The 111,256-nt window shown below is 66.0% G+C and carries 114 protein-coding genes, 1 tRNA gene and 1 other RNA gene (2 of these 116 only partly in view); 48 read left to right on the forward strand and 68 right to left on the reverse strand.

Features of this window, described 5'->3' with window-relative positions; translation table 11 throughout:
* The 4 genes from E8L99_RS13525 to E8L99_RS13540 all read right to left on the reverse strand — a co-directional run.
* Positions 1-157, reverse strand: the start of a protein-coding gene (locus E8L99_RS13525; protein ID WP_252511107.1) for a hypothetical protein. Its footprint begins 272 nt before the window's first position; 157 of the gene's 429 nt are visible here — the first part of the coding sequence; it begins with the start codon at positions 155-157; its stop codon lies beyond the left edge, outside the window.
* A 36-nt stretch (positions 158-193) separates the two neighbouring features.
* Positions 194-817, reverse strand: a complete 624-nt coding sequence (locus E8L99_RS13530) for a trimeric intracellular cation channel family protein (protein WP_137100038.1) — start codon at positions 815-817, stop codon at positions 194-196.
* A 6-nt stretch (positions 818-823) separates the two neighbouring features.
* The gene (gene grpE, locus E8L99_RS13535; RefSeq protein ID WP_137100039.1) at positions 824-1,456 is read right to left on the reverse strand and encodes a nucleotide exchange factor GrpE; all 633 of its coding nucleotides are present in this window, start codon (positions 1,454-1,456) and stop codon (positions 824-826) included.
* Positions 1,457-1,543: 87 nt separating this feature from the next.
* Positions 1,544-2,569 carry a 2-dehydropantoate 2-reductase gene (locus tag E8L99_RS13540; protein WP_137100040.1) on the reverse strand — a complete coding sequence of 342 codons (1,026 nt, stop codon included), beginning with the start codon at positions 2,567-2,569 and terminating at the stop codon, positions 1,544-1,546.
* A 208-nt stretch (positions 2,570-2,777) separates the two neighbouring features.
* Here E8L99_RS13540 and E8L99_RS13545 point away from each other — a divergent pair, with 208 nt between their 5' ends.
* The gene (locus tag E8L99_RS13545) at positions 2,778-3,020 is read left to right on the forward strand and encodes a hypothetical protein (RefSeq protein WP_137100041.1); all 243 of its coding nucleotides are present in this window, start codon (positions 2,778-2,780) and stop codon (positions 3,018-3,020) included.
* A 3-nt stretch (positions 3,021-3,023) separates the two neighbouring features.
* Here the strand turns inward: E8L99_RS13545 and E8L99_RS13550 are convergent, their stop codons facing one another.
* From E8L99_RS13550 to E8L99_RS13560, 3 genes are all read right to left on the reverse strand, one after another.
* Positions 3,024-4,502, reverse strand: coding sequence for a glycosyltransferase family 2 protein (locus E8L99_RS13550; protein ID WP_210421765.1), 1,479 nt, complete (start codon positions 4,500-4,502; stop codon positions 3,024-3,026).
* An 814-nt stretch (positions 4,503-5,316) separates the two neighbouring features.
* On the reverse strand, positions 5,317-5,526 hold the full coding sequence (locus E8L99_RS13555) for a cold-shock protein (RefSeq protein ID WP_137100043.1): 210 nt from the start codon (positions 5,524-5,526) through the stop codon (positions 5,317-5,319).
* Positions 5,527-5,566: 40 nt separating this feature from the next.
* Positions 5,567-6,766 (reverse strand): DEAD/DEAH box helicase, encoded by a 1,200-nt coding sequence (locus E8L99_RS13560; RefSeq protein ID WP_137102111.1) that lies wholly within the window; start codon positions 6,764-6,766, stop codon positions 5,567-5,569.
* Between the two features lie 431 nt (positions 6,767-7,197).
* Between E8L99_RS13560 and E8L99_RS13565 the strand changes: the two genes are divergently transcribed.
* Together E8L99_RS13565 and E8L99_RS13570 are read left to right on the forward strand one after the other, a co-directional pair.
* Positions 7,198-8,214 carry an NADP-dependent oxidoreductase gene (locus tag E8L99_RS13565; RefSeq protein WP_137100044.1) on the forward strand — a complete coding sequence of 339 codons (1,017 nt, stop codon included), beginning with the start codon at positions 7,198-7,200 and terminating at the stop codon, positions 8,212-8,214.
* 13 nt (positions 8,215-8,227) lie between these two features.
* Entirely contained in the window at positions 8,228-9,127 is a 900-nt protein-coding gene (locus E8L99_RS13570) for an HpcH/HpaI aldolase/citrate lyase family protein (RefSeq protein WP_137100045.1), read from the forward strand.
* A gap of 9 nt (positions 9,128-9,136) precedes the next feature.
* On the opposite strand, the gene dps is transcribed toward E8L99_RS13570, so the two are convergent.
* The 7 genes from dps to E8L99_RS13605 all read right to left on the reverse strand — a co-directional run bounded on the left by dps (position 9,137) and on the right by E8L99_RS13605 (position 14,984).
* Positions 9,137-9,700, reverse strand: coding sequence for a DNA starvation/stationary phase protection protein Dps (gene dps / locus E8L99_RS13575; protein ID WP_256371368.1), 564 nt, complete (start codon positions 9,698-9,700; stop codon positions 9,137-9,139).
* Between the two features lie 63 nt (positions 9,701-9,763).
* Complete coding sequence (locus E8L99_RS13580) at positions 9,764-10,759, reverse strand: Ldh family oxidoreductase (RefSeq protein ID WP_137100046.1); 996 nt, start codon at positions 10,757-10,759, stop codon at positions 9,764-9,766.
* Positions 10,759-11,691 carry a hydroxyacid dehydrogenase gene (locus tag E8L99_RS13585; protein ID WP_137100047.1) on the reverse strand — a complete coding sequence of 311 codons (933 nt, stop codon included), beginning with the start codon at positions 11,689-11,691 and terminating at the stop codon, positions 10,759-10,761. Before E8L99_RS13585 ends, E8L99_RS13580 begins: the two co-directional genes overlap by 1 nt.
* Before the next feature lie 2 nt (positions 11,692-11,693).
* Positions 11,694-12,740 carry a YeiH family protein gene (locus E8L99_RS13590; protein WP_252511108.1) on the reverse strand — a complete coding sequence of 349 codons (1,047 nt, stop codon included), beginning with the start codon at positions 12,738-12,740 and terminating at the stop codon, positions 11,694-11,696.
* Complete coding sequence (locus tag E8L99_RS13595) at positions 12,737-13,252, reverse strand: GNAT family N-acetyltransferase (protein WP_168201673.1); 516 nt, start codon at positions 13,250-13,252, stop codon at positions 12,737-12,739. Before E8L99_RS13595 ends, E8L99_RS13590 begins: the two co-directional genes overlap by 4 nt.
* 75 nt (positions 13,253-13,327) lie before the next feature.
* Positions 13,328-14,479, reverse strand: coding sequence for a UxaA family hydrolase (locus E8L99_RS13600; protein WP_137102114.1), 1,152 nt, complete (start codon positions 14,477-14,479; stop codon positions 13,328-13,330).
* Positions 14,480-14,696: 217 nt separating this feature from the next.
* Positions 14,697-14,984: a UxaA family hydrolase gene (locus E8L99_RS13605; protein ID WP_137100049.1), complete on the reverse strand. Its 288-nt coding sequence runs from the start codon at positions 14,982-14,984 to the stop codon at positions 14,697-14,699.
* A 110-nt stretch (positions 14,985-15,094) separates the two neighbouring features.
* On the opposite strand from E8L99_RS13605, the gene E8L99_RS13610 reads away from it, so the two are divergent.
* The 4 genes from E8L99_RS13610 to E8L99_RS13625 all read left to right on the forward strand — a co-directional run bounded on the left by E8L99_RS13610 (position 15,095) and on the right by E8L99_RS13625 (position 19,275).
* Positions 15,095-15,844, forward strand: coding sequence for a GntR family transcriptional regulator (locus tag E8L99_RS13610; protein ID WP_137100050.1), 750 nt, complete (start codon positions 15,095-15,097; stop codon positions 15,842-15,844).
* 64 nt (positions 15,845-15,908) lie between these two features.
* Positions 15,909-16,898, forward strand: a complete 990-nt coding sequence (locus E8L99_RS13615; protein ID WP_137100051.1) for a tripartite tricarboxylate transporter substrate-binding protein — start codon at positions 15,909-15,911, stop codon at positions 16,896-16,898.
* A 111-nt stretch (positions 16,899-17,009) separates the two neighbouring features.
* A complete protein-coding gene (locus tag E8L99_RS13620) occupies positions 17,010-17,984 on the forward strand; it encodes a tripartite tricarboxylate transporter substrate-binding protein (RefSeq protein ID WP_137100052.1) in 975 nt (324 codons plus the stop codon).
* A gap of 100 nt (positions 17,985-18,084) precedes the next feature.
* Entirely contained in the window at positions 18,085-19,275 is a 1,191-nt protein-coding gene (locus tag E8L99_RS13625; protein WP_137100053.1) for a multidrug effflux MFS transporter, read from the forward strand.
* Between the two features lie 3 nt (positions 19,276-19,278).
* Here E8L99_RS13625 and E8L99_RS13630 read toward each other — a convergent pair whose 3' ends face one another.
* The 7 genes from E8L99_RS13630 to E8L99_RS13660 all read right to left on the reverse strand — a co-directional run bounded on the left by E8L99_RS13630 (position 19,279) and on the right by E8L99_RS13660 (position 26,193).
* Positions 19,279-19,890, reverse strand: a complete 612-nt coding sequence (locus E8L99_RS13630) for a YitT family protein (RefSeq protein ID WP_137100054.1) — start codon at positions 19,888-19,890, stop codon at positions 19,279-19,281.
* A gap of 64 nt (positions 19,891-19,954) precedes the next feature.
* Positions 19,955-21,001: a DUF2272 domain-containing protein gene (locus E8L99_RS13635; protein WP_137100055.1), complete on the reverse strand. Its 1,047-nt coding sequence runs from the start codon at positions 20,999-21,001 to the stop codon at positions 19,955-19,957.
* 41 nt (positions 21,002-21,042) lie between these two features.
* Positions 21,043-22,368, reverse strand: coding sequence for a bifunctional folylpolyglutamate synthase/dihydrofolate synthase (locus E8L99_RS13640; RefSeq protein WP_252511109.1), 1,326 nt, complete (start codon positions 22,366-22,368; stop codon positions 21,043-21,045).
* A gap of 91 nt (positions 22,369-22,459) precedes the next feature.
* Positions 22,460-23,356, reverse strand: a complete 897-nt coding sequence (gene accD / locus E8L99_RS13645) for an acetyl-CoA carboxylase, carboxyltransferase subunit beta (RefSeq protein WP_137100057.1) — start codon at positions 23,354-23,356, stop codon at positions 22,460-22,462.
* Between the two features lie 91 nt (positions 23,357-23,447).
* Positions 23,448-24,284, reverse strand: coding sequence for a tryptophan synthase subunit alpha (trpA, locus tag E8L99_RS13650; RefSeq protein ID WP_137100058.1), 837 nt, complete (start codon positions 24,282-24,284; stop codon positions 23,448-23,450).
* On the reverse strand, positions 24,281-25,498 hold the full coding sequence (gene trpB / locus E8L99_RS13655; RefSeq protein ID WP_137100059.1) for a tryptophan synthase subunit beta: 1,218 nt from the start codon (positions 25,496-25,498) through the stop codon (positions 24,281-24,283). The genes trpA and trpB overlap by 4 nt, the downstream gene beginning before the upstream one ends.
* Positions 25,499-25,509: 11 nt before the next feature.
* The gene (locus tag E8L99_RS13660; protein WP_137100060.1) at positions 25,510-26,193 is read right to left on the reverse strand and encodes a phosphoribosylanthranilate isomerase; all 684 of its coding nucleotides are present in this window, start codon (positions 26,191-26,193) and stop codon (positions 25,510-25,512) included.
* A gap of 146 nt (positions 26,194-26,339) precedes the next feature.
* On the opposite strand from E8L99_RS13660, the gene E8L99_RS13665 reads away from it, so the two are divergent.
* Entirely contained in the window at positions 26,340-27,341 is a 1,002-nt protein-coding gene (locus E8L99_RS13665; protein ID WP_215907001.1) for an aldo/keto reductase, read from the forward strand.
* A 3-nt stretch (positions 27,342-27,344) separates the two neighbouring features.
* On the opposite strand, the gene E8L99_RS13670 is transcribed toward E8L99_RS13665, so the two are convergent.
* From E8L99_RS13670 to E8L99_RS13690, 5 genes are all read right to left on the reverse strand, one after another.
* Positions 27,345-28,304, reverse strand: coding sequence for an ornithine cyclodeaminase family protein (locus tag E8L99_RS13670; protein ID WP_137100061.1), 960 nt, complete (start codon positions 28,302-28,304; stop codon positions 27,345-27,347).
* A gap of 4 nt (positions 28,305-28,308) precedes the next feature.
* The gene (locus E8L99_RS13675; protein WP_137100062.1) at positions 28,309-28,683 is read right to left on the reverse strand and encodes a lipopolysaccharide assembly protein LapA domain-containing protein; all 375 of its coding nucleotides are present in this window, start codon (positions 28,681-28,683) and stop codon (positions 28,309-28,311) included.
* A gap of 2 nt (positions 28,684-28,685) precedes the next feature.
* Positions 28,686-28,967: an integration host factor subunit beta gene (gene ihfB, locus E8L99_RS13680; protein ID WP_137100063.1), complete on the reverse strand. Its 282-nt coding sequence runs from the start codon at positions 28,965-28,967 to the stop codon at positions 28,686-28,688.
* Between the two features lie 49 nt (positions 28,968-29,016).
* The gene (sppA, locus tag E8L99_RS13685) at positions 29,017-29,988 is read right to left on the reverse strand and encodes a signal peptide peptidase SppA (RefSeq protein WP_137100064.1); all 972 of its coding nucleotides are present in this window, start codon (positions 29,986-29,988) and stop codon (positions 29,017-29,019) included.
* 97 nt (positions 29,989-30,085) lie between these two features.
* Entirely contained in the window at positions 30,086-30,976 is an 891-nt protein-coding gene (locus tag E8L99_RS13690) for an alpha/beta hydrolase (RefSeq protein WP_137100065.1), read from the reverse strand.
* An 86-nt stretch (positions 30,977-31,062) separates the two neighbouring features.
* Here E8L99_RS13690 and E8L99_RS13695 point away from each other — a divergent pair, with 86 nt between their 5' ends.
* The gene (locus E8L99_RS13695; RefSeq protein ID WP_137100066.1) at positions 31,063-31,542 is read left to right on the forward strand and encodes a MarR family winged helix-turn-helix transcriptional regulator; all 480 of its coding nucleotides are present in this window, start codon (positions 31,063-31,065) and stop codon (positions 31,540-31,542) included.
* A gap of 4 nt (positions 31,543-31,546) precedes the next feature.
* On the opposite strand, the gene E8L99_RS13700 is transcribed toward E8L99_RS13695, so the two are convergent.
* The 5 genes from E8L99_RS13700 to E8L99_RS13720 all read right to left on the reverse strand — a co-directional run bounded on the left by E8L99_RS13700 (position 31,547) and on the right by E8L99_RS13720 (position 35,196).
* Positions 31,547-31,876 carry a hypothetical protein gene (locus E8L99_RS13700; RefSeq protein WP_137100067.1) on the reverse strand — a complete coding sequence of 110 codons (330 nt, stop codon included), beginning with the start codon at positions 31,874-31,876 and terminating at the stop codon, positions 31,547-31,549.
* 114 nt (positions 31,877-31,990) lie between these two features.
* Positions 31,991-32,701 carry an orotidine-5'-phosphate decarboxylase gene (gene pyrF / locus E8L99_RS13705; RefSeq protein ID WP_137102116.1) on the reverse strand — a complete coding sequence of 237 codons (711 nt, stop codon included), beginning with the start codon at positions 32,699-32,701 and terminating at the stop codon, positions 31,991-31,993.
* A gap of 2 nt (positions 32,702-32,703) precedes the next feature.
* Positions 32,704-33,282, reverse strand: a complete 579-nt coding sequence (locus E8L99_RS13710) for an NADPH-dependent FMN reductase (protein WP_137100068.1) — start codon at positions 33,280-33,282, stop codon at positions 32,704-32,706.
* 62 nt (positions 33,283-33,344) lie between these two features.
* On the reverse strand, positions 33,345-34,427 hold the full coding sequence (locus E8L99_RS13715) for a lysylphosphatidylglycerol synthase transmembrane domain-containing protein (protein ID WP_137100069.1): 1,083 nt from the start codon (positions 34,425-34,427) through the stop codon (positions 33,345-33,347).
* Positions 34,428-34,557: 130 nt separating this feature from the next.
* Positions 34,558-35,196 carry an MBL fold metallo-hydrolase gene (locus E8L99_RS13720; RefSeq protein WP_137100070.1) on the reverse strand — a complete coding sequence of 213 codons (639 nt, stop codon included), beginning with the start codon at positions 35,194-35,196 and terminating at the stop codon, positions 34,558-34,560.
* Between the two features lie 143 nt (positions 35,197-35,339).
* Between E8L99_RS13720 and E8L99_RS13725 the strand changes: the two genes are divergently transcribed.
* Both E8L99_RS13725 and E8L99_RS13730 read left to right on the forward strand, forming a co-directional pair.
* Positions 35,340-35,615 carry a hypothetical protein gene (locus E8L99_RS13725; RefSeq protein WP_137100071.1) on the forward strand — a complete coding sequence of 92 codons (276 nt, stop codon included), beginning with the start codon at positions 35,340-35,342 and terminating at the stop codon, positions 35,613-35,615.
* Between the two features lie 250 nt (positions 35,616-35,865).
* The gene (locus E8L99_RS13730; protein ID WP_137100072.1) at positions 35,866-36,447 is read left to right on the forward strand and encodes a transglycosylase SLT domain-containing protein; all 582 of its coding nucleotides are present in this window, start codon (positions 35,866-35,868) and stop codon (positions 36,445-36,447) included.
* 97 nt (positions 36,448-36,544) lie between these two features.
* Here the strand turns inward: E8L99_RS13730 and rpsA are convergent, their stop codons facing one another.
* From rpsA to E8L99_RS13750, 4 genes are all read right to left on the reverse strand, one after another.
* A complete protein-coding gene (gene rpsA, locus E8L99_RS13735) occupies positions 36,545-38,251 on the reverse strand; it encodes a 30S ribosomal protein S1 (RefSeq protein WP_137100073.1) in 1,707 nt (568 codons plus the stop codon).
* 372 nt (positions 38,252-38,623) lie between these two features.
* Positions 38,624-38,938 carry a hypothetical protein gene (locus E8L99_RS13740; protein WP_137100074.1) on the reverse strand — a complete coding sequence of 105 codons (315 nt, stop codon included), beginning with the start codon at positions 38,936-38,938 and terminating at the stop codon, positions 38,624-38,626.
* A 221-nt stretch (positions 38,939-39,159) separates the two neighbouring features.
* Entirely contained in the window at positions 39,160-39,537 is a 378-nt protein-coding gene (locus tag E8L99_RS13745; RefSeq protein ID WP_137100075.1) for a cell division protein ZapA, read from the reverse strand.
* Positions 39,538-39,543: 6 nt separating this feature from the next.
* Positions 39,544-39,834 (reverse strand): DUF4164 family protein, encoded by a 291-nt coding sequence (locus tag E8L99_RS13750; protein WP_137100076.1) that lies wholly within the window; start codon positions 39,832-39,834, stop codon positions 39,544-39,546.
* Positions 39,835-40,066: 232 nt separating this feature from the next.
* Between E8L99_RS13750 and E8L99_RS13755 the strand changes: the two genes are divergently transcribed.
* From E8L99_RS13755 to fba, 7 genes are all read left to right on the forward strand, one after another.
* Positions 40,067-40,945 (forward strand): fumarylacetoacetate hydrolase family protein, encoded by an 879-nt coding sequence (locus tag E8L99_RS13755; RefSeq protein ID WP_252511110.1) that lies wholly within the window; start codon positions 40,067-40,069, stop codon positions 40,943-40,945.
* Between the two features lie 57 nt (positions 40,946-41,002).
* Complete coding sequence (locus E8L99_RS13760) at positions 41,003-41,986, forward strand: Bug family tripartite tricarboxylate transporter substrate binding protein (RefSeq protein ID WP_137102118.1); 984 nt, start codon at positions 41,003-41,005, stop codon at positions 41,984-41,986.
* A 178-nt stretch (positions 41,987-42,164) separates the two neighbouring features.
* A complete protein-coding gene (gene tkt, locus E8L99_RS13765; protein WP_137100077.1) occupies positions 42,165-44,165 on the forward strand; it encodes a transketolase in 2,001 nt (666 codons plus the stop codon).
* Positions 44,166-44,290: 125 nt separating this feature from the next.
* Positions 44,291-45,301, forward strand: coding sequence for a type I glyceraldehyde-3-phosphate dehydrogenase (gene gap, locus E8L99_RS13770; protein ID WP_137100078.1), 1,011 nt, complete (start codon positions 44,291-44,293; stop codon positions 45,299-45,301).
* 206 nt (positions 45,302-45,507) lie between these two features.
* Positions 45,508-46,698 (forward strand): phosphoglycerate kinase, encoded by a 1,191-nt coding sequence (locus E8L99_RS13775; protein WP_137100079.1) that lies wholly within the window; start codon positions 45,508-45,510, stop codon positions 46,696-46,698.
* 73 nt (positions 46,699-46,771) lie between these two features.
* Positions 46,772-47,335 (forward strand): hypothetical protein, encoded by a 564-nt coding sequence (locus tag E8L99_RS13780; protein ID WP_137100080.1) that lies wholly within the window; start codon positions 46,772-46,774, stop codon positions 47,333-47,335.
* Between the two features lie 99 nt (positions 47,336-47,434).
* Complete coding sequence (gene fba / locus E8L99_RS13785; RefSeq protein ID WP_137100081.1) at positions 47,435-48,502, forward strand: class II fructose-bisphosphate aldolase; 1,068 nt, start codon at positions 47,435-47,437, stop codon at positions 48,500-48,502.
* Positions 48,503-48,583: 81 nt separating this feature from the next.
* Here fba and E8L99_RS13790 read toward each other — a convergent pair whose 3' ends face one another.
* Positions 48,584-50,500, reverse strand: coding sequence for a hypothetical protein (locus E8L99_RS13790; protein WP_137100082.1), 1,917 nt, complete (start codon positions 50,498-50,500; stop codon positions 48,584-48,586).
* A 208-nt stretch (positions 50,501-50,708) separates the two neighbouring features.
* On the opposite strand from E8L99_RS13790, the gene E8L99_RS13795 reads away from it, so the two are divergent.
* The 5 genes from E8L99_RS13795 to E8L99_RS13815 all read left to right on the forward strand — a co-directional run bounded on the left by E8L99_RS13795 (position 50,709) and on the right by E8L99_RS13815 (position 55,389).
* Positions 50,709-51,380 carry a thiamine phosphate synthase gene (locus E8L99_RS13795; RefSeq protein WP_137100083.1) on the forward strand — a complete coding sequence of 224 codons (672 nt, stop codon included), beginning with the start codon at positions 50,709-50,711 and terminating at the stop codon, positions 51,378-51,380.
* Positions 51,377-52,348 carry a tetratricopeptide repeat protein gene (locus E8L99_RS13800; RefSeq protein ID WP_137100084.1) on the forward strand — a complete coding sequence of 324 codons (972 nt, stop codon included), beginning with the start codon at positions 51,377-51,379 and terminating at the stop codon, positions 52,346-52,348. Before E8L99_RS13795 ends, E8L99_RS13800 begins: the two co-directional genes overlap by 4 nt.
* 99 nt (positions 52,349-52,447) lie before the next feature.
* Positions 52,448-53,245 carry an inositol monophosphatase family protein gene (locus E8L99_RS13805; RefSeq protein ID WP_137100085.1) on the forward strand — a complete coding sequence of 266 codons (798 nt, stop codon included), beginning with the start codon at positions 52,448-52,450 and terminating at the stop codon, positions 53,243-53,245.
* A gap of 3 nt (positions 53,246-53,248) precedes the next feature.
* Positions 53,249-53,773: a hypothetical protein gene (locus E8L99_RS13810; protein ID WP_137100086.1), complete on the forward strand. Its 525-nt coding sequence runs from the start codon at positions 53,249-53,251 to the stop codon at positions 53,771-53,773.
* Positions 53,774-53,889: 116 nt separating this feature from the next.
* Entirely contained in the window at positions 53,890-55,389 is a 1,500-nt protein-coding gene (locus E8L99_RS13815; RefSeq protein WP_137100087.1) for a sensor domain-containing diguanylate cyclase, read from the forward strand.
* On the opposite strand, the gene miaA is transcribed toward E8L99_RS13815, so the two are convergent.
* Positions 55,380-56,291: a tRNA (adenosine(37)-N6)-dimethylallyltransferase MiaA gene (miaA, locus tag E8L99_RS13820; RefSeq protein ID WP_137100088.1), complete on the reverse strand. Its 912-nt coding sequence runs from the start codon at positions 56,289-56,291 to the stop codon at positions 55,380-55,382. The two genes, E8L99_RS13815 and miaA, sit on opposite strands and share 10 nt — an antisense overlap.
* Positions 56,292-56,318: 27 nt before the next feature.
* Between miaA and serB the strand changes: the two genes are divergently transcribed.
* Positions 56,319-57,215 (forward strand): phosphoserine phosphatase SerB, encoded by an 897-nt coding sequence (serB, locus tag E8L99_RS13825; protein ID WP_137100089.1) that lies wholly within the window; start codon positions 56,319-56,321, stop codon positions 57,213-57,215.
* 46 nt (positions 57,216-57,261) lie between these two features.
* On the opposite strand, the gene E8L99_RS13830 is transcribed toward serB, so the two are convergent.
* The 5 genes from E8L99_RS13830 to E8L99_RS13850 all read right to left on the reverse strand — a co-directional run bounded on the left by E8L99_RS13830 (position 57,262) and on the right by E8L99_RS13850 (position 62,641).
* Positions 57,262-58,845 carry a Do family serine endopeptidase gene (locus tag E8L99_RS13830; RefSeq protein WP_137100090.1) on the reverse strand — a complete coding sequence of 528 codons (1,584 nt, stop codon included), beginning with the start codon at positions 58,843-58,845 and terminating at the stop codon, positions 57,262-57,264.
* A gap of 137 nt (positions 58,846-58,982) precedes the next feature.
* The gene (locus E8L99_RS13835; RefSeq protein ID WP_137100091.1) at positions 58,983-59,402 is read right to left on the reverse strand and encodes a carboxymuconolactone decarboxylase family protein; all 420 of its coding nucleotides are present in this window, start codon (positions 59,400-59,402) and stop codon (positions 58,983-58,985) included.
* 44 nt (positions 59,403-59,446) lie between these two features.
* Complete coding sequence (locus E8L99_RS13840; RefSeq protein ID WP_137100092.1) at positions 59,447-60,577, reverse strand: M20/M25/M40 family metallo-hydrolase; 1,131 nt, start codon at positions 60,575-60,577, stop codon at positions 59,447-59,449.
* A 54-nt stretch (positions 60,578-60,631) separates the two neighbouring features.
* Entirely contained in the window at positions 60,632-61,720 is a 1,089-nt protein-coding gene (locus E8L99_RS13845) for a lytic transglycosylase domain-containing protein (RefSeq protein WP_137100093.1), read from the reverse strand.
* 48 nt (positions 61,721-61,768) lie between these two features.
* On the reverse strand, positions 61,769-62,641 hold the full coding sequence (locus E8L99_RS13850) for a DMT family transporter (protein WP_137100094.1): 873 nt from the start codon (positions 62,639-62,641) through the stop codon (positions 61,769-61,771).
* Positions 62,642-62,905: 264 nt separating this feature from the next.
* Here E8L99_RS13850 and E8L99_RS13855 point away from each other — a divergent pair, with 264 nt between their 5' ends.
* The 3 genes from E8L99_RS13855 (at position 62,906) to E8L99_RS13865 (ending at position 65,468) form a co-directional block, all read left to right on the forward strand.
* A complete protein-coding gene (locus E8L99_RS13855) occupies positions 62,906-64,003 on the forward strand; it encodes a TRAP transporter substrate-binding protein (protein WP_137100095.1) in 1,098 nt (365 codons plus the stop codon).
* Positions 64,004-64,068: 65 nt separating this feature from the next.
* A complete protein-coding gene (locus tag E8L99_RS13860; protein WP_137100096.1) occupies positions 64,069-64,764 on the forward strand; it encodes a hypothetical protein in 696 nt (231 codons plus the stop codon).
* A 77-nt stretch (positions 64,765-64,841) separates the two neighbouring features.
* Complete coding sequence (locus E8L99_RS13865; protein WP_210421766.1) at positions 64,842-65,468, forward strand: glycoside hydrolase family 19 protein; 627 nt, start codon at positions 64,842-64,844, stop codon at positions 65,466-65,468.
* A gap of 53 nt (positions 65,469-65,521) precedes the next feature.
* Here the strand turns inward: E8L99_RS13865 and rnpB are convergent.
* Positions 65,522-65,910: RNase P RNA component class A (gene rnpB, locus E8L99_RS13870), an RNA gene on the reverse strand.
* Between the two features lie 136 nt (positions 65,911-66,046).
* On the opposite strand from rnpB, the gene pcaB reads away from it, so the two are divergent.
* Entirely contained in the window at positions 66,047-67,393 is a 1,347-nt protein-coding gene (gene pcaB / locus E8L99_RS13875; protein ID WP_137100097.1) for a 3-carboxy-cis,cis-muconate cycloisomerase, read from the forward strand.
* 21 nt (positions 67,394-67,414) lie between these two features.
* Here pcaB and E8L99_RS13880 read toward each other — a convergent pair whose 3' ends face one another.
* The 3 genes from E8L99_RS13880 to E8L99_RS13890 all read right to left on the reverse strand — a co-directional run bounded on the left by E8L99_RS13880 (position 67,415) and on the right by E8L99_RS13890 (position 71,811).
* Positions 67,415-68,932, reverse strand: coding sequence for a malonate--CoA ligase (locus E8L99_RS13880; RefSeq protein WP_137102120.1), 1,518 nt, complete (start codon positions 68,930-68,932; stop codon positions 67,415-67,417).
* Between the two features lie 85 nt (positions 68,933-69,017).
* A complete protein-coding gene (locus E8L99_RS13885) occupies positions 69,018-71,204 on the reverse strand; it encodes an ATP-binding protein (protein WP_168201675.1) in 2,187 nt (728 codons plus the stop codon).
* 118 nt (positions 71,205-71,322) lie between these two features.
* Positions 71,323-71,811, reverse strand: coding sequence for a thermonuclease family protein (locus tag E8L99_RS13890; RefSeq protein ID WP_137100099.1), 489 nt, complete (start codon positions 71,809-71,811; stop codon positions 71,323-71,325).
* A gap of 181 nt (positions 71,812-71,992) precedes the next feature.
* On the opposite strand from E8L99_RS13890, the gene E8L99_RS13895 reads away from it, so the two are divergent.
* The 4 genes from E8L99_RS13895 to E8L99_RS13910 all read left to right on the forward strand — a co-directional run bounded on the left by E8L99_RS13895 (position 71,993) and on the right by E8L99_RS13910 (position 77,098).
* Entirely contained in the window at positions 71,993-73,606 is a 1,614-nt protein-coding gene (locus E8L99_RS13895) for a sensor histidine kinase (RefSeq protein ID WP_137100100.1), read from the forward strand.
* A gap of 112 nt (positions 73,607-73,718) precedes the next feature.
* Positions 73,719-74,330: a glutathione S-transferase family protein gene (locus E8L99_RS13900; protein ID WP_137100101.1), complete on the forward strand. Its 612-nt coding sequence runs from the start codon at positions 73,719-73,721 to the stop codon at positions 74,328-74,330.
* 4 nt (positions 74,331-74,334) lie between these two features.
* The gene (locus E8L99_RS13905; RefSeq protein WP_137100102.1) at positions 74,335-74,961 is read left to right on the forward strand and encodes a uracil-DNA glycosylase family protein; all 627 of its coding nucleotides are present in this window, start codon (positions 74,335-74,337) and stop codon (positions 74,959-74,961) included.
* 121 nt (positions 74,962-75,082) lie between these two features.
* Complete coding sequence (locus E8L99_RS13910) at positions 75,083-77,098, forward strand: caspase family protein (protein WP_137100103.1); 2,016 nt, start codon at positions 75,083-75,085, stop codon at positions 77,096-77,098.
* Positions 77,099-77,192: 94 nt separating this feature from the next.
* Here the strand turns inward: E8L99_RS13910 and E8L99_RS13915 are convergent, their stop codons facing one another.
* A complete protein-coding gene (locus E8L99_RS13915; RefSeq protein WP_137100104.1) occupies positions 77,193-78,065 on the reverse strand; it encodes an NAD(P)-dependent oxidoreductase in 873 nt (290 codons plus the stop codon).
* Between the two features lie 233 nt (positions 78,066-78,298).
* Between E8L99_RS13915 and E8L99_RS13920 the strand changes: the two genes are divergently transcribed.
* Positions 78,299-79,387 (forward strand): TRAP transporter substrate-binding protein, encoded by a 1,089-nt coding sequence (locus E8L99_RS13920; protein ID WP_137100105.1) that lies wholly within the window; start codon positions 78,299-78,301, stop codon positions 79,385-79,387.
* A 240-nt stretch (positions 79,388-79,627) separates the two neighbouring features.
* Here the strand turns inward: E8L99_RS13920 and E8L99_RS13925 are convergent, their stop codons facing one another.
* From E8L99_RS13925 to moaA, 6 genes are all read right to left on the reverse strand, one after another.
* A complete protein-coding gene (locus E8L99_RS13925; RefSeq protein ID WP_137102121.1) occupies positions 79,628-81,493 on the reverse strand; it encodes a TRAP transporter large permease subunit in 1,866 nt (621 codons plus the stop codon).
* Positions 81,494-81,636: 143 nt separating this feature from the next.
* Entirely contained in the window at positions 81,637-82,245 is a 609-nt protein-coding gene (locus E8L99_RS13930) for a TRAP transporter small permease subunit (protein ID WP_137100106.1), read from the reverse strand.
* A 408-nt stretch (positions 82,246-82,653) separates the two neighbouring features.
* A complete protein-coding gene (locus tag E8L99_RS13935; protein ID WP_137100107.1) occupies positions 82,654-83,586 on the reverse strand; it encodes a DMT family transporter in 933 nt (310 codons plus the stop codon).
* A gap of 31 nt (positions 83,587-83,617) precedes the next feature.
* Positions 83,618-84,751, reverse strand: a complete 1,134-nt coding sequence (gene solA / locus E8L99_RS13940; protein WP_252511111.1) for an N-methyl-L-tryptophan oxidase — start codon at positions 84,749-84,751, stop codon at positions 83,618-83,620.
* A gap of 104 nt (positions 84,752-84,855) precedes the next feature.
* Complete coding sequence (locus E8L99_RS13945; RefSeq protein WP_137100108.1) at positions 84,856-85,440, reverse strand: hypothetical protein; 585 nt, start codon at positions 85,438-85,440, stop codon at positions 84,856-84,858.
* Positions 85,441-85,707: 267 nt separating this feature from the next.
* Positions 85,708-86,730, reverse strand: a complete 1,023-nt coding sequence (gene moaA / locus E8L99_RS13950; RefSeq protein ID WP_137100109.1) for a GTP 3',8-cyclase MoaA — start codon at positions 86,728-86,730, stop codon at positions 85,708-85,710.
* 159 nt (positions 86,731-86,889) lie between these two features.
* Here moaA and E8L99_RS13955 point away from each other — a divergent pair, with 159 nt between their 5' ends.
* The 5 genes from E8L99_RS13955 (at position 86,890) to E8L99_RS13975 (ending at position 91,734) form a co-directional block, all read left to right on the forward strand.
* Positions 86,890-87,294 carry a gamma-butyrobetaine hydroxylase-like domain-containing protein gene (locus E8L99_RS13955; protein WP_137100110.1) on the forward strand — a complete coding sequence of 135 codons (405 nt, stop codon included), beginning with the start codon at positions 86,890-86,892 and terminating at the stop codon, positions 87,292-87,294.
* Complete coding sequence (locus tag E8L99_RS13960) at positions 87,245-88,342, forward strand: hypothetical protein (RefSeq protein ID WP_137100111.1); 1,098 nt, start codon at positions 87,245-87,247, stop codon at positions 88,340-88,342. Before E8L99_RS13955 ends, E8L99_RS13960 begins: the two co-directional genes overlap by 50 nt.
* Before the next feature lie 130 nt (positions 88,343-88,472).
* On the forward strand, positions 88,473-89,465 hold the full coding sequence (locus E8L99_RS13965; protein WP_137100112.1) for a Bug family tripartite tricarboxylate transporter substrate binding protein: 993 nt from the start codon (positions 88,473-88,475) through the stop codon (positions 89,463-89,465).
* 71 nt (positions 89,466-89,536) lie between these two features.
* On the forward strand, positions 89,537-90,196 hold the full coding sequence (locus E8L99_RS13970) for a LysE family translocator (protein ID WP_168201676.1): 660 nt from the start codon (positions 89,537-89,539) through the stop codon (positions 90,194-90,196).
* 20 nt (positions 90,197-90,216) lie between these two features.
* Entirely contained in the window at positions 90,217-91,734 is a 1,518-nt protein-coding gene (locus E8L99_RS13975; protein WP_137100114.1) for an ArnT family glycosyltransferase, read from the forward strand.
* 4 nt (positions 91,735-91,738) lie between these two features.
* On the opposite strand, the gene E8L99_RS13980 is transcribed toward E8L99_RS13975, so the two are convergent.
* Positions 91,739-93,214, reverse strand: a complete 1,476-nt coding sequence (locus tag E8L99_RS13980; protein ID WP_137100115.1) for an NAD-dependent succinate-semialdehyde dehydrogenase — start codon at positions 93,212-93,214, stop codon at positions 91,739-91,741.
* A gap of 160 nt (positions 93,215-93,374) precedes the next feature.
* Here E8L99_RS13980 and E8L99_RS13985 point away from each other — a divergent pair, with 160 nt between their 5' ends.
* Both E8L99_RS13985 and E8L99_RS13990 read left to right on the forward strand, forming a co-directional pair.
* Positions 93,375-94,058, forward strand: a complete 684-nt coding sequence (locus E8L99_RS13985; protein WP_137100116.1) for an HAD family hydrolase — start codon at positions 93,375-93,377, stop codon at positions 94,056-94,058.
* Between the two features lie 123 nt (positions 94,059-94,181).
* Positions 94,182-95,942, forward strand: a complete 1,761-nt coding sequence (locus E8L99_RS13990) for a methyl-accepting chemotaxis protein (protein WP_137100117.1) — start codon at positions 94,182-94,184, stop codon at positions 95,940-95,942.
* On the opposite strand, the gene E8L99_RS13995 is transcribed toward E8L99_RS13990, so the two are convergent.
* A complete protein-coding gene (locus tag E8L99_RS13995; protein ID WP_137100118.1) occupies positions 95,943-97,121 on the reverse strand; it encodes an OpgC family protein in 1,179 nt (392 codons plus the stop codon).
* A gap of 197 nt (positions 97,122-97,318) precedes the next feature.
* Here E8L99_RS13995 and E8L99_RS14000 point away from each other — a divergent pair, with 197 nt between their 5' ends.
* Positions 97,319-97,822, forward strand: a complete 504-nt coding sequence (locus tag E8L99_RS14000) for a hypothetical protein (protein ID WP_137100119.1) — start codon at positions 97,319-97,321, stop codon at positions 97,820-97,822.
* A gap of 125 nt (positions 97,823-97,947) precedes the next feature.
* Here E8L99_RS14000 and E8L99_RS14005 read toward each other — a convergent pair whose 3' ends face one another.
* Positions 97,948-98,520 (reverse strand): hypothetical protein, encoded by a 573-nt coding sequence (locus tag E8L99_RS14005; protein WP_137100120.1) that lies wholly within the window; start codon positions 98,518-98,520, stop codon positions 97,948-97,950.
* 212 nt (positions 98,521-98,732) lie between these two features.
* Here E8L99_RS14005 and E8L99_RS14010 point away from each other — a divergent pair, with 212 nt between their 5' ends.
* Positions 98,733-98,981, forward strand: coding sequence for a hypothetical protein (locus E8L99_RS14010; RefSeq protein ID WP_391527448.1), 249 nt, complete (start codon positions 98,733-98,735; stop codon positions 98,979-98,981).
* A gap of 52 nt (positions 98,982-99,033) precedes the next feature.
* Here the strand turns inward: E8L99_RS14010 and E8L99_RS14015 are convergent, their stop codons facing one another.
* On the reverse strand, positions 99,034-100,197 hold the full coding sequence (locus E8L99_RS14015) for a mandelate racemase/muconate lactonizing enzyme family protein (protein WP_137100121.1): 1,164 nt from the start codon (positions 100,195-100,197) through the stop codon (positions 99,034-99,036).
* A 112-nt stretch (positions 100,198-100,309) separates the two neighbouring features.
* On the opposite strand from E8L99_RS14015, the gene E8L99_RS14020 reads away from it, so the two are divergent.
* Positions 100,310-101,212 (forward strand): LysR family transcriptional regulator, encoded by a 903-nt coding sequence (locus E8L99_RS14020; RefSeq protein WP_137100122.1) that lies wholly within the window; start codon positions 100,310-100,312, stop codon positions 101,210-101,212.
* Positions 101,213-101,240: 28 nt separating this feature from the next.
* On the opposite strand, the gene E8L99_RS14025 is transcribed toward E8L99_RS14020, so the two are convergent.
* Positions 101,241-101,729, reverse strand: a complete 489-nt coding sequence (locus tag E8L99_RS14025) for a VOC family protein (protein ID WP_137100123.1) — start codon at positions 101,727-101,729, stop codon at positions 101,241-101,243.
* Between the two features lie 74 nt (positions 101,730-101,803).
* On the reverse strand, positions 101,804-102,022 hold the full coding sequence (locus tag E8L99_RS14030; RefSeq protein WP_137100124.1) for a hypothetical protein: 219 nt from the start codon (positions 102,020-102,022) through the stop codon (positions 101,804-101,806).
* A 201-nt stretch (positions 102,023-102,223) separates the two neighbouring features.
* Between E8L99_RS14030 and E8L99_RS23795 the strand changes: the two genes are divergently transcribed.
* Positions 102,224-102,748, forward strand: a complete 525-nt coding sequence (locus tag E8L99_RS23795; RefSeq protein WP_168201677.1) for a hypothetical protein — start codon at positions 102,224-102,226, stop codon at positions 102,746-102,748.
* Between the two features lie 89 nt (positions 102,749-102,837).
* Positions 102,838-103,812 (forward strand): ketopantoate reductase family protein, encoded by a 975-nt coding sequence (locus tag E8L99_RS23800; protein ID WP_168201678.1) that lies wholly within the window; start codon positions 102,838-102,840, stop codon positions 103,810-103,812.
* A 75-nt stretch (positions 103,813-103,887) separates the two neighbouring features.
* Here E8L99_RS23800 and E8L99_RS14040 read toward each other — a convergent pair whose 3' ends face one another.
* Positions 103,888-104,046: a DUF3309 family protein gene (locus E8L99_RS14040; protein ID WP_137100126.1), complete on the reverse strand. Its 159-nt coding sequence runs from the start codon at positions 104,044-104,046 to the stop codon at positions 103,888-103,890.
* A 95-nt stretch (positions 104,047-104,141) separates the two neighbouring features.
* A complete protein-coding gene (locus E8L99_RS14045) occupies positions 104,142-104,993 on the reverse strand; it encodes a transglutaminase-like domain-containing protein (RefSeq protein ID WP_137100127.1) in 852 nt (283 codons plus the stop codon).
* Between the two features lie 225 nt (positions 104,994-105,218).
* On the opposite strand from E8L99_RS14045, the gene E8L99_RS14050 reads away from it, so the two are divergent.
* The 3 genes from E8L99_RS14050 to E8L99_RS14060 all read left to right on the forward strand — a co-directional run bounded on the left by E8L99_RS14050 (position 105,219) and on the right by E8L99_RS14060 (position 107,103).
* Entirely contained in the window at positions 105,219-105,482 is a 264-nt protein-coding gene (locus tag E8L99_RS14050) for a hypothetical protein (protein WP_137100128.1), read from the forward strand.
* A gap of 194 nt (positions 105,483-105,676) precedes the next feature.
* Positions 105,677-105,937 (forward strand): hypothetical protein, encoded by a 261-nt coding sequence (locus E8L99_RS14055; protein WP_137100129.1) that lies wholly within the window; start codon positions 105,677-105,679, stop codon positions 105,935-105,937.
* A gap of 191 nt (positions 105,938-106,128) precedes the next feature.
* Positions 106,129-107,103, forward strand: a complete 975-nt coding sequence (locus E8L99_RS14060; protein WP_252511112.1) for a Bug family tripartite tricarboxylate transporter substrate binding protein — start codon at positions 106,129-106,131, stop codon at positions 107,101-107,103.
* A 149-nt stretch (positions 107,104-107,252) separates the two neighbouring features.
* On the opposite strand, the gene E8L99_RS14065 is transcribed toward E8L99_RS14060, so the two are convergent.
* From E8L99_RS14065 to E8L99_RS14090, 7 genes are all read right to left on the reverse strand, one after another.
* Entirely contained in the window at positions 107,253-107,978 is a 726-nt protein-coding gene (locus E8L99_RS14065) for an outer membrane protein (RefSeq protein ID WP_137100130.1), read from the reverse strand.
* Between the two features lie 255 nt (positions 107,979-108,233).
* Positions 108,234-108,398 (reverse strand): hypothetical protein, encoded by a 165-nt coding sequence (locus tag E8L99_RS23805; protein WP_168201679.1) that lies wholly within the window; start codon positions 108,396-108,398, stop codon positions 108,234-108,236.
* Positions 108,399-108,473: 75 nt separating this feature from the next.
* A complete protein-coding gene (locus E8L99_RS14070; RefSeq protein WP_137100131.1) occupies positions 108,474-108,758 on the reverse strand; it encodes a hypothetical protein in 285 nt (94 codons plus the stop codon).
* A 226-nt stretch (positions 108,759-108,984) separates the two neighbouring features.
* Positions 108,985-109,059, reverse strand: a tRNA-Val gene (locus E8L99_RS14075).
* A 97-nt stretch (positions 109,060-109,156) separates the two neighbouring features.
* Complete coding sequence (locus tag E8L99_RS14080; RefSeq protein ID WP_137100132.1) at positions 109,157-109,678, reverse strand: DUF2867 domain-containing protein; 522 nt, start codon at positions 109,676-109,678, stop codon at positions 109,157-109,159.
* Positions 109,679-109,826: 148 nt separating this feature from the next.
* Complete coding sequence (locus E8L99_RS14085) at positions 109,827-110,201, reverse strand: hypothetical protein (RefSeq protein WP_137100133.1); 375 nt, start codon at positions 110,199-110,201, stop codon at positions 109,827-109,829.
* A gap of 150 nt (positions 110,202-110,351) precedes the next feature.
* Positions 110,352-111,256, reverse strand: partial view of an acyl-CoA synthetase gene (locus tag E8L99_RS14090; RefSeq protein WP_137100134.1) — the 3' portion only. The gene runs 637 nt beyond the window's last position; 905 of the gene's 1,542 nt are visible here — the last part of the coding sequence; its start codon lies beyond the right edge, outside the window; its stop codon occupies positions 110,352-110,354.

Here is a 111,256-nt window from a genome sequence, read left to right on the forward strand (position 1 = left end):
GCGCCTGGCGGAACGGGACAAGAAACTCACGGAATTCCGCCTGTAGAGCGGGCGGTCCGCGCGGCACGCGCTGGGCAAGCGCGATGTCGGATGTGAGTGTGGCGGCGATGAGCGAGGCGGCGGCTGCGATGCGGGTGATCCGAGCTGCAATGCCCATGTCCTGATATCCCTGTCGTTGCATCGCCCGATGGAACTATTCGTCGGCTCTCTGGCCATATTGCGGCAGTGACCAGCCTCTCAGGATCGCCAGCGCCCTGAGGCCGAAGCCGACCACAAATCCGAGCACCGCCGCCACCTCAAGCGGGAGAACCGCCATGGCGGCGGTGAAGGCGGTCGACCCCGCCAGTGCCGCGGTCACATAGACGTCGCGGCGTAGCACCAGCGGCACGTCGCCTGCGAGAATGTCGCGGATGATGCCGCCAAACGTCGCGGTCACCACGCCGAGTAGCACGGCCGAGACCGGTGGCGCGCCCGAGGCGAGCGCGGTCGCCGTGCCGGTGATCGCGAACAGAGCAAGCCCCAGCGCATCGGCCCAGAGCAGCGTGCGGGCGCGGCCCTCGCGCTCGAAATGATGGGCCGACACGAAGGCCGCGAGCGACACCGCCGTGCAGATCAAGACCACGGTCGGATCCATGATCCAGGCGACCGGACGGGCGCCCAAGAGCACGTCACGCAATGTGCCGCCGCCAATGCCGGTGACGGTTCCGAGCAGCACGAAGCCGAACGGATCCATGCCCTTGCGGGCGGCTACCAGCGCGCCGGTCAGCGCGAAGACCGCCACTCCCACCCACTCGATCAGCGGCAGGAGCCCGGTCATGTCGGATCAGGCGCCTTGGGAAGCGGCGGACGCCGGTGCTGCCTTCGGGCCGCCCTTCGATACGCCGACAAGTGCTGGACGCAGCACGCGGTCGCCGATCACGAAGCCGGCCTGCACCGTCTGCACCACCGTGCCGTTGGGAACCTCGGTGTTCGGCATCTCGAACATGGCCTGGTGCAGGTTCGGGTCGAACTTCTGGCCGTCGGGCTCGATCTTCTTCACGCCGTGCTTGCCGAGTGTCTTGATCAACTCGCGCTCGGTGAGGTCGATGCCGTCCAGGAACGCCTTGACCGGACCGTCGGCGGGGCGTGCATCCTCTGGAAGGGTCTCGAACGCGCGGCGCATGTTGTCGGCCACCGCCAGCATGTCGCGGGCAAACGAGGTCACGCCATAGGTCTTGGCGTCGGCCACCTCGCGCTCGGTGCGCTTGCGGAGATTCTCCATCTCGGCGAGCGTCCTGAGCACGCGATCCTTCATGTCGCGGGCCTCCGCGCGGGCGGCCTCCAGTTCGGCCTCAAGGCTGTTCCCGGCTTCCTCCTCACTCGGCGCATCCACGGCAGGGCTGTCCGGCGTCGGATTGTCGTGGAGGGGCGCGGTGTCTGTCTCGGCGTTCGGGCGGGAATCGGTAGGGCGGGTCATGGCGTGCTCGCTCGCGAGGAAGGGGTTGGCCCGCATATCGAGGCTTTGGCCGCCAAAATCAAGGCTGAACTCGACAATCAGCCGCGCTCAGGCGGCCGCAACCCGCTGCCTGAGCGTGGCTCCGTCGAGCCTTTGGCCAGCACTGTGGCTTTCGATGAGCCCGATCATCGCCGCATTGCGCGGTGTTGCGACATTCACCCGGGCGCCGAGCCGCACCACCGCGCCGCAGAGATCGTCGATCTCGGTCACCCGCCCGGCCTTCACATCGTCCCACATCGAGGAGCGGGCGGACGGGTCGATGGTCAGCATGCTCGCGGCAATCCGCGAGAAGGCCCAGGTCGGCAGGCGCAGGATCAACGGGATCGCCCAGGGTGGTGCCGCCCCCACCTTGGCCGGTCGAATGCCCGCCGCCTTCATCACCGCCATAGCCTCGTCTTGCAGGGCGGCCAGCACCCAGCGATAATCGGGATCGAGCAATTCCTCGCGCAATGGCAGGCCGGACAGGGCGTTGACCGGGTTGTTGAGGTTCAGAAGCAGCTTGCCCCATTGCACCGCCGCCATGTCGGAGCTGAAGGCGAGCGGCAGCCCGGCCCTGAAGAAAATGGCTTCGACTGCACGGGTTGCAGGGTGGTCGATCACATGGAGCACACCGGACGTGGTCTGCCGGCAGGCAAGCCGGCCATCGGCATCATGGTCGAGCGTCACGTTGAACGGCACCATGCCGGCGAGCGCCACAAGAGCCGGCGCTGCTGCCGCGATGCGCGCGACATTGTCGACCCCGTTCTGCAGCGAGAGAACCGGCGTGCCGGCGGGCAAGGCCGCGCCAAGCTCGGCTGCGGCCTTGGCTGTGGCTCCTCCCTTGGTCGCGAGCAGCACCATCAACGGGCCGGGCTTGGCAGCGGCATCGGCCGCGGTCTCGGCCACCGCGACGGAGCTTGCGACGAGATCGGCGCTGAAACCGTCGAAGGAGGCGAGAGACAAGCCGTGTCCGGCAATCTCGGCGCGCCTGGCGGACCTGGCCACGAAAGTCACGTCGGCACCGGCCGCAGCCAGCCGCCCGCCGACATAGCAGCCGATGGCGCCGGCACCCATGACGACGAAGCGATAGGTCATGCGGCTGCTCTCCTCACTGCGCCATCATTGGAGATGCCAATGCGCGGGGCAAGCCCGAGCCATAGGCTCTCCCGGCCAACGCGATCCTGATACCCATCGCCGATACCCCCGGTGTTTTCCCTAAGCGATGTCACGTGGGGGATAGGCCCGATCCCGCATCCCTCCGCCTGTGCCTATATCGGTGCAAGCGAGCGCAGGAGGAGGACGGATGGCCCAGCGGAGTTTCGCCGTCGTTCCCTTCGTCCAGCAGGGTTCGCGGCTGGTTGCCGAGGACGTGCATTATCTCGACACCTACGAGCAGGCGCGCACGGTGGCCAATTTCGTCGCCCGCAAGCGGCCGGGCGTGCTGATCCTGTCGGTCTCGCCCTCTGCGGACGACGAGGACCCGGAAATCCTGGTGATCGATCAGATCGGCGCGGGGCTTGCGAGCACCACGGCGACCTTGCACTAACCATTATGCGCCACGACTGACCTCATGCCGGCCCGTGAGGCCGGTCAGGACCGCAAGACCGTGTTCGCGCCAGAAGTGCCGATCGAAAGCATGCAGATCGTCGGCATCCCAGAGAAAATCCGAGCTCTCGGTGTGATGGTCATAGTGGTGATGCCAGCCGAGAACGTTCAGTTCATGGGGCGACCACCGTGTTTGCCGGTCACGTAGCACCTTGCGTGCTCCGTGAGCAGGCGACCTGATCGGGTAGTGCTGAAGCAGGAATTTGTAGCCGAAGTCCCGCGCCCCGGGGAAGTCGGCTCGGTGGCCGCCGCTCGTTTCAAGGTCGACGCGCTCAAAGCCCTGCAGCCATGCCTTGCTCTGCAGATAATGCCCAGGTCTGTCGCCAAACTCGAAATGTCGCAGTCGGGATCTGACCGATCTGATGTGTCTTTGAGGGCCACGGATGGGACGGAAGTTCGTTAGTGTGAAGCCAACACGTGTGGCGCCGGCCCCACTCGCAATTGCGAGGCCTTCGGCAAGTGTCAGCCCCGGGAACGGTGCGCGCCGAAACTCGTCGGCATCCACGTGGAGAATCCAGCGGCCGGGATGTGCCCGTGCCAGTTCGGCCTTGCGGGCCAGAATGGCGCGCCATTCGCCGAAGGCTGGCCGGACACGGTCGGGAAACCGTTCGATGGAGACGTCTGGACCACGCCGCAATACAAGATCGCGAAGGATGTCCCAGGTGCGATCCGTTGACCAATTGTCCATGACCGCGACCTCGCAGCCCTGTTCGAGAAGGTCCTGGACGGACTCGGCCACGATATCCGCTTCATTATAGGTCGCCATGATGGCCAGTGGCCGGCGGGCAAGAGACGGCGGATGCAGGATTTGCCAGTCGATGATGGGGTCGTTGATGGCCACGATAGGGCGCGCATGCCGTCCGGTGACACCGGGATTGCACGAGCCGACAAAGAGGGGCGGCGGTAGCTGTTCGCCGAGGCGCCGATTGTGGAACTGAATTGCGGACCGGCGAGGCCTGCCATGGCCCGCGGGCGTCTCGCGGCCTGCACGAATGACCATGGCGCCTTGCTCATACCAGGCCGCCAGGCGGCCAAGATGGCTCATCCCCGCATCGGCCTTTGACAGATCACGCGTGCAGAGGATCACCGTGTTGGTTGACGCGCCCACGAAAGCGCTCATGGCGTCGTGATCCGAGGCTGAAAAGGCGCGGCGCCGACGCGACCGGCCTGATGCGAGGAGGCTCATCTCGATACCGCCGCACGGGAGACAGTGCATGCCAAGCAGGCGATCACGCCCGGTCGCTGCGCCAAGATGCGAGATCAACGCACGGTAGGTATCAGGCCTTTCCGATTGGCTGGCCGGCGGATCGACGCGCCAGGTCGTGCTGGTGTGGAACCCGTCGCCGCCGCCGGCAATCTTGCGTGTCGATGAGCGGATCCTTCTGGATCGTGCGATTCCGTCTGAGAGCTTGCCAAGCACCATATGCATTCGCCCAATCGCTCGAAGCATATGTCGCTGTCAGATCGATCGGCGTGAAAGCGATATGCTTGGGAAGCATGAGTGTGGCGGCGAATTGGGAATTGAGTCCACCAATCGAAGGGTCGGCTTATGAATTGAATATTGTGTCGACAAAATAATATGAAATTAAGAGACATAGAACGCTAAAAGAAGTGGTATGGCGAGATATATTTAGCGACAAGAGAGGAAGAATATTTCGCTGTTGGCGATTAAGGCGCGGGATTATCGGTGAATGCAGCGGGCCAGAACGGTGCGCTGTCTCGCGGCCTCAGGTATTGTTCACAGCAGTCTGCGCAATTGAGGGTTGTGCTATCGGCAGGGGGCGGTCATTTGCTTTGCCGTGACGGCTGGCGCCATCCAGTTGGCGGCACTCGATGCGCAATCCGCAAAAGGTGAGGCCGCCGCCGGCAAATAGGCGGCGGGTCGCTAAGCTGGGGTGCAAGCTGGTTGTTTCAGATAGGTCGCCGACCACTAGGTAGCGATGCATGGGGCAAGAGTGTTGCGCCGCCAATCAGGCGGGCGACGCAGCCTTGTTGATCAGTGCGACAGGTCCAAAAAGGCCGCTTCGAACGCTTCGCCGGGGAATGCATGCGATGCAAAGCCCCCGGGTTCCGGAAGGCAGGGCACGTGGCCCCGTCACCGGATCGTCAGGTCAGGCACTTCCGGCGCCATGCGACTGGCGGCCGCCGCCTCGACGGGAAAAGGTTCCGGGACCGTCAAGGGTCCCGGCCATCAGGCGGCGACGCGGCTTTGTCGAGCGCGCCGCAGGAGGTCTGCCTCAGGCGAGCTTGAGCTCGTCGGCCGACTGCTTGCCCGTGCGACGGTCGGTTGCCAGCTCGTAGCTCACCTTCTCGCCTTCGCGCAGGTCGTTCAGGCCGGCACGCTGCACCGCGGAGACATGGACAAACACGTCCTTGCCGCCGTCATCGGGCTGGATGAACCCATAGCCCTTCTGGGGATTGAACCACTTCACTATCCCGGTCGCCATCGATTGCTCCTCATGTTGGCGGTGGAGGGAGGGAGTTGTGTCACGCAGCCCGTCGGCGGGGCTGGGGACGCCTTTGCGGCTGCGGCGGGCGCGGCGCTTCACGGCGCGGCTGCGGCAGGCCGGGGGTTCTGGCGACCGACATGGCAACGCGTGTCAGGCGCTCGATATCCTTGAGGAAGGTCTTCTCGCTCGGATCGCAGAAAGCGAAAGCGATACCGGTCCGGCCGGCCCGGCCGGTCCGGCCGATCCGGTGGACATAGCTCTCGGGCTCGTTGGGCAGGTCGTAGTTCACCACATGGGTGACCTCGGCCACGTCGATGCCGCGAGCGAACAGGTCCGTTGCGACCAGGATCCGGACTTCGCCCGACTTGAACGCGGCCAGCGCACGCTGGCGGGCGCCCTGGCTCTTGTTGCCGTGGATGGCATCGGCCGAGAAACCGGACTTGCCCAGCTGTTCGGCCAGCCGGTTGGCGCCGTGCTTGGTGCGGGTGAACACCACCACGCGGGCCAGCGCCGGGTCGGCCAGCAGGTTTTCCAGGAGGTCCCGCTTGGACGCGGTCGGCACATGATAGACGTGCTGCTCGATCGCCTCGACGGTGACGACTTCAGGTGTCACCTCGACGCGCATGGGCTCCCAGAGAATGGTCTTGGCGAGCTTGGCAACGGCGGTCGGCATGGTGGCCGAGAACAACAGCGACTGGCGCTGCTCGGGCAGCTTGGCGATGATCTTGGTGACATCGCGAATGAAGCCCATGTCGAGCATGCGGTCGGCTTCGTCCAGGACGAGATGCGTGACCGTGTCGAGCTTGACGGCGCCCTGGTTGATCAGATCGAGCAGGCGGCCGGGCGTTGCGACAACAATGTCCATGCCGCGCGCAATGGCCTGAACCTGCGGGTTCTGGCCGACGCCACCGAAGATCACCGTGTGGCGGATCTTGGTATATTTCGCCATCTTGGTGATGCTCTCACCAATCTGCAGGGCGAGTTCGCGGGTCGGGGCGAGCACGAGGGCACGCACGCTCTTTGGCGCGACACGGGTCGTGTCTTCCATGAGGTGCTGCAGGATCGGCAGGGCGAAAGCGGCGGTTTTGCCGGTTCCGGTCTGTGCAATACCGATCAGGTCGTGATCTTCGAGGAGGTGGGGGATGGCCTTCGCCTGGATCGGCGTCGGCTGCGTGAAGCCTGCGTCGCGGAGGGCGCGCAGGAGCGGCTCGGCAAGGCCGAGATCCGCAAAAGTCATATCGTTCAAGAAGGGGAGTCTTTCAAAACCACCGTCAGTACCCCGTGGGCCTGTCCGGCTGAAGAGTCATGATCCGCGCGCCGAGGAGGATCAGACGGGTTGGTCGCACCGGATATCCGGTTGTCGACGCCTGGAACATACATAGGCGGCGCAGCGCAGTCACGACGATGATGGGGAGAGGATGGGGGATCGATGCCCGATCGTCAAGCCCGACAACAAAAAATAGGACAAACTCGCTGTCAGGAAGCTGACTATTCTTGAAACATGCTTTCCAACTTCGTGTCCGACTCCAGGCCCGACCGCGACACCTGCCCACGTCTGCGGATCGGGAGCAAGGTCGGGACTTCAGCCAATTGCGGTCGGCGGGCGGGATCGTTAGCTAGAAGTCCACAAGGCCGTGCCCAAGCACGGCTGCCGAGGGAGTACGCCCCATGCCCACCACGAACCGCCAGATCCTTCTCGCCTCGCGCCCTGTCGGCGAGCCGAAGCTGTCTGACTTCACCATCGCTGATGCCGCCATGCCGGTGCCATCAGACGGAGAGGTCCTGCTGAAGATGCGCTATCTTTCGCTCGACCCCTACATGCGCGGCCGCATGAGCGACGCCAAGTCCTATGCAGCGCCGGTTCCGATCGGTGGTGTGATGGAGGGCGGCACGGTGGCCGAGGTCGTCGCCTCCAACAGCGACCGGTTCCGTCCAGGCGATGTTGTTCTGTCCCATTCCGGCTGGCAGAGCCACGCCGTGGCCAAGGCCGAGACCCTGCGCAAGATCGATCCGTCGGCCGGGCCCATCTCGACCGCGGTGGGCGTCATGGGCATGCCCGGCATGACCGCCTACACGGGACTTCTCACGATCGGCCAGCCGAAGGCCGGCGAAACCGTTGTGGTTGCTGCAGCGACGGGACCGGTCGGTTCGGCTGTCGGCCAGATCGCCAAGATCAAGGGCGCCCGCGCGGTCGGCATCGCCGGCGGCGCCGACAAGTGCAAGGCGCTGATCGAGGAATTCGGCTTCGACGCGGCGGTGGATCATCGTTCGCCGACCTTCGCGGCCGATCTTGCCGCGGCCTGCCCGAAGGGCATCGACGTCTATTTCGAGAATGTCGGCGGCGCTGTGTTCGACGCGGTCTTCCCGCTCCTGAACTTCTTCGCGCGTATCCCGGTCTGCGGCCTCATCGCCCAGTACAACATGACCGAATTGCCGCCGGGCCCGGATCGCACCTCGCAGATCATGCGCGCCGTGCTCACCAAGCGCCTGAATTTCCGCGGCTTCATCGTCAGCGACTTTGCCGATCAGTCCAAGGCCTTCTTCACCGACATGTCGGCTTGGATCCGCGAGGGCAAGGTCAAGTATCGCGAGGATATCGTGGACGGCCTGGACAAGGCGCCAGAGGCCTTTATTGGTCTCCTGAAGGGCGCCAATTTCGGCAAGCTGGTCGTCAAGGTCGCCTGACGCGAGGTTGCCCATGCCCTGGCGTTCATCACGTCGGCCGGCGGATCTCCGCCGGTCCTGGCTGTTCGTCCATGGCGCCGAGCGGGCGCGGCTTGAGGCCGCCCCCTCGACCGGTGCCGACGTGCTGATCCAGGAACTGGAGGACTTCACGCCCCCCGCCCGCCGGCCGGAGGCACGCGCCCTTGCACGTGACATCCTGCCGATGTGGCGCTCACGCGGCGCGCTGGCCGCCGTCCGGATCAACCCGATGGAGGTCTGCGGCGCCGAGGACCTCGCCGCAATCATGGCCGGTGCGCCCGATATCGTCATGATGTCGATGGTCGCGACGCCCGAGCAGGTCGTGGCGCTGGATGCCGGCATTGCCCGGCTGGAGCGCGACTATGGCCTGCCGCTGGGCTCGACCGAGATCGTGCCCAATATCGAGACGGCGGAAGGACTGGTGCGCACAGGACTGATCGCCCAGGCGAGCAGCCGCGTGAGTGCGGCGCTTGTGGCGGCCGAGGACATGGTGGCCGATCTTGGTGCCGAGCGCGGGCCGGACTGCACCGAACTTGCCTATGTCCGCGAGCGGTTCCTGGTCGAATGTGTCGCGGCCGGCATCGTTGCCATCGACTGCCCCTACACATTCTCAGATATCGAAGCATCGAAGGCCGACCTGATCTGGGCGCGCCGCCGGGGCTACAAGGCGAAGAGCGTCGTCGATTTTGCCCAGGTTCCCGGGATCAATGCCGAACTGACGCCGGCTGAGGCCGATGTGGCCCATGCGCGCCGCATCGTCGCCGCCTTCGACCAGTCGCGCGCCGAAGGGCTCGAGCGCTGTGATGTCGATGGGCTGCTTGTCGAAGTTCCGACCGTCAAGGGCGCCCGCCGCCTGATCGCCCGCGCGGAGGCCTTCGCCAGCCTTCCGCGGTGATCTGTCCGGTCAGCCGAGATGGGCGCCGATGAACCAATGGTCCTTGTCGACGGCCCGGGCGATCGACGTGAAGATGTCGGCGGTGATCGCATCGCCCGCCTCGTCGGCGTCGTCCACCGCCTCACGGCAGTTCTTGGCGAAGGCGCCGAGGTGATCGCTGATCTGCCGGACATGTTCGTCCTGCGCGGTCGCATCTGTCGGATAGGGCGTGAGCGACGTCGCCTTGGCGACCGACTGCAGCGTGCCATGGGCGGTACCGCCAAGCTGCACGCAGCGCTCTGCGATCGTGTCGTAATGGTCCTCCACCCGGCCCGAGACCTCGTCCAGCAGCAGGTGGATGCCGATGAAGCTCGGCCCCTTGATGTTCCAATGCGCCTGCTTGACCGCAAGCTTGAGGTCGATCGCGTCGGCCAGCCGCTTGTTGAGCAGCGCGATCATCGCGGCGCGCGTGCTGGTCTTGAGATCGCTGACGAAGGCAGGCGAGGACGTCGGGGCCTTCACCGCCGGGCTCTTGACGGTGGGGTTCTTGGCGGCGCTCTTGGCCATGCGCTTCGCCGACGGGGTCTTGCTCATCAGGGTTCTCCGGGTTCGCTGCCGTAACGCGCGGTGAGCCGGATGGTTCCCTTTCAGACTACCTCAGGGCAGCGGGCCGTAGCGATCGACCAGATCCTGCGGCACATTGAGGCCGTCCTTGGCCACCTTGGTGCGCAAGGCGAGCCGCCGCTGGCCGGGCAGCCGCGCGCCGGCCTGCGCCTCGATGGCACCGGCCAGTGCCGTCATCCGCGCGCCGAAATGGCCATGGCCGAAGCCAGCCGGATCGATTGCCAGAATGGTCTGGCCCGTGCCGGGGGGCGGGCCCTTCTCGTCGAGGAAGGACGAGGCCTCGATGGAGAGATGCGCACCGGTAAGGGCCGCGGCCAGCACCTCCACCATCAGAGCCAGCGTCGTGCCCTTCGCGCCGCCAAGCGGCGCCATCGTGCCCTTCAGCGCCTTGGCGGCATCGGTGGTCGGATTGCCGTCGCTGTCGAGCGCCCAGCCCTCAGGGATCGCCTCGCCCTTCTGGTTGGCGGCAACGATATTGCCACGCGCCACCGTCGAGAGCGCCAGATCGACGACCACGGCCGGACGGCCGGGCAGGGGACAGGCGAAGGCGATGGGGTTGGTGCCGTAGACGGCCTTGGTCCCGCCAGCCGGCGCGATGGCCTCAGGCGTGTTGGCAAAGAACAGCGCGATCAGGCCCTGGTCGGCCAGCCGCTCGACATGGTGGCCGAGCGCACCGGCATGGTTCGAGCGAGTGATGGCCGCCGCCGCAATGCCGGTCTCGCGGACGATCGCCGGCAGTTCGGCCAGCGCCAGATCGACCGCCGGATAGGCGAACCCATCCATGGCATCGATCATCAGGGTGGCCGCCCGCACGCGGGTGGCGGTGGGAACAGCCTTGCCGTCGATCTTGCCCGAGGTCAGCATGCCCAGATAGGTCGGGATGCGCGACAGGCCGTGACCCTTCAAGCCGTCGGCCTCGGCGCCGACCAAGGCGGTGGCGACCGAGCGCGCAACCTGTTCGCTCGCGCCATGGCGCGTGAAGATCGAGGCGACGAAGGTGCGGGCCGTATCGAGCGGCAGGATGGGCATCAGCGGCGCTCCCCGAGGACACGGCGGACATTGGCTGCGGTGACGGAGGACACCCGCACATTGCTTTCACCCGTCACGCCGGCAATGTGCGGCGTGAGGATCAGGTTCGGACAGCCGGCGAGCGGTGATCCAGCCTTCAGCGGCTCCTGGTCGAACACGTCGAGCGCCGCGCCCGCGATCCGGCCAGCTTTCAGCGCCTCGGCCAGCGCCGCCTCGTCCACCACGCCGCCGCGCGCGGCATTGACCAGCACGGCACCGGGCTTCATGGCGGCCAGGCGCGGCCCGTCGATCAGATTGCGCGTCTCGGCCGTCAACGGCACATGCAGGCTGATCGCATCGGCCTGCGCGATCAATGTCTCGAGGCTGACGGGCTTTGCGCCATACATGCCCCAGGCCGGGTCTTCGGCCGCCACGAACGGATCGGCCGCGATGATCGACATGCCGAAGGCGCGGGCGCGGGATGCGGTCTCGCGGGCAATCGCGCCGAAGCCGATCAGGCCGAGGGTCCGGCCCTGGATCTCTCCACCCATCAGGCGTTCGCGCGGCCATAGGCCCGCCGCCACGTCTGGCGTCGCGAAATACGAGCCGCGCACCAGCATCAGGATCGTGGTCACCGCCCATTCGGCGACTGCGACATCATTGGCGCCTGTCGCCGGCAGCACCGCGATGCCGCGCGCCTTGCAGGCTTCAAGATCGATATTGTCGAGGCCGACCCCCAGCCGGCCGATGGCTTCGAGCTTCGGGCCGGCGTCCAGCAACGCGCTCCGCACCTGCGTACGGTTGCGCACGATCAGAGCGCGGGCTTGCCCGGCCAGGGCCGCCAGTTCCTCGGGGCGATCGACCAGACCCTTGTCGTAGAGAACGGAAAAATCACCGCGCAAACTGTCGACGGCGGCCTCGTCCATGAACTCGCTAATGACGATGTCGGCCATGATTATCCCTGAATGACGAGAAGGCCTGCCGTGATGGCGGCGAGCAGAACCACCGTCGTGCCCAGCATGACCGCCACGTGGCGCCAGCCGATGGCAAGAATGGTGGCGAGCGAGGTGCCAAGCCCGAGCGCCGCGATGGCGATCAGCAGGCCGGCATTGGAGAGCAGCGTCAGCCAGCCCTTGATCACCGCATAGATCGGCGCGATGGCCGGGATGCCGGGCAGGACGGAATTGACCACCACCAGCGCCACGAAGACCAGCGCGAAGACCGGCACCGGCACCTTGGCCTCGCCCGTCTCGGCGCCCTGCCGCATGAACCACCAGGCAATGGCCAGCACCACGGGCAAGAGCAGGAACACGCGGAACAGCTTCACGACGACGGCGACATTGCCGACCGGATCGGAGATCGCGTAGCCGGCGCCCACCACCTGCGCCATGTCGTGGATGGTGGCGCCGAGGAAGATGCCAGTATGGGTCTGGTCGAAGCCGATCAGGATGGCGAGCGGCGGATAGGCGAGCATGACGATGGTGGAGAGCGCATTGGCCGCCACAACCGTGAAGGCCGTATCGGCTTCGCGGTTCTTGTAGGCCGGCAGCACGGTGGTCGTGGCGAGCGCTGCGGAGGCGCCACAAACGGCCGTGGCAGCACCTGCCAGGGCACCGTAGCCGTCGCTGAGGCCGAGGCGCTTCGCCAGCCAGAAGCCGGTGACGATGGTCAGCGCCATCGACACCACCATCAGCACCAGCGTGCCGATACCGAGGCCGAAAATGTCGCCGAGCGCGATGCGCAGACCCAGCAGGCCGATCGCCCAGCGCAGCAGCTTCTTCACGGCGAAGGTCATGCCGGGGGTGAAGCGCGGCTGGGCGGCGATGCGGTGCAGCGCCATGCCGATGATCAATGCAATCACGGTTCCAGGCAGTGAATAGCGTCCGCCCGTGGCACTGCGCACCACCGGTTCCAGCAGAACGGCGGCAACGGCCACCGCCGCCGACAGCGCGAAGCCTGGCAGGAGAGGGCGCATGAACGAGGTGGCCTGGCTGCCCGTCATGACGGCTCCGGAGAATGCTGGGAATAGATGGCGACACGCCGGTCGGCCTTCTGGCGCAGTTCGACCAGATGAAAGCCGAGACCGGTCAGGATCTTGCGGGAGACCGCATTGGTCTCGCGGGTGACGGCCCTGATGGTGCCAAGGCCGCGCGCGGCGGCAAAGTCGAGGACGGCCACCACAGCTTCCTTGGTGAAGCCCTGGCCGCGATGCTCGGGCATCACCGCATAGCGCAGCGCCGCGCCATGGCCGTCATCATGTTCCCAGAGACCGGCAAGGCCGACGAAGCGATGGTCGTCACGCCGGCGCACCATGAAGACGCCATAGCCGAGCCGGTTCCAGCCATCGCAATAGTCCTGCAGCAGGGCACGCGACTGGTCGGGCGTCAGCACGCCATGCTTGAGCTTGCCACCAACCTCGGGATCGGCGGCAAGCCGGGCGAGGTCTTCGAAATCGGCCGCCGTGATGGCCGACAGGACCAGCCGCGCCGTGACGAGCGGGGCAGGCAGGGTCATGAGAGGTAAGGGCGACGGCATGTCGTCATGGCTTCCGGGGGTCCAGAGACTGTCTGCCGCCGCTCTATAACCCTATCACGCCGAGCGATAGAGCTTGGTCATCGAGAATTCGCGATGGCCGAGCGCTTCCGAGGCGGTGAGGCGGCCGTTGGCGGTGCGCACGATGTTCTCGATCAGCGCATCGCCGGCCTGCGGGATGGTCATGGTGCGCTTCAGGACGCCCGAGACATCCACGTCGATGTGCTCCGGCATGGTCCGCATGGTCTTCGGATTGCCAGTGATCTTGATGACGGGGACGATCGGATTGCCGATGACATTGCCCTGGCCGGTCGGGAATGTGTGGATGACATAGCCGCCCGCCGCCATCAGCGTCACGCATTCGGCAGCAGCCGATGACGTGTCCATGTAATAGAGACCGGGCCCCTTGGCCGGCGCCTCGGCCGGCTGCAGGATGTCGATATATTTGCACTCGCGGCCGATCTTCTCGAGATTGCCGAGCGCCTTCTCCTCGATGGTGGTGAGGCCGCCGGCAATATTGCCCTTGGTCGGCTGCGAGTCCGAGAGATCGTCGGTCTTGTGCGCCTCGATCACGTCGTCCTGATAGGCCTTCCACATCTTGTACCAGCGCTCGCCGACTTCCGGTGTCGCCGCACGCGCCTTGCACAGATGCTCGGCGCCGGTGATCTCGGAGGTCTCGCCGAACACGCCGTAGATGCCGCGCGGGATCAGCTTGTCATACATGTTGCCGACCGTCGGGCAGGAGGAGAGGCCCGTCGTCGTGTCGCTCTCGCCGCACTTGGTCGAGATCCAGAGCTCCTCGATGGCGCACTTCTCGCGCGGCAGCTCGGTCGCCCACTGGATGAACTCCTTGGCGACATAGCTCGCCTTGGCGATGGTGGCGATGTCGCCATGGCCCTCGATGCCGAAGCCCACCACCGGCTTGCCGGTCTTGGCGATGCCGTCGACCACGATCTTGGTCCACTGGTCCTCGATGCCGATGACAACCACTGCTGCGACATTCGGATTGGAGCCCGTGCCGATCAGGGTGCGGAAATGGATGTCGAGGTCCTCGCCGAACTGCAGGCGGCCGTAGGCGTGCGGGATCGCCAGCGTGCCCTTGACGTTATTGGCGACTGCCTCGCAGGCAGCATTGGACAGATCGTCGAGCGGCAGCAGCAGCACGTGGTTGCGCACGCCGACGCGGCCGTTCTCGCGCCGCCAGCCCATGACGCTGTCGAGCGAGCGGCCCGTCGGGCGCTTCACGATGGGCGCCTTGAAGGCCTCGGCCTCGATGCGGCGGCCCTTGACCGATTTCAGCTTGCGCTGGACGAGCGAGAAGTTGGCGACCATCAGAGACATGGCGTTTCCCTTGGGAATGCGGCTTCAGCCGGCAGAGTTTTGGACATGGGCGGTTCAGGCGAGAGCGGCGCGGGGCCGCCTGCCGTCACCAGCGCTTGGTCTTGATGTTGTGGACGTGGGCGTGCTGGCCCTTCTTGATGTCCGCCTTGGCGATGCCGATGTCCTGGCCATATTTCCAGACCGTATCGCCCTTCTTGATGTCCTTCAGCGCCACCTTGTGGCCGATCGGGATGTCTTGGCTCGCCGTGATCCGGAAGTCGGAATTGTCGTGGGTGATCACCGCCAGCATGTCGGTGCCGGCCTTCAGGCCTTCGACCACGACCACGCCGACCGTGTCCTTCTTCTCGTGAACCAGGAGATGGGGTGCGCCCATGGCCGCCTCGCTTCGCTGTTGACCCGGATCTCCGGGCTCTTGGATTTATAGTCTTGTATAAGACATAAGACGCGATAGAGTGTCAACGGGATCGGACGTCGAGGTGGCCCATGGCGGTGGATCGTGACGGAGGAGAGGGCGGCGTCGAAGCCGTCGGCTTCCGGCCGCTCTATCGGCAGGTGAAGGACCGTCTCGTGCGCCGCATCGCCGAGGGCCGCTGGCTGGCCGGCCAGATGATCCCGAGCGAGATGCAGATCGCGCAGGAGCTCGCCGTCAGCCAGGGCACGGTCCGCAAGGCGCTCGACGAGATGACGGCGGAGAACCTGCTGGTGCGCCGGCAGGGTCGTGGCACCTATGTCGCATCCCATGACGACGACCGCGTGCTGTTCCAGTTCTTCAAGCTGACGCGGGACGACAGCCCGCGCGCATTCCCCGACAGCGAAGTCCTCTCGGTCGTGAAGGTCCGGGCCGATGCCGAGGCGCGCGCCCGCCTGATGCTCGCGCCGAATGCCTCGGTCGTGGTGATCCGCCGCCTGCGCTCGCTCGGTGGCGAGCGCGCGATTTCCGAGGAGATCATTGTCCCGTCAAGCCGCTTCCCCGGCCTTGAGGGCGAGGATCCCGTGCCGAACAATCTCTACGGCCTCTATGCCGAGCGCTACGGCGTGACGGTGGCGCGGGCGACCGAAAGTCTCAAGGCGATCGGGTGCCCAGCCGCGGATGGCCTTCACCTCGGCCTTGCCGAGGGCACGCCGGTTTTGCGCATCGACCGGGTCGCCGCCGATCTCGACGGCCATCCGGTAGAATGGCGTGTCTCGCTCTGCCGCTCTGACAACTACCATTATCTCTCGGATTTAAGGTGAGTTCCGGATCGACGGGCCGGGCCTCCAAAAAACAACATTCCGTCAGTGTTTTCAGGAGGAAACCATGCTTCGTCGCCAGTTCGGCCGCGCGCTCTGCGCCGCCGCCATATCGCTGATCACCCTTGCTTCTCCCGCCCTCTCGCAGTCCTTCCCCGACCGGCCGATCACCCTGATCGTGCCCTTCGCCGCGGGCGGCCCCTCCGACGTGCTCGGACGCCTGCTCGCCCAGTCCATGTCGCAGACGCTCGGCCAGACCGTCGTCATCGAGAATGTCGGCGGGGCCGGCGGAACGACGGGTGCGGCACGCCTCGCCCGCGCGCCGGCAGATGGCCATACGCTGCTGATCCACCATCTCGCGCTGGCGGCCGGCGCGACGCTCTACAACAACCTCTCCTACGACACGCTGAAGGATTTCGCGCCGATCGGCCTCGTCAACCAGGGCCCCTTCGTCGTGGTGTCGAAGAACGGCTTGCCGGCCACCTCGATTGCCGAGTTCCTCGCCTATGCGAAAGCGCAGGGGCGCGGCGTGACCTTCGGCCATGCCGGTGTCGGATCGGGCGCCCATCTCTGCCTCATGCTGCTGCAATCGGCGCTCGGCGCGAAGTTCAATGAGATCCCCTATCGCGGCACCGGCCCCGCCATGAACGATCTGGTTGCCGGTCAGATCGACGCCATGTGCGACCAGACCACCAATTCGATCCCGCAGATCCAGGGCGGGCGGGTGCGCGCCTATGCGGTCACCTCCACAGCACGCGTGGCCCAATTGCCGGACCTGCCGACCTTGCAGCAGGCAGGCCTCGCCGGCTTCGAGGTGACAGTCTGGCATGCGCTCTATGCGCCGCGGGGTACGGCGGAGCCTGTCGTTCAGAAGCTCAACCAGGCGCTGGAAGTGGCGCTCAAGGATCCGCAGATCCTCGCCCGCTTCGCCGATCTCGGCACTGTCGCCTTTGCGGAGGGCCAGCGCGGGCCGGCGGCCGCGCGGGCGCAATTGGAGGCGGAAGTCGCCAAATGGGCCCGCGTCATCCGCGAGGCCGGCATCACCGTATCGAACTGACCGCTGCCGCCTCCGCCCCGCCAAAGGGCGGAGGCATCGCCCCCTTGCCAGCCCGCCCGCGCTTGACCTTTGTTGTCACGCCCGCAGGCGGGCAGGGCATGGGAGGCCGTGATGAACAGGTGGGTTGCCGCAGCGGTCCTGGCGCTTGGTCTCTGGCCGGCAAGCGCCCCGGCCCAGACCTATCCCGACAAGCCCATCACCTTGATGGTGCCCTTCGCGGCGGGCGGCTCGACCGATGTCTTCGCCCGCCTCGTCGGGCAGTCCATGTCGCAGGCGCTCGGCCAGCAGATCGTCGTGGAGAACGCGGCCGGTGCCGGCGGTACCGTGGCGGCGGCCCGCGTCGCCCGCGCTCCCGCCGACGGCTATACGCTGCTCATCCATCATCTCGCGCTCGCCACGGGGGCGACGCTCTATCCCAACCTCTCCTACGACACGCTGACTGCCTTCGAGCCCATCGGTCTCGTCAATTCCGGGCCCTATGTGCTGGTCGCCCGCACCAGCCTCGCGCCGCGCAACGCGGCCGAATTGCTGGCCCATATCCGCGAGAACCGCGAGAAGGTGACCATGGGCCATTCCGGCGTCGGCGCCGGCTCGCATCTCTGCATCATGCTGCTGCAGGCCATGCTCGGCGTGAAGGTCAACGAGATCCCCTATCGCGGCTCTGGCCCGGCCATGAACGATCTGGTCGGCGGCCAGATCGACATGATGTGCGACCAGACGACCAACTCGATCCCGCAGATCCGCGGCGGCCGCATCCGCGCCCATGCCGTGACGATCCCTCAGCGAGTCAGCCAGCTGCCGGAGGTCCCGACGCTCCAGGAGGCGGGCCTTGCCGGCTTCGACGTCACCGTCTGGCATGGTCTCTACGCGCCGAAGGGCACGCCTCAGCCCATCATCGAGAGGCTCTCTGCGGCTCTCGAAGCGGCCCTCAACGATCCGACCATCCTTGCGCGTTTCGAGGAACTCGGCGCCATGGCCTATCCGGCCGGAGAACGTGGACCCGCCGCGACCCGTGCGCAGCTGGAGCGCGAGGTCGCCAAATGGCGGCAGGTCATTCGCGCAGCGGGCGTATCGGTCGCCAACTAGGCGGAGGGCAATCCTTCGCCATCGGGTTGCATCCACAACTCTCCTGACGTTGACCGGGCAGGAAAGACAGGCGACATGTGGGGCCTGTCCGCGAGCATCCATGCCCGATCCCAGACTGTCTCCCCGCATCCTGCTGCCGTTGCTGGTCCTTTTGGCCGCAATAGGCCCCATGGTTCTCAATCTGCCCTTGCCGGCGGTGCCGGGCCTTGCGCGCTACTTCGAGACCGATCCCGGCACGATCCAGTTGATCATCACGCTCTATCTCGCGGGAATGGCGATATCGCAGCTGTTCCTGGGCCCCCTGTCCGATCGCTTCGGCCGCCGGCCCGTGATGCTCGCTTGCCTTGCCGCGACCGCCCTCACGTCGGTCTTCGCGGCACTGGCCGCCAGCGCCACCTGGCTGATCGTCGCGCGCGTGCTCCAGTCGGTCGGAGCCTCCGCGGGGCAGGTCATTGGGCGTGCGATCATCCGCGACGTCTTCGATCGTGATCGTGCGGCCTCGATGATCGGCTGGGTCACAATGGCCATGGTGGTCGCTCCCATGCTCTCGCCCTCGATCGGCGGATTGCTCAACGAGACCGTCGGCTGGCGGTGGATCTTCGTCGTCATCGCGGTGATTGCGGCGGCGACCCTGGCGGTTTCGATCTTCGCCCTGCCGGAGACACGGGCGGTCGCCTCCTCGCCGAGCATGGCCCAGCTGATGCGCGATGCGAGCTTCCTGATGCGCGACCGCGTATTCCTCGCCTATCTCGGCATCGGCGCCCTGTCCTCGGTCACCTTCTTCGCCTTTGTCGGCGGTGCCCCGCATGTTGTCGTGACCGTGATGGGCGAAAGCTCCAGCACCTATGGCTTGTGGTTCATCGTCAATGCCGGCGGCTACATGATCGGCAATGCCCTGTCGGGCCGCTTCGCCGCGCGCGTCGGCTCCTATCGGATGATCTATCTCGGCACCATGCTGATGGTCTTCGCGACCATCGTGCAGGGCACATTCGCGCTGTCGGGCTGGATGACCCATCCGGCGATGATGTTCATTCCCCAGGCCCTGATTGCCTTCTCCAACGGCCTCCAATTGCCGAGCGCCATTGCCGGCGGCGTCAGCGTGCGCCCCGAGGCCGCAGGGTCCGCCTCCGGCATCATCGGCTTCGTGCAGATGGGTGTTGGCGCCATCGCGGCGCAGATTTCCGGCACGCTGGTCGGCATCTGGCTGAGCCCAGTGCCCATGGTGGCGATCATCCTGTTCGGTGGCCTTGGCGCCTGGGCCGCGCTGACGCTGTTGCGCGAGACCGACTGAGCCTCAGCTCACGCCGAGGTAGCGGCCGGGCCGGTGATTGATGCCGACGATCAGGTTGAGCACCACCACGCCGACGAGGGAATAGCCGACCTTGTCGGGGCTCAGCACGGCGAAGGCCGCCAGCATGATTGCGAGGTCGATGCCGAGTTGCACATAGCCGGCGCGCAGGCCGTACCGCTCCTGCAGGTAGAAGGCGAGAATGTTGATGCCGCCGAGACCGGCCCGATGGCGGAACAGCATCAGCATGCCGATGCCGCAGAGCGTGCCACCGATCACGGCCGCATAGAGCGGCTGGATCGTCGCAATCTCTACCCATTGTGGCGTGACGCGGGACAGGACGGAGACGAGCACCACCGCCACGAAGGTGCGGATGGCGAAGCCCCATCCGACGCGCAGCACCGCCAGCACGTAGAACGGCAGATTGAGTGCGAAGAAGACCAGCCCGAAGGGCAGGCCGGTGCCGTAGCTCATCAGCAGGGACAGGCCGACCGTGCTGCCGGTGAGCAATGTCGCCTTGGCGAAAAACGCAATGCCGAGCGAGACGACGAGGGTGCCCATGGCAAGGGCGAGGATGTCCTCATAGGCCCTGTGCCTGACGACGGCAGATTCGCTCATGGTGGGCCGATCCGGCTGCGGTTCGGGCGAGGATCGCCGTTTGCTGCACCGCACGCAAGTCGGGTCAGGGATCGACACTCTGCAGCAGCACGAACCAGGGCATGGCTTCGGGCCGGCAGAGCGGGCCGGGCGCCGTGTTGTCCGGGCAGGCGGGCCGCGTGCGGGCTGATGCGAGAGCGCCGCGCCGGTCGGTCGGAAGATCACGCCTTGCCACCGACTGCAGCACATTGCCGCCGATCAGCGTGACGGTGCGCCGGCGATCGTCGCGGGCGACCACGATGTCGCAATGGAGGTTCCACACGGGACGCTCGCCGCGCGCCAGCGCCGGGACCAGGGCCGCATAGAGGCCGGCGTCACCGGTGAGTGCCGCGATCTCCCCCATGTTGTGGCGATGCAGGCAGAGGAGGTCGCCCGGCCTGAGCGCCGTGCGGCGCGGGTCGCAGGCGCGGTAGAAGCTGGTGGCCTGGCGTCCCGCGATTTCGTCGGATGAGCGCCGCGCCGCTTCCGTCACATAGTCGAGATGGGCCATCGCCGCCGCGAAGCGCGACCGGGCGATACCGGCGCTGATCGCAACGTGGGAAACGAAGGCCGCCGACCACGGGATATCTCCGATGGCCGCACGGATCGCCGCCTGGATCGCCGCCTCACGCTCGGGCGCCGGCAGGCTCGAACGCGTTAGCCGGTCGATCAGGTCGGGCAGGGGCCTGAGATCGCTCGCACCCATGGCGGCGCCATCTTCGGCAAGGCCTGGAAACCGCCTGACCTGCAACGGCGAGCCGTCGATGGAGCCCAGGCTCTCCCAATAGCGCAGCACCTGCCGCCACGGCACGCCGCGGCCGCCGGCCTCATCGCGAAAGGCATCGGATTCGACAGCCCCGAACCGCAGCATGCGGCCGTCGCGGTCGATCACATGGCCGCCGAAGGCTGCGTGCTCGCGGGCGGCGCCGGTCGCGATATCGAGGGTGAGCGGCGAGGGCGGTAGTGCAGCGCTTGTCCGGCACAGGCGGTCGATGGCGCTGCGGTCGGGCGCGGTGAAGGGCTGGGCAAGCGCGGGACTGGCGACGAGGCTCGCCGCCAGAACCAGCATCGACGAAGGGTGAACGCGCCTCATGGGACGATCAGGACATGGCCCCTGCCGGGAGGCAAGCCCGGTCAGTCCGGCTGCCAGCCATCGAAGGCCAAGACCTCACCGGCAAGATAGAGGGTGCCTGTGATCAGCACGCGCGGCCTGGCCTCCCCATACTTGGCCGCGACTTCACTCAAGGCGCTGGCAAGGCTCTTCGTAGGGCGTGCGACCAGACCGATCGAGCCTGCCGCTTCGCTCAGCGCCTCGGCCGTCAGCGCCACCGGATAAGTGAAAGGCACCGTCAGGATATCGGGAGAGAGGTCTCTGAAGTGCTCCAGGAAGCCTCTGGGATCCTTGGTCGAGAGCATGCCGCAGAGCATCACCAGCGGACGCGGTGAGCGGGCGTTCATGCCCCGGATCGCCTCGGCCAGCACCTCGCCGCCGCCGGGATTGTGGCCGCCGTCGAGCCAGATCTCGCTGTCGGCGGGCAGGGCCGCGGCAATCTTGCCGCCGGCCAGGCGCTGCAGGCGGGCAGGCCAGCGCACATTGGCCAGCCCACGCACGACGTCGGCTTCGCTGACCTTGAACCCGGCCGTCTTGACAGCAGCAAGCGCCGTTCCGGCATTCTCGAACTGGTGCCGGCCGATGAGCTTCGGCGGCGGCGCATCGATCAGCCCATCATCGTCCTGATAGACGAAGCGGCCGTTCTCCTCGCGGGCGAACCAGTCGAGGCCGGAAACCGACAGCCGCGAGCGTGTCCTCTCGGCCATGGCCTCGATCACGGCCATCGCCTCGGGCGTCTGGCGCGACACGACGCAGGGGCGGCCGCGCTTCAGGATGCCGGCCTTTTCCGCGGCAATCTTCGGGATCGTGTCGCCGAGATAGTCGGCATGATCCATCGAGACCGAGGTGATCACGCTGACGGCGGGGCGGTCGATGACATTGGTTGCATCCAGCCGGCCACCCATGCCGACCTCAAGGATCAGCGCATCGGCGGGGTGGCGCGAGAACAGCACGAAACCGGCCAGAGTCGTGATCTCGAACTGGGTGATGGGATCGCCGGCGTTCAACCGCTCCATCTCCAGGAGCACGTCGGCGAGCGTCTCGTCGTCCACCAGCCGTCCACCCCCCTCGGCACCGAGGCGATAGCGCTCGTGAAAGCGCACCAGATGGGGCGATGTGTAGACATGCACCTTCTTGCCGGAGGCCTCCAGGAACGCGCGGGCAAAGGCTGACGTCGACCCCTTGCCATTGGTTCCGGCGACATGGATCACCGGCGGCAATGCCTTCTCCGGGTGGCCGAGGGAGGCCAGCGCTCGCTCCATACGGGCGAGCGACATGTCGATCTTCTTCGGGTGCAGCCGGGTCAGCCGCTCCAGGATCTCGTCGATGGCGGTGGTCGCGACGGGCATGGTCTCGGTCGGTGCTGGATCGGCTGCTGGCCGCCGCATGGCGCGCCGGACAGGGCGCGAGCCTCGCGGCAGAAACGTGCTCGTGTCGCGGTCAGGCGGCCTTTGCCGGCTGCGGATCGACGGGTGCCGCGTCGTTCTTCGGGCCGGCCTTGGTCAGCACGCGGCAAAGGCGCCCAAGCGTTGCCCGGAGATCGTGGCGATGGACGACCATGTCGACCATGCCGTGATCCTTCAGATATTCGGCGCGCTGGAACCCTTCGGGCAGCTTCTCGCGGATCGTCTGCTCGATGACGCGCGGGCCGGCAAAGCCGATCAACGCGCCGGGCTCGGCAATGTGGACATCGCCGAGCATGGCATAGCTGGCGGTGACGCCACCGGTCGTCGGATTGGTCAGCACGACGATATAGGGGAGCTTCGCATCACGCAGCGCCTGTACGGCCACCGTCGTGCGCGGCATCTGCATCAGCGACAGGATGCCTTCCTGCATGCGCGCGCCGCCGGAGGCGGTGAACATGACGAAGGGCGTGTTCTTTTCCACCGCCGTCATCATGCCCCGGACGATAGCCTCGCCCGCGGCGGTGCCGAGCGAACCGGCCATGAAATCCATGTCCTGCACCGCGATGGTGACGGCATTGCCCTCGAGCTTGCCATAGCCGACCTTGATCGCGTCCATCATGCCGGTCTTGGCACGGGCGTCCCTAAGGCGGTCGACATAGCGCTTCTCGTCGCGGAACTTCAGCGGATCGGCCGGCACTTCGGGCAATTGCACATCGAACCAGGTGCCATTGTCGAACAGCGACTTCAGCCGGGCGGTCGAGCCCATGCGCATGTGCACGTCGGAGCCCGGGATGACGAAGAGATTGCTCTCCAGGTCCTTGTGGAACACCATCTGCCCGGTTTCCGGGCATTTGACCCACAGGTTCTCAGGCGTGTCGCGCTTGAGGAACGAGCGGATTTTCGGACGGACGACGTCGGTGATCCAGTTCATCGGAGAATCCTGACGGGAGCGGCCGGGCAGGCCTTCAGCCGCTCATATAGGCGAAGAATGGTGGCGGCGCGATGGCCTTGCGCGTTTGCGCTTACTCGGCAGCCTTGCGGGCGCCGCGGACGCCAGCCGAAATCGAGCTCACCAGATCGGTCACCGCACTGACCGTGCCGGCCGTCGCCTTGCCGGAGGCATCCAGCGAGCCCTTGACCTGATCGACCAGCGCCGAGCCGACGACCACCGCATCCGCACCGCGGGCGACCGCGCTCGCATGATCGGCATTCTTCACGCCGAAGCCGACGGCGACGGGCAGGCTCGTGTGCTTCTTGATGCGGGCAACCGCGCTGGCCGTCTGGCCGAAATCGGGCGTCGCCATGCCGGTAATGCCGGTGATCGACACGTAATAGACGAAGCCCGACGTGTTCTGCAGCACCTTGGGCAGGCGCTTGTCATCGGTGGTCGGGGTTGCCAGCCGGATGAAGTTGAGCCCGGCCTTGAGGGCGGGCAGGCAGAGTTCCTCGTCCTCTTCGGGCGGCAGGTCGACAACGATCAGCCCATCGACGCCGGCGGCCTTGGCATCGACCAGGAACTTCTCCACGCCGTAGATATAGATCGGGTTGTAATAGCCCATCAGCACGATCGGCGTCGTCGGGTCGGAGGCGCGGAACCAGGCGATATCCTCCAGCGTCTTGCGGAGCGTCTGGCCGGCACCAAGCGCCCTGAGGCCGGCTGCCTGGATCGACGGGCCATCCGCCATCGGATCGGTGAACGGCATGCCGAATTCGATCACGTCGGCGCCAGCACCCGGAAGGGCCTGCAGGATGGCACGCGCGGTCTCACGGTCTGGATCGCCGGCCATCACATAGGTCACGAGGCCGGCGCGGCCTGCGCGGGCGAGATCGGCGAAGCGGGTGTCGAGGCGGGTGGTCAAAGCTTGGTCCCCAGGATTTCGGCGACCTGCGGGACGTCCTTGTCGCCGCGGCCGGAGAGGTTCATGACCATGATGTGGTCCTTCGGCTTGGTCGGCGCGAGGTCCTTCACCTTGGCCAGCGCATGGGCGCATTCGAGTGCCGGAATGATGCCCTCGACCTTGGAGAGAAGCTGGAAGGCTTCCAGAGCCTCATCGTCGGTTGCGGAGAGGTACGTCACGCGGCCCACGTCGCTCAGCCAGGAATGCTCGGGGCCGATGCCAGGATAGTCGAGGCCGGCCGAGATCGAGTGGCCTTCCTGGATCTGCCCGTCGTCATCCATCAGCAGATAGGTGCGGTTGCCGTGGAGAACGCCAGCGCGCCCGCCGGCAATCGAGGCAGCATGGAGATGGGTCAGGCCATGACCGGCCGCTTCCACGCCATAGATCTCGACGGAAGGGTCGTCGAGGAAGGGATGGAACAGGCCGATGGCGTTCGAGCCACCGCCGACGCAGGCGATCAGGCTGTCGGGCAGGCGGCCCTCGGCCTCCTGCATCTGCTCGCGGGTCTCGCGGCCGATGATCGACTGGAAGTCGCGCACCATGCCAGGATAGGGATGGGGACCGGCAACCGTGCCGATGCAGTAGAAGGTCGAGCCGACATTGGTCACCCAGTCGCGCAGCGCCTCGTTCATCGCGTCCTTCAGCGTCTTGGCGCCGGACTGGACGGGAACGACGGTCGCGCCCAGCATCTTCATGCGGAACACGTTGGAGGCCTGCCGGGCAACGTCCACCGCGCCCATATAGACGATGCATTCCAGGCCGAAGCGCGCGCAGAGCGTGGCGGTTGCAACGCCATGCTGGCCGGCGCCGGTCTCGGCGATGATCCGCTTCTTGCCCATGCGGCGGGCGAGCAGGATCTGGCCCAGAACGTTGTTCACCTTGTGCGAGCCGGTATGGTTCAGCTCTTCGCGCTTCAGATAGATCTTCGCGCCGCCGAGGTGCTCGGTCAGCCGCTCAGCGAAATAGAGCGGGCTCGGCCGGCCGACATAATGGGTGAGATAGCCGGCCATCTCCGCGGCATAGGCGGGATCGGCCTTGGCGTCGGCGTAAGCCTTCTCCAGGTCGAGGATCAGCGGCATCAGCGTTTCGGCGACGAAGCGGCCGCCATAGATGCCGAAGCGGCCGCGCTCGTCGGGACCGGAGCGGAAGGAATTGGGCTTGGCGGGGGCATTCATCAGCGTGTTCCTCAGCCTGCAGCCGCGAAAGCGGCTCCGTAGCCAACCTCGGCCTCCGCCCGGCGGGCGGCGGCGACGAAGGCCTTGATCTTGTCGGCGTCCTTGATGCCGGGCGCACTTTCTACCCCGGACGAGACGTCGACGCCGGCCAGCCGAGTGCGGCGAATGGCGTCGGCGACATTGTCGGGGTCGAGGCCTCCGGAAAGCATGACCGGCCGCCCAGGGTCAAGGCCGGCAACCAGGTCCCAGTCGAAGGCGAGCCCGTTCCCGCCGGGATGGGCTGCGTCCTTCGGGGGCTTGGCATCGACCAGCAGCATGTCGGAAACCGCGGCATAGGCGGGAATGTCGGCGAGATCGGACCGCGCCGATACCCCCACAGCCTTCATGACGCGCACCTTGAACCGCTGACGGATGTCGGCGACCCGTTCGGGCGTTTCCCGGCCGTGCAGCTGGATCAGGTCAGGTTTGAGGTCGCGCATGACGAGTTGCAGGAAATCATCGTCCGGATCGACGGTCAGCGCGACGACCGCTGCTCGCCCGCAGGTGCGGCCCGACAGGGTGCAGGCTGTCGCCAGCGACACGTTGCGCGGGCTCTTTGCGAAGAAGACAAGCCCAACCATGTCGGCGCCCGCATTGAGCGCCGTCTCCATGATGGCCATCGTCTTGATGCCGCAGATTTTCACCAGCAGGGGCATGGCGGGAGCTTTTAGAGCGAGAACGGACAAAGCGATAGGGTCGGCTGCTTTTGATCGTCACCTGTCATGTGGGCATGCTAGGGCAAACCCCTAGGCTTCATGTCATTGCGGCTGTTACGCTCGCTGCCGCCATAAGGATCGCGCATATGTCCAAGAATGAGATTTCCATCGAGCGGCGTGAGCTTGGAACCGGTGGCCTCGTGGTCTCGGCCATCGGCCTTGGCTGCATGCCGCTCTCCGGCGTCTATGGCGCCGCCGACGACAAGGCCTCCGAAGACCTGATCCGCCATGCGATCGACCGCGGCATCGATCATCTGGATTCCGCCGACATGTATGGCTGGGGACACAATGAGGAAGTGGTCGGCCGTGCCATCAAGGGGCGCCGCGACCGCGTGGTCCTGGCGACCAAGTTCGGTCAGGTGAAGGGCGAGAATGGCGGTCCGAATGGCGTCAATTCCAGGCCCGAATATGTGATCGCGGCCTGCGAGGCGAGCCTGAAGCGTCTCGGCGAGGAGGTGATCGACCTCTATACCCAGCATCGCGTCGACCCGAACGTGCCGATCGAAGACACGGTCGGCGCCATGGCCAAGCTCGTCGAGCAGGGCAAGGTCCGCTATCTCGGATTGTCGGAGGCAAGCGCCGAGACGATCCGCCGCGCCCACGCGACCCATCCGATCGCTGCGGTCCAGACCGAGTTCTCGCTGCTCTACCGCGAAGAAGGTGATGCCACCCGTATCGTCACCAAGGAACTGGGCATCGGCTTCGTCGGCTATTCGCCGCTCGGCCGTGGCTTTCTCACCGGCACGATCACCGAGCTTTCCCAGATCGACAACCGGCGCGCGCTCCACCCGCGCTTCCAGGGCGAGAACTTCGCCCATAACCGCGAACTGCTCGGCCGCTTCGAGGACATGGCACGCGCCAAGGGCTGCACGCCGTCGCAGCTGGCGCTGGCCTGGGTCCTGGCCCAGGGCAAGGATGTTGTGGCGATCCCCGGCACACGGTCCATCGAGCGCTGGGACGAGAACATGGGCGCGCTTGATCTGGCATTGACGGGCGCCGATCTCGCTTCGCTCGACGAGGCGATCCCGGCCGGCGCTGCCGCCGGCGACCGCTATCCGGCGGTGCAGATGAAGGCCGTCCAGCTCTGACCGTCAGACCGGCAGCGACCGCCAGACCAGCATGGCGGCCGCAAGGTCCTCGAGCGCGGTTCCCACCGACTTGAACAGCGTGATCTCGTCATCCGATGCGCGGCCCCGGTGGGTGCCGCGCGCGAGATCGAAGAGGTCAGCCTTCACATCGCTCTCTTGGATCAGGCCGCGCCGGATGGGATCGACGATATCGCCGGCCTCGTGCAGGCCGCCGGCACGGGTGTCGACGAACAGGCTCGCCCGCAACACCGCCGCATCGTCGGTCTCGCGCATAGCCGGGGTATAGCCGCCGACCAGATCGAGATGGGCGCCGGGCTTCAGCCAGTCACCCGAGACCAGCGGATTGGTCGAAATCGTCGCGCAGGAGACGATATCGGCCTCCTCGACCGCCGATTGCAGATCGCTCGCGACCGTGATCGTGATACCGGGCAAGGTGCCCTTCAGGCCTTCAGCGAGTTGAGAGGCCTTCTCGCGCGACCGGTTCCACAACGTGACATGACGGATCGGCCGCGCCGCGGCGTGAGCCCGGATGAGGTGAGGGGCAAGCGCGCCCGCGCCCACCATCACCATGCGCGAGGCGTCCTTGGCCGCGAGATAGCGCGCCGCGAGCGCGCTGGCCGCAGCGGTCCGCCAGACAGTGAGCGCGGTGCCATCCATCACGGCGAGCGGCGCGCCGGTCGCGCCATTGCACAGGATATAGCTGCCATAGATGGCGGGCAGGCCCCGGGTGCCATTCTCGGGAAACACCGAGACGATCTTGGTGCCGACGAAGGCATCTTCGCCGACACCGGTCCAGGCCGGCATCAGCAGCAACATCGCGTCCCGTGCGCCGGGCCCCTGGGGGATCGGGTGATGGTGGCGCAGCGGCACCGTGACCTCGGCCCGGAAGGCTTCGGCCAGGGCATCGGTCATGGCGGAATGGGTCAGAGCGCCGGCGATCTCGGCGGCGGATACGATGCGCATGACGTCAGGCGGCCGGTCGCGTGAAGAAGGCGAGGGGGCCGCCGGACTGGGGTTCCGGGGCCGTGCCGCCGATCCGTGCGAGCTCGGAGCGCAGCCGCTGGGTTTCCTCGTTGGCGATCGCGAGCTCGTGCTCGGCCTTGCGGGCGCGGCGGCGATGCTGACCCTGCCGGAACCAGACGGCAACGCCGCCCAGCACGACGCCGAGGATCAGGCAGACGAACACCAGGGCAAAGAGCGGCAACACGACCGATGCGGCGGCATTGTCCCGGTTGAACGGGTCAAATGACACGGAGACCGGCGCTCGGTTGGCAACCGCCATCACAACCGCGATCAGGGCGACGGGGGCGAGGATCAGCCAATTGAGGATGCGCCGGAGCATGATCAGACCCTGTTCAGACGTTCGCGCATTTCCTTGCCGGTCTTGAAGAAGGGCACGACCTTGTCGTCCACCGCCACATGCGCACCGGTGCGCGGGTTGCGGCCGACGCGGGCATTGCGCTCCTTGACCGAGAAGGCGCCGAAGCCGCGCAGTTCCACCCGGTCGCCACGGGCCAGCGCCGAGACGATCTCGTCGAGGATCGCGTTGACGATGTTCTCGACATCGCGCTGGTAGAGCTGCGGGTTCTGTTCTGCGATCTTCTGGACGAGTTCGGACTTGATCATCTTCTTCGCGCTGGCAACCAGCGCCCCAGGTTGAATTTTCCGAAATGGATCAGGGGGTTGGAGGCTGCCAGACCGCCAGGAGGCCGTCAAGCGCCGACCGCTCGATCGTGGCCACGATGCTGGATGCGCGCAGCCGCTCGGCCACACTGCTCAAGCCAACGGCGTCCGCAACCGCAACACCCGCCTGGGCGACGAAGGGCAGGCCGCCGGTGGCGCGGGGGCGGTACAGCCTGACGGCCGTGTTGCGTGCGATGCCCTTGGTCGCCAGCCAGTCGCGCGCTTCGCTCTCCCCGCCGATCACGTCGACCAGCTTGAGGGTGCGGGCGCGCGATCCGGAGAACACCCGGCCGTCGGCGACGACGCGCAATTCGTCATCGGTCATGCCGCGGCGATCCTTCACCAGGCGCTGGAACCATTGATAGCTGTCAGTCACGACCTCGCGAAGCGCGGCCGTCGCCTCGGGGCTGGTCGGCTCGAAGCCGCTCGGCTGGGCCTTGAGCGGGGTTGAGCGGATGGCCTCAACCTTGACACCCCAGGTCTCCAGGAGGCGAGCAACATTGGGAAATTGCACGATGACGCCGATCGAACCGGTCATCGAGGTCTCGCGCGTCACGATATGATCGGCTGCAATGGCAGCAATATAGCCACCGGATGCGGCCATGCCGTCCACAACCGCGACGGTGGGCTTGGTTGCGGCCACCCTGCGGATCGCCAGAAACAGCGCCTCGGAACCGGCAACCGTGCCGCCGGGCGAGTCGATGTTCACCACGAGACCGCGCACCGCATCGTTCTGTCCGATACGCTCGATCATCCGGATCAGGTCGGCATTCTGCGTGATGAGGCCCTTGACCTCGATCCGGGCGATATGCGGGGCGACCCCGAAGGCACCCGTTGCACGGCCCGCTGCATAGCCGGCAACGCCCAGGCCAATGACGCCGAAGACGACGGCCACCACGCGCCAGAATGTCACTTTGCGCCGTAGGAGACGGCGGTCCAGCACGGCGTCGGTGTCGAGCGGCATGATCTGGCTCCGCGGGTTTTCAACCGCCCGGCGTCGCCGCCGGGCTCGCCGTTGAGGTAGACCCGCAGGCGCCCCGGCGCAAGGCTGAGGTGCTGGGTCAGCGTTCCATCATGAAGGATGTGATCCGTCCCGTGACTTCGGGGGCATAGAGAATCCGTCGGTGACCGAGGCCGTCAACGGGATAAAGGACGCCATTCCCGCCTGCATCGGCCAGCTTTTCGCCATCGGCGAACGGGATTTCCCGATCGTCGCGGGAATGGACGACGAGAAACGGAAGGCCGCTTCCGGCCAGGATACGCCCGACCCGAAGGCTGTCGAGGCTGCGTCCGCCACGGCTCGTGAGCTGGTCTTCGAACGAGGTCTGGGCCCGTGGGCCGAGGCCTGCCAGTTCGCCGAAGCGGCGGGTAACGTCCTCGATCGCGTTGGGCACCGAGACGAGTGCGATCCGGGACGCTGGAACCGGGCCGGCGAGCGGCGCGGTACCCTCGATGGCGACTGCCGTGACAGCGCCGCCAAAGGAATAGGCGACGATCCCATGCAGGGGGCCAAGTTCGGCGGCGAGGGCGTGAAGCGCTCGGGCGCTATCGAACGGGTCCGTCACACGGCCGGACGAGTCGCCATGCGCGGGCAGATCGAACGCGAGGACACGAAATCCAGCCTGCACCAGGTCAGCCGCAAAGCTGCGCATGAAATAGGCCTGATTGGCCCAGCCATGGACCAGCGCAACCGTTTCGCCTCGGTCCTGCGCCGGATCCGGCATGAACCGATAGGCCTGGACGTGGCCTGCGCCGAAAGGGATGCGGTGGGATTCAGCTGCGGCGAAGGCCTGACGTCCCTCTTCGACTACCGCCTGCTTGCGGGCGTTCGGTCCCATCGGGTCGAACGGCGTGCGGAACAGCCGGAGCGCCACGCGCCCCGTCGTTTGCGGAGCGAGAACGCTGCCGACCTGCATCCCGGTCCGGAGCGCCTTGAACGCAAGGCCTTTCATGATGCTTCTCCGTCCGGTATCATTTGTTCAACACTGAACAATCTAGTTCAAGGTTGAACGAAGTGCAACGGGAAACGGACCAAAGGGTGCCGGAACAGAAGCGCGAGAGCCGGAACTATGCGCGTCCCTGGGACGTGCCGGGCTTTAGCTCATGGCTGAGTGTGGTGAAGGTCCACCACGCCTGCGAGGCGGCCATGTCGCAGGCGATGGAGCCGCTCGGCCTGTCGCTGTCGCATTACGACATTCTGGCCAATCTCGAGCGTTCGCCCGATCTGCCGCAGCGTGATCTGGTGGCCAAGCTTCTGGTCGGGAAGAGCGCTGTCAGCATGACCTTGCCGGAACTCGAGCGGCGCGGATTGATCACCCGTGCCCGTGATCCCGTCGACGGCAGGATCAGGCGCCTGTCGCTGACGGATGCCGGACGGGACCTGACCACAAAGGCGCTCGCGGTTCACGCGGACATCGTCGCCATCATGATGGAAGCGGGCGGACCGAGCGACGCCGATGCGGTGGCAGCGGCCATGGGGCGGATCCAGGTCGCGCTCCAGGCCGTCCGCAAGGACTGATCCGCTAGCGCCGGCTCTTGCGCTTCGTATCCGGACGCAGCAGGGCGCGCTGGCGCATGAAGGCGAACGCGCTGGCAACGGCGAGGGCTCCGCCGCAGACAATGCCAACCGGAAAGACCGCGGACATGGCCAGGATATAGGCGAAGGGCTGGGTTTCGTAATCGAAGTCCCAGGCCGTTTCCTCGCGACCGAAGGCAACCACACCGTCCATCCAGGCGGAGCGCAGCTGGATGAACATGTAGAGCGCGATGAACAGGCCCGCGGCAACGCCAACGACGGCAATAGCCGCCGCTACGGAGGGATGCAGCCGACGGGTTTGCTGTGGATCGATCATCACGCTCTCTAGCTGCGAACCGGACGCCATTTGAACCCGTCCGCGGGCTCAAGACAAGTTACAAGACTGTAACGAGTGGTAGCCTGATCTGTTCCCGTGATCCGGGGCGTGGGATCATCCAAGCGTTGTGGCGATCTCGGCGAGAATGGCATCGGCCGCAGCGGCCGGGTCGCGCGCGCCGGTGATCGGCCGTCCGACGACAAGGCGGTCCGCCCCGCCGGCGATGGCAGCGGAAGGGGTGACGATTCGCTTCTGATCGCCAATCTCGGCTCCCTTGGGCCTGATGCCCGGTGTCACCAACTCGATCCGATCGGGGATTCCGGCCGCACGCAGCATGCCGGTCTCCTGGGCCGAGCAGACGATGCCATCGATTCCGATCGCAACGGCCTGCCTGGCCTTATTCTGCACGAGCGTTGTGACATTGCCCTGATAGCCGGCCTCGGCACAGTCGACATCGTTCCACGAGGTCAGGATGGTCACGGCGAGGATCTTCAGGCCTGAGCCTTCACGGCCAGCGACGGCCGCCTTCATCGTCTGCGGATAGGCATGGACGGTGAGATAATGCGCGCCGGTGCGCACGATCGATTCGACGCCCTCGCGCACCGTGTTGTCGATGTCGTGAAGCTTGAGGTCGAAGAAGATCGTCTTGCCCGAGGCCGCAAGTTCGCGCCCGAAGGCGATGCCGTCCGAATAGCCCAGCCGGTAGCCGATCTTGTAATGTGTCGCGCTATCGCCGAGCAGCGCCACGAGGCGCTCGGCCTCGGACAGGCTCGACAGGTCAAGCGCCACGAACAGCTTTTGGCGGGGGTCCAGGTTGGATGTCAGCGTCACGCGAAGGCCGTCCTTGCTTTCTCGATGAGGGACTTGCAGCAGGCCGACAAGGCGCCCCGGACCCGGTCGTCCTTGATTGTGCCTGCCTCGTCGAACGCCTGGTGGGCCGCTGACACGGCGACAGTCTCCGGGATCACCAGCGCGCCGCAGCCGAGCTCCAGCACCTGTCGCGTCGCCATCTGCGAGCGCATGCCGCCAAAGCCGCCGGGCGAGGCGGACCCCAGCGCAAAGACCCGGTTGTGATAGGCCGCGAGCGGCCCTTCACCCGGTTCGCGCACCCGGCTCACCCAGTCGATTGTGTTCTTGAGCAGCGGCGTGACCCCGGCATTATATTCCGGGCCGGCAATGAAAATGCCCTGGTGGGCGCAGAACTGGCGCTTGAGCTTGAGCGCCGCCTCCGGTTGCCCTGACGCCGTCTCGAGATCGCCGTCATAGAGCGGCATCGCATAGTCAGCCAGGGAGATGAGCGTCACCGAGGCGTCGAGGCGCGCCAATTCTGCGGCGGCCGCGGCCGCGAGCTTCGTGTTGAACGAGCCCGTGCGGATCGAACCGGAGAAGACAAGGATACGGATCATGACGCACCGGCTTGGGGGAGAGACCGGGGCTTTCTAGCCGCCGCCCGCCCGCCGGTAAACGATCATTGTGCCTGACCAGGCTGGCCTGCTTCCTTGGCAGCCTGCTTGGCAGCTTCCTGGCTCTGTTCGGCCGCACGGATCACCGCCATGCTTTCCTTGAGATGGCTGAGCGAATGGCCGCTTGCCAGTTCACGGATCGCGACGAGCGCAAGCGCCAGCACGAAGGGGATGATGAAATAATAGAGCCGGAACAGGATGAAGGCTGCGACCACCGCCTCGGCCGTGAAGCCGAGCGGCGGCAGGGCCACCAGCAGCGTCGCCTCGAAGGCACCCGCGGCGCCAGGCGCATGGGTCGCGAAACCCAGCAGCATGGCGGCGCAGAAGATGACCGCCACCGCCACGAAGGGTGCCGGCGGGGCGCCAGGCATCGCCATCAGGAGCACGTAGAGAATGGCAGCGCAGAAGCTGAGATCGACGATGCCGATCACCATCTGAAGCGCCGTCAGTGGAGCGCTCGGCAGGTTGATCCGCCAGGCGCCACGACCGAAGCCGCGCGGGCTCGCGACGAAAACGAGCCAGCCCGCCAGCACGGCGAGGATGATGAAACCGACGGTCCGGACTGTCCCGCCGCCGATGCCGAAGCCCTCGACCATGGGGCCGACCACATAGGGCTCCAGCACGAAGCCCAGGCCGAGAACCGTCGCATTGCCGAGCCAGAACGTCAGGCCCGCGATGAAACAGATCTTCACGACCTCCGGGGGGGTGATCTGAAAGCGCGAATAGACGAGGTAGCGCACCACGGCAGCCGTGAACACGGTGGCGCCGAGGTTGTGCGCGATGGAGTAGCTGGTGAATGAGCCGACCGCACAGGCGGGGTAGGGGATGTCGCTGCGCCCGATCGTGCGGGTGGCGAAATAGTCATACACCGTGAGTGTCGTGTAGGCGGCCGCTGCAAACAGCCCCGCCAGGATCAGCGTGCCTGGCCCGATCTGGCCGATGGCCTCCCAGACCTTGGTCCAGTCGATCGCCTTGAGCTTGTCGTAGAGCACATAGATCGCGAAGCCGAGCATCGCGAGCGACACGGCGAGAAGTATGCGCTTGAACCCGATCCGGTCGCGCAGAAATGTCAGAACTGGCTGAAACAAAAGGCTATCCTGAAGCGCGTTGGCGCGAAAGCCTTCGCGCGGTCTGATGGGCCAAGTAACAGAACATTTGTTGCCCTGATATGTCGGCGCATATCAGGGAAAGTGCGGATCGCGACAAGAGGCCGCTGCCTCAGGTGAGGAAGGGGTTCGTCTGCCGCTCGCGGCCGAGCGTGGTGGCGGCGCCGTGTCCCGGCAGCACGGTGAAATCGTCACCCAGTGGCAGGATCTTCTCCTTGATGCCCTGGACCAGCAATTCGTGATTGCCACCGGGGATATCGGTCCGGCCGACCGAGCCCTGGAACACGGTATCGCCGACGAGCGCGAATTCCGACGGCGCATGGACGAACACCACATGGCCAGGCGCGTGCCCTGGAACGTGCAGCACATCGAAGACGAGGCCGCCGACCGATACCGTATCGCCTTCGACCAGCCAGCGGTCGGGCGTCAGCGTGCGCACGCCCGCCATCCCGAAGCGCGCGGCCTGGGCCGGAAGGTTGCTCAACAGCGTTTCGTCGGCCTGATGCGGCCCCTCGACGGGGATGCCCAGGATCTCGGCGAGTTCTGCCGCGCCACCGGCATGGTCGATATGGCCGTGGGTGATGAGGATCTTCTCCGCAGTCACCTTCAGGTCCTTGAGGGCTCCCTGGATGCGGGCGAGATCCCCACCAGGGTCGACCACCGCGCCCTTCATCGTGTCCTTGTCCCAGACGATCGAACAATTCTGTTCGAAGGGCGTGACGGGGACGATGGCAACTTTCAATTCCGGCATGGGGCGCTCCCGATTGTCTGCTGGAGATAGAGACAGGGACTGGCGGAGGCAAGCGCGCCGATCATCCCGGCTCCGGCTTGCCTCAGGGCTCCGGCCATGCGCGACTGTGGATGGCGTCAGGACCTATGGGGATGGAGGCAGATGTGGCGCTTCGCTGGACTGTGCTGATCCTTGCCGGCCTGGAGGCCGTGCTGTGGCTGGCGATCGGCGCGAATGGGCTCTTCTCGCGCTCCGACCCCGCGACCCGCGGTCTGGATCAGGCTGCCGCCCTCATCGCGACCGCTGTCTTCGCCCTGTCGGGGCTCCCGGCGCTGGTGCTTGCAGCCAGAGATCGGTTTCTCCCCGTGGCGCTTGGTCTCACGCTGTTTCCGGTGGTCGTGACTGTCACCGGCGTGGCGCTGCTTCTGCTCTGGCGCTGAGCTGCCCTTCTTCGCCCCGGTCTGTTCGCGTTGTCGCCGCATTCGGCTGCGACAGATGACCTGTCTCGGAAGGTGGTGCAACGGAAGATGTTGCATTGCAGCAAGAGGCAATTTATAAGCCGCCCCCTTGGTCCGGTCGAGTGAATGGCCTCAGCTTACGTCATAAGGACGGTGCTTGAGGTTCGACCACAGGACGCTGTCGATTGACGCATCCGTTAGAGATGCATCGGCAATACTCAGGAACAAAGATATGATGACGATCAGGAAGGCGGCCATTGGCCGCTTTGCAATGCATTGTACTGTTGGCGCCATGCTCGCCATCCCCCTCATGAGCGGAACCCATGCGAAGGCCGACGAGGCCGGGGACTTGTCCTGGGCTGCGCTTTACGCCCGTTCAAATCCCGCAACGGGCACTCCCCGAGAGTTCATCGCACCGTCTGCCAGCGCTGTGGCGGCCGCGCCGTCCGACCGCTCGGACGTTGCCCGCCGCATCGCCGAGGTCGCGGCGCGCCACGGCGTGCCGGCCCGCTTCGCGCTCGCCGTCGCCCGCATCGAAAGCAACATGCGCTGTCAGGCTCGCGGCAGCCACGGCGAACTCGGACCGCTGCAGATCAAGCCGGCGACCGCACGTGGTCTTGGTTATACCGGTCCGGCGGCGGCGCTGAATTCCTGCGGCGCCGGGCTTGAATGGGGCATGCGCCACCTGGCGATTGCCTATCAGCGCTGCGGCTCTGCCGCTGGTGCCGCGGCCCTCCACAATCGGGGGCTGGCCGCGTCCTGCTCGCGCACGGCCTATTCCAACTCCGTCACCCGGACCATGGCCAGCCTCTGAGCCTGCCGTCCCAGTGACGCACGAAAAACCCCGCGCGGATCGCTCCACGCGGGGTTCTTTTTGAGCAGGCAGTGAGGGGCCTTGCGGCCCCTTCGCCTTACTTCTTGTCGGTGGTGCGCGCCTTGAGGGCGGCGCCCAGGATGTCGCCGAGCGAAGCGCCTGAGTCAGCCGAGCCGAACTGGGCCATGGCTTCCTTCTCCTCGGCCACTTCCAGCGCCTTGATCGACACCTGGACCTTGCGGGCCTTGCGGTCGAACATGATGACGCGGGCATCGAGCTTCTCGCCAGCGGCGAAGCGCTCGGGGCGCTGGTCGGCGCGGTCGCGAGCAAGCTCCGAACGCTTGATGAACGAGGTCAGGTCCGTGCCGGTCAGCTTCACATCGATGCCGCCTTCCTTCACGTCGATGACTTCGCAGGTCACGATCTGGCCCTTGCGCAGCTCGCCGGCATCCGCGAACGGATCACCACCAACCTGCTTGAGACCGAGCGAGATGCGCTCCTTCTCCACGTCCACGTCGAGGACCTGGGCGCGGATGATGTCGCCCTTCTTGAATTCCTCGATGACCTGCTCGCCCGGACGGTTCCAGTCGAGATCGGACAGATGGACCATGCCGTCCACATCGCCCTCGAGACCCAGGAACAGACCGAACTCGGTCTTGTTCTTGACCTCGCCCTCGACGACGGCACCGATCGGGTGACGCTCGATGAAGGCTTCCCAGGGGTTCTGCAGGGTCTGCTTGAGGCCCAGCGAGATGCGGCGCTTGGAGGAGTCGACCTCGAGAACCGAAACTTCCACTTCCTGCGAGGTCGAGACGATCTTGCCGGGATGGACGTTCTTCTTGGTCCAGCTCATTTCCGAGACGTGGATCAGACCCTCGATGCCCGGCTCCAGCTCCACGAAGGCGCCGTAGTCGGTGATGTTGGTGACGCGGCCCTTGAACTTGGCATTGATCGGGTACTTGGCCTCGATGCCCTGCCACGGATCGTCCAGGAGCTGCTTCATGCCCAGCGAGATGCGGTGCGTCTCGTGGTTGATCTTGACGATCTTGACCTTCACGGTCTGGCCGATTGTCAGCACCTCGGACGGGTGGTTGACGCGGCGCCAGGCGATGTCGGTGACATGCAGCAGGCCATCGATGCCGCCGAGATCAACGAACGCACCGTAATCGGTGATGTTCTTGACCACGCCGTCGATGATCTGACCCTCTTCGAGGTTCTGCACCAGCTCGTGACGCTGCTCGGCGCGGGTCTCTTCGAGAACCGTGCGGCGCGACACGACGATATTGCCGCGGCGGCGATCCATCTTCAGGATCTGGAACGGCTGCGGCGAGTTCATCAGCGGGCCGACGTCGCGGATCGGACGGATGTCGACCTGGCTGCGCGGCAGGAAGGCCACGGCGCCGTCGAGATCGACGGTGTAACCGCCCTTGACGGTGTTGAAGATCGTGCCGGTGACCTTCTCGTTGGCGTTGAACGCCTTCTCGAGCTTGACCCAGCTTTCCTCGCGGCGAGCCTTGTCACGCGAGATGACGGCCTCACCGAGCGCGTTCTCGATGCGCTCCAGATAGACCTCGACGATGTCGCCGATCTTGATCTCGCCTTCACGGCCGGGGCCGGTGAATTCCTTGAGTGCGACGCGGCCTTCGGTCTTCAGGCCGACGTCGATGATCGCCAGATCCTTCTCGATCCCGACCACGGTTCCCTTGACCACGGAACCTTCGTTCATTTCAGTCGTCGTGAAGCTCTCGGCGAGCAGTGCCGCGAAATCGTCGCGGCTCGGATTGTAGCTGGTGGCGGAAGCCATTCGTTTTCAGTCCTTGTGGCCCGTTGGTGCGCCGGGTTGATGGAGACCGTCAGCGTCTGTCGGGCCGGACGAGGGGCAAAGATCGCGTCCGGACGCGGCCTCGATGAGGCTCGCGGGCGCAACCCGACAGGGCAACGGCTTAGATAAGATGAAATCTCAGGCGGACCGTGGCCGGCACTGGCAGTGGACCCCATCCGAAGGCGGCAGCCCGTCGGGGGCCACGGCGTGGACGCAAAGGCGGGCAGGGGCTTTCACCCTGTCCCGGGCGGCGAGCCGCCCCGGCACTGTCAGCGGCGCCGACCAGAAGTCGAACCGCATGCGAAGGCGTCGCCAATACAGGAAAATTGCCGCAACGACAAGCGTTCGGAGCGCTCAGGCCGGAGTTGGAATCGGCTTCGGCGCGGCCTGCTGCTTGCGGCGGTCGAAGGTGAAACGCCCGCTGCGCTTCAGCTCGAGGATGAAGGCGACAAATTGGGCCGATGACAGGATCTGCTCGTCGCCGGTCCGATAGGTCACGAAGAACCGCGAACGGTCGCGGAACATGGTGACCCGCGCCTCGACGACCGCCTCCGCGCGCGTTGCCACGTCGGGTTTGGTCATGATCACGCCCCAGCGATCCCGGGGCTGTTCGGGAGGCGCTTCGACGAAATCGAACTCACTGGCCGCGCGGGCCTTCATTGCGGTCATCCCGCCGGTCCCAACTGTACGCTCGAACGGCCCGGTGGCCGTCCGGATCGATATGGCGAGGGGATGTCCTTTGGAGCGATCACCTGCCTGTGGACTGCCGCGGGACAAGCAGCATGGAAGCGCGGCCCGCCAACCGAAACAGATACAAAGCGTCGTCCAATCCGGTTAAATGTTTGTGACTATTGTCGGCAAACGGCGGATTGGTTCGACAGCATGGCGGGTCATCGATCGCCGCCGCGGCCCGATGACATCAGATCAGCGGTCATGCGCTCGATCGTGCCGACGGCATGCTCGATCGCCTCCGCCATCTGCGCCTCGCGGACTTCCGCTCGTTCGATCAGCAGCGCGCGGGCCTCGCGCGTCGCCGCGATCTCGGCCTCGGCCTGGCGCAAGCGGCGCTTCACGTCTGCGAGTTCATCCGCCACCATGATCGCCGCCATGACGGTCAGCCGGGTGTCGCCGATCTCACCGAAGGCTCCCTTGAGCTGGTCGACCTTGCCGTTGACGTCGTCGGCGAGCTTCAGCAGGTGGTCTTCCTGCCCGTCGTCACAGGCCATCCGGAATTGACGGCCGTTGATGGTCACCGACACATGGGCCATGGCGCGTCAGCTCTCATAGGCGGCAAGCACGCCGCGGATCGCATCCATGGACTGGTCGAGACGCCGCACGACGTCACGATTGGCCGCCTCCAGCAGGGCTATGCGGTCCGTGGATCGATCGAGTTCCTCGGCGAGCCGGGCCCGGTCTTCCTCGGCTGCCTGAGCCTGCAACTGGAGACGCTCCTGTCCCCGCTCGTTCTCGATCCGGCGGGCGATCGCGGTCTCGAGACCGGACAGCGCCGCCGACAGCCGGCGGGTAGCTGCTTCAAGACGCGAGGGATCGGCCGTTGGTGCCAAGCGTTTGCCTGCCGGTGGTTTTCATGGGCCAAGGGCCACCGCCGCTACGGCGCCCGCGAGGATCGGGACCCTACGCGACGGCGAGAAACAGCGTCAATCACCTTGACCCACTTCACGGGTTTCGCGTCGATCTCCCTGCAAGGTTGAAACTGTCGCGGCTGCGGCCCTCGACCGCCGATTAGGCGGTGATATAAGTCAGACAAACACCTGCAAACGTTTGAGGAGACGGCCCGTGCGGCTTGTGACGATCAAAACCGGCAAGGGGCATCACGTCGCCCAATTGAGCGCGGACGGCCAGTCGATGCGCCTGTTGAAGGCGGAAGCCGGAGAGGCCGCAACGTCGATGATTGCAGCCATTTCCAGCTGGAAATCGCTGACGCCCAGGCTTGAAGGCCTCCTGGAGGCGCCTCTGGCACTTGCATCGGTGACATTGTGCGCGCCGATCCCGCGCCCCGCCCGCAACATTTTCTGCGTCGGCAAGAACTACCACGAGCACGCCAAGGAATTTGCCCAGAGCGGTTTCGATTCGACCGCCAAGGAAGTGGTGCCCGAAGCTCCCGTGGTGTTCTCCAAGCCGCCGAGCGCGGTGATCGCGACCGGCGAAACGATTCTCGGTTCGCTCGATCCGACCAACTCCGTCGACTACGAGGGCGAGCTCGGTGTGGTCATCGGCACCGGTGGCCGCGGCATTTCCAAGGCAGCCGCGCTGGGCCACGTGTTCGGCTACACCGTGATCAACGATGTCACCGCCCGCACGCTGCAGCAGAAGCATCGGCAATGGCTGCTCGGCAAAGGCATCGACACATTCTGTCCGATGGGGCCCGCCATCCTGACCGCCGATGAGGTCCCTGACCCGGCGAAGCTGACGCTCAAGACCTGGGTGAACGGCGAGTTGCGCCAGGATGCGGTCGTCTCCGATCTCATCTTCGACATTCCGACGCTCATCGAGACCATTTCATCGGTCATCGCGCTGGAGCCCGGCGATGTGATCGCGACCGGCACGCCCGTTGGTGTCGGCATCGGCTTCAATCCGCCGAAATTCCTGGTCAAGGGCGACCGCGTCGCCATCGAGATTTCAGGGATCGGACGCATCGAGAACCCGGTCGGCTGAATCGGGATCAATCAGGACGGAACGCCACGTTTGGAGGAAGACGAGATGCGGAAAGCGCTGGATCGACGTGCATTCATGGGCGCTGCCGCGCTGCCGATTGCCGCCGGCCTGGCGCCGGCCTTCGGTCAGGCGGCCTGGCCAAGCCAGAACATCCGCATGGTCGTGCCCTTCCCACCGGGCGGGCAGGCTGATCTCGCGGCCCGGCCCGTTGCCCAGTCGCTGGAAAAACTGCTGGGGCGTCCCGTTGTCGTCGACAACCGGGGTGGCGCGGGCGGCGCCATCGGCAATACGGCCGTCGCGCGATCGACGCCCGACGGCCATACGCTCCTGATGACGCTGTCCTCGCTGGCCGTCCTGCCCGAGGCCGACCGGCTCATGGCGCGCGCGGTCCAGTACGAGGTTGACCATCTGGTGCCGATCGCGCGCGTTCTGGCCGATCCGACCCTGCTCGCCGTCAATGCCCGCGCACCCTGGAAATCGGTTGCCGATCTCGTCGCTGACGCCAAGGCACGGCCGGGCGTGATTCCCTACGGTTCGTCAGGACCCTATGGCACGCTGCATGTCTCGATGGAGATGTTCGCAACCAATGCCGAGATCAGGATGAACCACATCCCCTATCGCGGCGCGGGCCCAGCGCTGACCGACCTGATCTCCGGCAATATCCAGGCGCTCGCCTCGGCCCCCGGCGTCCTGAAACAGCAGGTCGAGGCTGGCACCATCCGCGTGCTGGCCAATTTCGGCGCCGAACGCATCCCGAGCTTTCCCGATACGCCGACCTTCCGCGAACTCGGCTATCCGGATGTCGAGTTCTATATCTGGGCGGGACTGTTCGGCCCCGCCGGTATGCCGGGCGCGGTGGTCACCAAGCTGCGCGATACCATGAAGACGACGATGGCCGACGCCGAGGTCCGGCGCGTGTTCGACAATGCCGGCTCTCCTCCGGCCTATCAGGACCAGCCGGAATTTGCCGCCTTCATCGCTTCGGATTCGGCGCGTCTGATCCGCGCGGTGCGCAAGATCGGTCGCGTCGAAGGCGGTTGATCCCTGCAAACCGGCCAAAATGAAGGGCCGGCCTGCCGATCGGACCATTGACTTGGGCTTTTGCGCTGTTAGGACACGCCCCAACAGCCCGATCCTGATGTCTTCGGGCCCTTTCATCGGCCGCGTGCCCCCTTCGGCGCAATGAAGCGATCCGGGCGCGCGCAAGGGAGCAGCCTTCATGCCGTCCGTCGATCTCACATCCCCCAAAATCCATGGCCGCATGGCGAACGCGATCCGCGCCCTGTCCATGGACGCTGTCGAGCAGGCCAAGTCCGGTCATCCCGGCCTGCCGATGGGCGCGGCCGACATGGCGACCGTGCTGTTCTCGCGCTTCCTGAAGATTGATCCGGCGAACCCCACCTGGGCCGACCGTGATCGCTTCGTGCTGTCAGCCGGCCATGGCTCGATGCTGGTCTACGCGCTCAATCATCTTGTCGGCTACAAGGACATGCCGATGGAGGAGATCCGCCGTTTCCGGCAGATCGGCTCCAAGACCCCCGGTCACCCCGAATATGGCCACACCCTCGGCGTCGAGACGACGACCGGCCCGCTGGGGCAGGGCATCGCGACCGCCGTCGGCATGGCCATGGCCGAGAAGATGCTGGCCGCCGAATTCGGCAAGAAGGTTGTCGACCACTTCACCTATGTGCTCGCCTCCGACGGCGACCTGATGGAGGGCATCTCCCAGGAGGCCATCGCAATGGCCGGTCACTGGAAGCTGAACAAGCTGATCGTGCTCTTCGACGACAATGGCATTTCCATCGATGGCCCACTGTCGATCGCCGACTCGGTCGACCAGGTGAAGCGCTTCCAGGCCGCCGGCTGGCGCGCCGAGCGCATCGACGGCCATGATGCCGAGGCGATCGCCGCCGCCATCCTGCGGGCTCAGAAGTCCGGCAAGCCGTCGCTCATCGCCTGCAAGACCATCATCGGCTATGGCGCACCGAAGAAGGCCGGCACCTCCAAGGCCCATGGCGAGCCGCTGGGCGCGGACGAGCTGAAGGCCGCCAAGGACAAGCTCGGCATCGACTGGCCGGCCTTCACGGTTCCCGCCGATATCGCCCAGGCCTGGGCCGAGGTCGGCAAGCGCGGCGCGAGCGCCCGCAAGGACTGGGAAGCCCGCTTCGCGACCCTGAGCCCGGGCAAGCAGTCCGAATTCACCCGCCGGATGCGCCACGAGCGCTCGCCCAAGCTCGCCAAGGCCTTCACCGCCCACAAGAAGGCGCTGATCGCGACGCCGCAGAACATCGCCACCCGCAAGTCGTCGGAACTGGCGGTTGAGGTCATCGCCGGTGTCATGCCGGAATTCCTGGCGGGGTCGGCCGATCTCACCGGCTCCAACAACACCAAGGCGAAGTCTGCCGTCGCCTTCTCCGCCAAGACGCCGAAGGGCCGCTACGTCCATTACGGCATCCGCGAGCACGGCATGGCCGCTGCCATGAACGGCATCGCGCTCCATGGCGGCCTTGCCCCCAATGGCGCGACCTTCATGGTCTTCACCGACTATTGCCGCCCGGCGATCCGCCTCTCGGCGCTGATGGGTCTCGGCGTGGTCTATGTCATGACCCATGATTCCATCGGCCTCGGCGAGGACGGCCCGACTCATCAGCCGGTCGAGCATCTGGCAGCGCTCCGCGCCATTCCCGGCCTGCGCGTGTTCCGCCCGGCCGATTCCATCGAGGTCGCCGAGACCTGGGAACTGGCGCTCCAGCGCACCGATGGCCCGACCATCCTGGCGCTGACCCGCCAGAACCTGCCGCAGCTGCGCACCGACGCGAAAGCCAACCGCTCGGCTGCCGGCGCCTATGAGCTGATCGCAGCCGAAGGCGGCAAGGCCCAGGCAACCCTGTTTGCCACGGGTTCCGAAGTCGAGATCGCGGTGGCTGCTCGCAAGCTGCTGGCCGACAAGGGCGTCCGCGCCCGCGTCGTCTCCGTTCCCTCGCTCGACCTGTTCCTGCAGCAATCGGCCGAGGACCGCGCCAAGGTGATTGGTTCCGCTGGCGTCAAGGTCGCCATCGAGGCCGGCATCCGCCAGGGCTGGGACGCGGTGATCGGCGCCGATGGCCTGTTCGTCGGCATGTCCTCGTTCGGCGCCTCGGCGCCCTACAAGGAACTCTACAAGCATTTCGGCATCACGGCGGAAGCCGCGGCCGACGCCGTGCTCAAGGCGCTGGCCTGATCTGACTTCATGAAGGCCGGAGCGCCAATGCCCCGGTCTTGCCACCATCGGGCGCCACTGCGTGACGCCGATCGATTTCGGGACCGGGCTGGAATTTCCGGCCGCATGCCAAGGAGAAGCTCAACATGACCGTTCGCGTCTTCATCAACGGTTTCGGCCGCATCGGCCGTAACGTCCTGCGCGCCATTGTCGAGGGCAAGCGCAAGGACATCGAGGTTGTCGGCATCAACGACCTCGGTCCGGTGGCGACCAATGCCCATCTCCTCAGGTTCGATTCGGTTCACGGCCGCTTCCCGGCCGAGGTGACCGTCGACGGCGACTTCATCGTGGTCGCCGGCAAGCGCATCAAGGTCACCGCGATCAAGGATCCGGCCGAGCTTCCGCACAAGGAACTCAATGTCGATGTGGCAATGGAATGCACCGGCATCTTCACCACCCGCGACAAGGCCGCCGCCCATCTGAAGGCCGGCGCCAAGCGCGTTCTGGTCTCGGCTCCCTGCGACGGCGCCGATCTGACGGTGGTCTTCGGCGTCAATGACGACAAGCTCACCAAGGATCATCTCGTCGTCTCCAACGCCTCCTGCACCACCAATTGCCTCGCCCCTGTCGTCTCCGTGCTGCACAAGACCTGCGGCATCGACAAGGGCTTCATGACCACGATCCATGCCTATACCGGCGACCAGCCGACGCTCGACACCATGCACAAGGATCTCTACCGCGCCCGCGCCGCGGCCTTGTCGATGATCCCGACCTCGACGGGCGCCGCCAAGGCGATCGGCCTGGTCATTCCCGAACTGAAGGGCCGTCTCGACGGCACCTCGATCCGTGTGCCGACGCCGAATGTCTCGGTGGTCGATTTCAAGTTCCTGGCCAAGCGCAAGACGACGGTCGAGAAGGTCAACGAGGCCATCGTCAAGGCATCCAAGCGCGGTTCGCTCAAGGGCATCCTGTCCTATACCGACGAGCCCAATGTCTCGATCGACATGAACCACAATCCGCATTCGTCGATCTTCGCTCTCGACCAGACCAAGGTCATGGACGAGAAGTTCGTGCGCATCCTCACCTGGTACGACAATGAGTGGGGCTTCTCGAACCGCATGAGCGACACCGCTGTCGCGCTCGCCAAGCTGATCTGACTGTGCTTTGATTCCGGCGCCTCCATCGGGAGGCGCCGTCGATCTATCGAGGTGACATGAGCTGGCAGAACGTCCTGGGGCTGACTGGATTGGTCGGTCTGATCGCCTTGATCATTTTCGGGTTCCGCCAAGGCCTGAGCCGCGACTCGAAACCAAACCACGACAACTGGTCCGCCGATCCCCGCGACCCAACCCCTTAGCTGAACATGACCTCATTCCGCACCCTCGACGATGCCGATCTCAAGGGAAAGCGCGCGCTGGTGCGCGTCGATCTCAATGTTCCCATGGAGAATGGCCGGGTCACCGACCTGACGCGCCTGGAGCGCATCGTGCCGACGCTGACGACGCTCGCCGACGGCGGCGCCAAGGTCATCATCCTCGCCCATTTCGGCCGTCCCAAGGGGGTCGATCCCACCCAGTCGCTGAAGGCCGTGGTGCCGGCGCTGGCCGACGTGCTGAGGCGCCCCGTCGCCTTCGCCGAGGACTGCATCGGCGATGTCGCGAAGAAGGCCGTGGACGCGATCAAGCCGGGCGAGATCCTGGTCCTTGAGAACACTCGCTTCCACAAGGGCGAGGAAAAGAACGACCCCGATTTCGTGCGTGCGCTGGCCGCCAATGGCGACCTCTGGGTTGCCGACGCCTTCTCGGCCTCTCACCGCGCCCATGCCTCGACCGAAGGCCTCGGCCATGTCCTGCCGGCCTATGCCGGGCGCACCATGCAGGCCGAACTCGAGGCGCTGACCAAGGCGCTGGAGAAGCCCGAGCGGCCGGTCGCAGCCGTTGTCGGCGGCGCCAAGGTGTCGACCAAGCTCGATCTCATCGGCAACCTGTCGAAGAAGGTCGACGTCCTGATCATCGGCGGCGGCATGGCCAACACCTTCCTCGCCGCCGAGGGCAAGTCTGTCGGCAAGTCGCTCTGCGAGCATGATCTCGTCGAGACCGCGCGCACCATGGTGGCGGAGGCCGCGAAGAACGGCTGCCGCATCGTGCTGCCGGTCGATGTCGTCTGCGCCAAGGAATTCAAGGCCAATGCGCCGCACCGCGTCTGCGGTGTCGACGACGTGGCCGCCGACGAGATGATCCTCGATATCGGCCCGAAATCGGTCGAGCATGTCGTGTCCGTGCTGGCTCAGTCGAAGACGCTGGTCTGGAACGGGCCGTTCGGCGCCTTCGAGATGGAGCCCTTCGACAATGGCACCGTGTCGGTGGCGGAAGCGGCCGCTGAACTGACGAAGAATGGCGATCTCGTCTCGGTGGCCGGTGGCGGAGACACGGTCTCGGCGCTCAACCAGGCTGGCGCGGCCGACCGCTTCACCTATGTCTCGACCGCCGGTGGCGCCTTCCTCGAATGGATGGAAGGCAAGCCGCTGCCGGGCGTGGATGTGCTAAGGTCCTGATGCGCTGTCCCGCATGCCGGGGCATCTGACGCGACCATCCTTGCGGGAGGCCATGCTGAGAAGCATGAGGTTCTTGACTGCGGCTCTCCTGGCCATCGTCTGCGCGCCGGCAACCGCCGCCGCGCAGGACACGCGCCCGACCGTCCTGCTGCTCGATGGCCTGTTCATCTACGTCCACCAGCAATATGTCGGCGTGTCCGCGCTGGCCGGCATGCTCGATCGGCTCGGCTATCGCACCCTCGTTGATACCCACCTCATGACGCGCACGGCCAACGCCGCGCCCGATGTGATCATCGGTCACTCGATGGGCGGATCGAGCGCGCTGAAATATGCTGGCGAAATGGTCGCCGCCGGCAAGCCGGCCCCGGTCATCATCACCATCGATGCCGCTTTCGGCTCGCCGGCCTGTCCCGTGCCCCGCTGCACCAACATCCGCACGCCCGGCTTTCCGGACATCGTCGGCGCCGAGAACATCGACGCCTGGAAAGCAGGGGCCTTCATGGTGAACCACGCCATGCTGGCGACCAATCCGGCGGTCCAGCAGATGGTCCTCCGCCAGGCCGAGGCGATCCTGATCGAGCGCATGCCGGCAACCCCGCCGCTGAGCGCGCCGATCCCTCTGCCGCGGCCGCATTAAGTCTATGCTCTTCGCCCCGAACAGACGGCTTTTTTTGGCCGCGCGCTTGGGTTAGACGGTCATCAGCCCCGTTCAAGAACCTCAAGGATGGAACCGCCCATGGCCCGCATCACGCTTCGCCAGCTTCTCGACCACGCCGCCGAAAACGATTACGGCGTGCCGGCCTTCAACATCAACAATATGGAGCAGGCGCTGGCGATCATGGAGGCGGCCAATGCCGTCGATGCGCCGGTGATCATCCAGGCCTCGCGCGGCGCGCGGTCCTACGCCAATGACATCATGCTCAAGCACATGATGGACGCCGTCACCGAAATCTACCCGCACATCCCGGTCTGCGTGCATCTCGACCACGGCAACGAGCCGGCGACCTGCATGACCGCGATCCAGGCCGGTTTCACCTCGGTCATGATGGACGGCTCGCTGAAGGCCGACGGCAAGACCCCCGGCGACTGGGACTACAATGTCGGCGTGACCAAGCAGGTCACCGACATGTCCCATCTCGGCGGCATCTCGGTCGAGGGTGAGCTCGGCGTGCTCGGCTCGCTCGAGACCGGCGAGGGCGAGAAGGAAGACGGCCATGGCGCCGAGGGCAAGCTCTCCCACGACCAGCTGCTGACCAATCCCGATGAGGCCGTGAAATTCGTGCGCGAGACCAAGGTCGATGCGCTCGCCATCGCCATGGGCACCTCGCACGGCGCCTACAAGTTCTCGCGCAAGCCCGACGGCAAGGTTCTCGCGATGAACGTCATCGAGGAGATCCACCGCAAGCTGCCGAACACCCATCTGGTGATGCACGGCTCCTCGTCGGTGCCGCAGGAGCTGCAGGACATCATCAACAAGTTCGGCGGCCAGATGAAGCCGACCTGGGGCGTGCCGGTCGAGGAGATCCAGCGCGGCATCAAGCACGGCGTGCGCAAGATCAACATCGACACCGACAACCGGATGGCCATGACCGGCCAGATCCGCAAGGTCTTCGCCGAGAACCCGAGCGAGTTCGACCCGCGCAAATATCTGAAGCCCGCCATGGAGGCGATGACCAAGCTCTGCCGCCAGCGCCTGGAAGAGTTCAACACCGCCGGCCAGGCTTCCAAGATCAAGAAGGTCATCACACTGGCCGACATGGCCAAGCGCTATGCCAAGGGCGATCTCGACCCGAAGATCGCCTGATCCAGCGGTAGCCGGCAGCCGGAATGCAAACGGGGAGGCGCGAGCCTCCCCGTTTTTCTTTGGGTGCGTCTGCTGATGGGGTCAGCGGTTGGCGCGAACCTGGATGTTCAGCATCGGCAGCAGCGCCAGCGGCGAAGACCGGGCGGCCATGGCGAGTGCCGCCAGCGGCAACTCGCCCTTCGGCGTCGCCGAGATCGTCAGCGAGTTCGGATCATCGAGGAATGCGTTGACGGCGGTGCGGATGCTGGCGGCCAGCGCCTTGTCCTGGATGAACTGACCGATCAGGGCCGACGCCTGCTCCTTCAGCTGTTCGGTGAAGGCGTCTTCCTCCACGCCCGCCTGCTCGGCCGTGTGGGTGAGGAGCGATGCGACGGCGCCGTCCTCGGTATAGGACAGCGTCAGCGGGCCTGCCTTGGCGGCAAGGCCCAGCGTCGCGGCCGTTCCCGGCAGGCCTTCGATCTGCTGGCGCTCCAGGCCGCCGATCGTCATGGCCAGCGTCAGGGCGCCGACATCGGCCACCGTGATGTTGAGGTTGCGCAACCGCAGTTCCCGGGCGGCCTCGACATATTCGAGTTCGAATTCCGACGACAGCAAGATCTTGTCCTCGATGCCGAGCGGCGCCATCTGGGCACGCTGGATCGGATCGGTGACAGGAGCTTCAAAGCCGGTCATGCGGGCCCGAAGCCGGGTCGGCACCAGCCCGATGCGCGGGCCAGCCTCCACCTCGAAGCGCTCCACCTTGCCAAGTGACTGGCCGGTGCGGTCGGTCACGGCGACGCCCTCGAACAGGACGCGGCGGATATCCGGATAGGCAGCGGGCGGCACGGTCTGGCCCTGCGCGAACCGTCCTTCCGATATTTCCTTGCCCAGAGCCACCAGGCCCGACCCGTCGATCCCTTCGATAGCGAAGCGGGCGATGCGGCCGCGCTGGCCATTGTTGGCCGGTGCAGCCATGCCGTTGACCTCGATCGAGCCAAGTTTGCCCTGGCTCAGCCCGACAAAGGCCATCCGTTCCATCGAGATATCTTCGTTGGTCGGCGACTGGCCCTTGAAATTGACCATCTCGATCCGCTCGATATCGAGCCGCGAGAAGATCTCGGCCGCTGCGCCGATCGAACGGCGGCGGCCCGCATCGTCCGTCGCCGAGGGATCGATGTCGCGGATCGATTCGGTGATCGCGAGCAGGGACCGCTCGCCGGGGCGCATTGTGATCTTGCCGATGATCAGGCGCTCGATGGAAAAGGGCTGGCCGGTCTGGCTGGCGCTGCGCACCTGTTCGATCGTGCCGCTCTCCAGCGCGACAGTCGATGTCGTGCCCGTGGCGATAGCTGCGGTTGCATCGACGCCGGTCAGCCGGATCTGACCGATCTCGACCTTCGGGCCGGCCGGCCCCTGCTGGGTGCTGGTCGAGAGCCCGCCAATGGTGATCTCGCCGATCTTGCCGCGCGCGAACCTGTTGAAGCGGACGTTGCGATAGATGCCTTCATCCGTGCGCCCCATCTGGCGCCGCGTGATGGTCAATGACGGGATATCGATGCGCTCGGACGAAAATCCGGTCAGCGCGGCCTGGCTTGCCCCCGAAAACAGCGGTTCGCCGGCTGCAAGGCTTGCCAGCAGCGCGGCCAGCGAGCCTTGGGCGTTCGCCACATCGACACGGTCGGCGCGATAGGCGGGGCCATCGGAGCCCGTTCCCTCGACGCCTTCCAGAAGCACGCGGGCGTTCTGCAGGCTGTCCCCGCTTGCACCACCCGTCACCGTGATCCGATTGACCTTGACCCCGACGGCGCGCTGGCCGGTCGACGCGAATGTGACGCCCGTGAAGACCAGATTGGAGCCCTCTTCGCGGGCCTCGCCGAACGTCGCGCCCGAGACTTGCAGGCCGGCAAGCGCTGCAGTTGCGGCTTTGGAGAGGTCCTCGGCCGGCCCAGCCTGGGCGGCAGCCGACATGACCAGGAGAAGCGCCGCCGAAAGGCGGAGGGGCGCGGTGCGCGACATCATCGTGTGTGTCCTGACGTTGGGGTGGTCCTGACGATCGACCGGTGGATCATAACGGCAAACAACGCACTGGCATCTCAGCGGTTGCCCATACGTGCCGCGTCTGTTCGGCGCACCCTCGCCATGACTTGTTTCCAAACGATGTCGGCTGCGATGAAATTTCATTCGGCTCTCCCCTTTTTCGCCGCTTTCGGTCATAGGGTGCTGGATCATGTCAAAGACCCAACCGATTGCCATTCCGCCGACCCAGCTCGTGCTGATCACGCCGCTCATCGGCGAGCCCGAAGCGTTTCTCGCAACCCTCGACCTCGCGCTCGCCGCAGGGCCGGTTGCAGCTGTCATCGCGCGCCTTGAGCCGGTCGATGAACGCACCGCCATCAATCGGGTCAAGGTGCTGGCCAAGGCCGTCCAGGCCCGCGGCGCGGCGCTGATGGTGGACGCCCCCGTCGATGTCGTGGTGCGCGGCGGCGCCGATGGTCAGCATCTGAGCTTCGATGCGGAGCGGCTCGATGAAGCCGTCGGCCGGCTGCAGCCGGACCGCATGGTGGGCGTCGATGGATTGAAATCGCGCGACGACGCCATGACCTGCGGCGAGCGTGGCGCCGACTATGTGATGTTCGGCGACCCCATCGTGTCCCGCCACGCGGAGAAGAACGGGGTTCTGCCGCCGTTCCACGCTGTCGTCGAGCGGGTCGCCTGGTGGGCCGAGGTGTTCGAGGTGCCCGTCGTCGGCTATGCGCCGGATATTGACGGCGTCGCGACCCTTGCCGGTGTCCACGCCGATTTCGTCGCCCTCGGCGACGCTATCTGGAAGGATCCGGAAGGGCCTGCAAAGGCGGTCGCGAGGGCCGTCGCGGCATTGGCTGTCGGAGCGACGGCATGAGGTTCGTCGCAGCCCAACGCTATCTGCTCGCGGTGGCGCTCACGGGGCTGCTGCCGGGATCTGCCAGTGCCCAGACACGCGCCGCACCGACACGTCCCGTCCCGGCCATGACGCCTGCGCCCCCCGCCGCCCCGACCGGCGACGCGGCCTTTGCCGCCTACCAGCGCGGCCAGTTCCTGACCGCGCTCCGCGAGGCGACCGTGCGCGTCGAGGCGACGCCGCCCGACCCCATCGCGATGACGCTGATCGGCGAGCTTCACGCCACCGGCCTCGGTGTGCCGCAGAACGAGCAGAAGGCGCTGGGTTGGTACCGGCTCGCGGCCGACCGCGGCGACCGCAACGCGATGTTCGCCCTCGGCATGATGCAGATCGAGGGCAAGGCGGGATTGACGCGCGATCCGGCCCTCGCGAAGTCGTTCTTTGAAAAGGCGGCGGCGCTTGGCCATGTCGCAGCCCAGTACAATCTCGGGCTGATGGCCTTTGCCGGTCAGGCTGGCGCGCAGGACATGCCGGCCGCGGCCCGCTGGTTCGAGAAGGCCGCGGAAGCCGGCAGCGCCGATGCGCAATATGCGCTCGCGGTCATGCTCAAGGACGGCAATGGCGTTGCCGTCGATCTGGCTCGCTCCGCCCGTCTGATGCAATCTGCGGCCTCCCAGGACCTCGCCGAGGCGCAGATCGATTTCGCCATCATGCTGTTCAACGGCCATGGCGTGCCGAAGGACGAGGCCGCATCGGCACGGCTTTTCCAGCGCGCCGCACTGCGCGGCAATCCGGTCGCGATGAACCGCTTTGCCCGACTGCTCGCGAGCGGCAGAGGTGTCGCAGCCGATCCGCTCAAGGCCGCGCAATGGTATACGCTCGCCCGCGTTCTGGGCTCCGACGATGCCTGGCTCTCCGATTTCGTGGCCAAGCTTGACCCGGTCCAGCGCGACCAGGCCGAGCGCGGCGCGCGGGAATGGATGCGCTGAGCGGCTGCCGATCGCTCGCCGCAAACCGTCGAAAGCTTGACCCTGGCGTCACGGGCGGGCATGACGCGCGCTTAGACGTGATGCGTCCCAAGGATTACCATGCTTCGCTCCGCCCTGCTCAATGTCATGGTCGGCGCCGCCCTCAAGGCGGGCCGCGGCCTCAAGCGCGACTTCGGCGAGGTGGAAAACCTCCAGGTCTCGCTGAAGGGGCCTGCCGATTTCGTCAGTGCGGCCGATCGCAAGGCCGAGGAGGTCGTCAAGGCCGAGCTGATGAAGGCCCGGCCGGGCTATGGCTTCATCGGCGAGGAGGGCGGGCGCACCGAGGGCTCCGACGTCACCCACACGTGGATCGTCGATCCGCTCGACGGCACCACCAATTTCCTGCACGGCATTCCCCATTTCGCCGTGTCGATCGCGCTGGAGCGCAATGGCGTTCTGGTTGCGGGCGTCATCTACAATCCGGCCAATGACGAGCTCTACATGGCCGAGCGCGGCGTCGGCGCCTTCCTGAACGACCGCCGCCTGCGCGTCTCCGCCCGCAAGAAGCCCGAGGACAGCGTCGTCGGCTGCGGCATTCCGCATATTGCCCGCGGTGACCATTCCGAGTTTCGCAACGAGATGCGGATCGTCCAGTCCCGCTTCGCCGGCCTGCGCCGGATGGGCGCCTGCGCGCTCGATCTCGCCTATGTTGCGGCCGGGCGGTTCGACGGCTTCTGGGAGCGGGGCGTGTCGTCGTGGGACCTCGCGGCCGGCATCGTTCTGGTCCGTGAGGCCGGCGGCTTCGTCACCGATTGCGAGGGCCACGACGCCATGCTGGTGAAGGGCGACGTCTGCTGCGGCAACGAGCCGATCCACAAGGAGCTTCTCGCCGCCATCAAGGAAGGCCAGAAGGGCTGAGCGATGGGGCAGGCCAAGAGGCGCAAAGAGGCCGGCGAGCGCGTCTCCTTCTGCCGCACCTGCACCTATTGCTGCTCACTTCCCACCATCGAGGCGCTCGACAAGCCGGCCTATAGGCCCTGTCAGCATATCCGTGACAATGGCTGCTCGATCTTTGGCCAGCCCGAGCGGCCGGGCACTTGCACCGCCTATGCCTGCGCCTATCTGTCCGCCAGGCTCGCCGACAGTCCGGACCGCAATCGCATTCCGCACCCGCTCGATTGCGGCGCCTATTTCCACCGCGACCCCGTGGAGAAGGTGATCTTCGTCTTCATCGACCCCAAGCGGCCGATGCTGTGGAAGGCGAGCCCGCTGCCGGACCTCTTCAGGGCGCAATTCCCGGCTGGTTTCGTGCTTTTCATCACCGACCGCGGCCGCCAGATGGTGATCCGTGATGCAGCAACCTTCGGCGAGGTTCTGGCCCGGGACTTCGTCGAGATCGCTGATCGTGAAGGGCGACCGCTGGACGTGCCGAGTTTCTCTGGGTGACCGAAGTGATCCGGACCCCCTTTACCTCGCCTTAAGTCAGCTCTGGCACGCTGACCTTGAGGTAAGTACACGTGCAACACGCTGAAATCTTTGTCGATAACATCGCAGGTCGCGCGTTGGCACCGGCAATCCGCCGGTTGCTGGACGTCTGGACCTCGTTCCACGACAGTTACGGCTATGCACCGTTTGCCCCGTTCGATCCGGAAGCGCTGGGACCGATCGCCGACGACATGATCGTGATCCAGCCGCAGGGCCCCGATGACGGGACCTATCTGCACTACGGACGCTCCATCGCGGCAACCAGTGGCGCCGACATGACCGGTAAGCGCATGGGCGACGTCCACTCGGCCATCGGGCGGCTCTTCCGTGAGTCCCAAGCCAAGGTGATTGCCGAGAAGCGGCCGGTCCTGACGGTCCATCGCCGGGGCGAGACCCGCTCCGAGCAATGGGAGCGCCTGGTGCTCCCTTGCCGCCAGACCGATGGTTCCGACCTGATCGTTGTGTTCTGCAAGAGCCGCTCGGAATCCGGTGACGTGCTTGCGGCCCTGCTGGACGCCTCCCTGCACGGAATTCTGGCCGTCCGCCTGATCCGCGATGAGGCTGGCGAACCGGTTGACGGCGAAATCACCCTTGCCAACCGCCGCGCCGCCTATTTCGCAGGCCGATCGCTCGACGAGATGACCGGTGCGCGGGTCCTTTCGCTCTTTCCCGATCTGACGACGCGTGACCTGTGGTCGCGCTATGTGGCGGTGGCCGTCGGCAAGCAGCCGTTGGAATTCACCATGCCCTACGATCGCGACGGGCGGACGCGCTGGTTTGAAGTTTCGGTCGTCCCGCATGGCGACGGGTTCATGGTCACCTATACCGACATTACCAAGCGCAAGGCCGACGAGGACGCGGCGCGGCAACGCGAAGCGGAGATCGCGACCGCCAATCAGGTGTTGCAGAAGGAAATCGCGCGGCGTCAGGAGCTTGAGGCCGAGTTGAACCGGCTCGCGACTATCGATCCCCTGACGGGCGCCCGCAATCGGCGCGCCATCGCCGAGGGCCTGCAGAACACGCTGGCCCTGTCCGAGCGCTATGGCCATCCGATCTCGGTCTTCGTCATGGATCTGGATCACTTCAAGCGGGTCAACGACACCCATGGCCACGCGGCGGGCGATATCGTGCTGCGCTCCACGGCCAGCATCCTGACCCATGGGCTGCGCGAAGACGTGGACATGATTGGCCGGCTCGGCGGCGAAGAGTTCATCGCGATCCTGCCGCATACGGGGTTGGAAGGGGCCGTTCTGGTGGCCGAGCGGATCCGCAAGATGCTCGCCACGACCCAGGTCGCTCATGGCGCTGATTGGCTGGGCTGCACGGGCTCCTTCGGTGTTGCCTGCTGGGACGGGCGCGAACATCCGGACCGGCTGCTGAGCCGCGCCGACGAAGCGCTCTATCGTGCGAAATCGGCCGGTCGAAATCTCGTGGCGGTGGATGAGGGGACGACCGGAACGGCGGTGCTGCATCCCGAGGGCATTGCCATGGCGCCAACCTCGGAAGAGCCCAGTCCGATCAAGCGGACCCGTCGCTCGACCGCGCCACGGCGCAAGGCCGATCCGCGTCAGGGCTGAACAAGCGCCGACAATGTCGCGAGGGCGTCTGCCGGGCTTGTGGCGACAAAGCCCGGCATCTGATGGCGAAACCAGGTTTCCTGCCGCTTGGCATAGGCGCGCGTGTCACGCTGTCCCTTGCTGACGGCATCATCCATCGACATCTCGCCGCGAAGATGCGCGATCAGGCCGGGCACGCCATGCGCTCGCATCGCCGGCAGGGCCGGATCAAGCCTGCGCTCCGCCAGCCGACGGACCTCTTCCAGGGCCCCCTCTGCCATCATCGTCTCGAAACGCCGGTCGATGCGGTCGCGCAGCACCTGGCGGTCGACCGCCAGGAAGACGCCAGGTGAGCGTGCTGCGTCGAGCAGGGGAGCCGACCGCCCGTCCCTCTGCCATTCCACGAGCGGTCTGCCCGTCGCCTCCATCACCTCAAGCGCCCGGACAATGCGTTGGGGATCGCTTGGCCGGAGGCCCGCCGCGGTCTGCGGGTCGATCTGGGTGAGACGCGCATGGAGGTCTTGCGGGCTCTGGCCCAGGGCTTCGTCCCGAATGCGGGCTCGGACGTCGGTGGGAACGGGCGGGATCGCCGAGAGACCCTCCAGCAGCGCCTTGAAATAGAGCCCGGTGCCACCGACCAGGATCGGCAATTGCCCGGCCGCTGTGGTCTCGCCAATGATCCGGCTCGCCGCCGCGATCCACCGCCCGACCGAGAAATTCTCGCTGGCATCGACGGTGCCGTAGAGGCGGTGGGGGACGCGCGCCATCTCATCCGCATTCGGACGGGCCGTGATGACGGCCAGATCCGCATAGACCTGCATGGAATCGGCATTGATCACGACGCCATCGAAACGCTCGGCGATCTCGATCGCCAGCGCAGACTTGCCGCTGGCGGTCGGACCTGCGATGAGGACGGCCTTCATTCTGGCTGTTTTCGCAGGACTTTCGTCTTGACCCACGTCGCGACCCTCATTTCCAATCCGGCGAAGCCTGCCGTGACCCCGGATGCTGTCAAAGCCGCCAGCGCCACGCTTCACAATGCGGCAGAACCGGCGACGCTCAATGCCGGCATTGCCGTCGACATTCCTTTCGCACCGGCTGGTGGCAGCGACAACAGGGCCGTAGCCGATCGTCTCCGCGCGGTCCTCGAGGGACTGCCGGTCGATGTCGTGGTGCAACCCGCGGCTGGCCGGCGCAAGCGGCTTTTCCTCGCCGACATGGATTCCACCATGATCGGACAGGAATGCATCGATGAGCTCGCCGATCTCGTTGGGCTCAAGGAGCATGTGTCGGCGATCACCGAGCGGGCGATGCGGGGTGAGATCGCCTTCGAGCCGGCTCTGCGCGAGCGCGTGGCGCTTCTGAAAGGGCTGGACGAGGGCGTGGTCGAGGAGGTGATTGCGAGCCGCATCACGCTGACGCCCGGCGGACGGGAACTGGTCCAGACCATGCGCGCCAGCGGCGCCTATGCGGCCCTCGTTTCAGGTGGCTTCACGCTCTTCACGGGCCCCATTGGCGGCATGATCGGCTTCCATGAAGACCGTTCCAACAAGCTCGTCGTCGAGGGCGGCAAGCTTGCCGGCCTGGTCGAAGAGCCGATCCTTGGGCGCGAGGCCAAGCGCGAGACGCTGATCGAACTCCGGGAGCGCTTTAGCCTTGGTGCTCACGAGACCATGGCCGTTGGCGATGGTGCCAATGACCTCGCCATGCTGGGCGAGGCGGGCATTGGCGTCGCCTATCATGCCAAGCCCAAGGTCGCGGCCGAGGCGTCGGTGCGCATCGACCATGGCGACCTTTCAGCGCTTCTCTACATGCAGGGCTACGCCAGAGCCGAATTCAAGGCATGAAAAAGGGGGCCTCAGGCCCCCTTGATCAGTCGGTCTCGATGCCGCGTCAGCGCAGGTTGAGCGCCACGAACCGCCGGTCGCCCTCGGCATTCGACACCAGGAACAGTGCCGAATTGCGGCCCTCGGCCTTGAGGGCCTCGATCCGCCGGGTGATATCGGCCGGCGAATTCACCGGCTCGTTCTGCACTTCGAGGATGACGTTGCCGGCCTCGATGCGCCGCTCGGCTGCCCGCGAATTCGGATCGACCTGGGTCACGATGACGCCACGCGCATCATCGCGGAGACGATAGCGCTGGCGCAGTTCCGCCGTCACCCCCGACAGCGACAGGCCAAGGGCCGTGACGGTCGGGTTCTCGCGCGGCCGCTCCGCCGGCTGCCGGCCGGTCGAGGCCTGCTGGATATTGCCTTCGCGGCGACCAAGCGTGATCGTCAGCGTCTGTTCGGCACCGGCCCGCATCACGACCAGTGGCACGGCCTTGCCGACTGCCGTTTCGGAGACGATGCGCGGCAGTTCGCGGGAATTGCGGACATCACGACCATCGAAGCGGATGATCACGTCGCCGGTCCTGAGGCCAGCGGGGCCGGCGGGGCCGGTCGGCTCGATGCCGGCCACCAGGGCGCCGCGCGAGCCGCGCAGGTTGAGGCTTTCCGCGATCTCGTCGGTGACCTCCTGGATGCGCACGCCGAGCCAGCCACGGCGCGTTTCGCCGAATTCGCGCAGCTGCCCGATGATCGGGCGAGCGGTATTGGCCGGAACGGCGAAGGCGATGCCGATATTGCCGCCGGACTGCGAGAAGATCGCCGTGTTGATGCCGATCACGTCGCCGGCCATGTTGAACAGCGGGCCGCCCGAATTGCCGCGATTGATGGCGGCATCGGTCTGGATGTAGTTGTCGAACGGACCGGACTGGATGTCGCGGTTCTTCGCCGAGACGATGCCGGCCGTCACCGTGCCGCCGAGGCCCAGCGGATTGCCGATGGCCATCACCGGCTCGCCGATGCGGATCTTGTCGGAATCGGCGAGATTGACCGAGACCAGCGGCTTTTCCGGCTTCACCCGGAGAACGGCGATGTCGATCTCGCGGTCACGGCCGACGAGTTCGGCCTTCAGGCGCGTGCCGTCGTTGAAGATCACTGTGATCTCGTCGGCGCCATCGATGACGTGATTGTTGGTGATGATGATGCCCGAGGGATCGATCACGAAGCCCGAACCGAGCGACGACTGACGCCGCTGCGGCGTCTGCTGTCCCTGCTGGCCGGGAGCACCGGGACCGCCCGGTGCACCAGGAGCGCCTTCGCCGCGCCGGCGGAAGAATTCCTCGAACAATTCGTCAAACGGGGCGCCGGGGCCGGGGCGATTCTGGCCGCCGGGTGCCTGGCCACCGGGACCGCCGGGCGGGCGACCGCCGGGGGGACGCGCTGCAGCCGTGTCGATCCGGGTCGAGGTCGAAATGTTGACCACGGCATCGATCACGCGTTCGGCGAGATCGGAAACATCCACCGCGGAGCGGGCCTGAGCCTGGGGCACCGCCACCGGTGAGAGGCTGGCTGCGCCGCCAAGGGCTGCCGCGAGAGCCGCAATCGCGAGGCTCTGGCCTAGCCGGCGGGTTGAAGAAACTGTGCGCGCCATGGTCGTTCCCCGGAAAGGTGGCAAGGGCAAACCCGCCAGTCGTGGCGGGTTCTGGATCATGCCCCTAGTCAACCATGAATTGAGGCGAATTGGCGACCGTTGAAACGCTGCGTCACCGCGACATTCCGCGTCAGCGGTCAATCCTCGGTGATGGACCGTGGCGGCTGACGCAGAAAGGCGGCGTCGACCGGCACCTGGAGGCCCGTTGCCAGCCGATTGGTTTCGCTCGCCATGCCGACGACGGCCATCAGTTCCATGAACTGGGCGTCGGACATGCCCTTGGCGCGCGCGGCGGCCGCATGCGAGTTGATGCAATAGTTGCAGCCATTGGCAATCGACACCGCGACATAGATCAGTTCCTTGGTCAGCGGGTCGAGGGCGCCCGGCGCCATCACCTGCTTGATGCTCTCCCAGGTCCGCTTCAGGCTGACGGGGTCATGGGCCAGCGCCCGCCAGAAATTGTTGACGAAGTCGCTCTTCCGGGTCTCCCGGATGTCGGCGAAGACCGCTGCCGCCTCCGGCGAGAGCTGGTCGTCATCGAGAAGCGGCATGGTCATCGGCGTTACTCTCGGCTCTGTTGGCCAGGATTCTGGCGGTTGGCTCAACCCGCCAGATCCTCGATCAGGCCGGCGAGGATTGTCCCGCGCGGGGTGATCGAGCGAATGTCGCAGAATTCTTCCTTGGTGTGGATGCCGCCACCCCAGACCCCGAGCCCGTCAAGCGTCGGAACGCCAAGCGCGCCGGTGAAATTGCCGTCCGAGCCGCCGCCCGACTGCATGTGATCGAACGGCCAGCCATGGGCATCGGCAATCGCCTTGGCCTTGGCATAGAGCGCCATGGTTGCGGCATTCGCGACATAGAGCGGCCGGACCGGTCCCGCCTCGATGGTGACCCGCGTGCCGGGGAAGGGCGCCCGCATCGTGCGCAGGCGCTGGTCGATATCGGCGACATCCTCGGGCGTCGCGGCGACACACAGCACTTCCGCCGAACACAGCACCGGCACCACATTGACCCAGGTGCCGGAATTGACCCGGCCGACCGCGAAGGTCTGCCCCTTATCGTAGTCCGACCAGTCTTCCATCGTCTCGATGAGCCGGGCCATGGCGCGAATCGAGCTTACCCCGCGCCGGATGGCGGCACCCGCATGGGACGGCTGGCCATGAACATGGATGTTGTAGCGCAGCACCGCATGGCGGCCGGTGACGCAGACATGGTCGCGGCCGGGTTCGGGCACGAGCACATGCGCGTGCTTCTTCGCTTCGGCCTCGATGGTCGCGCGCGACGACGGCGAGCCGACCTCCTCGTCGGGGATCAGGACCACCGTCACGGTCCGCTTCAGTTTGCCGCCGCGCGCCGCGATCAGCTTGGCGAGCACATGCAGCGTCAGCACCGTGCCGCCCTTCATGTCGGTGACGCCAGGACCGTAGAGCTTGTCGCCTTCGATCCGGATGGGGAGCGGACCCGCCAGTGTGCCGACGGCATGGACCGTGTCGACATGGGCGAGGATCAGCAGGCCGGGCCTTGGCTCCGCGCCATCGAGCCGGCCCACCACCACATCGCCGAAGCCGAGCGTGCCCGCCTGCCGCTCGATGCGGAAACCCATGGCAGCCAGGTCCTTGGCGCCCTCGTCGAGCATGCGGTTGACCGCACCTGCGTCATAGGTCGGGCTCTCGATCGAGGCCCAGCGGATGATGTCGGCGACGACCTGGTCCACATTGGCGGTGACGGGCATGCAAGGCTCCTCCTGATGATGGAGCGGAGCCTAGGGCGGGTTCTGCGCGGGCGTCTACGGCGATTGCCGCTCGCGAGCTATGATCCCGAAATTCTGGCCGCCGAACTGCTGGTCGATCCGCTTGAGGCGGCTGTCGTGATCCGACCAGTTGAAGCGCCCGGTATTGCGGCCGGCTGAGGGCCCCTCGACAGGTGTCCCGGCAACCGCAGGGGCTGTGCGCGTGGGCAGGACGATGCCGCGGGCGAGCGGCGAGCCGATCGCGTTCAGGTACACCGCGGCCCTGCGGCAATATTCGAAGGAGAGCGCACTCATCTGCGCCTCGTCCCAGCCGGTGCGATATTTCATTAGGGCTTCGCAGACATTGCCGCCCGCGCGCTCCCATGCGCCTGCGAGATAGGTCACGCCGAGCCGGATATTGGTCTCAGGTTCGAACAGGTCCTGGACCGAGCCCTCGAAGCCGATCTGCTTGGCGATGCTCGGACGCAGCTGCATGACGCCGATCTCGTCGGCATTGCCGACGGCCTGCGGATTATACGCGCTCTCGATGGTGGCCACGGCATCGGCCAGGTCGATCGGAACCCGGCTCGCCTCGGCTTGCCTGCGCAGCGTGGCGAAATGCGCGGCCCGCCCGGTCGGGAACTGGTGTTCCGAAAAGACCCGGCCTTCCACACGGCGCGTCGGGGCTTCCGCAAACGGGGCCTCCGCCGGCGCAGGCTGGGTCGGCGGCTGGGTGACAACCGGAGCCGCCGGAAGCGGTGGTGCCTCTGCCGGCCGGGCCGCACCGGCCGCCTGGAAGGCATCGTCGATCCGGCTGGGTGGCGCGAGCGGTGGCTCGGTCACTGCGGGCGCCGCAGGAGGGACACTGGCGAGCCGCGGCGGAGCTGGTTCTTCCTCGGTTGCCACGGCTGCCGGCCTGTCCTCCGGCGGAGGCAGGGGCAGGGGCGCCGTGCGTGGCGCACCGGTTTCCGCCTGAGTCGGGCGCGGCGCCGCCCGACGTGCCGGCGCTGGCCGCGCAGCAGGCTGGCTGGCGACACCGGGTGGCGTCAGGTCCATCTGTGCCTGTGCTTCGCGGGGCTGGGCAAGGGCGCCCAGCAGCACCAGCGCGACGCCGCCCAGGAGACAGGTCTTGATCCCGATCTGCATGGTGAGAGTTTAGTCGCAGGTGGCCGTCATGGCTACCCGCAGCCGCGCCTATCGGCTCCTGATACGCGTTCCGACCAGCACGACCAGAGCAACAACACCGGCAAAGGCAAGTGTTTCGGCGCCGATCGGCTCACCAAGCAGCCAGGCGGCGATGGCCAGCGTCACAAAGGTTTGAAGCAGCTGCACCTGGCTGACGCGCGCGATCCCGCCGAGCGCGAGACCGGCATTCCAGAAGAAGAAGCCGATATACTGACTGACCAGCGCGAGATAGGCGAAGGCGAGCCAGGCCGTCATCGGGACCGCACCATAGGAGGCCGGTCCGGTCAGATAGGTCAGCGGCAGCGTTGCGGGCAGCGCCATCACCAGCATCCAGGACACGACCTCCCAGCCGGGCCGCGTGCCTGTCAGAACCGCGCTCAACGTGTAACCGAGGCCCGCGGCAGCGACGGCGGCCAGCAGGAACAGGTCGCCGATCGACAACGACAGCCCACCGGACTGGCGAAGTGTGAAGGCCACGACGATCGCCGCGCCGATCAGGCCCATCAGCCAGAAGGCCGGTGACGGCCGCTCACCGGTGACAAGAGCCGATGCAGCTGCGGTCGCCAGCGGCAGGATGCCCATGACGATGGCGCCGTGGCTTGCCTCGGTCGTCACCATGGCGAGCGCCATGAATCCGGGAAACCCGGTGATCAGGCAGAGCGCGACGATGCCATAGCGTCCCCATTCAACGCGGGGCGGCGGCTTGCAGCCGAGCGCCAGCAGCACGACCACCGAAACAAGGCCTGCCGCCGAGGCCCGGCCGAAGGTCACGAACCATGGATCGAGCGAGGCGACCGCCAGTCTGGTCATGGGCAGGGTCGCGCCGAACAGCACGACGCCGACGAAACCGAGGGCAAGGCCAAGAACCGGGCGGTGGGGCATGGAGGGGGCGCCAATGAACGGGCAGCGACCTTCGGTTCGGCGGTCTGGTTCGGCAAACGCATTTTGCTGATGCCATCCATCACCCAGGGGCGGCGCAGCGGGTGCCCCTCCCTGAGCGAATGGCCGGCCTGACATTTCTGGGGCGGCGAGCCGGTCCCGAACGCTCTATGGTCCCGCCGCCTGGCGTCGTCGCGGCATGTCCTGAACGAGGGCGTAGCTCACGCGACAATGCCGGCCCATTCAAAGAGACATTGAGGACGTTCCATGGACCGCCGCCGATTCATCACAACAACCGGTCTCGCGACCGGTGCCGCAGCGGCCGTCGCTGCCCCAGCCGTTGCTCAGACGAACCCGAAGGTGACCTGGCGGCTGACATCGAGCTATCCGAAGAGCCTCGACACGCTCTATGGCCTGTCGCTCCAGGTGGCCAAGCGGGTGGCCGAACTGACCGACAACAATTTCCAGATCCAGACCTTCGCCGCCGGCGAAGTCGTGCCGGCGCTCGCCGCCCTCGACGCCGTGCAGAACGGCACGGTCGAATGCGCCCACACCCTGTCGAGCTTCTATATCGGCAAGGATCCGGCTTTCGCCTTTGATACCTCGCTGCCCTTCGGCCTCAACACCCGCCAGCACAATGCCTGGCTCTATCAGGGTGGCGGTCTCGAGCTGATCCGTGACTTCTACAAGGCCTACAACATCCACATCATCCCCTCGGGCAATACCGGCGCGCAGATGGGCGGCTGGTTCCGCAAGGAGATCAGGACGGTTGCTGATCTCAAGGGCCTGAAGATGCGCATTGCCGGCCTTGGCGGCACCATTCTCGCCCGCCTCGGCGTCGTGCCCCAGCAGATCGGCGGTGGTGACATCTATCCGGCGCTGGAGCGCGGCACGATCGATGCCGCCGAGTTCTCCGGTCCCCACGATGACGAGAAGCTCGGCTTCCAGAAGGTCGCCAAGTACTATTATTACCCGGGCTGGTGGGAAGGCTGCGCCAACGTCGCCTTCATCGTGAACCAGGACAAGTGGGCAAGCCTGCCGCCGGCCTATCGCGCCGCCCTTGAGGCCGCCTGCGCCGAAGCGCTGACCCTGGGTGTCGCCAAGTACGACAACCAGAACCCCGATGCGCTGTTCCGCCTCGTGGCGGCCGGCGCCGAACTGCGCGCCTTCCCGCAGGAGATCATGCAGGCAGCCTTCAAGGAGGCGATGGCGCTCTATGGCGAACTCGCCGCCAGCAATCCGAACTTCAAGAAGTTCTACGATTCCTGGCTGCCCTACTGGCGCAAGGAGCAGGTCTGGTTCCGGGTGGCCGAACTGCCCTTCGACGCCTTCGTGTCGAGCCAGGCGCAGATGCAGGGCCGCTGATAGCCCGCGAAACCGCTCCCCCGGTTCCTGCCGGGGGAGTACCCCTCCCGTCAGGAGTGATCCCCTTGGCCGATCCGATCTTCTACGTCGTCGAGGTGGATGTTCCCGATGCCGAGCTTCCAGGCTTCGCCGCCTGGTATGCCTCCGTCCACGCGCCCCATCTCTACCAGGCCGGGTTCACGGCCTGCGCGTCCTATCTTGCCTTCGAGGGCGGGTTGAAGACGGTCGATGTCTATCAGGGGCCGGACTGGAGCCTGTTCGAGACCGAGGCCTTCGCGCGCTATCGCGACATCGCCGTGCGTGATCGCTATCGTCCGGCCTTTCTGGCGAGCCTCGACGCCTGGCGCACTGTCTATGTCGATGTGCCCTGTGCCACCCCAGCCATCGTGACCGGCGCGACGCCACTCGATGCCGACGGCCTGTCGATCTGGCGCTTCCGTGGCGGTGATGCCGAAGCGCGTCGTCTCACCGGCTGGCTGGAAGGCGAGGGCGCCGCGGCCCTCACCGCGCTCGGCGCGAAGGGCCTTCGCGTGCTCAGGCGTGGCCGCGACACGCCGACCGGCATCACGATGCGGCCCGACCTCGCCCTCGTCGTCGAATGGCCGGCCCGCCCACCGGCCAGCGTCCAAAGTCTTGTCATGCTGCCGGCGGACTTGGCGGCCCTCATGCCCGACCCGCCCTTCACCGGCGGCCGGCTCTATCCCTGGGCCGAGGACGAGGGCCTGTGCAGCGATCTCGTCGAAACCGTCTCAGGCGGCTGACCAAGCTGGCTTCACTGGCAAATATTCCTATGATCTGATAGGGTCCCGATCGGAGGCGTTCTCACAGAGAGAGTGCCATGATCACGATCGAGATTGTCCGGCGGCTGTTCCCGAATGCACCGCCTGAGAATGCAACGGCCTTTGCCGAACAGGCGCAGTCCCTGTTCGCTGAATTCGGGATCTCCGCCCGCCCTGAAAGGCTGCATTTTTTTCTGGCCCAGACTGGCCATGAATCCGGCCTTGTCCTGCGCGAGGAGAACCTCAACTACTCGGCGTCCCGGCTCAGGGCCGTCTGGCCGCGCCGCTTCCCGACCGAGGGCGCGACGCTCGGCTTCGCTCACAATCCGCGCGCCCTGGCCAATCGGGTCTATGGCGGCCGGATGGGCAATGACGGTCCCGACGACGGCTGGATCTATCGCGGTCGCGGCTATCTGCAGATCACCGGGAAGCATGGGTATTCCATGGTGGGCCGGCACGCAGGCCTCGATCTCGTCGCTCACCCGGAGCTTGCGCTGCAACTGCCCCACGCCCTGCGGATTGCCTGCGGGTTCTGGGACTGGAAGGGGTTGAACGCCGTCTGCGACACCGGCGACTTCGCAGCCGTGACCCGCGTCATCAATGGCGGCTTGACGGGCCTCGCCGACCGGCGGGCCTGGCTGGAGAGAGTGCTCCGTCGTGTTCCAGGAAACCTCCGGCTTGCCTGAGGGAGACCCGGACATGGCGAGCCCCCGGACGGTTTCCCGCCGGGGGCTCTCAACATGTCAGTCGGCCTATAAGCCGGGTTTTGTGGGGCGGGATTGCTCCCGCGTGACGACCATTCCTCTAGGACGCCCATTGCTGGACGCCTCTGGCAACCTACCCGGACAACGACGCGGATCCACGCCTGAAGGGTTGCCCCTCCTGTTGTCCCTATTCGGTTTTGCTCCCGGTGGGGTTTACCGTGCCGCTTCCGTTGCCGGTCGCGCGGTGGGCTCTTACCCCACCGTTTCACCCTTGCCGGAGCATGCCCCGGCGGTCTCTTCTCTGTGGCACTGTCCCTGGGGTCGCCCCCGCCGGATGTTATCCGGCACCGTGTTTCCGTGGAGCCCGGACTTTCCTCCCCCGCGCCCTTTCGGGTGATGCGGCGGCGGCCGTCCGGCCGGCTGACCGGGCTTCATTGCGATGGGGTGAGGGGGGTGTCAAGCGCAGGATACCGGCGCGCCTCGTCAATCAACGGTATTTGGTCTTGCCTAGGCTGCTCTGCTAAGCCTTGGGAACGTCCTCGATCCCGTCTGGAAGCCTCATGCCATCGCCTCTCTGGTCTCCGCTCTTCGGTTCGCCTGCCATGGAGGATGTGTGGTCCGACCGCGCGGCGATCAGCGCCATGCTGCATTTCGAAGTGGCGCTCGCCGCAGCCGAGGCCGAGGCGGGCGTCATCCCGTCCGATGCTGTCTCGCCCATTGCTGTGGCCACCGGCGCCGACATCGATATCGAGACGCTCGCCGCCTCGGCTGGCATCGCTGGCAACTCGGCCATTCCACTGGTCAAGATGCTGACCGCGATGGTTGCGGCATCCGATCCGGAGGCGGCGAAATGGGTCCATTACGGGGCCACCAGCCAGGATGTGATGGACACCGGCGTCGTGCTGCAGCTGCGCGAAGCCTTCCGCCTGCTGGATGATGACCTCACGCGTGCCGCCGCGGCCGCTGCAGTCCTTGCCAAGGCCCATCGCGACACGCCGATGGCAGGCCGCACCTGGCTGCAGCAGGCCTTGCCGATCACCTTCGGGTTGAAGATCGCGGGCACGCTGGACGCGCTGATGCGCCATCGGCAGCGTCTGGCGGAAGCGCTTCCGCGCGTCCTGGCGCTGCAGTTCGGCGGTGCGGCCGGCACGCTGGCCTCGCTTGGCGACAAGGGTCCGCAGGTTGCGCGATTGCTTGCCGACAAGCTCAATCTGGCGCCGCCGGACACGCCCTGGCATGGCCAGCGCGACCGCATGCTCGAAGCCGCTGCGCTGATGGCCGGCATCGTGGCGACCACAGCCAAACTCGCCCGCGACATCGCCCTGATGATGCAGACCGAGGTCGGCGAAGTTCTGGAGCCATCTGCTCCCGGCCGCGGCGGCTCGTCGACCATGCCCCACAAGCGCAATCCCATGCTGTCGGCGACGATCCTCGGCGCGGCCGGTCTCGCCCCGCAGCTGCTGGCGTCCGTCGCGGCCGGTGGCGTCGGCGAGCATGAGCGCTTCACCGGTGGCTGGCAGTCCGAATGGCTGGCCTTGCCGCAACTGGCGCGGCTGGCCGGAGGCGCACTCCATCACGCGATCGAACTTCTGGAGGGGCTGGAGGTCAGGCCCGATCGCATGCTGGCCAATCTCGGCCTCACCGACGGTCTGCTGATGGCGGAAGCGGTTCAGATGGCACTGAGCCCGGCGCTCGGCCGCCTGGTTGCACACGATCGGATCGAGGCCGCTTGCCGTGTGGCCGTCGCCGAGGGCAGGGCGCTTGTCGACGTGCTGGCCGAGGACACTGTCATCACGGCGATTGCCGGGCCAGCGGATATGGCGCGGCTGCTCGACCCCACAAGCTATCTCGGAGCAGCCGGCCAGTTCGTCGACCGGGTTCTGGAGCGGCATGCGGCGAGCGGTTGATATCCCGCCCGCCGGTGCCGATCAGGCCTTGTAGAGATCCTTGTAGGCGTCGCGCAGCAGGTTCTTCTGCACCTTGCCCATCGTGTTGCGCGGCAGGTCGTCGACCACGATCACCCGCTTCGGCAGCTTGTACTTGGCAAGCCGCGTCTCCAGTGCGGTCAGGATCGCGCGCTCGTCGATCTTGGCACCCTTCTCGGCCACCACGACCGCGGTCACGCCTTCGCCGAAATCGGGATGGGCGACGCCGATGACAGCGCTCTCGACCACGCCGGCCATGCCGTCGATCTCGGTCTCGACTTCCTTCGGGTAGACGTTGTAGCCGCCGGAAATCACGAGATCCTTGCCGCGGCCGACGATGTGGACATAGCCCCTGTCGTCGATCTTGCCGAGGTCACCCGTGATGAAGAATCCGTCGCCGCGGAACTCGGCGGCCGTCTTCTCGGGCATCCGCCAGTAGCCGCCGAACACGTTCGGCCCCTTCACCTCGATGACGCCAATCTCGCCCTGGGCGAGTTCGGCGCCGGTGTCCGGATCGGCCACCCGCAGCGAAACGCCGGGAAGCGGGAACCCGACCGTGCCGGCCACGCGCTCGCCCTCATAGGGGTTCGACGTATTCATGTTGGTCTCGGTCATCCCGTAGCGTTCCAGGATGGCGACACCGGTCTTGTCGCGGAACAGCCGGTGGGTCTCGGCGAGCAGCGGCGCCGAGCCCGAAATGAACAGGCGCATATGGGCGGTCGACGACCGGGTGAGCCGGGCGTCCTGCACCAGCCGGACATAGAAGGTTGGCACGCCCATCATGCAGGTCGCCCGCGGCATCAGGTCGAACACCGTGTCGGCGTCGAACTTCGGCAGGAAGATCATCGAGGCGCCAGCCATCAGGATGGTGTTGGTGGCGACGAACAGGCCATGGGTGTGGAAGATCGGCAGGGCGTGGAGCAGCACGTCATTCGACGTGAAGCGCCAGTAGTCCTTCAGCGTCAGCGCGTTCGAGGCGAGATTGTCGTGGCTGAGCATGGCGCCCTTCGAGCGGCCGGTTGTCCCCGAGGTGTAGAGGATTGCCGCCAGATCGCCTGCCGCACGGTCGACTGTCTCGAAGCCCGCGGATGCAGCGGAGGCCATCTCCATCAGGCTGCCGTCATTCGCCTTGCCGAGCGTCGCGACTGCTCCAACGCCGGTCTTGGCGGCGATCGCAGCGATGCCGTCGCGGCGCGACGGGTCGCACACGACCAGGGCGGGCTCGGAATCGCCGAGGAAGTATTCCAGTTCGGTCAGCGTGTAGGCCGTGTTGAGCGGCAGGAAGATGGCTCCGGCCCGCACGCAGGCGAGGTACAGGAAGATCGCCGAGGGCGATTTCTCCACCTGCACGGCCACCCGGTCCCCCGGCTTAACGCCGAGGCTGACCAGCACATTGGCCAAGCGCCCCGTCGCATCGAACAGATCGCCGTAGCTGTAGACCGTGCCGGACTCGGTCTCGATGAAGGTCTTGGCGAGGTCGGTCGCCTGGATGCGGACGAGGTCGAAGAGATGATTGGCCATGGCTTGCGGAGCTTGAGCGGGGAAGGCGCGGACCATGCCGCATCCAGCCACCGAGGTCGAGAGCCGAAAATCCGCGGAGGACGTCTCAAGCTCTCCGGGCCGTACTCTCAAGTGCGTCGATCTTCAGCGTTGCGCGAATCTGTGTGCCCACTCCGGGCTTTGACCGTATCGTGAGTGTGCCCTCGTGGATGTCGACAAGCTTCTTGACGAGTGCCAGCCCGAGCCGCCCCGGCTCGTCGCCAATTGCGAGAGCCGACTCAGTCAGCGGGTCGAGAGCCTGGGCGATCTGTCCAGGGCTGATTCCGGCGCCAGAATCCACGACATCGATGATCAGTTCGCTTGGGCCCCCGCGCTTCGCGAGCAGGCTGACCAGACCGCCCGTGCGGGTCGTCTCGATCGCATTCTCGACGAGTTCGCTCATGATCTTGCGCAGTGTCGCGGCACTGATGACCATGCCGGACACGTCCGGCGCCCAGACGACGCGCAGCTTCACGCCCTTTGCCTCGGCGCGTCCCCGATGGACCATGTTGACCTCGGAGATCAGCTTGTCGACGGGCGTCCGGTCCAGTGTCGGGGGTGTTGCGAAGGTCGAAGCCTCCGCATAGTCGATGACATCGGCCAACCGCCGGGCCAGCCTGGCGGTCTCGTCGCGGGCGGCCTCGATCAATTCGTCCATGTCGGCTGGCGTCCGGCTGGCATCGGCGCGCAGCGCCAGTGCATGCAGCCGCTCGATCGGTGGTCGGAATGTCCGCCCGATCAATCGCACGATGCCCGTGCGCAGGCCCTGCAGGCCTTGCATGGAAACGAGCGCGCGAGCGATCTGGTCCGTCAGCAGGGCGACTTCGCGCGTTGCCTCTTCCAGCCGCTCGTCGCGCTGCGTGAGTTCGCCGGCAAGCCTGACATTGTCGGCATGGGTCTCGTCGAGCTCGCCCTTGGTCGTCGCCAATTGATCCCTGACGCCAGTGATCTGGGCGCGGAAGATGTCGACCGCACGATTGTACTCGCGGGCGACCTGGCCGATCTCGCCGTCGGTATCCGCATCGAGATAGGCGAAACTGCCGGAATAGCGGTTGACCGCGTTCATCTGGCCGACCAGCAGCGCGACATCGGTCGTCATGCCATGTTCGGAGACGTTGAGACCGATGCGCTCGTCGTCCCGTGCCACGCGCATCTGCAGGACAAGCCGGGCAGCGGCGATGCCGGCGGCCATCAGGCCGGCGCTCCAAAGACAGATAGCGATCAATCCGGCCGCTTGGACGCCCACCATGCCGGCATCCGGCGGAAGCGCCGCAAAGGCGACGGCAACGATCCCGAAGCCGCCAGCGAACAGATGAACCGAAGCGATGCCGAGGGCGTCGTCGATACCGGCATGTTCCACGAGCCGCGCCCCGCCGAATGCCACACCGGCTCCGAGCGCACCGATCAAGACAGCCGCCAATGGGCTGAACAGATGGGCGCCTGCGGCAACCGCCACCACGCCGGCCAAAGCGCCATGAATGATCTGGATGACGGTGATCTGCCGGGGCGCGATCTGGCTGGCGATGAAGGCGGTCGTTGTGCCAGCGGCGCCGGCGAGTATCAGGACCAGGATCGCTGCCGCAGGGGGCGCGCCGATGCCGATCGCTTTGCCCGCAGCGATACCGAACCAGCCAAGCCAGAGCAGAAGCACCCCGAGAGCGGCGAAGGGGAAGCTCTGGCTCTGAATCACCGTCGTCCGCTTCGCATCGGTGAAGCGCCCGCTCCGCGGGCCGATCATGGCGGCAGCCGTCAAGGCCGCGACCCCGCCCGCGACATGGATGACCGCGCCGCCCGCGAGATCGATGAAGCCGAACTGATTGAGCCAGCCACCACCATCCGCGCCCTTGGCCCAGACCCAGTGCGCCACAATCGGTGCGATCGCGGTGCTGAAGATCAGGACGACCGCCGCGTAGCCGCGTAGCGTCGTGCGCTCGGCGAGCGGACCCGACAGGATTGTCGCCGCGGCTGCACTGACGGCGATCATGAACAGGAGGTCCGACGATGCAAAAGCGGTGTCAGGAAAGAAGGGCCCGCCGCCCATGAGCCCATTGCCACCAACGGACATCAGGCCGTAGCCGACAGCCCAGACCAGCAAGACCGACAAGCCCGCCTGCACCAGCGCCTTGGCGGCCGCATTCACGGAATGCTTGGCGCGCACAAGTCCGCTCTCCAGCGTCACATGGCCCGCCAGGACGAGAAAGACGCAGAATGCGGCGGCAACCTGCCAGAGATCGGTCGAGACTGGAGAATCCATCCACATCATCCGGCCGACCTGAGCGGCCGCCAATGGGACCAATCCTGGCTTCGGATGGTTAACCCGCAGTTAAGGACGAGGGAAAGTCGCGGTATTCGAGTAGCTTATCTGCCGTTTCTCACGCACCCGGCGCGAAACGGCCACGCTCCCGGTCCCGCCACTCGCGGGGACGGATGAATGTGCCTGCCCACAGGCCCTTGCGCTCCAGGCGGGCGCCAGCCTCGTCGATCAAGTAGGATCCGTAGGAAACAGCCTGTCCATTGGCCACCATGGCGCGACCAAGATCGACGCCATCAACGCGACAGACGGCGACGGTCCGGCCGAACCGGTCGATGTCGCGCCGCTCGCATGTGACGACCTGTCCGGCGATCAGGGCGGTGAGATGGCGCGCTGCCTCTCGGCCACATTGAACTTCCCGGTTGTCGCGCGTGCAGCGCTGGAAAAGTTCCGGTGCATCGACCCCGTGCAGCCGGACCTCTGTGCCGCCGACCATCAGGCTGTCGCCATCGATGATGCGGGCGTGGCCGGTGATGTGTGGGCGCACCGGCACGCGGTTCAGCACATAGGCCGCAATCGTTGCGCCGACGATCAGACACGTCAGCAGCACAAATGCAAAACCACGGTTCGGGCGCAAGCTATCGGAACGCCACGGGGCCGGCCGTGGGAAGCGGCGGAACGTCTGGGACACGATCTTCACCTTTCGTTCACCATGTACTTCGACCGGTCGTTAATCAACTTCTGCCACGTTTCACCACAATTGGTATTGCGTGATGAAGGGGTGCGCTCGAATGAGCGTGGAGGTTGTGGGCGAGCCCCTCGGCGATCGGCAGGCGGAACGTGCCGAGCGGCAGGCCCAGAGCCGCAAGCGCGTCGTGCGGCAGGTTCGCGATGCCCGCGAGCGTCTGACATCGACCACCGGCACGCGCCGCTCGTTCGAACTCGAACTGATGCGCGTCTATGCGCAGAACAAGGTCTCGGCAGCGCTTGCCGTGGTGCTGCTGGCGATAGCGGTTGGATGGGTCGCCTCCTGGATCACCAATCCGATCATGGGCGCGCTCGGCGCCGGTACCGTTCTTGTCATGCATGCCTTCGTGGTGTTGCTGGCGCGCGGATTCCTCAAGGTCGATGCGGAAAAGGTCGACCTGCGCTCCTGGCGCATCCGCTTCGTGCTCGCCGAGACGCTGATCGGGCTCGCCTGGGTGCTGGCATTGACCACGGTGATGAAGACCGATCAGCCGGAAGCCAATACGTTCCTGCTCGTCGGCATGCTGATCATCATTGCTGTCTCGGCCATGATCGGTTCCACGTTGCCGGCCGCCGTGCTCGCGTCGTCCTTTCCTGTCGGCACGCTGGTCATCACCTATTTCATCCTCGTTCATGGGGTCAAAGGTGCTCTGTTGGCGACCATGGCTGGCGGCACCCTGCTGTTCTTTGCCATCATCGCCACGCGCCTCTACCAGACCAACCTTGCGACCATCGAGGCGCGCGCCGAGAAGGATGCGCTGTTTGGCGAAGTCGAAACCGCCAAGGCCAATTCGGACGAGGCCCGGCGCAATGCCGAAATGGCCAATATCGCCAAGTCGCGTTTCCTTGCCCAGATGAGCCATGAGCTGAGGACGCCGCTCAACGCCATCCTCGGCTTCTCCGAGGTGATGAAGGGCGAGATGTTCGGCCCCCACTCCTCGCCCCAATATGCCGAATATGCCAACGACATCCACTCGTCCGGCCAGCATCTGCTGTCGCTGATCAACGAAATCCTCGATCTTTCGCGCATCGAGGCCGGCCGCCACGAGCTCAACGAGGAGGCCTTGACGCTGGCCTATGTCGTCGAGGACTGCCACCACCTCCTGAAGGTGCGCGCCAAGAACAAGGGGGTGACGATCGTTGAGCGGTTCGAGCCCGACATGCCGAAGCTGTGGGCCGACGAACGGTCGATCCGCCAGATCGTGCTGAACCTCATGTCGAATGCCATCAAGTTCACACCGGCCGGCGGCGAGATCAGCCTGAAGGTTGGCTGGACGGCATCAGGGGGACAGTATGTGTCGGTGAAGGACACTGGCCCCGGTATTCCGGAAGAGGAAATCCCGATCGTCCTGTCGAATTTTGGCCAGGGGTCCAACGCCATCAAGTCGGCGGAGCAGGGCACGGGCCTCGGTCTGCCAATCGTCCAGGGGCTGGTGGCCATGCATGGTGGCACCTTTGCCCTGAAGTCGACCGTGCGTGTCGGCACCGAGGTTGTCGTGACGTTTCCAGCCGAGCGGGTCATGGAGGCTCTGCCGGCCATTGCCAGCCCCTCGATGGAGCCAGTCGGTGACAGCACGCCGATCGCTTTGGAGGTCGAGCCGCAGCAGGCGCAGAAAGTGTCTGCGCTCCGCCGACGCCTGTTCGGCGCTGGGGTTTAAGAGCACCGAACCGGTCTCTCGGGTGGTTTGACAGGGTCTCCCCCGAACACGATGGTTACGTCCGGCGAGGCCCTTCACAAGAACCTCCGGCACCATCTGGGAAGAGACACGAATGAAGCTTTACGACACGCAAGTCGCGCCCAATCCTCGCCGCGTCCGGGTCTTCATGGCCGAGAAGGGGATCGAGATCGAACGGGTGCCGGTCGATCTCGGCAAGATGGAGCAGAAGAGCGCCGAATTCACAGCGCTCAACCCCCGCCAGCGAACGCCGGTGCTGGAACTGGATGATGGCACCAGGCTCTGCGAGTCCGTCGCCATTTGCCGCTATCTCGAAGCCATCCACCCTGAACCGAACCTTTTCGGCCGCACGCCGTTGGAGATCGGTGAGATCGAGATGTGGAACCGCCGGATGGAGCTTGATCTGCTCGCCACGATTGCCGGCGCTTTCCGCCACTTGCACCCGGCCATGGCCGACATGGAGGTGCCGCAGGTGAAGGAGTGGGGCGAGCGCAACAAGGCGCGGATCGTTGGCGAACTGACCTTCCTGGATCAGCACCTGAAGGGCCGGGACTTCATCGCGGCCGGGCGCTTCACCAATGCCGACATCACCGGGATGATCGGGATCGATTTCCTGCGTCCGACCCGTGTGGCGATCCCGGACGAATTGGTCGATCTTCGGCGGTGGCACGCGGCCGTGTCATCCAGGCCGAGCGCCAAGGCCTGAGGGCATGGAGGATCTGGCCGCGCTCGAACGGGCGATCGCGGCCTGCCGGATCTGCGTCGAGCAGCCGTTGCGCCAGCCGCTGCCCCACGAACCGCGCCCGGTTGCCTGGCCCTCGTCGACGGCGCGGATCATGATTGCAGGCCAGGCGCCGGGCCTGCGGGTTCACGAATCCGGCTTGCCGTTCAACGACGCTTCGGGCGATCGGTTGCGGGCCTGGATGGGGATCGATCGGGATACCTTCTATGATCGCAACCGCATTGCCATCGTGCCGATGGGTTTCTGCTTTCCCGGTTATGACGCCAAGGGCGGCGACCTGCCACCTCGGCTCGAATGCCGGATCGCCTGGCACGATCGCCTGATGGCGAGCATGCCGCGCGCTGACCTCATTCTGGCGATCGGGGCGACAGCTCAGGCCTATCATCTGGACCGTCTGGGCCTGGGGCACCTCCGGGAGAAGACCCTGACGGCGACCGTCGCGAACTGGCAGGCGATCTTCGGCGCACGGACAGAGCCTGCGGTCCTCGTCATGCCGCACCCGTCCTGGCGCAATACCGGCTGGCTCAAGCGGCATATGTGGTTCGAGAGCAATCTGCTGCCGGTCTTGCGACGGGAAATAGCGCTTCGGTTGTGATCTGTATCAACACCACCGCGCCAAACGCCGCTTGTATTCGCGACCTGTTCACGCGACAAAACGTTACATTCGGAATTGGGGGGCGAGCCCGTCCGTTTGGACATCGCGTGAGGAGACCTTCATGGTCCGTCGGTTCATCGGGCTGCTTGCAGCCGCGGTGGTGACAGCTTTCACTGCCTTACCGGCCATGGCCGAGACCCGCGTTGCGCTGGTTCTCGGGTCTGGCAATTACAGCACCAATCCCATGGCTGGTGCGCTCAATGATGCCGGCCTGATTGCCCAGACGCTGAGAGATCTGGGTTTTGCCACGGTCGAAGGGGCAGACCTGCCCCAGGCCGAACTGCGCCAGGCCATAGCCAGCTTCATGGCCAAGGTGCGCGAGGCAGGCCCCGATTCCATCGCTTTCGTCTATGTCTCAGGCCTCGGTCTGCAGCATGACAGCGAAAGCTACCTCATCGCGGCCGATACTGCAGTCGAGCGCGAGTCTGATATTCCGATCGGCGGCATTCGCATTCTCGACATCACCCGTGCGCTCGCGGCGATCCCGAGCAAGGCCAAGGTGGTTCTGCTGGATCTGTCGCGCGAACATCCCTTCGCCAATGTCGGCCAGCCGGTGCGCCCCGGCATCGGCGTCATCGACGGAGCGCCCGGCATGCTGATCACGTCTGCTGCCGCCCCCGGTGCGATGTCATCTCCAACCGACACGGCCTATGGCCGCTTCGCTCTCGCCCTCTCCGAGCAGCTTCGGGAACCGGGCGTCGCGATCAACGAACTGATCGCCCGGGCGCGCCTGCGCGTCCATCAGCAGAGCAACGGTCGCGACACGCCATGGGAGGTCTCGAGCCTCCAGCCCCCCGTGCCGATCCTCACCGAGCGGCCGGACAACACGTCGACCGGGTCAACGCCGCAGCCGCTGGCCGAGCGTCCGCCCGAAAGCCTTTCGATCGAGGAGGCCTATGCGCTCGCCATCGAGCGGGACACGATCCAGGGCTACCAGGTCTTCCTGCGCGCTTATCCCGACGGGCCGCTGGCCCTGCGCATCAAGCGTCTGCTGGCAGCCAAGCGCGAGGCTGTCGTCTGGCGCCAGACGCTCCGCGTCAACTCGCCGGAAGGCTACTGGACCTATCTGCGGCGCTATCGCAACGGCCCGCACGTAGCCGAGGCCCGTTGGCGCCTCGAGCGGCTGTCGGCGCCCGTCGCGCCGCCGCCGACATTCGCCGAAGTCGTCTATGACGATATCCCGCCGCCCTTGCCGATGATCGAGGTCATCGACGATCCCGGCTATTGGGAGCCGGCACCGGCTGCCTTCTATGACGAAGTGGTGCTCGCGCCTGTCTATCTCGGGCCGCCGCTTGCTCCCTTGTGGGCCTTGCCGCCGCCGCCTCCGCCGGTCTGGGGCTACCTGCCCGTGGTGGGCGTTGCGGCAGCCGTGGTCGCGGTTCCGTTCATCCTACCACGCTTCGTTCGCCGTCCCGTGGCACCCGTGGTGCTGACGCCCCAGGGTGGACCGCGCTTTGGTGCCCCCGGGGGCGTCCGGCCCTTCGCACCGAACAATCCCGGTGGCCGTGCTCTGCCTGGCTCCGCCGGCGGCAATGCACTGCCTGGAACTGGACGGCCTCAATTGGGCGGTCCGCAATTCGGAAACCGTGGCCCGACCGGTATTGCTCCGAGCGGGATCGCGCCGAACCCGGGCAACCAGGGCGTTGGCGGCAAGCCGCTCTCCGGTCAGGGCAATCCCGGTTTCGGCAATGCCGGCCGTGGGATTGGTCCCGGCATAGGGAACCGTGGTCCCAACCTCGGCAACCGGGGCCCCAATTTCGGAAATCGCGGCCCGAACATCGGTAGCCGCGGAGCGGACTTCGGTAACCGCGGTCCGAACGTCGGAAATCGTGGTCCCAACATCAACAACCGTGGTGGTTTCAACGGTCGGCCAGGGGGCTTCAATCCGGGTCTTGGACGCTCGGGAGGCGGGGCGCCTGTCGTCCGCTCGTTCCAGCCCCCGCGGCAGACCTTCCAGCCCAGGGTTCAGGCTCCGCCGCGCCAGACCTTCTCGGCCCCGCGCCAGTCGTTTCAGGCGCCACGCCCGAGCTTCACGGCGCCGCGCGCCGCTCCGAACAACCAGCGCCGGCGGTTCTGACCGCCGCCGGCCCGCTGGCTTTCCAACAGAAAGGCCGCGGAGTGATCCGCGGCCTTTCTGTTTGCCGATATGGCAGCGCGAGGCTGCTTGAGGCCTACTTGCGCTCCAGCCTGGCGAACAGGCTGGACGTGTCCCAACGGCCGCCCCCCATGGCCTGCACTTCGCCGTAGAACTGATCCACCAGGGCCGCGACCGGCAAGGTCGCGCCATTGCGGCGAGCCTCGGCGAGGCAGATGCCGAGATCCTTGCGCATCCAGTCAACTGCAAAGCCATAGTCGAACTTGTCGATATTCATCGTCTTGTGGCGGTTTTCCATCTGCCACGAACCGGCGGCGCCCTTCGAGATCACGTCAACCAGCTGCTCGATGTCGAGACCCGACTTGCGCGCGAAGTGAAGGCCTTCCGCCAAACCCTGGACAACGCCTGCGATGCAGATCTGGTTGACCATCTTGGCAAGCTGTCCGGCACCTGCAGGGCCGAGACGCCGGCACGCGCGTGCGAAAGCTGCAATCACCGGCTCCGCGGCAGCAAAATCGGCCTCGTCGCCACCGCACATGACGGTGAGAACACCATTCTCGGCTCCCGCCTGTCCACCCGACACCGGCGCATCGACAAACCCGAGGCCGAGCGCCTTGGCCTTGCCATGCAACTCGCGCGCGACGTCCGCGGATGCCGTGGTGTTGTCGACGAAGATCGCTCCCTTCTTCATGGCGGCGAGAGCGCCATCGGGACCGATGGTGACCTGGCGCAGATCCTCGTCATTGCCAACGCAGCAGAACACGAAATCCTGGCCACTTGCCGCTTCCTTCGGTGTGCGGACCGCAGTTCCGCCGAATTGCTTCGCCCATGCCTCTGCCTTGGCGAAGGTCCGGTTGTAGACGGTGACCTCGTGGCCGCCCTTGACCTTGAGGTGGCCTGCCATGGGAAAGCCCATGACGCCGAGACCGAGAAACGCGACTTTTGCCATGGCTTTGACTCCGAATGGGAACTGGAAGGAGGCCTAACTTCCTCGTCGCCGACGCTAGGTCAAGGGGAGGAGCGAATGTGGAGAGCCTGCCGGCCCCATCTGAGCACATTGCGATGCATTCTTGTTGGTGCAGGCATGCGCGGCGCTGGTATGCGCGGACGAAATGTGGTTTCCTCAACGGCAACGGTTCCGCAGCGAGCCGTCCAATAAAGCTTTCCCTGGGAGACACGCTGATGCAGCGCCGAAATTTCATAAAGACCGCCGCGGTCGCCACCGCCGCAAGCGTGGTTGCCGCACCGGCCATCGCCCAATCTGCGCCCGAACTGAAGTGGCGCATGACGTCGAGCTTCCCGAAGTCGCTCGACACGATCTATGGCGCAGCCGAGGTGTTCTCCAAGGCGGTTGCGGACATGACCGACAACAAATTCCAGATCCAGGTCTTCGCCGCCGGCGAAATCGTCCCTGGATTGCAGGCCATGCAGGCGGTGCGCGACGGAACGGTCGAAGCCTGCCACACGGCCTCCTATTATTATGTTGGTATCGACCCGACCTTCGCATTCGGCACGGCTGTGCCGTTCGGGCTCAATTCGCGCATGCAGGACGCCTGGCAGTTCCAGGGCGGGGGCATGGAGCTGATGAACGAGTTCTACGGCAAGCATAACATCCACGCGATTCCCTGCGGCAATACGGGCTGCCAGATGGGTGGCTGGTTCCGCAAGGAGATCAAGACCGTCGCCGATCTGAACGGCCTTAAGATGCGCATCGGCGGGTTCGCTGGCCGGGCCATGCAGAAGCTCGGCGTCGTGCCACAGCAGGTCGCCGGCGGCGACATCTATCCGGCGCTCGAAAAGGGCACGATCGATGCGGCCGAGTGGGTCGGTCCTTATGACGATCAGAAGCTCGGCTTCAACAAGGTGGCGCCGTTCTACTATTACCCCGGCTGGTGGGAAGGTGGGGCCATGCTCCACAACTTCATCTCGAAGGCGAAGTGGGAAGCGCTGACGCCGGCCTACAAGGCGATCGTGTTCAACGCCGCGCATCATGCCAACACCTGGATGCAGGCGCGCTATGATGCGCAAAACCCGGCGGCTCTCCGCCAGCTGGTGGCTGCCGGCACACAGCTCCGCCCCTTCACGCTTGAGGTGATGGAGGCCTGCCTGAAGGCGGCAAACGAGGTCAATGCCGAAACCTCGGCCACCAATGCCGACTTCAAGAAGATCCTGGACGCGACCGCAGCTTTCCGCGGCGAGCAGTACCTTTGGTGGCAGGTTGCCGAATACACGTTCGACACGTTCATGATCCGCTCGCGCGCCCGCGGCTGATCTCCGTTCCCTGCGCTTTCCAAACACGTACGAGGCCCGGCAGATCCTCTGCCGGGCCTTTATCTTTCCGGACATCGGCTAGGCTAAAGGCGTGCTGCGCGGTTGCGAGCGAGCAGGACCGCCCGGCAATGCCATCGAAGTGGTGACAGCGGCCGCGGCGCGCGATTGCGGGCCGATCGCCAGCTCAACGACGAAAAAGGCCCCCGGCAGATGTGCCGGGGTCCTTTTGCTTGCATGAGATCAGTTGCGCGGTGCGGCCGGTGGCTCGAGGCCGGGCGGCGGGCCGCCGAGGCCCGGCGGCGGACCGCCGAGACCGGGCAATCCGCCTGGCGTGTCGAAGCCGGGCAGGCCGCCGATGCTCGGCAATTCGATGCGGATCTCCACCTTGGATGGATCCACCTGCGGCCCTGTCGCCTTGTAGTGCATCACCATCTGCGGGAACGTGATGACCAAGCCGACCATGATGCACTGGATCACCACGAACGGCACAGCGCCCCAATAGATCTGCATCGTCGTGACCGGTTCCATGGTCTTGCCGGTGACACGATCAGTGTAGGGCTCTGCTGGCGCGACCGATCGCAGGAAGAACAGCGCGAACCCGAAGGGCGGATGCATGAAGCTCGTCTGCATGTTCACGCCCAGAATGACGCCGAACCAGATGAGATCAATGCCGAGCTTCTCCGCTGCCGGACCTAGCAGCGGAACCACGATGAAGGCCAGCTCGAAGAAGTCGAGGAAGAAGGCGAGCAGGAACACCATGACGTTGACGAAGATCAGGAAGCCAACCTGGCCGCCCGGCAGCGAGACCAGCAGATGTTCGACCCAGATATGACCGTTGACGCCATAGAACGTCAGCGAGAACACGCGCGCGCCGACCAGGATGAACAGCACGAAGGCCGACAGCTTGGCGGTGGATTCACTGGCCTGCCGCACAAGGTCCCATGACAGGCGCTTCTTCATGATCGCCAGTATCATGGCGCCCGCGGCGCCCATTGCGCCACCTTCCGTTGGGGTGGCGAGGCCGATGAAGATCGTGCCGAGCACTAGGAAGATCAGCCCGAGCGGCGGCACCATGACGAAGGTGACCTGCTCCGCGATGGGCGAGACGAGCTTCAGGCCACCGAAGCGTTCGACAGCGCCCACGAACACCGCATAGAGCAGGCCCGCCGTGATGGCCTCGACCACAAGCGACCAGGTGCTGAATCCGGATTGCTTGAGGAAAAAGTACACGGCCAGCGTCGCGGCCGTGACGAGGACGGTCAGGATGAAGCGCGTGGACCCGAAATAATAGTTGAAGACCACCGCGACGAACGCGACCAGCACCGCCACCGACATGGTGAGGATAACGAAGTCCGCGCCCGCACCCACGGCCGTCTGCTTCAGGATGAAGACGCCGACGGCACCGGCATAGAGGACGAGCACGCCGAGCTTCCAAGTGCCGCGCTTGCCGTCATCCTGCTTGTAGAGGATCGCATCGAGCGGCAGGCCAGGAGCGGCCTTTGGCGCGAGCATGGTCACAAGGAAGATGTAGACCGCATAGAGCAGCGACAGGACAAGGCCCGGCACGAAGGCGCCTTCGTACATGTCACCGACCGAGCGGCCGAGCTGGTCGGCCATGACGATCAGCACCAGCGAGGGCGGGATGATCTGCGCGAGAGTCCCCGAGGCGGCGATCACGCCGGATGCGACGCGGCGGTCATAGCCGTAGCGCAGCATGATCGGCAGCGAGATCAGGCCCATCGAGATGACGGATGCCGCCACGACACCAGTGGTTGCCGCCAGCAGTGCGCCGACGAAGATCACCGCATAGGCAAGACCACCTTTGATGGTACCGAACAGCTGCCCGATCGTGTCGAGCAGGTCTTCCGCCATGCCGGAGCGCTCGAGGATAAGGCCCATGAAGGTGAAGAACGGGATCGCCAGCAGCGTCTCGTTGTTCATCACGCCGAAGATGCGCTCGGGAAGAGCCTGCAGGAAGTTCGGCTGGAACAGCCCCAGTTCGATGCCGATGATGGCGAAGAACAGGCCGTTGGCGGCGAGTGCGAGGGCGACGGGATAGCCGAGCAGCAGGAAGAACACGAGGGCGACGAACATGACCGGGGCCATGTTCTCACGCAGGAAGCCGCCGACACCGCCGGCTGCGAGAGCCGGCTCGGCAGAGAGCGTGAGGATCAGAAGCGCTGCGCAGAGTGTGGCAGCCGCGCCCGAGAGGATGCGAGATAGGGTCAAGGCAGGTCTCCCGGAACGCGTCACTTCTTGGCCGATTCGATCAGGCCGTCGGCCTTTGCTTGCTCCAGCAGGCGTTGGGCTTCAGCCTCGACCATCTCGTGATGGCCTCCGCCATGCACGTCCTCGAGCTTGCCCTGCATGATGGCGATGCGCTTGATCAGTTCGCTGATGCCCTGGATCAGAAGCAGGGCAAATCCAACGACGACCAGCAGCTTGGCCGGCCAGACCACGAGGCCGCCGGCATTCATCGATTGCTCGTTCTGCAGGAACGACTTCAGAAAGAACGGCCAGCTGTCGATCAGGATGAGGATGCACAGCGGCATCAGGAACAGGGTGTGCCCGACAATGTCGATGATATTGCGGGTGCGCCGCGACAGGTGGCTGTTCACCACATCGATCCGGATGTGCTCGTTGGCGAGCAGCGTCCAGCCTGCGCACAGCAGGAACACCGCACCGAACAGGTACCATTGCAGCTCGAGCCAGGCATTGGACGAGGAATTGAACACCTTGCGGACCACGGCATTGCCGGCCGAGATGACGACGGCCGCGAGGATCAGCCAGCTGATCGTCTTGCCGATCCTGGTGTTGACCGCATCGATCGCGCGGCTGATGGAAAGAAGTCCGCCCATTTGTGCCCGGCTCCCTGCAATGAGTTCAAATACGGGAAACCGTCGGCGAACGCGCGCGCGCATCCTCCCATGGCATACGCCCCGGGCCAGCCCCGGGACATGTGAGACATCGAGAGAGCGAAGCACCGCGGCCGTGCGTCAGCCGAGACCCCGTGCCCGTCGCGCGCCTTGCAGCTGCGGCAGGCGTTTCCCCCTCTGTCTTTCCCCTTTGCGGCGTCGCGGTTGTTGGTGCGATCGCCTCCGGCCCGAAAGCCGCGGCTTCTCTATGCCACGGCTGCGCGCGGCACAATAGCCGGGTACGGGGCGAATCCAACAAAAAGGCCGCTCCAATGTTGCGACATCAGGGCTCGTGGGCACTTCGTGCGCAATTTTTGGCAAGCAGATCTTTGCGGCCGGAGTGGTCAGCGCTCAAGGCGGGGCGTTGGCCGCTTCTTGTTCCGGCGTCCTGATGCGCTGGCGGACGCGTTCGCGATGCAACGTGTAGAGGCCGGCGCCAACGATCAGCCCAATTCCCATCCAGCTCGCGCCGTCGGGCCAGACGCCGAACACCGTGATGCTCGACAGGATGCCCCAGACCATGACGCTGTAGCGGAACGGCGAGATCAGGGAGACCTCGACGCCGCGAAAGGACTGGATCATCGCGAAGTTCCCGATGACGAGCACGATCGATGCGGCAAAGAGATAGAGAACGTGGGTCAGCGTCGCAGGCGCCCAGCCCTGGAACGGGATCATCGCGGCGGCGAACAGGCCGACAGCGGAACAGGTCGAGAGCGTCACCACCATGGTCGGAATACGCGGCGGGATGAACCGTGTGACGATGTCGCGCACTGTGCAGAACAACACGCTGATCAGCGCAAGCGCGGTTGCGCTCCCGGCGACAAAGCCCTCGCCACCCGGCTTGACCACCAGCAGCATGCCGACAAATCCCGCGACCACTGCCGACCAGCGGCGCCAGCCGACATGTTCCTTGAAGATCGGGCCTGACACCGCGGTGATCAGGAGCGGCGTCAGCAGGAAGATCGCCGTGATGTCGGCGATCGGCATGCTCGGCAATGCCGTGATGAACAGGAATGCGACGATGGCTTCCAGCACAGCTCGCGACAGGACGAGCGGCGAAAGGATGCTGCGGGCCTGAGCGAGCAGTCCGGATGCTGCCATCCAGCCGATGACCAGCACGATCGCGAAGCCGTTGCGGATGGCGATGATCTCGCCGGAGGGCAGATCCTCGGCGACAATCTTGACCAGCGTATCATTGGTCATGAAGCAGGCCATCGCCGTCACCATGGCAATGATGCCGCGGCGGTTGTCGGCGGCCGTTGCAGCTGGCAGCGAGAAGGACATTCGGGGAGCCCGGTTGGCGGGAGAGGCCGCGTCAGCCGTTCAGGCGCGACAGGCTGAACAATCCGATGTCATGGCGAGTGGTCCCGTCGATGGCGAGATCGGCAAGCACCTCTCCCATCACGCTGGCGAACTTGAACCCGTGGCCCGAGCAAGGCGAGGCAACCACCACCTGGGGGACACCTGGCAGGCAGTCGACAACGAAATGCTCGTCGGGAGTGTTGGTGAACAGGCACGCCTTGAGGGCCATGGTGGCGCCATCAGCGCCGGGAAACACCTCGCGCACGACCTGGCGCAGCGCGGCCTCGTCATCCGCCGTCGGCTCGCGCGAGAGGGTGTCGGCATGGCCGAGCTGACGGAAGTGGTGATAGAGCCCGATCTTGAAGCCGGGAACGCCGAAGACCGGAAACTGATAGCAGCGCGCGCTGGGGGCATCGACGATCGAGACGGGGAGGGCGCCCAACGCGAAGTGCTGAGGTTCCTTAGGCTGGAACCAGCCGAGCACCTGGCGTTCCGGAACGGCCTTGCCGGCAAGGGCCGGGACATGGTCGGCAATCCAGGCGCCGGTGGACAAGATCAATCGTCCGGCCTCGTAGGTGCCCTTCGTCGTGCGCACGCGCACGCCACCGCCGGCGGTTGGCTCCCAGTCGACAATTGCCTCGCGTGCGCGGATGTCGGCGCCTGCAGCCATTGCCATGGTGGTCTGGGCGACGATCGCCCGCTCGCTCATCACGAAGCCCGCATCGGCCTGGTAGTTGCCGACATAGTGGTCTGGAAGGCGGAAGGCGGGGAAGCGCCGCATGATCTCGCGAGCATCGAGCAGTTCGTGAGGCAGGTCATGGGCCCGGCACGCGGCGAGCGAGCCGGTGACGACCGAACTCTCGGCCGGTCCGGCATCCACGCCGCCGGTCACATAGAGCAATTGTTCGCCAAAGCGCTGTTCGGTCTCACGCCAGAGCTGATAGGCGCGGCGCAGCAGCGGCACATAGGAGGGATGTTCGAAATAGGCCAGCCGGATGATCCGGTTGATGCCGTGTGACGATCCCATCGCATGGGGAATATCGAAGCGCTCAAGCCCGAGCACTTTTTGGCCACGGCGGGCGAGCTGCAGGCAGGCCGCCGAACCCATGCCGCCGACACCGGCGACGATGACATCGAAGTTGGGCACGCGGTGCTCCGGTCGTTTCATCCCGTGCATGAGCTACCGCTGCTGCGGCCGCCCGTCGAGCCATAGTTCGGCAAAGCTGCTGCTCGCGGCCAGCCGAAGTCAGCTCAATAGCCGCCGCGTTGATTGTAGCTGCGCTGGATGTCCTGGTTGATCAGGTCATAGACCGCGGTCTCCGGCGTCCGCTGCGAGGCCATCAACGACAGCGTCATGGCGAGGTCGGCGCCAAGGGCGACAGTGAGCGCCAACAGCCACATGCGGGTGGATGTCAGCACCTTGACGGACTGCGCGAGGCGTCCTGGCTCGGCAGTCGCCGGAGCGACCGGAGCGCTCTCGACAAGGACAGCTTCCTCGAAGGTCGGCCGGTAGCAGCCAGGAACCAGCCGGATGCGCAACACATTCGCAGCGCCCGGGCCATCGTAATAGAGATCGAGCGCGTTGCGCAGGCGCATCGCCGCCACACGCACTGTCGAATCGCGATCCGGATTGAAGTTCGGGTTGCGGCCGAGGGCCTCGACCGCGATCGTATAGGCCTTGATCGACCGGCCATCGCCAGCGAGCGTCCGCTCGACCACATAGGTCAAAATCCTGGCGAGCAGGCTGCCTTCGGGGACGAAGGGCGAAAGAAGGATGCTGCGCAGCTCGGCCCGGATAGCAACGGGATCGAGCTGCGACATGGATGAACGGGTCATCGAGGTCGCCTCAAAAACATAAAACCGGAGCGCCGCTGCTCCGGTGTTTGGCCTATGGGAATGCGGGTGCTGGCCTGAACTGCGGGAAACGTTCGACGCAACGGCGTTCAGGCCTCTGCGTTGGAGGGCATACGCCTTCGGAATGTGGCGAAAAAAAGAACGCGAAGAGGTCAGCGTGCAAATCTGATCCGCATAGAGAACTATGCTTGCGCAATATTGCGTCCTTACGGATCTTCCCTTGCGCAACTTCCGGAAAGATTGCGTGTATTACCCCCCGGTCGTGCTCATGTGACGGGTGACAGAGGGCCGGTTGGTGCGGCGGTCGATAACGAAATCGTGCCCTTTGGGCTTGCGCGAAATTGCCTGGTCGATCGCGGAATAGAGCAGGTCGTCGGCTTCGGAAGCCCTGAGCGGGGCTCTCAGGTCGGCGGCATCATCCTGGCCGAGGCACATGTAGAGCGTTCCGGTGCACGTGATTCGCACCCGATTGCAGCTTTCGCAGAAATTGTGAGTCATCGGCGTGATGAAGCCGACGCGGCCACCGGTCTCGCTCACGGTGACGTAACGGGCGGGCCCGCCGGTCCGGTAGCTGCTTTCCTGAAGCGTCCAGCGGTCCATCAAGCGCGCGCGCACCACGGACAGCGGCAAATATTGATCGAGGCGCAGCGGCTCAATATCGCCGAGCGGCATGACCTCGATGAACGAGATGTCCATGCCCTTGCCATGGGCCCAGATGATCAGGTCCTCGATCTCGGCTTCATTGACGCCTTTCAGCGCAACCGCATTGATCTTCACGTGGATGCCGGCGGCGAGCGCTGCATCGATGCCGTCGAGGACATCCTGGAGATTGCCCCAGCGCGTGATCGTCCTGAATTTATCGGCGTCCAGCGTGTCCAGCGACACATTGATGCGCCGCACCCCGCAGGCGGCGAGGTCGGCCGCGTGGCGCTTCAGCTGGGAACCATTGGTGGTGAGCGTCAATTCGTCCAGCGCGCCGCTGTCGAGATGCCGCGATAGCGAGCGGAACAGCGTCATCACCTCCTTGCGCACCAGAGGTTCGCCGCCGGTCAGCCTGAGCTTGCGGGTGCCCTTGGCGATGAAGGCCGAACACAGCCGGTCGAGCTCCTCCAGCGACAGGAGATCCTTCTTCGGCAGGAAGGTCATGTTCTCCGCCATGCAATAGACGCAGCGGAAGTCGCAGCGGTCGGTCACCGACACACGCAGGTAGTCGATTGTCCGACCGAACGGATCGATCATCGGGGCCGGCTTGACGGTGACGCGGTTGAGCATGGACGCCTGCTATCCCATGGGCCGCCGGAAAACGCGCCGGCCTCGCCTCTATATTTAGGCTACCAAATCGACTTCGTCAGCCCTCCCGCCGTTGAAGATCGTCCGGGAACCGTCTACCTGTCGATCCACGCGAAATTCCGCCGGAATCAGGGGATGGCCATGGCCGAAGTCAGCGCGGTCGAAAGCGCGACCGGCAGGCACCATGCCTGGCCGACAGAGCTGCGGCTTGCGGCCGACAGGAGCCGCCTGACCGTGAGTTTCGACGATGGGCACATTTTCGCCCTTGATGCCGAATATCTCCGGGTGGAAAGCCCCTCGGCCGAGGTGCAGGGACATTCGCCATCGGAACGCAAGTTCATTGGCGGCAAGCGGGACGTTCAAGTGATCGGCATCGACCGCGTCGGGCATTATGCTGTCCGGCTCAGCTTTGACGATCTGCATTCATCGGGCATCTATTCCTGGGATTATCTGTATGAGCTCGGACGCGATCACGCCGTCATCTGGAACCGCTATCTTGAAGGGCTCGCCGCTGCCGGCGGCAGCCGAGACCGACAGCGGCGCTGAGGGCGATATCCTGAAGGCTCTCGCGGATCTGGCCGCCCAGCCGCACGCGCCCATCGACCGCTCGATCGATCCGCCATTGACCATGCCTGTTATCGCAGCCTCGGCGCCTGTTTCGCCGCCCGATGTGCCAGCATTCCTGGCTGGCCCGACCGTCGCCGCTCCGCCTGCCGAGCCGTCGGCCCCCACGCTTGGCCAAGTGTCGAGCGAAGCCGAGCCGGCCACTGAACCCTCGATTCCGCCGCTCGCCGCTGCCGGATCGGTAGAAACCCCGCTGCCGCCGAGCCCTGCCGTCGCCTATGACGAGCCGGCCCCGCCAGTCGTCACCGCACCATCCGTCCCACCCGTTTCCATCCCTGCGAAGAACACCGAGATCACCACGATGGTCCCCTGGATCACCACCAAGCAATTTACCGTCGACCTGTTTCCCTCCTGGACCAAGACGGAGGGCGACAAGGAGTGGAGCCTTGGCGCGGTGACGGTCAATGTCCCCGAGATCACCGCCAAGCTCGACCAGCTGATCGCCGACCTCAACGAGGATCAGTGGGAAATCAAGATGGTCGTGCCGCTCGACAAGAGCCTGACCTATCACGAGCACCAGAAGGTGGTGCGCCAGGGCAACCGCCGCGAGCCCGAGGCCGTTCTCGGCGCCTTTGGTCTCGGTTGGGCCGGCGGCACCACGTCGTCGCTGCTGGTTGTCTGCCAGCGCACGGAATGGCTCGAGCCGTCCGAATACAAGGCCCGGATCGATGCGCGGCGTTACAAGCTGGACGCCGAGGAGCGCCGCCGCGAGCGCGCGCTGATCCAGGAGCAGAACATGGGCGTCAACGCCAAGATCACGGCGGCCCAGAAGCTCCTGTCGGACCTCAAGACCAATGGCGTCGAGATCCGGAAGTCGGGCTTCCTGCGTGGCGAGAAATTCGTGGTCGGTGGTGTCGAATTCAGCAACCGCACAGAGGCCGAATCGGCGCTGGCCGCCAGGCTCGGTGAGGTCGAGGCCGATCTCGCCGCCCTGCCGAAGCAGCTGAAGCCGATGCCGCCCGAGCTCTGACCGATCAACGGTCGGAAACTGGCTGGTGGCCGGGTGTGTTCCCGCGCCGCGACCATTGAAGTCGGCGTAACGCGTGCTAGGCTCCCGGAATGAAGACAGCGACAAGCTGCATCCATTCCTCGGAGGAAACATGAAGACCGTTCTGTCCCGCCGCTCGGCCCTGGCGCTTGCCGGCGGCGCGCTGGCTACCCCCTTCGTCGGCAGCGAAGGCTTTGCCCAGGCCTACCCCGCCCGCCCCGTGACCGTGATCGTTCCGTTCGGTGCCGGCGGCTCAACCGACGTCATCGGCCGCATCGTGAGTGAGCGGCTGTCCGTCAAGCTCGGCCAGAGCTTCGTCATCGAAAACCGCGCCGGTGCCGGCGGCAATGTCGGCGTTGCCGCCTTGGCCCGTTCCACCAACGACGGCTACACGATCGGCATGACGACGATCGCCAATCACGGCATCAACCCGAACCTCTACGGCGAGCGCCTGCCGTTCAAGCCGCTGGACGATTTCGAGTTCCTGTCGCTGTCGTCGTCGCAGCCGAACTTCATGTGCATCCATCCGTCGATCCCGGCGCAGAACCTGCAGGAGTTCATCGCCTATCTGAAGGCCAATCCCGGCAAGGAGAATTTCGGCTCGTCGGGCATCGGCACGTCGATCCACCTGTCGGCGGAGCTGTTCATGCAGTTGACGGGAACCCGCCTGACTCATGTTCCGATGCGTTCTTCGGCTGCCCTCGTTCAGGCGCTGATCGGTGGCGAAGTGAAGCTCTCCTTCGACAATTTCACTTCGCCCTATCCGCACTACAAGGCCGGGACAATTCGTGGCCTGGCGGTTACCTCGCTGAAGCCGGCGAAGATCGCCCCCGAAGTGCCGGCACTGGCGAATACACTGCCGGGGTTCGACATCACATCCTGGAACGGCTTCGCCGCGCCAAAGGGCACGCCGAAGGAGATCTGCGACCGCCTGACCACGGCGATGCGCGAATTGCTGGCCGAGCCGGCGGTCGTGGCCCGTTTCGAGGAAATGGGCGCTGAATCGACTCCTTCGTCACCGGACGAGATGCGGCAGAAGTCGGTGTCGGAAATGGCCAAGTTCAAGGACATCATCCAGAAGGCCGATATCAAGCTGCAGAACTGAGACCGGCCGGCGGTCAGCTGATCTGCAGCGCCGGCTTCTTGCATTCAGGGCCCGCAAGCGTGATGGGATACATGTCCATCACGCTTGCGGGCCTTTCCATGACCGTTGGTCTCTTCTTCGCCACCCTTGCCGCGGCCATGATCTATGTGCTGACACCTGGTCCGGGCTTCCTCGCTCTCTTTGCACTGACGGCGCGTGAGGGCCGGCGAACCGCCACCCTGTTCGTCACCGGCCATCTCGTCGGTGATGTGCTCTGGGGCACGCTGGCGCTGGCCGGCCTCATCGGCGTAAGCCAATTGGGGCCGCTGCTGTTCGAGGCGCTTGGCATCTTCTGCGGGCTCTACCTCGTCTGGCTCGGGGGAAGGGCGATCCTCGCCCGCGAGGCCTCAGGGGCTTCCGTCATCGGCGGCGGCAGGCCGCTGGTCGCAGGTGCCCTGTTCGGCGTCACCAACCCCAAGGCCTATCCCGTCGCGGTCGCCATGTTCACCGTGCTGGTCGGCCATTATGCCGGCCTGCTGTCCTGGACCATGGCGCCCTGGATCATGGGCACGGCGATTATCGGCTATGTCCTCGCCGATATCATCCTGATCGCCATTGCCGGCTTGCCCGCGGTCCGGCGCTTCTTCCTCACCCATGGCCTCATCGTCACCCGCATCGTCGGCGTCACATTCGTGCTGTTTGGTGCGAAGTCGATCAGCGATGCGGTCCAGAGCTATCGCGCCCGGGCCTGACCTCTGCTAACGCCACGGGCATGACGCCCTTCGATCGCCTGTCGCCTGATCCCGCCCGCGCGGCGCTCATCCTCATCGCCGGCTTCACGGCGCTGCGCATCGCCTTCGCCGCGCTGCTCGGCTTCGGTGTCGACGAGAGCTACACGCTGGGACAGGCGCGCTTTCTGGCGCTGTCCTATTTTGACCATCCGCCGCTGCACATCTGGCTCGCCCATGCGTCGATGTGGCTCTTCGGCACGACCTGGGCCGTCCGCCTGCCGTTCATCCTGCTCTTTGCCGGCACGTCCTGGATGATGTTCCGCCTTACGTCCCGGCTGTTCGGCCCGCAGGCCGGCCTCTGGGCGACATTCTCTCTCAATGTCTCCGTCTTCTTCCTCGCCGCTCCCGGCACATGGATCGTGCCCGATGGCACGCTGCTGTTCTCCCTTGCCGCCGGCATGCTGGCGCTCGCTCGCCTGTTCTTCCCAACCGCAGGGGAGACGCCGTCGCCCTGGACCGCCTGGAGCGTCGCCGGCCTGTGCTTCGGCTTGGCCGGCCTCTCGAAGTACTCGGCCGTCTTCGTCATCGCGGGGCTGGCGATCTTCCTCCTCGCGACACCGCATCGCCGGTGGCTCATCCATCCCGCGCCCTATCTCGGCGCGCTTCTCGCCGCCCTCGTCGTGTCACCGGTCATCTTCTGGAACATCGGCAATGGCTGGGCTTCCCTGAAGTTCCAGGCGGCGCGCGGCGGCGGCGTCGGTTTCACGCCCTCGTCGTTCCTGCAGATGGTGGCGGGCCAGTTCGTTTGGCTCGCGCCCTGGGTCGCGGTCCCGCTCACCTATGCCGGCGTCGCGGCCATGGGCCGATGGTCCGAGCCGCGCCGGCTGTTCTGCCTGGCGCTCGCCTTGCCCTCGATCCTCTACTTCACGCTCCAATCGCTCTGGTCGGGTTGGGCCCTGCCGCACTGGCCCATGCCGGGCTGGTTCTTCGTCTTTCCGCTGCTTGGCCTGTGGCTCGCCGAGAACCCGGACGCCAAGCCCTCGCCGGCCGCTTGGGCGCGCTGGAGCGGCGCGCTGGCCGTGGCGCTGGCACTGGGGCTCGGCATCATCGGTGCGACCGGCCTTGCCACCCGCCTCGGTCTGCCCGTCCGCGCTGATCCGACCATCGATGCGCTGAACTGGACGGAGCTTCGCCCGCGCCTTCAGGCTCTGGGAGTTGGCCGCCCGGGAGGTCCGATCGTCGCCGCCCTGACATGGAACGAAGGCGGCAAGGTCGATCTCGTCGTCGGCGATATCGCGCCGGTCATCGTGCTGGGGCCGGATCCTCGGGGCTTTGCCTTCCGGCAGGACCAGCGCGCCTATTCCGGCCGAGACGCCATCGTCGTGGCGCTCGCCTCGACATTCCAGCGCCTTGGCGGTGGGCTCGACGGGCAGTTCGAGGTGCTGGGCGAGGCCGAGAATGCAACGGTCGACCGCATGGGCCGACCGGAACTAAGCCTTGTCCTTGTGCGGGCGAGGGGGCTGAAGTCGCTGACCCCAACCTCGCTCGCCCTGCGCTAGCGGCTTACTTGTCGATGCCGCCGAGCATCATCAGCTTCAGCTCGAGGAATTCCTCGACGCCGTGATGCGAGCCCTCGCGGCCAAGCCCCGATTCCTTGACGCCGCCGAAAGGCGCGACATCCACGCCGACCATGCCGGTATTGATGCCGACCATGCCGAATTCCAGCGCCTCGGCAACGCGGAAGATGCGGCCGATATCGCGGCCATAGAAGTAGCTGGCAAGGCCGAAGGGCTGGTCATTGGCGAGATGGATCACCTCGTCCTCGGTCTTGAACTTGTAGACCGGCGCGACCGGGCCGAACGTCTCTTCCTGGGTGACGATCATGTCCTTGGTCACGCCGGACAGCACGGTCGGCTCGTAGAAGGTCTGGCCGAGGGCCGAGCGCTTGCCGCCGGTCTCCACCTTGGCGCCCTTGGCGAGCGCATCCTCGACATGGCGCACCACCTTGTCGACGGCGGCCGCCTTGATCAGCGGGCCCTGGGTGACGCCGACATCGAAGCCATTGCCCACCTTCAGCTCGCGCACCTTGGCGGTGAACTTGGCGACGAATTCGTCATGGACGGTCTCGTGGACATAGAGCCGGTTCGCGCAGACGCAGGTCTGGCCCATGTTGCGATACTTCGACGCCATGGCGCCCTCGACCGCGGCATCGATATCGGCGTCATCGAACACGATGAAGGGCGCATTGCCGCCAAGCTCGAGGCCGACGCGCTTCACGGTGGAAGCGGCCTGCGCCATCAGAAGCTTGCCGACCGGGGTCGAGCCGGTGAAGCCGATGAAACGCACGGTCGGGTGCTCGCACCAGGTCTTGCCGATCGGGGCGGCATCGCCCGTGATGATGTTGAGGACGCCCGCCGGCAATCCGGCGCGATGGGCGAGTTCGGCAAGCGCCAGGGCGGTCAGCGGCGTCTCCGGTGCCGGCTTCACCACAGTGGTACAGCCGACAGCGATGGCCGGCGAGCACTTGCGGGTGATCATGGCGGCCGGGAAGTTCCACGGCGTGATGGCGGCGCAGACGCCGATCGGCTGCTTCTGCACGATGATGCGATGGTCCGGCCGGTGCGTCGGGATGACCTCGCCGTTCACCCGGCGGGCTTCCTCGGAGAAGAACTCGACGAAGGAGGCTGCATAGGCGATCTCACCCTTGGCTTCCGCCAGCGGCTTGCCCTGCTCGGCGGTCATGATGGTCGCGAGATCGTCGGTATTGGCGATCATCAGGTCGAACCACTTGCGCAGGATGTTCGAGCGCTCCTTGGCCGTCTTCTTCGACCAGAGCTTGAACGCGCGGTCGGCATGCTCGACAGCTTCTGCCGCTTCCTTGGCGCCGAAACGCGGCACCAGGGCGATGGTCTGTCCTGTTGCCGGGTTGATGATCGGGTCCACGCCCTTGCCGATCCACTCGCCGTTCACATAGCACTGCGACTTGAGCAGCGAGGGATCCTTCAGGGCGAGCGGAGCGGACGTCAGCGGAGCGTTCATGGATGGCCTCCATCGGGACAATCTGAGGGGCGTCTTCTAGCACTCCGCTTCCAGCCGAGCACTCCGTTTCACGCACGTCTGGCGCAACATCAGGTGACAATCAGCCGCCGCTTCGGCATGACGTGCTGACCTCTCCCGAAGAACCGGCAGCCCATCACCCATGACCGCACCCACCATCGTCTTCGATCTCGACGGCACGCTCGTCGACACCCACCCCGACCTGATCGGCACGCTGTCCTGGCTGCTCGAAGCGGAAGGGCTGGATCCCGTCGACCTCGAACAGGCCAAGAGCCTGATCGGGCACGGCATGAAGCCGATGATCGAGAAGGCCTTGAAGCTGCAGGGGCGGGGACTGGTGCAGGACGAGATCGAGGAGGTCTATGGCCGCTATGTCGTGGCCTACCGCCAGCGGATCGCCCGCGACAGCCGGCCCTTCCCGGGCATCGTCGAAGCCCTCGACATCTTCGCCGCCGAAGGCATGACGCTCGCGGTCTGCACCAACAAGCTGCATGCGCTGGCAGTACAGTTGCTGGAAGAGCTTGGCCTCGCCAGCCGCTTTGCCGCCATCACCGGCCAGGACACGTTTGCCGTGCGCAAGCCCCACCCAGACCACCTCCTCCTGACCATCAAGCAGGCCGGCGGCGACCCCGAGCGCGCCATCATGGTCGGCGATTCCGAGCCGGATATCCGGGCTGCGCAGGCAGCGAAGGTACCCGTGATTGCCTTTTCAGGAGGCTATACGGCAATACCGCTCATCGACATGGCGCCGACCCTCATCCTCGACCATTACGACGGCCTGCCTCAGGCCGTCCGCAACCTGCTGGCACAGGGCGGGACACGCTGACGGGTGCAATGGCTCGTGGTCTGCACCACATGGTCGTGCCGTTAAGGCAAGGTTTACCATGACGGACTAACCTCCCCGCGCAATGGAACGGTGAATCCGACCGACCCGTGGAGGGGATAACCCATGGCATTCGGTCTGAAGTGGACCAGGAAGCGACCCATTCCGACCGGCGAGCCAGTTCAGGCCGCATCGCATGGTGACGCGGTCGAGATCGCCCGGTTGAAGGCGGAAATCGCCCAGGTCCGCGACACGATCGATCTGGTCGAGTCCGACCTGATGAAGGTCATCGGCGACGTATCCGCCTCCACCCATGACGTCCACGAGGGCACGGTCGCGGCATCGCGCGCGCTCTCCGCGATCCGCGAGCGCTCCCGCTCGCTTGACCGGCTTGCCTCCAGCGCCTCCGAGAACGGTCGGCAATTGGCCGCCGCGACCGAGGAATTCGCCCAGAGCGCGCGCGAGATCGGCGGTCAGGTGCGCCACGCGACCCGGCTCACCGAGACGGCGATCGTTGCGGCGGATGCGGCCTCGACCAGCGTCGATGGTCTGCGCAGTTCTTCGGCCGAGATCGACGAAGTGGTCGGCCTGATTGCCAAGATTGCCCGCCAGACCAACCTGCTGGCGCTCAATGCAACCATCGAGGCGGCACGCGCCGGCGAACTCGGCAAGGGCTTCGCGGTCGTGGCCACCGAGGTGAAGATGCTCTCCCAGGAGACCCAGCGCGCCACCGACGAGATCGCCCGGCGCATCGGCAAGCTTCAGGCGGACAGCCAGGCCTCGATCGTCGCTGTCCAGGACATTGCCGGCGCTGTCGAGGCCATCCGTCCGGTCTTCGAGCAGGTTGCTGGCGCGGTCGACCAGCAGATCGAGACCATTGGCGACCTGTCGCAATCGGCCACGGAGACGTCGCGGTTCATCGAGACGGTCTCGACCGGCGCCAGCGCCATCGATGCGGCGGCGCACGAGGCCGAGGAGACGTCCCACGCGGCCGATCTCGCGGGCCAGCGCGCCGGCGAGCTGTCAGAGAAGCTCAGGTCGCGCTTCACCATCTTCCTGCGCCAGTCCGAGATCGGCGATCGCCGCCGGTTCGACCGCTTGCCTGCCGATATCGCGGTCCGCGTGCGGCTGGCCTCGGGCGACGTCGATGGCAAGACGGTCGACATCTCCGAGGACGGCATGCTGCTGGCGGTTGCTGGCGCGGAGCGGTTCCAGGTTGGCCAGACCTATCCCTGCACGCTGACAGCCATCGGCGCCCTGCGCGCGACCATCGTAAGCCGCTCCGGCCTTGGGCTGCATTGCCAGTTCGCCAATCTCGATGGCGAGACGCGCTCACGGCTAGCCGAGAAGCTCGCAGCACTCCGCGAGGTCGATGCCGAACGGGTCCGCCGGGTGCTCGATGCCAGTGCCGAGATATCGCAGGCGATCGAGCAGGCCGCCCAGGCGCGCAAGCTCAGCCGCGACGACATGTTCGACAACGACTACAAGCCGATCCCCGGCACCAACCCGGTGCAGTTCACCACCCGCTATCTGGCGGCTCTCGAGGCTGTGCTTCCGGCGATCCAGGAACGCTGGCTCGGCCTCGACAAGCAGATGGTGTTCTGCGCGACGCTGGATCGGAACGCCTATCTCCCGGTCCACAATGCCGCGTTCTCCAAGCCGCAGAAGCCCGACGATCCCGTCTGGAACGCAGCGAACTGCCGCAACAAGCGCATCTTCGACGACCGCGCCGGTCTCTCCGCCGCCCGCAGCGTGCGGCCCTATCTGATCCAGTCCTATGCCCGCGACATGGGCAATGGGGTGGTCGTCATGATGAAGGAGATCGACGCCCCCGTCCGTGTGTTCGGCAAGCACTGGGGCGGCTTGAGGATGGCCTATCGCCTCTGATCAGCGCTCCAGAGCCTGAGGCTGACCAGGCGCCGGCATGACGATGGGCGCGCGTGCCGGTTTCGGCTTGGTCCAGGGCTCGCTCTTGAACAGCTTGGCGATCCAGGCCGCCGCGACCACTCCGCCAAGCCCCGCGAGATTGACGAGTGCCACAGGGCCAGCCTCGTGGCCAACCATGTCGAGCGCGATGCCACCCATCCAGGCGAGCGCGGTGCAGGCCAGGAACGCCGGCAGCGATTGGGTTCCGACCAGCGTCAGCACCTTTGCCACGCGGGTTTCCAGCAGGAACCGTGCGTGTTCGAGCAGCGACAGGGTCAGATAGGCCAGCGCCAGGAAGTGGATCAGCCTGACGGGGTGCAGGTTGGTCCAGGTGTTGAGCGGGAAGGCCCAGACCTGAAGGTCGACCAGCACGGGCCAGGCGTCGGTGATGGCCCAGAAGTTGAACGGCACCGAGACGACGACGATCGCGGCCGACAGCCAGACCAGCCGGCGCTCGCCAAGCCGTGGCGGCGTCCACCAGCCAAGGCCGATGGCAAAGCCTGCGAAGAACAGGGCCTGCCAGGCGAAGGGATTGAAGAACCAGGGCTGGCCGGTGTCGCCGCGGCCGGGCATGGCGAGGCCGAACATCCAGGTGGCGAGATAGAGCGCCGCCGAAAGCGCGAACGGCAGCACCGGATGGACCTGCCGCGCCGCCACCATCACCGGCACCAGCGCCAGAACCACGATGTAGAGCGGCAGGATGTCGAGCAGCATCGGCACGAAGGTGAGCGTCACCAGGCCCGCCAGCGCATCAGCAGGTGCCTTGATCAGGTAGTCGATTGCCATCCAGGCCTGGCTTGATGGCGGCGCGACCAGCACGGTGATGCCCGCCAAGGCCACGAACAGCCCGAGATGGGCCCAGTAGAGCTGCCAGATCCGCTTGGCGATCTTGAGCGTGCCGGGCCAGAAGCCCGCAGTTGAGAAGGTCCGGCCGAAGGCGACCGCACTCGCGAAGCCCGAGCCGAACACGAACAGCTCGGTGGCCGAGGAGAAGCCGAACCGCGCGGGAATCCAGGCAAGCCACGGGTTCTCGGGCAGGTGGGCAATGAAGATGATCAGCATGCACAGGCCGCGGAACACGTCGAGGCGCAGGTCGCGCGGACGCTTCGGTGGTATCGCGGCGGGGTTGGCTGGCTGCATGGCGGGAGCTTCGCTTGGCGTGACTGTCCTTTCGCTTACGGTTCAGCCGCCTTGGCTGTTACCGCACGGGATAACCGGGCCTGTGCCATTGCGTTCACGACGTGGTGATCGGTGCGTTCGGTAACAACAGGTCCATCCTGGCGAATGGGCTCTCAACGGGGCGTCTGGTTCGCTCCGACCAGACCGGGAGACCACCCATGATTGCCGCTCAAGCCACAGCCCCCATGCGCATCGCCGGCATTGCCGTTCCCAACGTCAAGGAACTGATCGCCCTGGCCATTGGCGGTCTCGCCGGTCTGGGCCTCTGGGAGATCTGGGCTTCGGTGCCGACCCCGCTGATCGCGGGTGGACCGCTGGAGCCGCCGGCCCTCGTCAAGGCCCTGTTCGCCCACCAGCTGGGCATCGAGCTGTCCGATGTCACCGCCAAGGCGCTGCACTACTTCACCGGCGTCTTCGGCTATCCGATCGCCTACTTCGTGCTGACCCGCAACGGCATCAGCCTCGGCAAGCCGCTCGACGGCTGGCTGTGGGGCGCATTCACCACCTTCATCGCGCTCGGCATCTTCGCGCCGCTCGCCGGCCTGCCGTTCCTGCTGCTCACCTGGGGCGGCCAGCTCACCTTGATGAGCACGATCGGCCACACGATCTATGGCGCGCTCGCCGCCTACCTGACCGAACGGCTGCTCGCCGAGAAGGTCTGAGCCGGAGACGTCCTGGAACAGGCCGGAGACCGGTCTCCGGCTGCCAGCCCGCAAAACGGGCCTGTCAGCCGGAGTGGTCGCGGAGCCGGAGCGAGCTCTCGCTCCTGCTCCGGGTCGCTCCGGTTCTAGCGAAAGACGCCCGCAACCATGCTCCTCGCCGAAGTCCAGCCGCGGGTTACAACCTCCGGCATGCCGATCTTGGGCACCGGAATGCCGAGAATTTTTTGCTCAGAGCTGGCGGCTGCGGCCGCCGGCTCCACCTTGGTCATCGCCACGAGATCGAGCGGCTGGGACGGAACCTGCGGAGCAATCTGCGCCACCGCCGGACGCTGGGCGGGCAGGGGAGCCGCCGCCCGGCGCACGGGGCGGGCGGGTGCCGCCTGCGGGGCGGCGGGTATCTCGGTCTGGGCGCGGGCCACCAGGGCCTCGGCAAGCCCGGCCGCGGCGCGCTGTACCGGCTGCACCGAGCGCGCGTCCGAGGGCCCGGGAATGACGAAGGCGGCATCGACGTCCTGATGCACCACCATCAGCGGCGCCGGCACCTGATGGACCGGCTGCGGGCCACGATATGTGGCGATGATCGAGGGCACTGCCAGCGCCGCCACGATCGAAGCCACCGCCGAGATCACGATCTGGCGGGCCAGGTGCCGGCCGCCACGGATCGTCTGGCGCATCGCTCCGAGAATGAGGTCAGCCATGGAATGCTCCTGTCATGCTTCGGGGCAGACAATGGCCGGTGCAATGGGGCGGGAATGCGAACGGATGTGTGTCCGGCGCGGCACTTTGGGTATCAGTTTGTAACTGTGTCGCCGCATCCTCAGACGGGTTTCGGGGGCGGTGTCGATTGCCGCCAGGCCTCCCGCCGGAACTGCTGGCCCGCTGCGGAGTTGGCCTCCCGGAGGAGACCACGATGAGCAAGCCGATCAGTGAAACATACACCGTCGTCGAGCATGACGGCGGCTTCGCCTACAAGGTCGGCGATGTCTTCTCCGAGACCTTCCCGAGCCGCGAGGCGGCGCACGAGGCAGCCGACACCGCGGCCCATCGCCAGCGCGCGCCCGGTTCCGACGAGACGATTGCCTATCAGGACGCGACGGGCGTCTGGCGCGAGGAACGTGCCAGCGGTCGCGACCGCCCGGTCACCGACGTGAAGGATTGACGCGAAGGGTCGGGCGCCTTGCTTGCGGCATCGCGGTCGGGCGCCAGGGGGCCTATTCGGCCAGTTCGCGCATCACCTTGATCAGGTCGGACTTGCCCTCGAAGCCGATGCCCGGCAGGTCGGGCATGGTGATGTGCCCATCCTCCACCTTCACGCCGTCGGGGAACCCGCCATAGGGCTGGAACAGGTCGGGATAGCTCTCGTTTCCGCCGAGCCCCAGGCCCGCCGCGATGTTCAGCGACATCTGGTGCCCGCCATGGGGGATGCAGCGCGAGGGTGACCAGCCGTGCTGGTCCAGCACATCGAGGGTGCGGAGATATTCGACCAGGCCGTAGGACAGGGCGCAGTCGAACTGCAGCCAGTCGCGGTCCGGCCGCATGCCGCCATAGCGGATGAGATTGCGCGCATCCTGGTGCGAGAACAGGTTCTCGCCGGTGGCCATCGGGCCGGGATAGAATTCCGCCAGCGCAGCCTGGATCGAATAGTCCAGGGGATCGCCCGCTTCCTCGTACCAGAACAGCGGATAGTCGCGGAGCATCTTGGCATAGGCGATGGCCGTTTCGAGATCGAAGCGCCCGTTGGCATCGACCGCGAGCCTGGCCTCCGACCCGATCTCCTGCAGAACGGCCTCGATCCGCCGGCGATCGTCGTCGATGGGCGCGCCGCCGATCTTCATCTTCACGACATTGTAGCCGCGCCGGACATAGCTGCGCATCTCGGCCTTCAGGGCCGCGTCGTCCTTGCCGGGATAGTAGTAGCCGCCGGCCGCATAGACGAAGACCCGCGGATTGGCCTCGCGCTTCCGGTCCTCTGCCAGCCAGCGGAACAGCGGCTTGCCGGCGATCTTCGCCATCGCATCCCACACCGCCATGTCGAGCGTGCCGACGGCGACCGAACGCTCGCCATGTCCCCCCGGCTTCTCGTTGACCATCATGGCCGCCCAGATGCGATGGGGGTCGATATTGTCGCGCTCGTCATTCAGCAGCGACGCCGGATCGGCTTCGAGGATGCGGTCGCGGAAGCGCTCGCGGATCAACCCGCCCTGGCCGTAGCGCCCGTTTGAATTGAAGCCATAGCCAACCACCCGGCGGCCGTCGCGCACCACGTCGGTGACGACGGCGACGAGGCTCGCGGTCATCTTGGAAAAGTCGATATAGGCATTACGAATGGGCGAGGCGATGGGTTTGGTGATCTCCCGGACATCGACGATACGCATGGCCTTGCTCCAATCGGTTCAAACTTCGGCTTTCGGACCCGGATATAGGCTGGCGAGAGGGGCAATGGCCAATGCTGTTGTCAGCTTTGGCTATGTGCTACCGGCATAAGCAATGGATCTGATCTGGCTGGATGACTATCGCGCCCTGGCCGACACCTTGAGCTTCTCGAGGGCGGCGGCACTGCGCCATGTGACGCAACCGGCCTTCAGCCGCCGCATCAGGGCGCTGGAGGCCTGGGTCGGGACGCCCCTGTTCGCGCGCACCACCCATTCGGTGATGCTCACAGCAGCCGGCGAGCATTTCGGCGATCAGGCCGAGATCCTGAGGCGCGCCCTCTACCAGCTGCGGCGGGATACGCTGGACGTGGCCGGCCGTGCGCGGAGCCAGCTGCAGATCGCGGCGACCCATGCGCTCTCCTTCACCTTCTTCCCGGCCTGGGTCCGCAGGAACGAAAGCCTGCTGGAACTCGGCAATCTCAATCTTCTGTCCGACAGCATGAGCGCCTGCGAGCAGATGCTGCTCAGGGGCGATGTGCAGTTCCTGCTCTGTCACCACGGTCCGGGCTCGGCTGGCGCGCAGCTGGGCGCGACGTATCTCGGCCTCGTGGTTGGTCGCGACGTGCTGGTGCCCCTGTCGGCACCGGGCCCCGATGGAGGACCGCTCTGGCGGCTGAACGGCACGCCGCCGGCGCGATACCTCGCCTATAGCGATCGCTCGGGGCTCGCGCGGATCGTCGACGCGCGATGGCACGAGGTCGACCGGGAATTCGGGCTGAAGACCGTGTTCAGGTCCCATCTGGCGGCAACGCTTCAGTCGATGGTGCGCGCCGGCGAAGGCCTAGCCTGGCTGCCACGAACCCTGGCCGAGGACGATATCGCGGCTGGCCGTGTGGTGGAGCTTGGTGGTCCGGACGTCCAGATTCCCGTGGAGATCCGCCTCTTCCGGGCCGCGGGCCGGCTGACCGCCACAGCCGAAGCCGTGTGGGACGGCCTGAACGCCCAGGCGGAGATCTGACCGGCCGCAGGCCGACATCCGCGCCTGCCTATCCCCGTCGTGCCGCCTCGATCGCCGCGACGTCGATCTTGCCCATGGTCATCATCGCGGCAAAGGCGCGCTTGGCCTCATCGCCGCCGGCGGCAATCGCCTCCGTCAGCGCGCGGGGCGTGATCTGCCAGGAGAGGCCCCACCTGTCCTTGCACCAGCCGCAGGCGCTCTCCTGCCCGCCATTGCTGACAATGGCGTTCCAGTAGCGATCGGTCTCGGCCTGATCGTCGGTGGCGATCTGGAACGAGAAGGCCTCGCTCTGCTTGAAAGCCGGGCCACCGTTCAGCCCGAGGCATGGAATGCCGGCGACGGTGAATTCAACCGTCAGCACATCGCCTGCCTTGCCCGAGGGATAATCGCCCGGTGCGTGGTGGACAGCGGTCACGGCGCTGTCGGGAAAGGTCGCGGCATAGAAGCGGGCGGCTTCTTCCGCGTCCTTGTCGAACCAGAGGCAGATGATGTTCTTGGGGCTTCTTGCTTTGGCCATGACGTTGTCCCGGTTCCCGTGATCCAAGCGTGAGGCGGGTCGCCCTGTGAGGCAAGGCCCGGCGGCAGCTTTCCCTAGTCCTGCGCGGCGTCGCCCATGGTCTCGCGCATCGCCAGAAGGGCGGTGAGTTGGGTCTCGCTGTTCTCGATCAGGCCGGCGATCGAATCCTCGGACGCCTGGCCGGACACCGATGCCGCGCGGTTGGTCAGGTCCAGGATGTCATTGCGCAGCTTGGCGATGCGGTCGTCGATCTCCAGGAGCCGGGCAATCTTGTCGTTGAGCTGGTCGTTCATGGTGCTGCCTCACGTGGTGTCGCCTCGCATGGTCCTGCCTCGCGACGGGCCCGCATCCGCAGGCCTGCTCACAACGGATGAGCCGCCCGAGGGTTCCGCCCTCCGGACGATCTCTCGGGAACCTTCGGCCGCTTGGGCCGTTCCCTGTGTCTGCCGGGCGCATCCCGTCCGCTGCTGCCGGGGGGCTGTGCCATGAGAACGATGCTGCGAGGGGTCCTGAGCCTTGTCGTGACGCTATGGGCCGCAAGCGCCTGGCCTGGCCCGGCGAATGCCCAGCCGGCGCCATCCCGGCCCGCACCGCCGGTCCTGGCGGCGCCAGCCGAGCCGGCGAAGCCCTGGGTCGGTACCGACCTGTTCGTCTCGCCGATCGATGGGCGGCGGACCTTTGCCTTTGTCGCCGAGCGCGGCGACCTCATCATCCGCTTCGGCTGCCGGCTCGACCGCACGCTGGTGCAGGTGACCTTCGCAAAGCTGCTTCTGCCCAACCGCGACAAGGTCACCGGCGCCTATCGCATCGACCAGCGCCCCGTCGTGGTGGTGGCCTGGATGAGCGAGGATGCGCTGAGCTGGTCGCTCGACGTGCCGGAGGCCCGGGCCGCGCTGGAGACATTGTTCACCGGCCGCGTCATCCACATCCGCATCGGCGAACTGGAGCGTTCGATCCCGCTCGATGGCATTGCCGCCCTTCAGCCCCGCTACCGCGAGGCGTGCCGCCCGGCGGCCTGACGCCTCCGGTGACGAGACCTGCACCGACGCATGTTGCAACGCGGCGGCGGGCAGGCTTCCTTGGGGCCGCAAGGCAGGGGAGTGCGGTCATGCGGGTGGCGATTGTTGGGGCGGGCTCGATCGGGGGCGTCGTCGCCTGGTATCTGGCGAAGGCGGGCCTGAAACCCACCATCGTGGCGCGGCCGGCCAGCGCCAGCCTGCTCGCCGCGGAGGGTTTGACCCTCCAGTCCGCCAAGGGATCCGAAACCGTGGCGGTTCAGGCGACCGCCGATGCTGGAGCGGCAGGCCCGCAGGACATCGTGTTCGTCGGCTTCAAGGCCCATGACTGGCCGGCTGGCCTTGCCCTGATCCGTCCGCTGATCGGGCCTCAGACCATCGTCGTGCCCATGCTGAATGGCATTCCCTGGTGGTATCTCGACGGGCTCGACGCCCGCTTCGGCGACCGCCGGCTCACTTCGGTCGATGCCGATGGCGCGATTGCCGCGGCGATCCCGTCAGGCCAGATCCTTGGCTGCGTCGTCTATGTCGGGGCCAACCGTCCGGCCGCCAATGTCATCGACTGGAACGGCCGCAAGCGGCTGATCCTCGGCGAGACCTCCGCCCCGGCGGGCAGCCGGCTCGATGAGGTGGTCCAGCTGCTGAAATCTGCCGATATCGATGCCGAGGCGACGCCCGACATCCGCGCCGCCGTCTGGCAGAAGCTCTACGGCAATGCCTGTTTCAACCCGATCTCGGCTGTGACCGGCGCCACCATCGACCGCATTGTCGGCGATCCCGCCGTGAAGGGCGTGGCGCGCGCCATCATCGCGGAATGCATGGCGGTCGCGGAGGCTGTCGGCATCACCGAAAAGATCGACATCGACCAGCGGCTCGTGCTGCCGCCGACCATGATCGGGGTAAAGACCTCGATGCTGCAGGACATGGAGGCGGGCCGGCCGCTCGAATTGGGCGCCATTGTCGGCGCGGTCGCCGAGCTTGGGCGCCGCACAGGCGTTGCGACGCCGATCATCGAGAGCGTCGGGGCGCTCGCCGGCAATGCCTGGCAGCAGCGCTGGGGCAGCTGAAGCCGCGCGCATCCGCGCGGCCTGAAAGTGAGCGGCCCGGCGTTTCGATATTGCCGGGCCTTGGCCAAGCCTGCCCTAGAACCTGAGGCCGCCGAGCAGATAGATGATCAGGATGATCACCAGCACGGTGCCGAGACCGCCGCCGAGGCCGGCCGTGCCATAGGCCCGATGGCCGAAATAACCGCCGCCGCCAAGCAGCAGGATCAGAAGCAGGATAAGGATCAGCGGGCTCACGGGCGGTCTCCAGACAAAGGCAGGGCCGGCGGCTTGCCGGCTGCGTGTGGGTCAACGCCGGATTGCCCCATTGGTTCCGGCGCGACAGCCGCCGGTCAGGCGGCAGCCACCCGGCTGACCGCTTCGGCGGGCACTTCGTCGGTGATGACGTCGAAGCGCGTCAGGGCGTGCAGGCCGAAGGAATTGAGGATCGCGACGTCGGTGGCGTCGCGCCCGCGCGCCATCACGATGCGGCCGATGCGCCTGGTATTGTGGCGGGCGTCGTAGGTCCACCAGCGGTCGCCGAGGAACACCTCGAACCAGGCGCTGAAATCCATCGGATTGGGATCGCGCGGCACGCCGATATCGCCGAGATAGCCGGTGCAATAGCGCGCCGGGATGTTCATGGCCCGGCACAGCGTGATGGCGAGATGGGCAAAGTCGCGGCACACCGCCAGCTGCTCGTCATAGGCCTCGGACGCGGTCCGGGTGGGGCGGGCGAGCTTGTAGTTGAAGGTGAGATGGCCGTGCACGAAGTCGCAGATCGCCTGCACCCGCGCCCGTCCGCCCTGGATATGGCCGAAGCGGCTCCAGGCGACCTGGTTCAGCCGGTCGGTCTCGCAATAGCGGCTGCCGAGCAGGTAGACGAGGACATCGTCGGGCAGATGCTCCGGCGCCAGCTGGTCGCCGTCGGGGGCGACCGCATCCGGCTCGCCGCTGTCGCGGACCAGGCCCTCGGCCGCAAGCGTCACACCGCCGGCGGGCGCGATCAGCCGGCGGCAGATATTGCCGAAACCGTCCTGATAGTCGCTGACGTCGACCTTCTGACCCGTCGTCCGCCCGATGGCGGAGAGGGTGTCGGCCCGCTCGATGTCGGCCCAGCGCGTCGGGTGGATGTCGAGCATGGCGATGACCGGGGTCGGTATGTCGCATGCGATTTCGATCGAATAGCCATAGCGGATGAGCATCGGGGGGGCGTCCTGGCAGGAGGGATTGGCCCGCTTCACGCCAGCACCTGGCTGTCGCGGCAAGCGGCGCCGTCTGCAGGGCTAACGTCGAAACCGGGCCTGGGTTCCGGCCTCGCCATGTCGGCGCATTTTTTCGACGTGGTGCTCGAACCTTTTTCAGGCCCGCCGCGACCCATGGAGGACCGGGGCGATCAAGCCCCACCCGAACCTCCAAGGAGACCTGCCATGACCCGCTTCAAGACCCTCGCTCTCGCCGCCGTCGCCGCCGCCTCCCTGATGGCCGCAACCGCTCCTTCCGCCGAAGCCGGCTTCCGTCACGGCCGCGGCATCGGCTTCGGTGGCCTGGCCGCCGGCCTGATCGTCGGTGGTGCCGCTGCCGCCATCGCCGCCAACGCCTATGCCGCTCCGGCCCGCGAATGCTTCCTCACCCGCCAGTGGGTCGACACCCCATACGGCATGGAGCGCCGCACGGTCCGCGTCTGCAACTGATCGCTGAAAGCCCACTTCCCCAGCTTCCCGAAACCCCGGCTCCCCAGAGCCGGGGTTTTGCGTTCCGGGCGCCTGCGCCAGCCCAACATATTTCGAACATTTTTCGGTCCGGCCTCGAACCTTTTTCAGGCCCGCCGCGACCCATGGAGGACCGGGGCGATCAGGCCCCACCCGAACCTCCAAGCAGACCTGCCATGACCCGCTTCAAGACCCTCGCCCTCGCCGCCGTCGCCGCCGCCTCCCTGATGGCCGCAACCGCCCCCTCCGCCGAAGCCGGCTTCCGTCATCGTGGCATCGGCTTTGGTGGCCTGGCTGCCGGCCTGATCGTCGGTGGCGCCGCTGCCGCCATCGCCGCCAACGCCTATGCCGCGCCGGCCCGCGAATGCTTCCTCACCCGCCAGTGGGTCGACACCCCCTACGGCATGGAGCGCCGCACGGTCCGCGTCTGCAACTGATCGCTGAAAGCCCACTTCCCCAGCCTTCCGAAACCCCGGCTCCCCAGAGCCGGGGTTTTGTCTGTGCGCGGGTCTCTTTTGGCTCCTGCGCCATCAGCGCGGTTGCCTATCGGCATTCAATCGTTTTAGCCTTTGCATCAAGGCCAGACAGCCGCTCGATCGGCTCCCCCAACAATGGCCCGGAGGAAACCATGAAGAAGCTGATGCTTGCGCTTGCCTGCGCGGGCGCTGTCCTGTGTGGACGCGCCGAGGCCCAGACCGCCGCCCCCGCCTGGCCACAGCGCCAGGTCACCGTCATCGTGCCGTTCACTGCCGGCGGCACGACTGATCTCTTCGCCCGCATCTTCACGCAGGCGATGCAGCAGAAATATGGAACGGCCTTCGTGGTCGAGAACCGCGCCGGTGCCGGCGGAACGGTGGGGGCGGGCGCTGCCGCCCGCGCGCCGAAGGACGGCTACACGCTGTTTGTCGGCACGGCCAGCACCCATGCCATCGCGCCCTATGTCTATAAGCAGCTGACCTACGACGCCGACAAGGACTTCCAGACCATCAGCCTGTTCGCCACCCTGCCGAACATGCTGGTCGTGTCGAACACGATCCCAGCCCGCACGATGGCCGAGTTCGTCGCCTATGCGAAGGCCAATCCCGGCAAGCTCAACTATGGCTCCTCGGGCATCGGCGCTTCCAACCACATCCCGGCCGAGATCATCTCCAACCTCATCGGCTCGCCGATGACCCATATCCCGTTCCGCTCGTCGAACGAGATCATGAACGCGCTGGTCGGCGGCCATATTCATCTGGCCTTCGACAACATCACCTTCGCCTGGCCGCAATCGCAGGGCGGAACCGTGCGCGCCATCGCGGTGACCAGTGCCCAGCGCAGTCCGACGGCTCCCGACGTGCCGGCCATCGCCGAGACCTATCCGGGCTTCGACATCGGCACCTGGCATGGCCTGTTCGCGCCCGCCGGCGCGCCGCGCGCCGTGGTCGACCAGATCGCCGCCGACGTGAAGGAGATCTTCTCGCGGCCCGATATCATCGCCAAGCTGAAGGAGATCGGCGCGGTCGCTGCCCCCAACACCCCGGACGCGTTCGAGACCTTCGCCCGCGCCGAGCGCGCGCGCTATCGCGACATCGTCCGGCAGGCCCGCATCGAACCGCAGTGACCGGCACCAACCGGCCGCGCCTGTCGCGGCCGGATCTTCGCAATGATGACCGGGCCACGGTCGCGGCCCGGTTTCATCGGCAGCCGACCAAACGAAACAGGCCGCCCCGAGGGGCGGCCTGTTTGCATTCCAGATGAGGCGTCGGCCGCTCAGTAGCGGGCAACGACGGCCGAGCCGCCGGTCGAGAAATGATAGCTGAGGCCGAGGCGCACCGCATGGATCTGCGGGTTGATGCGCTCGGCATAATCGCCGGTGGTGAACCGGGCCGTGGTCTTGCCGTAGTCGGTGTAGCGATATTCGACACGGGCCGAGACATTCGGCGTGAAGGCATATTCGAGGCCGACGCCAGCCGTCCAGCCGGTAAAGTTCGTGCTGAGGCTCTGGATGAAGAAGGCATCGCTGGCGGAGGCGTTGAGATAGGCGAGACCGCCCGTTGCGTAGATCAGTACGCGGTCAACCGCAACGCCGCCGCGCAGGCGCAGCGACGCATTCCAGCGATGCTTGAGGCCATTGACCACGCCACCCGAACCACCGTCATTACCGGTCACGCCGGAGGCCTCGATATCGGCCTCGGCGCCGAGCACGACCGAGCCAAACTGGTGCAGGTAGCCCGCATGCAGGCCGCCAAGCACGCCCGACTGGTTCATCGCCGCCTGGGTCAGCGGGAAGGTGTTTGAAGCCGCGCCGAAGTTCCACGGCTGCTGAGCCTTGCCCCAGCCATAGCCAACCTGGCCACCGACATAGAAGCCGGTCCAGCTGAACGACGGCATGACGATTGCCGTCGCGACCGGCATGCGCGGCGCGCCGAGATCGGCTGCCATGGCACCGGTCGACAGGGCGGCGAGGGCGGCAGAGGCGAGGAGCAGCTTCTTCAAGGCGGTAATCCTTTTGGCGGAACGATTGCCCCGAGCAAGACACCCATCGTCCTTAACAGGCAATAAAAAGACGCCTTGGCAGTGGTCCGACGGGGCAGTTTGCCTGTGTCTGTTGCCCTAAAGTGACAAAGCCGGCGGCGGCTTTGACGCGCTACCGGTTGTGGATACAGAAAGACCGGCGCGATCTGTGGATCACGCCGGTCTGAAACGCTGGTGGTCGGTCAGGAATCTGGATCGGTCAGGAGACGCTGCCGGTCAGGACTTGCGTTCGTTCTCGTGCTTGCTGCCGGGCTTCGGCGACGCGCCGGGATCCTTCGATCCCTGCTGGCCGGACTGCTGGCCACCCTGGTCCTGCTGCGGGCTCTTCGAACCCATATTGTCCTTGTTGGACTTCTGATTGTCCTGGCTCTGCTTGTTCATTGCCGTTTCCTCGCTCTGTGGCCCCAGCCATGGGAGTGAAACGGTCAATCCGGGTCGTGGTTCCGTCCGCCCGGCTTAAGACGGAACAAGCTCTCGGCTGCGGGCGGTCACGCGCGGTTGGCGTCCGCGGCTGGGAGCGCTCACCGGCACCCGGGCCCCCTCGACGTCGATCTCGTCGAGCACGAAGCTGTCGTCGTCGCAGATCCTGACCAGCCAGCCCTCGACATCGGCCCAGCGTTCGGGGGCCGCTTCCGCCATGGCAAGTGCATGGTCGCGCGCCGCCTCCAAAGAGGCAAAGGCCCGGCGTTCGCTGAACTCCAGGGCCGGGCCGTCCATCACGTCGAAAATGAAGGTCTGCATCAAGGTCCTCCGCATCGGAACGTGGGGAACACCGCACCCGAAGGTTTGGATCCAGACGCACCGCATGCGCGAACGGACGCTACTTCAACTCAGGCGATCGGTGACAGCGGATTCGCGACCTTGGGTGGGTCGATCTCTGCGGCTGGCTAACGAGGAGTTGAGGGGAAGGGCAAAAGGCGCGGGATCCGGTTCAACCGCAGGCAACGAGACCGCAATCGGGGGTAGATGGTGGGCGCGACAGGGATTGAACCTGTGACCCCTCCCGTGTGAAGGGAGTGCTCTCCCGCTGAGCTACGCGCCCGTCGCTGACGCGATCGGAGGCCGCGTTCCTAGCGGCTTGCGCCTGCCAGTGTCAAGAATGGGCTTCGGCGCGCGAGCGCTTTTTGCCATGGGCGGCATCACAGGCGCCCGGCCGCCCGCGCGCGGCGGACCAGCAGCCGCAGGCCCCACCGGTGAAACGGGATGATGGCGGCGAGATAGAGGCGGCCGAACCGGTTGTGCGTCCGGCAAAGAGTTGAGACGACGAGGTCCTGTTCCGTCGCGCGGTCGATTGTCATCAGTGACAGCCGGAAATCCATGTGCCGGTTGTCGCGGCCGGCGACGAGTTCTTGATCATCCAGCCAAAAGAGCGGCCAGCCGCCGATCGAGCCGCCCTGACCGGGATTGGCCCCCGCCGTCACGCTCAGGATGTCGGATGGCCGTGAGCTGGCAAGCCCGAAAGCTGAGCCGATGGCGTGCCGGGCGATCAGCACCATCTTCATCCACCAGGGCCGATGGCCGAAGATGGCGACGAAGAGCGCGGCCGGAGGCCGGCCCGGTTGCGACAGCCGGACGGAGAAGGTGTCGCGAAAGTCGGCATGCGCCAGCATGGCCTGATCGAGGGCGGTCCCGGCGGGCAGGTCGCAGGCCATGATCGGCATCGGATCCTCGGGGCGCGAAGGATCCGATTATGCCGGAGCAACGGCGCCGAGCCACGCGCTACAGCGTCGCTGCGCGATCGTCCATACGCCCGACATGAATGCGCCGGCGCGTGTGAGGCGCCGGCGCGGATCAGGTCAGCCGGTCGGGTCAGCGCAGCAGGCGCGTCTCGCGGCCGGTATAGGGATCGACATAGATGTCGCGCGACTGCGACGGGCGATAAACGCGCCTCGGTTCGACATAGCGCTCCTCGCGATAGACCGGCTCGCTCGGATAGACGTAGACCGGGGCGGGCCGGTAATAGCGCGGGCCGTCGTCGTAATAATAGGCCGGCTCGTCATAGCGGCGCTGGGCCGCGACGGCGGCGCCGAGCCCCAGAATGCCGATGCCCACGCCTGCTGCGATCGCCGCGCCATTGTTGTGGCGATGGCGGCGATATTGCGCCTCGGCGGGGGGCGCGAGGACGGCGATGGATGCCGCGGCGACGAGCGCCGCGACGACGGATGTCACGGTACGGTTTGTCATGGTGGTTCCTCGGTGGTGCGCACGCTGCCGGCGAGATCGCCTGGAGCCGTTTCCGGCCGCATGGAACAGCGTGCCCATGTGGAATGAACGGGCGAGCGGCCCATTGGTTCCATCAGGAGCCGAGGTCTGTGGCGCGCGGTGGCGGCCGCCTCACGCGATCCGGCTGGTGTGGCCGGCCCAGTAGCGGTCGCGCAGCAGGCGCTTGTAGAGCTTTCCGGTCGGATGGCGCGGCAGTTCGGCCTCGAAGTCGATCGAGCGCGGGCATTTGATCGGTGAGAGCTGCTGGCGGCAGAAGGCCATCAGCCGGGCAGCCAGTTCCGGGCCGGCGGCTGCGAGATTGCGCGGCTGCACCACAGCCTTCACCTCCTCGCCGAATTCCTCGCTCGGCACGCCGAACACCGCGACATCCAGCACGTCGGGGTGCTCGATCAGCACGTTCTCGGCCTCCTGCGGATAGATGTTCACCCCGCCGGAAATGATCATGAAGGCGCGGCGGTCGGTGAGATAGAGGAAGCCGTCGGCATCGACATAGCCGATGTCGCCGAGGGTCGCCCAGCCATTGGGCATCACCGAGGAAGCGGTCTTGGCCTTGTCATTGTGATATTCGAACGGCCGCCCCTCGGCGAAATAGATCGCGCCCACATCGCCGGTCGGCACCAGTTCGCCCTCGTCGTCGACGATGCGCAGCTTGCCGGCAAGTGCCTTGCCGACCGTGCCGCGATGCTCAAGCCATTCCTGGCTGTTGCAGAATGTCAGGCCGCAACCCTCGGTGCCGGCGTAATATTCCGAGATGATCGGCCCCCACCATTCGATCATCCGCTCCTTGACGGGGATGGGGCAGGGGGCGGCGGCATGGAACGCGACCTCAAGCGAGCTCATGTCGTAGCGCTGACGCGCGTCCTCCGGCAGTTTCAGGATGCGCACGAACATCGTCGGCACCACCTGGGTGTGGGTGATCCGGTGCTTCGGGATGAGCCTGAGGAACTGCTCTGCGTCGAAATCCTCCATCACCACGCAGGTGCCGCCAAAGCGCTGCACCATCATGCAGAAGCGTA

Source organism: Phreatobacter aquaticus (assembly GCF_005160265.1).
Taxonomy (GTDB): domain Bacteria; phylum Pseudomonadota; class Alphaproteobacteria; order Rhizobiales; family Phreatobacteraceae; genus Phreatobacter; species Phreatobacter aquaticus.

Excerpts from the sequence above, each read along its gene's own strand:
- E8L99_RS13835 (WP_137100091.1), bottom strand. The coding sequence starts at position 59,402 with ATGACCATGCCGCTTCTCGATGACGACCAGCTCTCGCCGGAGGCGGCA.
- E8L99_RS13880 (WP_137102120.1), bottom strand. The coding sequence starts at position 68,932 with ATGGCCAATCATCTCTTCGACCTCGTCCGCATCCAGGCGACCGACCTC.
- E8L99_RS14055 (WP_137100129.1), top strand. The coding sequence starts at position 105,677 with ATGACCCGCTTCAAGACCCTCGCCCTCGCCGCCGTCGCCGCCGCCTCC.
- E8L99_RS13885 (WP_168201675.1), bottom strand. The coding sequence starts at position 71,204 with ATGGATTCTCCAGTCTCGACCGATCTCTGGCAGGTTGCCGCCGCATTC.
- E8L99_RS14015 (WP_137100121.1), bottom strand. The coding sequence starts at position 100,197 with ATGCGTATCGTCGATGTCCGGGAGATCACCAAACCCATCGCCTCGCCC.
- E8L99_RS13965 (WP_137100112.1), top strand. The coding sequence starts at position 88,473 with ATGAAGACCGTTCTGTCCCGCCGCTCGGCCCTGGCGCTTGCCGGCGGC.
- E8L99_RS13570 (WP_137100045.1), top strand. The coding sequence starts at position 8,228 with ATGCCCTGGCGTTCATCACGTCGGCCGGCGGATCTCCGCCGGTCCTGG.
- E8L99_RS13620 (WP_137100052.1), top strand. The coding sequence starts at position 17,010 with ATGAACAGGTGGGTTGCCGCAGCGGTCCTGGCGCTTGGTCTCTGGCCG.
- E8L99_RS13925 (WP_137102121.1), bottom strand. The coding sequence starts at position 81,493 with ATGGCCCCGGTCATGTTCGTCGCCCTCGTGTTCTTCCTGCTGCTCGGC.
- E8L99_RS13805 (WP_137100085.1), top strand. The coding sequence starts at position 52,448 with ATGCTTCGCTCCGCCCTGCTCAATGTCATGGTCGGCGCCGCCCTCAAG.
- E8L99_RS13900 (WP_137100101.1), top strand. The coding sequence starts at position 73,719 with ATGAAGCTTTACGACACGCAAGTCGCGCCCAATCCTCGCCGCGTCCGG.
- E8L99_RS13580 (WP_137100046.1), bottom strand. The coding sequence starts at position 10,759 with ATGCCCATCCTGCCGCTCGATACGGCCCGCACCTTCGTCGCCTCGATC.
- E8L99_RS13540 (WP_137100040.1), bottom strand. The coding sequence starts at position 2,569 with ATGACCTATCGCTTCGTCGTCATGGGTGCCGGCGCCATCGGCTGCTAT.
- E8L99_RS13955 (WP_137100110.1), top strand. The coding sequence starts at position 86,890 with ATGGCCGAAGTCAGCGCGGTCGAAAGCGCGACCGGCAGGCACCATGCC.
- E8L99_RS13855 (WP_137100095.1), top strand. The coding sequence starts at position 62,906 with ATGGACCGCCGCCGATTCATCACAACAACCGGTCTCGCGACCGGTGCC.
- E8L99_RS14030 (WP_137100124.1), bottom strand. The coding sequence starts at position 102,022 with ATGAACGACCAGCTCAACGACAAGATTGCCCGGCTCCTGGAGATCGAC.
- E8L99_RS13600 (WP_137102114.1), bottom strand. The coding sequence starts at position 14,479 with ATGGGCTGGCGGCGCGAGAACGGCCGCGTCGGCGTGCGCAACCACGTG.
- E8L99_RS13810 (WP_137100086.1), top strand. The coding sequence starts at position 53,249 with ATGGGGCAGGCCAAGAGGCGCAAAGAGGCCGGCGAGCGCGTCTCCTTC.
- E8L99_RS13590 (WP_252511108.1), bottom strand. The coding sequence starts at position 12,740 with ATGACGGGCAGCCAGGCCACCTCGTTCATGCGCCCTCTCCTGCCAGGC.
- sppA (WP_137100064.1), bottom strand. The coding sequence starts at position 29,988 with ATGCCGCTCGACACCGACGCCGTGCTGGACCGCCGTCTCCTACGGCGC.
- E8L99_RS13630 (WP_137100054.1), bottom strand. The coding sequence starts at position 19,890 with ATGAGCGAATCTGCCGTCGTCAGGCACAGGGCCTATGAGGACATCCTC.
- E8L99_RS13690 (WP_137100065.1), bottom strand. The coding sequence starts at position 30,976 with ATGAAAGGCCTTGCGTTCAAGGCGCTCCGGACCGGGATGCAGGTCGGC.
- dps (WP_256371368.1), bottom strand. The coding sequence starts at position 9,700 with ATGAGCAAGACCCCGTCGGCGAAGCGCATGGCCAAGAGCGCCGCCAAG.
- E8L99_RS13850 (WP_137100094.1), bottom strand. The coding sequence starts at position 62,641 with ATGCCCCACCGCCCGGTTCTTGGCCTTGCCCTCGGTTTCGTCGGCGTC.
- E8L99_RS14085 (WP_137100133.1), bottom strand. The coding sequence starts at position 110,201 with ATGACAAACCGTACCGTGACATCCGTCGTCGCGGCGCTCGTCGCCGCG.
- E8L99_RS13830 (WP_137100090.1), bottom strand. The coding sequence starts at position 58,845 with ATGGCGCGCACAGTTTCTTCAACCCGCCGGCTAGGCCAGAGCCTCGCG.
- E8L99_RS13615 (WP_137100051.1), top strand. The coding sequence starts at position 15,909 with ATGCTTCGTCGCCAGTTCGGCCGCGCGCTCTGCGCCGCCGCCATATCG.
- E8L99_RS13605 (WP_137100049.1), bottom strand. The coding sequence starts at position 14,984 with ATGGGCGCACCCCATCTCCTGGTTCACGAGAAGAAGGACACGGTCGGC.
- E8L99_RS13865 (WP_210421766.1), top strand. The coding sequence starts at position 64,842 with ATGATCACGATCGAGATTGTCCGGCGGCTGTTCCCGAATGCACCGCCT.
- rpsA (WP_137100073.1), bottom strand. The coding sequence starts at position 38,251 with ATGGCTTCCGCCACCAGCTACAATCCGAGCCGCGACGATTTCGCGGCA.
- E8L99_RS13560 (WP_137102111.1), bottom strand. The coding sequence starts at position 6,766 with ATGACTTTTGCGGATCTCGGCCTTGCCGAGCCGCTCCTGCGCGCCCTC.
- E8L99_RS13710 (WP_137100068.1), bottom strand. The coding sequence starts at position 33,282 with ATGATCCGTATCCTTGTCTTCTCCGGTTCGATCCGCACGGGCTCGTTC.
- E8L99_RS14025 (WP_137100123.1), bottom strand. The coding sequence starts at position 101,729 with ATGGCCAAAGCAAGAAGCCCCAAGAACATCATCTGCCTCTGGTTCGAC.
- accD (WP_137100057.1), bottom strand. The coding sequence starts at position 23,356 with ATGAACTGGATCACCGACGTCGTCCGTCCGAAAATCCGCTCGTTCCTC.
- E8L99_RS14000 (WP_137100119.1), top strand. The coding sequence starts at position 97,319 with ATGATTGCCGCTCAAGCCACAGCCCCCATGCGCATCGCCGGCATTGCC.
- E8L99_RS13910 (WP_137100103.1), top strand. The coding sequence starts at position 75,083 with ATGGTCCGTCGGTTCATCGGGCTGCTTGCAGCCGCGGTGGTGACAGCT.
- E8L99_RS13635 (WP_137100055.1), bottom strand. The coding sequence starts at position 21,001 with ATGAGGCGCGTTCACCCTTCGTCGATGCTGGTTCTGGCGGCGAGCCTC.
- E8L99_RS13740 (WP_137100074.1), bottom strand. The coding sequence starts at position 38,938 with ATGACCGCAATGAAGGCCCGCGCGGCCAGTGAGTTCGATTTCGTCGAA.
- E8L99_RS13795 (WP_137100083.1), top strand. The coding sequence starts at position 50,709 with ATGTCAAAGACCCAACCGATTGCCATTCCGCCGACCCAGCTCGTGCTG.
- E8L99_RS13985 (WP_137100116.1), top strand. The coding sequence starts at position 93,375 with ATGACCGCACCCACCATCGTCTTCGATCTCGACGGCACGCTCGTCGAC.
- pcaB (WP_137100097.1), top strand. The coding sequence starts at position 66,047 with ATGCCATCGCCTCTCTGGTCTCCGCTCTTCGGTTCGCCTGCCATGGAG.
- E8L99_RS14045 (WP_137100127.1), bottom strand. The coding sequence starts at position 104,993 with ATGCTCATCCGCTATGGCTATTCGATCGAAATCGCATGCGACATACCG.
- E8L99_RS13990 (WP_137100117.1), top strand. The coding sequence starts at position 94,182 with ATGGCATTCGGTCTGAAGTGGACCAGGAAGCGACCCATTCCGACCGGC.
- E8L99_RS23800 (WP_168201678.1), top strand. The coding sequence starts at position 102,838 with ATGCGGGTGGCGATTGTTGGGGCGGGCTCGATCGGGGGCGTCGTCGCC.
- E8L99_RS13920 (WP_137100105.1), top strand. The coding sequence starts at position 78,299 with ATGCAGCGCCGAAATTTCATAAAGACCGCCGCGGTCGCCACCGCCGCA.
- E8L99_RS14070 (WP_137100131.1), bottom strand. The coding sequence starts at position 108,758 with ATGCAGACCTTCATTTTCGACGTGATGGACGGCCCGGCCCTGGAGTTC.
- E8L99_RS13945 (WP_137100108.1), bottom strand. The coding sequence starts at position 85,440 with ATGACCCGTTCATCCATGTCGCAGCTCGATCCCGTTGCTATCCGGGCC.
- grpE (WP_137100039.1), bottom strand. The coding sequence starts at position 1,456 with ATGACCCGCCCTACCGATTCCCGCCCGAACGCCGAGACAGACACCGCG.
- moaA (WP_137100109.1), bottom strand. The coding sequence starts at position 86,730 with ATGCTCAACCGCGTCACCGTCAAGCCGGCCCCGATGATCGATCCGTTC.
- E8L99_RS13545 (WP_137100041.1), top strand. The coding sequence starts at position 2,778 with ATGGCCCAGCGGAGTTTCGCCGTCGTTCCCTTCGTCCAGCAGGGTTCG.
- E8L99_RS23805 (WP_168201679.1), bottom strand. The coding sequence starts at position 108,398 with ATGAACAAGCAGAGCCAGGACAATCAGAAGTCCAACAAGGACAATATG.
- trpB (WP_137100059.1), bottom strand. The coding sequence starts at position 25,498 with ATGAATGCCCCCGCCAAGCCCAATTCCTTCCGCTCCGGTCCCGACGAG.
- E8L99_RS13675 (WP_137100062.1), bottom strand. The coding sequence starts at position 28,683 with ATGCTCCGGCGCATCCTCAATTGGCTGATCCTCGCCCCCGTCGCCCTG.
- E8L99_RS13745 (WP_137100075.1), bottom strand. The coding sequence starts at position 39,537 with ATGGCCCATGTGTCGGTGACCATCAACGGCCGTCAATTCCGGATGGCC.
- E8L99_RS13700 (WP_137100067.1), bottom strand. The coding sequence starts at position 31,876 with ATGATCGATCCACAGCAAACCCGTCGGCTGCATCCCTCCGTAGCGGCG.
- E8L99_RS23795 (WP_168201677.1), top strand. The coding sequence starts at position 102,224 with ATGCTGCGAGGGGTCCTGAGCCTTGTCGTGACGCTATGGGCCGCAAGC.
- E8L99_RS13930 (WP_137100106.1), bottom strand. The coding sequence starts at position 82,245 with ATGGGCGGACTTCTTTCCATCAGCCGCGCGATCGATGCGGTCAACACC.
- E8L99_RS13670 (WP_137100061.1), bottom strand. The coding sequence starts at position 28,304 with ATGCGCATCGTATCCGCCGCCGAGATCGCCGGCGCTCTGACCCATTCC.
- miaA (WP_137100088.1), bottom strand. The coding sequence starts at position 56,291 with ATGAAGGCCGTCCTCATCGCAGGTCCGACCGCCAGCGGCAAGTCTGCG.
- E8L99_RS14005 (WP_137100120.1), bottom strand. The coding sequence starts at position 98,520 with ATGGCTGACCTCATTCTCGGAGCGATGCGCCAGACGATCCGTGGCGGC.
- E8L99_RS14020 (WP_137100122.1), top strand. The coding sequence starts at position 100,310 with ATGGATCTGATCTGGCTGGATGACTATCGCGCCCTGGCCGACACCTTG.
- E8L99_RS14060 (WP_252511112.1), top strand. The coding sequence starts at position 106,129 with ATGAAGAAGCTGATGCTTGCGCTTGCCTGCGCGGGCGCTGTCCTGTGT.
- E8L99_RS13530 (WP_137100038.1), bottom strand. The coding sequence starts at position 817 with ATGACCGGGCTCCTGCCGCTGATCGAGTGGGTGGGAGTGGCGGTCTTC.
- E8L99_RS14050 (WP_137100128.1), top strand. The coding sequence starts at position 105,219 with ATGACCCGCTTCAAGACCCTCGCTCTCGCCGCCGTCGCCGCCGCCTCC.
- E8L99_RS13625 (WP_137100053.1), top strand. The coding sequence starts at position 18,085 with ATGCCCGATCCCAGACTGTCTCCCCGCATCCTGCTGCCGTTGCTGGTC.
- E8L99_RS13550 (WP_210421765.1), bottom strand. The coding sequence starts at position 4,502 with ATGGTGCTTGGCAAGCTCTCAGACGGAATCGCACGATCCAGAAGGATC.
- E8L99_RS13555 (WP_137100043.1), bottom strand. The coding sequence starts at position 5,526 with ATGGCGACCGGGATAGTGAAGTGGTTCAATCCCCAGAAGGGCTATGGG.
- E8L99_RS13975 (WP_137100114.1), top strand. The coding sequence starts at position 90,217 with ATGACGCCCTTCGATCGCCTGTCGCCTGATCCCGCCCGCGCGGCGCTC.
- E8L99_RS13660 (WP_137100060.1), bottom strand. The coding sequence starts at position 26,193 with ATGCCCCTGCTGGTGAAAATCTGCGGCATCAAGACGATGGCCATCATG.
- E8L99_RS13585 (WP_137100047.1), bottom strand. The coding sequence starts at position 11,691 with ATGGCCGACATCGTCATTAGCGAGTTCATGGACGAGGCCGCCGTCGAC.
- E8L99_RS13840 (WP_137100092.1), bottom strand. The coding sequence starts at position 60,577 with ATGCCCGTCACCGCCAATGTGGACCAGGTCGTCGCCGACATCATCCGC.
- E8L99_RS13730 (WP_137100072.1), top strand. The coding sequence starts at position 35,866 with ATGATGACGATCAGGAAGGCGGCCATTGGCCGCTTTGCAATGCATTGT.
- gap (WP_137100078.1), top strand. The coding sequence starts at position 44,291 with ATGACCGTTCGCGTCTTCATCAACGGTTTCGGCCGCATCGGCCGTAAC.
- E8L99_RS13935 (WP_137100107.1), bottom strand. The coding sequence starts at position 83,586 with ATGTCCTTCTCGCTGCCAGCTGCAACGGCCGCCGACAACCGCCGCGGC.
- E8L99_RS13610 (WP_137100050.1), top strand. The coding sequence starts at position 15,095 with ATGGCGGTGGATCGTGACGGAGGAGAGGGCGGCGTCGAAGCCGTCGGC.
- E8L99_RS13980 (WP_137100115.1), bottom strand. The coding sequence starts at position 93,214 with ATGAACGCTCCGCTGACGTCCGCTCCGCTCGCCCTGAAGGATCCCTCG.
- E8L99_RS14080 (WP_137100132.1), bottom strand. The coding sequence starts at position 109,678 with ATGCCGATCATGGCCTGCGACCTGCCCGCCGGGACCGCCCTCGATCAG.
- E8L99_RS13775 (WP_137100079.1), top strand. The coding sequence starts at position 45,508 with ATGACCTCATTCCGCACCCTCGACGATGCCGATCTCAAGGGAAAGCGC.
- E8L99_RS13640 (WP_252511109.1), bottom strand. The coding sequence starts at position 22,368 with ATGCCCGTCGCGACCACCGCCATCGACGAGATCCTGGAGCGGCTGACC.
- E8L99_RS13595 (WP_168201673.1), bottom strand. The coding sequence starts at position 13,252 with ATGACCCTGCCTGCCCCGCTCGTCACGGCGCGGCTGGTCCTGTCGGCC.
- fba (WP_137100081.1), top strand. The coding sequence starts at position 47,435 with ATGGCCCGCATCACGCTTCGCCAGCTTCTCGACCACGCCGCCGAAAAC.
- E8L99_RS13720 (WP_137100070.1), bottom strand. The coding sequence starts at position 35,196 with ATGCCGGAATTGAAAGTTGCCATCGTCCCCGTCACGCCCTTCGAACAG.
- E8L99_RS13845 (WP_137100093.1), bottom strand. The coding sequence starts at position 61,720 with ATGCAGATCGGGATCAAGACCTGTCTCCTGGGCGGCGTCGCGCTGGTG.
- E8L99_RS13970 (WP_168201676.1), top strand. The coding sequence starts at position 89,537 with ATGTCCATCACGCTTGCGGGCCTTTCCATGACCGTTGGTCTCTTCTTC.
- E8L99_RS13790 (WP_137100082.1), bottom strand. The coding sequence starts at position 50,500 with ATGATGTCGCGCACCGCGCCCCTCCGCCTTTCGGCGGCGCTTCTCCTG.
- E8L99_RS13665 (WP_215907001.1), top strand. The coding sequence starts at position 26,340 with ATGTCCAAGAATGAGATTTCCATCGAGCGGCGTGAGCTTGGAACCGGT.
- E8L99_RS14010 (WP_391527448.1), top strand. The coding sequence starts at position 98,733 with ATGAGCAAGCCGATCAGTGAAACATACACCGTCGTCGAGCATGACGGC.
- E8L99_RS13905 (WP_137100102.1), top strand. The coding sequence starts at position 74,335 with ATGGAGGATCTGGCCGCGCTCGAACGGGCGATCGCGGCCTGCCGGATC.
- tkt (WP_137100077.1), top strand. The coding sequence starts at position 42,165 with ATGCCGTCCGTCGATCTCACATCCCCCAAAATCCATGGCCGCATGGCG.
- E8L99_RS13565 (WP_137100044.1), top strand. The coding sequence starts at position 7,198 with ATGCCCACCACGAACCGCCAGATCCTTCTCGCCTCGCGCCCTGTCGGC.
- E8L99_RS13915 (WP_137100104.1), bottom strand. The coding sequence starts at position 78,065 with ATGGCAAAAGTCGCGTTTCTCGGTCTCGGCGTCATGGGCTTTCCCATG.
- E8L99_RS13995 (WP_137100118.1), bottom strand. The coding sequence starts at position 97,121 with ATGCAGCCAGCCAACCCCGCCGCGATACCACCGAAGCGTCCGCGCGAC.
- E8L99_RS13800 (WP_137100084.1), top strand. The coding sequence starts at position 51,377 with ATGAGGTTCGTCGCAGCCCAACGCTATCTGCTCGCGGTGGCGCTCACG.
- ihfB (WP_137100063.1), bottom strand. The coding sequence starts at position 28,967 with ATGATCAAGTCCGAACTCGTCCAGAAGATCGCAGAACAGAACCCGCAG.
- E8L99_RS13895 (WP_137100100.1), top strand. The coding sequence starts at position 71,993 with ATGAGCGTGGAGGTTGTGGGCGAGCCCCTCGGCGATCGGCAGGCGGAA.